At 68.9% G+C, this 115,343-nt stretch carries 101 protein-coding genes and 1 tRNA gene (1 of these 102 running past the window's edge); 65 read left to right on the forward strand and 37 right to left on the reverse strand.

Annotation, left to right across the window (positions count from 1 at the left end; genetic code table 11):
* Both FHU38_RS23990 and FHU38_RS23995 read left to right on the forward strand, forming a co-directional pair.
* On the forward strand, positions 1 to 4,021 hold the 3' end of the coding sequence (locus FHU38_RS23990; RefSeq protein ID WP_167176663.1) for an EndoU domain-containing protein. Its footprint begins 40,352 nt before the window's first position; the window shows 4,021 of its 44,373 coding nt (coding positions 40,353–44,373); its start codon lies off the left edge, out of view; its stop codon occupies positions 4,019 to 4,021.
* An 87-nt stretch (positions 4,022 to 4,108) separates the two neighbouring features.
* Positions 4,109 to 5,011 carry an SseB family protein gene (locus FHU38_RS23995; protein ID WP_167176665.1) on the forward strand — a complete coding sequence of 301 codons (903 nt, stop codon included), beginning with the start codon at positions 4,109 to 4,111 and terminating at the stop codon, positions 5,009 to 5,011.
* A gap of 24 nt (positions 5,012 to 5,035) precedes the next feature.
* Here FHU38_RS23995 and FHU38_RS24000 read toward each other — a convergent pair whose 3' ends face one another.
* Positions 5,036 to 6,718 carry a right-handed parallel beta-helix repeat-containing protein gene (locus FHU38_RS24000; protein ID WP_167176667.1) on the reverse strand — a complete coding sequence of 561 codons (1,683 nt, stop codon included), beginning with the start codon at positions 6,716 to 6,718 and terminating at the stop codon, positions 5,036 to 5,038.
* 64 nt (positions 6,719 to 6,782) lie between these two features.
* Between FHU38_RS24000 and FHU38_RS24005 the strand changes: the two genes are divergently transcribed.
* Both FHU38_RS24005 and FHU38_RS24010 read left to right on the forward strand, forming a co-directional pair.
* Positions 6,783 to 7,706 carry an SseB family protein gene (locus tag FHU38_RS24005; protein WP_167176669.1) on the forward strand — a complete coding sequence of 308 codons (924 nt, stop codon included), beginning with the start codon at positions 6,783 to 6,785 and terminating at the stop codon, positions 7,704 to 7,706.
* Positions 7,707 to 7,879: 173 nt separating this feature from the next.
* The gene (locus tag FHU38_RS24010) at positions 7,880 to 11,134 is read left to right on the forward strand and encodes a tetratricopeptide repeat protein (protein ID WP_167176671.1); all 3,255 of its coding nucleotides are present in this window, start codon (positions 7,880 to 7,882) and stop codon (positions 11,132 to 11,134) included.
* A gap of 30 nt (positions 11,135 to 11,164) precedes the next feature.
* Here FHU38_RS24010 and FHU38_RS24015 read toward each other — a convergent pair whose 3' ends face one another.
* Positions 11,165 to 11,923, reverse strand: coding sequence for an SDR family NAD(P)-dependent oxidoreductase (locus FHU38_RS24015; protein ID WP_167176673.1), 759 nt, complete (start codon positions 11,921 to 11,923; stop codon positions 11,165 to 11,167).
* Positions 11,924 to 12,056: 133 nt separating this feature from the next.
* Between FHU38_RS24015 and FHU38_RS24020 the strand changes: the two genes are divergently transcribed.
* Positions 12,057 to 13,364, forward strand: a complete 1,308-nt coding sequence (locus FHU38_RS24020; protein WP_167176675.1) for a UDP-glucose dehydrogenase family protein — start codon at positions 12,057 to 12,059, stop codon at positions 13,362 to 13,364.
* Between the two features lie 32 nt (positions 13,365 to 13,396).
* Positions 13,397 to 15,169, forward strand: a complete 1,773-nt coding sequence (locus tag FHU38_RS24025) for a gamma-glutamyltransferase family protein (RefSeq protein WP_167176677.1) — start codon at positions 13,397 to 13,399, stop codon at positions 15,167 to 15,169.
* On the opposite strand, the gene FHU38_RS24030 is transcribed toward FHU38_RS24025, so the two are convergent.
* Genes FHU38_RS24030 through FHU38_RS24040 form a run of 3 tightly spaced genes read right to left on the reverse strand, consistent with a single transcriptional unit; the run spans position 15,151 to position 16,980 of the window.
* Entirely contained in the window at positions 15,151 to 15,528 is a 378-nt protein-coding gene (locus FHU38_RS24030) for a nuclear transport factor 2 family protein (RefSeq protein WP_167177198.1), read from the reverse strand. The two genes, FHU38_RS24025 and FHU38_RS24030, sit on opposite strands and share 19 nt — an antisense overlap.
* A 2-nt stretch (positions 15,529 to 15,530) precedes the next feature.
* The gene (locus tag FHU38_RS24035) at positions 15,531 to 16,433 is read right to left on the reverse strand and encodes a VOC family protein (RefSeq protein WP_167176679.1); all 903 of its coding nucleotides are present in this window, start codon (positions 16,431 to 16,433) and stop codon (positions 15,531 to 15,533) included.
* Positions 16,426 to 16,980 carry an RNA polymerase sigma factor gene (locus FHU38_RS24040; RefSeq protein ID WP_167176681.1) on the reverse strand — a complete coding sequence of 185 codons (555 nt, stop codon included), beginning with the start codon at positions 16,978 to 16,980 and terminating at the stop codon, positions 16,426 to 16,428. The genes FHU38_RS24035 and FHU38_RS24040 overlap by 8 nt, the downstream gene beginning before the upstream one ends.
* A gap of 75 nt (positions 16,981 to 17,055) precedes the next feature.
* Between FHU38_RS24040 and FHU38_RS24045 the strand changes: the two genes are divergently transcribed.
* Positions 17,056 to 19,161: a molybdopterin oxidoreductase family protein gene (locus FHU38_RS24045; protein ID WP_167176684.1), complete on the forward strand. Its 2,106-nt coding sequence runs from the start codon at positions 17,056 to 17,058 to the stop codon at positions 19,159 to 19,161.
* Here FHU38_RS24045 and FHU38_RS24050 read toward each other — a convergent pair.
* A complete protein-coding gene (locus tag FHU38_RS24050) occupies positions 19,150 to 20,649 on the reverse strand; it encodes an MFS transporter (RefSeq protein WP_167176686.1) in 1,500 nt (499 codons plus the stop codon). The two genes, FHU38_RS24045 and FHU38_RS24050, sit on opposite strands and share 12 nt — an antisense overlap.
* A 53-nt stretch (positions 20,650 to 20,702) precedes the next feature.
* Here FHU38_RS24050 and FHU38_RS24055 point away from each other — a divergent pair, with 53 nt between their 5' ends.
* Positions 20,703 to 21,545, forward strand: coding sequence for a helix-turn-helix transcriptional regulator (locus FHU38_RS24055; protein WP_167176688.1), 843 nt, complete (start codon positions 20,703 to 20,705; stop codon positions 21,543 to 21,545).
* 64 nt (positions 21,546 to 21,609) lie between these two features.
* Positions 21,610 to 22,494 (forward strand): hypothetical protein, encoded by an 885-nt coding sequence (locus FHU38_RS24060; RefSeq protein ID WP_167176689.1) that lies wholly within the window; start codon positions 21,610 to 21,612, stop codon positions 22,492 to 22,494.
* 168 nt (positions 22,495 to 22,662) lie between these two features.
* Here FHU38_RS24060 and FHU38_RS24065 read toward each other — a convergent pair whose 3' ends face one another.
* Entirely contained in the window at positions 22,663 to 24,234 is a 1,572-nt protein-coding gene (locus FHU38_RS24065) for an acyltransferase family protein (RefSeq protein WP_313886896.1), read from the reverse strand.
* Positions 24,235 to 24,360: 126 nt separating this feature from the next.
* Between FHU38_RS24065 and FHU38_RS24070 the strand changes: the two genes are divergently transcribed.
* Positions 24,361 to 25,590 carry a hypothetical protein gene (locus FHU38_RS24070; protein ID WP_167176691.1) on the forward strand — a complete coding sequence of 410 codons (1,230 nt, stop codon included), beginning with the start codon at positions 24,361 to 24,363 and terminating at the stop codon, positions 25,588 to 25,590.
* Positions 25,591 to 25,605: 15 nt separating this feature from the next.
* On the opposite strand, the gene FHU38_RS24075 is transcribed toward FHU38_RS24070, so the two are convergent.
* The 3 genes from FHU38_RS24075 to FHU38_RS24085 form a co-directional block, all read right to left on the reverse strand.
* The gene (locus FHU38_RS24075; RefSeq protein ID WP_167176693.1) at positions 25,606 to 29,277 is read right to left on the reverse strand and encodes an FkbM family methyltransferase; all 3,672 of its coding nucleotides are present in this window, start codon (positions 29,275 to 29,277) and stop codon (positions 25,606 to 25,608) included.
* Positions 29,270 to 30,571, reverse strand: coding sequence for a flagellar basal body protein FliL (locus tag FHU38_RS24080; RefSeq protein WP_167176695.1), 1,302 nt, complete (start codon positions 30,569 to 30,571; stop codon positions 29,270 to 29,272). Before FHU38_RS24080 ends, FHU38_RS24075 begins: the two co-directional genes overlap by 8 nt.
* A gap of 158 nt (positions 30,572 to 30,729) precedes the next feature.
* Positions 30,730 to 31,746 (reverse strand): hypothetical protein, encoded by a 1,017-nt coding sequence (locus tag FHU38_RS24085; protein ID WP_167176697.1) that lies wholly within the window; start codon positions 31,744 to 31,746, stop codon positions 30,730 to 30,732.
* An 83-nt stretch (positions 31,747 to 31,829) separates the two neighbouring features.
* Between FHU38_RS24085 and msrA the strand changes: the two genes are divergently transcribed.
* Positions 31,830 to 32,489 (forward strand): peptide-methionine (S)-S-oxide reductase MsrA, encoded by a 660-nt coding sequence (gene msrA / locus FHU38_RS24090; protein WP_167176699.1) that lies wholly within the window; start codon positions 31,830 to 31,832, stop codon positions 32,487 to 32,489.
* Positions 32,490 to 32,577: 88 nt separating this feature from the next.
* Positions 32,578 to 32,868, forward strand: a complete 291-nt coding sequence (locus FHU38_RS24095; RefSeq protein WP_167176701.1) for a YiaA/YiaB family inner membrane protein — start codon at positions 32,578 to 32,580, stop codon at positions 32,866 to 32,868.
* 3 nt (positions 32,869 to 32,871) lie between these two features.
* On the opposite strand, the gene FHU38_RS24100 is transcribed toward FHU38_RS24095, so the two are convergent.
* Positions 32,872 to 32,947 (reverse strand) — tRNA-Gly (locus tag FHU38_RS24100).
* A gap of 188 nt (positions 32,948 to 33,135) precedes the next feature.
* On the opposite strand from FHU38_RS24100, the gene FHU38_RS24105 reads away from it, so the two are divergent.
* The 10 genes from FHU38_RS24105 to FHU38_RS24150 all read left to right on the forward strand — a co-directional run bounded on the left by FHU38_RS24105 (position 33,136) and on the right by FHU38_RS24150 (position 43,028).
* Positions 33,136 to 34,836, forward strand: a complete 1,701-nt coding sequence (locus FHU38_RS24105) for a sigma-70 family RNA polymerase sigma factor (RefSeq protein ID WP_167176703.1) — start codon at positions 33,136 to 33,138, stop codon at positions 34,834 to 34,836.
* An 81-nt stretch (positions 34,837 to 34,917) separates the two neighbouring features.
* The gene (locus tag FHU38_RS24110) at positions 34,918 to 35,358 is read left to right on the forward strand and encodes a DUF983 domain-containing protein (RefSeq protein ID WP_167176705.1); all 441 of its coding nucleotides are present in this window, start codon (positions 34,918 to 34,920) and stop codon (positions 35,356 to 35,358) included.
* Between the two features lie 2 nt (positions 35,359 to 35,360).
* Complete coding sequence (locus FHU38_RS24115; protein ID WP_167176707.1) at positions 35,361 to 36,212, forward strand: Fpg/Nei family DNA glycosylase; 852 nt, start codon at positions 35,361 to 35,363, stop codon at positions 36,210 to 36,212.
* A 91-nt stretch (positions 36,213 to 36,303) separates the two neighbouring features.
* On the forward strand, positions 36,304 to 37,629 hold the full coding sequence (locus FHU38_RS24120; protein WP_313886905.1) for a sensor histidine kinase: 1,326 nt from the start codon (positions 36,304 to 36,306) through the stop codon (positions 37,627 to 37,629).
* Positions 37,630 to 37,677: 48 nt separating this feature from the next.
* Entirely contained in the window at positions 37,678 to 38,517 is an 840-nt protein-coding gene (locus FHU38_RS24125) for a S49 family peptidase (protein WP_167176711.1), read from the forward strand.
* Between the two features lie 135 nt (positions 38,518 to 38,652).
* Positions 38,653 to 39,399, forward strand: a complete 747-nt coding sequence (locus FHU38_RS24130; protein ID WP_243852780.1) for a LytR/AlgR family response regulator transcription factor — start codon at positions 38,653 to 38,655, stop codon at positions 39,397 to 39,399.
* 6 nt (positions 39,400 to 39,405) lie between these two features.
* On the forward strand, positions 39,406 to 39,897 hold the full coding sequence (locus FHU38_RS24135; protein ID WP_167176715.1) for a hypothetical protein: 492 nt from the start codon (positions 39,406 to 39,408) through the stop codon (positions 39,895 to 39,897).
* 39 nt (positions 39,898 to 39,936) lie between these two features.
* On the forward strand, positions 39,937 to 41,697 hold the full coding sequence (locus tag FHU38_RS24140; protein WP_167176717.1) for a sodium/solute symporter: 1,761 nt from the start codon (positions 39,937 to 39,939) through the stop codon (positions 41,695 to 41,697).
* Between the two features lie 69 nt (positions 41,698 to 41,766).
* Positions 41,767 to 42,123 (forward strand): rhodanese-like domain-containing protein, encoded by a 357-nt coding sequence (locus FHU38_RS24145; RefSeq protein ID WP_167176719.1) that lies wholly within the window; start codon positions 41,767 to 41,769, stop codon positions 42,121 to 42,123.
* A gap of 5 nt (positions 42,124 to 42,128) precedes the next feature.
* Positions 42,129 to 43,028 carry a DUF4328 domain-containing protein gene (locus tag FHU38_RS24150; RefSeq protein ID WP_208416922.1) on the forward strand — a complete coding sequence of 300 codons (900 nt, stop codon included), beginning with the start codon at positions 42,129 to 42,131 and terminating at the stop codon, positions 43,026 to 43,028.
* A gap of 167 nt (positions 43,029 to 43,195) precedes the next feature.
* Here FHU38_RS24150 and FHU38_RS24155 read toward each other — a convergent pair whose 3' ends face one another.
* A complete protein-coding gene (locus FHU38_RS24155) occupies positions 43,196 to 44,362 on the reverse strand; it encodes a cytochrome P450 (RefSeq protein ID WP_167176721.1) in 1,167 nt (388 codons plus the stop codon).
* Positions 44,363 to 44,470: 108 nt separating this feature from the next.
* On the opposite strand from FHU38_RS24155, the gene FHU38_RS24160 reads away from it, so the two are divergent.
* The gene (locus FHU38_RS24160) at positions 44,471 to 45,325 is read left to right on the forward strand and encodes a hypothetical protein (RefSeq protein WP_313886897.1); all 855 of its coding nucleotides are present in this window, start codon (positions 44,471 to 44,473) and stop codon (positions 45,323 to 45,325) included.
* Here the strand turns inward: FHU38_RS24160 and FHU38_RS24165 are convergent.
* The 3 genes from FHU38_RS24165 to FHU38_RS24175 form a co-directional block, all read right to left on the reverse strand.
* Positions 45,322 to 45,888, reverse strand: coding sequence for a GNAT family N-acetyltransferase (locus FHU38_RS24165; protein WP_167176723.1), 567 nt, complete (start codon positions 45,886 to 45,888; stop codon positions 45,322 to 45,324). The two genes, FHU38_RS24160 and FHU38_RS24165, sit on opposite strands and share 4 nt — an antisense overlap.
* Positions 45,885 to 47,141 carry a hypothetical protein gene (locus FHU38_RS24170; RefSeq protein WP_208416923.1) on the reverse strand — a complete coding sequence of 419 codons (1,257 nt, stop codon included), beginning with the start codon at positions 47,139 to 47,141 and terminating at the stop codon, positions 45,885 to 45,887. Before FHU38_RS24170 ends, FHU38_RS24165 begins: the two co-directional genes overlap by 4 nt.
* Before the next feature lie 125 nt (positions 47,142 to 47,266).
* Positions 47,267 to 47,830: a GNAT family N-acetyltransferase gene (locus FHU38_RS24175; RefSeq protein WP_313886898.1), complete on the reverse strand. Its 564-nt coding sequence runs from the start codon at positions 47,828 to 47,830 to the stop codon at positions 47,267 to 47,269.
* A 103-nt stretch (positions 47,831 to 47,933) separates the two neighbouring features.
* Between FHU38_RS24175 and FHU38_RS24180 the strand changes: the two genes are divergently transcribed.
* From FHU38_RS24180 to FHU38_RS24195, 4 genes are all read left to right on the forward strand, one after another.
* A complete protein-coding gene (locus tag FHU38_RS24180; RefSeq protein WP_167176725.1) occupies positions 47,934 to 48,809 on the forward strand; it encodes a DUF5926 family protein in 876 nt (291 codons plus the stop codon).
* On the forward strand, positions 48,809 to 49,165 hold the full coding sequence (locus FHU38_RS24185; RefSeq protein WP_167176727.1) for a DUF952 domain-containing protein: 357 nt from the start codon (positions 48,809 to 48,811) through the stop codon (positions 49,163 to 49,165). The genes FHU38_RS24180 and FHU38_RS24185 overlap by 1 nt, the downstream gene beginning before the upstream one ends.
* A gap of 81 nt (positions 49,166 to 49,246) precedes the next feature.
* Positions 49,247 to 49,822: a SigE family RNA polymerase sigma factor gene (locus FHU38_RS24190; RefSeq protein WP_390623330.1), complete on the forward strand. Its 576-nt coding sequence runs from the start codon at positions 49,247 to 49,249 to the stop codon at positions 49,820 to 49,822.
* A 3-nt stretch (positions 49,823 to 49,825) separates the two neighbouring features.
* Positions 49,826 to 50,695, forward strand: coding sequence for a hypothetical protein (locus FHU38_RS24195; protein ID WP_167176729.1), 870 nt, complete (start codon positions 49,826 to 49,828; stop codon positions 50,693 to 50,695).
* Between the two features lie 86 nt (positions 50,696 to 50,781).
* Here FHU38_RS24195 and FHU38_RS24200 read toward each other — a convergent pair whose 3' ends face one another.
* The 4 genes from FHU38_RS24200 to FHU38_RS24215 form a co-directional block, all read right to left on the reverse strand.
* Positions 50,782 to 51,333, reverse strand: a complete 552-nt coding sequence (locus FHU38_RS24200) for a ferritin (RefSeq protein ID WP_167176731.1) — start codon at positions 51,331 to 51,333, stop codon at positions 50,782 to 50,784.
* Between the two features lie 142 nt (positions 51,334 to 51,475).
* Positions 51,476 to 52,660: an arginine deiminase gene (locus tag FHU38_RS24205; protein ID WP_167176733.1), complete on the reverse strand. Its 1,185-nt coding sequence runs from the start codon at positions 52,658 to 52,660 to the stop codon at positions 51,476 to 51,478.
* A gap of 216 nt (positions 52,661 to 52,876) precedes the next feature.
* Positions 52,877 to 53,065 (reverse strand): hypothetical protein, encoded by a 189-nt coding sequence (locus FHU38_RS24210; RefSeq protein ID WP_167176735.1) that lies wholly within the window; start codon positions 53,063 to 53,065, stop codon positions 52,877 to 52,879.
* Between the two features lie 92 nt (positions 53,066 to 53,157).
* The gene (locus FHU38_RS24215) at positions 53,158 to 53,970 is read right to left on the reverse strand and encodes a CPBP family intramembrane glutamic endopeptidase (RefSeq protein ID WP_167176737.1); all 813 of its coding nucleotides are present in this window, start codon (positions 53,968 to 53,970) and stop codon (positions 53,158 to 53,160) included.
* A 148-nt stretch (positions 53,971 to 54,118) separates the two neighbouring features.
* Between FHU38_RS24215 and FHU38_RS24220 the strand changes: the two genes are divergently transcribed.
* The 4 genes from FHU38_RS24220 to FHU38_RS24235 all read left to right on the forward strand — a co-directional run bounded on the left by FHU38_RS24220 (position 54,119) and on the right by FHU38_RS24235 (position 58,129).
* Entirely contained in the window at positions 54,119 to 55,825 is a 1,707-nt protein-coding gene (locus FHU38_RS24220; RefSeq protein ID WP_167176739.1) for a BCCT family transporter, read from the forward strand.
* A gap of 87 nt (positions 55,826 to 55,912) precedes the next feature.
* Positions 55,913 to 56,563, forward strand: coding sequence for a LysE family translocator (locus tag FHU38_RS24225; protein WP_243852758.1), 651 nt, complete (start codon positions 55,913 to 55,915; stop codon positions 56,561 to 56,563).
* 82 nt (positions 56,564 to 56,645) lie between these two features.
* The gene (locus FHU38_RS24230; RefSeq protein ID WP_167177214.1) at positions 56,646 to 57,500 is read left to right on the forward strand and encodes a hypothetical protein; all 855 of its coding nucleotides are present in this window, start codon (positions 56,646 to 56,648) and stop codon (positions 57,498 to 57,500) included.
* The gene (locus FHU38_RS24235; protein ID WP_167176741.1) at positions 57,497 to 58,129 is read left to right on the forward strand and encodes an IclR family transcriptional regulator; all 633 of its coding nucleotides are present in this window, start codon (positions 57,497 to 57,499) and stop codon (positions 58,127 to 58,129) included. Before FHU38_RS24230 ends, FHU38_RS24235 begins: the two co-directional genes overlap by 4 nt.
* A gap of 17 nt (positions 58,130 to 58,146) precedes the next feature.
* Here FHU38_RS24235 and FHU38_RS24240 read toward each other — a convergent pair whose 3' ends face one another.
* Positions 58,147 to 58,749 (reverse strand): TMEM165/GDT1 family protein, encoded by a 603-nt coding sequence (locus tag FHU38_RS24240; protein WP_167176742.1) that lies wholly within the window; start codon positions 58,747 to 58,749, stop codon positions 58,147 to 58,149.
* Between the two features lie 247 nt (positions 58,750 to 58,996).
* Here FHU38_RS24240 and FHU38_RS24245 point away from each other — a divergent pair, with 247 nt between their 5' ends.
* The 4 genes from FHU38_RS24245 to FHU38_RS24260 all read left to right on the forward strand — a co-directional run bounded on the left by FHU38_RS24245 (position 58,997) and on the right by FHU38_RS24260 (position 66,195).
* Positions 58,997 to 60,508 carry a cytochrome ubiquinol oxidase subunit I gene (locus tag FHU38_RS24245; RefSeq protein WP_167176743.1) on the forward strand — a complete coding sequence of 504 codons (1,512 nt, stop codon included), beginning with the start codon at positions 58,997 to 58,999 and terminating at the stop codon, positions 60,506 to 60,508.
* Between the two features lie 211 nt (positions 60,509 to 60,719).
* Positions 60,720 to 61,730: a cytochrome d ubiquinol oxidase subunit II gene (gene cydB, locus FHU38_RS24250; protein WP_167176745.1), complete on the forward strand. Its 1,011-nt coding sequence runs from the start codon at positions 60,720 to 60,722 to the stop codon at positions 61,728 to 61,730.
* A complete protein-coding gene (gene cydD, locus FHU38_RS24255) occupies positions 61,727 to 65,035 on the forward strand; it encodes a thiol reductant ABC exporter subunit CydD (protein WP_167176747.1) in 3,309 nt (1,102 codons plus the stop codon). The genes cydB and cydD overlap by 4 nt, the downstream gene beginning before the upstream one ends.
* A gap of 14 nt (positions 65,036 to 65,049) precedes the next feature.
* Positions 65,050 to 66,195, forward strand: a complete 1,146-nt coding sequence (locus tag FHU38_RS24260; protein WP_167177216.1) for a GAF domain-containing sensor histidine kinase — start codon at positions 65,050 to 65,052, stop codon at positions 66,193 to 66,195.
* Positions 66,196 to 66,210: 15 nt separating this feature from the next.
* Here the strand turns inward: FHU38_RS24260 and FHU38_RS24265 are convergent, their stop codons facing one another.
* Complete coding sequence (locus tag FHU38_RS24265; protein WP_167176749.1) at positions 66,211 to 66,993, reverse strand: DUF1932 domain-containing protein; 783 nt, start codon at positions 66,991 to 66,993, stop codon at positions 66,211 to 66,213.
* A gap of 83 nt (positions 66,994 to 67,076) precedes the next feature.
* On the opposite strand from FHU38_RS24265, the gene FHU38_RS24270 reads away from it, so the two are divergent.
* From FHU38_RS24270 to FHU38_RS24300, 7 genes are all read left to right on the forward strand, one after another.
* Complete coding sequence (locus tag FHU38_RS24270; protein ID WP_167176751.1) at positions 67,077 to 67,754, forward strand: GntR family transcriptional regulator; 678 nt, start codon at positions 67,077 to 67,079, stop codon at positions 67,752 to 67,754.
* A gap of 94 nt (positions 67,755 to 67,848) precedes the next feature.
* Positions 67,849 to 68,802, forward strand: coding sequence for a DUF6282 family protein (locus FHU38_RS24275; RefSeq protein ID WP_167176753.1), 954 nt, complete (start codon positions 67,849 to 67,851; stop codon positions 68,800 to 68,802).
* Positions 68,799 to 69,515 (forward strand): PIG-L deacetylase family protein, encoded by a 717-nt coding sequence (locus FHU38_RS24280; protein ID WP_167176755.1) that lies wholly within the window; start codon positions 68,799 to 68,801, stop codon positions 69,513 to 69,515. The genes FHU38_RS24275 and FHU38_RS24280 overlap by 4 nt, the downstream gene beginning before the upstream one ends.
* Positions 69,512 to 70,141, forward strand: coding sequence for an RraA family protein (locus tag FHU38_RS24285; RefSeq protein WP_167176757.1), 630 nt, complete (start codon positions 69,512 to 69,514; stop codon positions 70,139 to 70,141). Before FHU38_RS24280 ends, FHU38_RS24285 begins: the two co-directional genes overlap by 4 nt.
* On the forward strand, positions 70,138 to 70,905 hold the full coding sequence (locus FHU38_RS24290) for an ABC transporter ATP-binding protein (protein ID WP_167176759.1): 768 nt from the start codon (positions 70,138 to 70,140) through the stop codon (positions 70,903 to 70,905). The genes FHU38_RS24285 and FHU38_RS24290 overlap by 4 nt, the downstream gene beginning before the upstream one ends.
* A complete protein-coding gene (locus tag FHU38_RS24295) occupies positions 70,902 to 71,750 on the forward strand; it encodes an ABC transporter permease (protein ID WP_208416925.1) in 849 nt (282 codons plus the stop codon). The genes FHU38_RS24290 and FHU38_RS24295 overlap by 4 nt, the downstream gene beginning before the upstream one ends.
* A complete protein-coding gene (locus tag FHU38_RS24300; RefSeq protein WP_167176761.1) occupies positions 71,743 to 72,753 on the forward strand; it encodes an ABC transporter substrate-binding protein in 1,011 nt (336 codons plus the stop codon). Before FHU38_RS24295 ends, FHU38_RS24300 begins: the two co-directional genes overlap by 8 nt.
* Here the strand turns inward: FHU38_RS24300 and FHU38_RS24305 are convergent.
* Entirely contained in the window at positions 72,740 to 73,387 is a 648-nt protein-coding gene (locus tag FHU38_RS24305) for a response regulator (protein ID WP_167176763.1), read from the reverse strand. The genes FHU38_RS24300 and FHU38_RS24305 overlap by 14 nt on opposite strands.
* A 123-nt stretch (positions 73,388 to 73,510) precedes the next feature.
* Here FHU38_RS24305 and FHU38_RS24310 point away from each other — a divergent pair, with 123 nt between their 5' ends.
* The 3 genes from FHU38_RS24310 to FHU38_RS24320 all read left to right on the forward strand — a co-directional run bounded on the left by FHU38_RS24310 (position 73,511) and on the right by FHU38_RS24320 (position 75,482).
* On the forward strand, positions 73,511 to 74,251 hold the full coding sequence (locus FHU38_RS24310; protein ID WP_167176765.1) for a DUF427 domain-containing protein: 741 nt from the start codon (positions 73,511 to 73,513) through the stop codon (positions 74,249 to 74,251).
* A 97-nt stretch (positions 74,252 to 74,348) separates the two neighbouring features.
* Positions 74,349 to 75,317 (forward strand): esterase/lipase family protein, encoded by a 969-nt coding sequence (locus FHU38_RS24315; protein WP_167176767.1) that lies wholly within the window; start codon positions 74,349 to 74,351, stop codon positions 75,315 to 75,317.
* Between the two features lie 15 nt (positions 75,318 to 75,332).
* Complete coding sequence (locus FHU38_RS24320; RefSeq protein WP_167176769.1) at positions 75,333 to 75,482, forward strand: hypothetical protein; 150 nt, start codon at positions 75,333 to 75,335, stop codon at positions 75,480 to 75,482.
* Here the strand turns inward: FHU38_RS24320 and FHU38_RS24325 are convergent.
* On the reverse strand, positions 75,467 to 75,802 hold the full coding sequence (locus tag FHU38_RS24325) for a nucleotide pyrophosphohydrolase (RefSeq protein WP_167176771.1): 336 nt from the start codon (positions 75,800 to 75,802) through the stop codon (positions 75,467 to 75,469). The genes FHU38_RS24320 and FHU38_RS24325 overlap by 16 nt on opposite strands.
* A 95-nt stretch (positions 75,803 to 75,897) precedes the next feature.
* Here FHU38_RS24325 and FHU38_RS24330 point away from each other — a divergent pair, with 95 nt between their 5' ends.
* Positions 75,898 to 78,141, forward strand: coding sequence for a hypothetical protein (locus FHU38_RS24330; RefSeq protein ID WP_167176773.1), 2,244 nt, complete (start codon positions 75,898 to 75,900; stop codon positions 78,139 to 78,141).
* Positions 78,138 to 79,271, forward strand: coding sequence for a DUF6880 family protein (locus FHU38_RS24335; protein ID WP_167176775.1), 1,134 nt, complete (start codon positions 78,138 to 78,140; stop codon positions 79,269 to 79,271). The genes FHU38_RS24330 and FHU38_RS24335 overlap by 4 nt, the downstream gene beginning before the upstream one ends.
* Before the next feature lie 12 nt (positions 79,272 to 79,283).
* Here the strand turns inward: FHU38_RS24335 and FHU38_RS24340 are convergent, their stop codons facing one another.
* The 5 genes from FHU38_RS24340 to FHU38_RS24360 form a co-directional block, all read right to left on the reverse strand.
* On the reverse strand, positions 79,284 to 79,454 hold the full coding sequence (locus FHU38_RS24340) for a hypothetical protein (RefSeq protein ID WP_167176777.1): 171 nt from the start codon (positions 79,452 to 79,454) through the stop codon (positions 79,284 to 79,286).
* Positions 79,455 to 79,598: 144 nt separating this feature from the next.
* The gene (locus tag FHU38_RS24345) at positions 79,599 to 80,411 is read right to left on the reverse strand and encodes an alpha/beta hydrolase (RefSeq protein ID WP_167176779.1); all 813 of its coding nucleotides are present in this window, start codon (positions 80,409 to 80,411) and stop codon (positions 79,599 to 79,601) included.
* A 40-nt stretch (positions 80,412 to 80,451) separates the two neighbouring features.
* On the reverse strand, positions 80,452 to 83,151 hold the full coding sequence (locus FHU38_RS24350) for an AfsR/SARP family transcriptional regulator (protein WP_167176781.1): 2,700 nt from the start codon (positions 83,149 to 83,151) through the stop codon (positions 80,452 to 80,454).
* A gap of 64 nt (positions 83,152 to 83,215) precedes the next feature.
* A complete protein-coding gene (coaA, locus tag FHU38_RS24355) occupies positions 83,216 to 84,148 on the reverse strand; it encodes a type I pantothenate kinase (RefSeq protein WP_167176783.1) in 933 nt (310 codons plus the stop codon).
* Between the two features lie 296 nt (positions 84,149 to 84,444).
* Complete coding sequence (locus tag FHU38_RS24360; RefSeq protein ID WP_167176785.1) at positions 84,445 to 85,059, reverse strand: macro domain-containing protein; 615 nt, start codon at positions 85,057 to 85,059, stop codon at positions 84,445 to 84,447.
* An 89-nt stretch (positions 85,060 to 85,148) separates the two neighbouring features.
* Here FHU38_RS24360 and pheA point away from each other — a divergent pair, with 89 nt between their 5' ends.
* The 3 genes from pheA to FHU38_RS24375 all read left to right on the forward strand — a co-directional run bounded on the left by pheA (position 85,149) and on the right by FHU38_RS24375 (position 87,453).
* The gene (gene pheA / locus FHU38_RS24365) at positions 85,149 to 86,057 is read left to right on the forward strand and encodes a prephenate dehydratase (RefSeq protein ID WP_167176787.1); all 909 of its coding nucleotides are present in this window, start codon (positions 85,149 to 85,151) and stop codon (positions 86,055 to 86,057) included.
* The gene (locus tag FHU38_RS24370; protein WP_167176790.1) at positions 86,054 to 86,674 is read left to right on the forward strand and encodes a histidine phosphatase family protein; all 621 of its coding nucleotides are present in this window, start codon (positions 86,054 to 86,056) and stop codon (positions 86,672 to 86,674) included. Before pheA ends, FHU38_RS24370 begins: the two co-directional genes overlap by 4 nt.
* A 98-nt stretch (positions 86,675 to 86,772) precedes the next feature.
* A complete protein-coding gene (locus FHU38_RS24375) occupies positions 86,773 to 87,453 on the forward strand; it encodes a DUF4232 domain-containing protein (protein WP_167176792.1) in 681 nt (226 codons plus the stop codon).
* A gap of 3 nt (positions 87,454 to 87,456) precedes the next feature.
* Here FHU38_RS24375 and FHU38_RS24380 read toward each other — a convergent pair whose 3' ends face one another.
* The 3 genes from FHU38_RS24380 to FHU38_RS24390 all read right to left on the reverse strand — a co-directional run bounded on the left by FHU38_RS24380 (position 87,457) and on the right by FHU38_RS24390 (position 90,281).
* Complete coding sequence (locus tag FHU38_RS24380; protein ID WP_167177220.1) at positions 87,457 to 88,644, reverse strand: MFS transporter; 1,188 nt, start codon at positions 88,642 to 88,644, stop codon at positions 87,457 to 87,459.
* Between the two features lie 223 nt (positions 88,645 to 88,867).
* The gene (locus FHU38_RS24385; protein WP_167176794.1) at positions 88,868 to 89,218 is read right to left on the reverse strand and encodes a metallopeptidase family protein; all 351 of its coding nucleotides are present in this window, start codon (positions 89,216 to 89,218) and stop codon (positions 88,868 to 88,870) included.
* Between the two features lie 4 nt (positions 89,219 to 89,222).
* Positions 89,223 to 90,281, reverse strand: coding sequence for a septum formation family protein (locus FHU38_RS24390; RefSeq protein WP_167176796.1), 1,059 nt, complete (start codon positions 90,279 to 90,281; stop codon positions 89,223 to 89,225).
* An 89-nt stretch (positions 90,282 to 90,370) separates the two neighbouring features.
* Here FHU38_RS24390 and FHU38_RS24395 point away from each other — a divergent pair, with 89 nt between their 5' ends.
* Genes FHU38_RS24395 through serS form a run of 5 tightly spaced genes read left to right on the forward strand, consistent with a single transcriptional unit; the run spans position 90,371 to position 94,882 of the window.
* Positions 90,371 to 90,967, forward strand: a complete 597-nt coding sequence (locus FHU38_RS24395) for a hypothetical protein (RefSeq protein WP_167176798.1) — start codon at positions 90,371 to 90,373, stop codon at positions 90,965 to 90,967.
* Entirely contained in the window at positions 90,968 to 92,134 is a 1,167-nt protein-coding gene (locus FHU38_RS24400) for a glutathionylspermidine synthase family protein (protein WP_167176800.1), read from the forward strand.
* A gap of 43 nt (positions 92,135 to 92,177) precedes the next feature.
* Entirely contained in the window at positions 92,178 to 92,624 is a 447-nt protein-coding gene (locus FHU38_RS24405; protein WP_167176802.1) for a DUF350 domain-containing protein, read from the forward strand.
* A gap of 17 nt (positions 92,625 to 92,641) precedes the next feature.
* On the forward strand, positions 92,642 to 93,553 hold the full coding sequence (locus FHU38_RS24410) for a haloalkane dehalogenase (protein ID WP_167176804.1): 912 nt from the start codon (positions 92,642 to 92,644) through the stop codon (positions 93,551 to 93,553).
* A gap of 60 nt (positions 93,554 to 93,613) precedes the next feature.
* On the forward strand, positions 93,614 to 94,882 hold the full coding sequence (gene serS / locus FHU38_RS24415) for a serine--tRNA ligase (RefSeq protein WP_167176806.1): 1,269 nt from the start codon (positions 93,614 to 93,616) through the stop codon (positions 94,880 to 94,882).
* Here the strand turns inward: serS and FHU38_RS24420 are convergent.
* Complete coding sequence (locus FHU38_RS24420; RefSeq protein ID WP_167176808.1) at positions 94,844 to 95,722, reverse strand: maleate cis-trans isomerase family protein; 879 nt, start codon at positions 95,720 to 95,722, stop codon at positions 94,844 to 94,846. The genes serS and FHU38_RS24420 overlap by 39 nt on opposite strands.
* 85 nt (positions 95,723 to 95,807) lie before the next feature.
* Between FHU38_RS24420 and FHU38_RS24425 the strand changes: the two genes are divergently transcribed.
* Positions 95,808 to 96,758: a DUF3558 family protein gene (locus FHU38_RS24425; RefSeq protein ID WP_167176810.1), complete on the forward strand. Its 951-nt coding sequence runs from the start codon at positions 95,808 to 95,810 to the stop codon at positions 96,756 to 96,758.
* Here the strand turns inward: FHU38_RS24425 and lhgO are convergent, their stop codons facing one another.
* A complete protein-coding gene (gene lhgO / locus FHU38_RS24430; protein ID WP_167176811.1) occupies positions 96,759 to 97,955 on the reverse strand; it encodes an L-2-hydroxyglutarate oxidase in 1,197 nt (398 codons plus the stop codon).
* A gap of 203 nt (positions 97,956 to 98,158) precedes the next feature.
* Between lhgO and FHU38_RS24435 the strand changes: the two genes are divergently transcribed.
* Positions 98,159 to 99,571 (forward strand): AMP-binding protein, encoded by a 1,413-nt coding sequence (locus FHU38_RS24435; protein ID WP_167177222.1) that lies wholly within the window; start codon positions 98,159 to 98,161, stop codon positions 99,569 to 99,571.
* Positions 99,572 to 99,660: 89 nt separating this feature from the next.
* Entirely contained in the window at positions 99,661 to 101,319 is a 1,659-nt protein-coding gene (locus FHU38_RS24440) for a hypothetical protein (protein WP_313886899.1), read from the forward strand.
* A 2-nt stretch (positions 101,320 to 101,321) separates the two neighbouring features.
* Here FHU38_RS24440 and FHU38_RS24445 read toward each other — a convergent pair whose 3' ends face one another.
* Entirely contained in the window at positions 101,322 to 102,137 is an 816-nt protein-coding gene (locus FHU38_RS24445) for an HAD family hydrolase (protein WP_167176815.1), read from the reverse strand.
* 67 nt (positions 102,138 to 102,204) lie between these two features.
* Between FHU38_RS24445 and FHU38_RS24450 the strand changes: the two genes are divergently transcribed.
* From FHU38_RS24450 to FHU38_RS24465, 4 genes are all read left to right on the forward strand, one after another.
* Positions 102,205 to 103,086 (forward strand): LLM class flavin-dependent oxidoreductase, encoded by an 882-nt coding sequence (locus FHU38_RS24450; protein ID WP_167176817.1) that lies wholly within the window; start codon positions 102,205 to 102,207, stop codon positions 103,084 to 103,086.
* Between the two features lie 233 nt (positions 103,087 to 103,319).
* Complete coding sequence (glf, locus tag FHU38_RS24455; RefSeq protein ID WP_313886900.1) at positions 103,320 to 104,543, forward strand: UDP-galactopyranose mutase; 1,224 nt, start codon at positions 103,320 to 103,322, stop codon at positions 104,541 to 104,543.
* The gene (locus tag FHU38_RS24460) at positions 104,536 to 105,108 is read left to right on the forward strand and encodes a phosphatase PAP2 family protein (RefSeq protein ID WP_167176821.1); all 573 of its coding nucleotides are present in this window, start codon (positions 104,536 to 104,538) and stop codon (positions 105,106 to 105,108) included. Before glf ends, FHU38_RS24460 begins: the two co-directional genes overlap by 8 nt.
* Positions 105,105 to 106,037 (forward strand): decaprenyl-phosphate phosphoribosyltransferase, encoded by a 933-nt coding sequence (locus FHU38_RS24465; RefSeq protein ID WP_167176823.1) that lies wholly within the window; start codon positions 105,105 to 105,107, stop codon positions 106,035 to 106,037. The genes FHU38_RS24460 and FHU38_RS24465 overlap by 4 nt, the downstream gene beginning before the upstream one ends.
* On the opposite strand, the gene FHU38_RS24470 is transcribed toward FHU38_RS24465, so the two are convergent.
* Positions 106,009 to 108,855, reverse strand: a complete 2,847-nt coding sequence (locus FHU38_RS24470) for an arabinosyltransferase domain-containing protein (protein WP_167176825.1) — start codon at positions 108,853 to 108,855, stop codon at positions 106,009 to 106,011. The two genes, FHU38_RS24465 and FHU38_RS24470, sit on opposite strands and share 29 nt — an antisense overlap.
* 44 nt (positions 108,856 to 108,899) lie before the next feature.
* Here FHU38_RS24470 and FHU38_RS24475 point away from each other — a divergent pair, with 44 nt between their 5' ends.
* Entirely contained in the window at positions 108,900 to 110,396 is a 1,497-nt protein-coding gene (locus tag FHU38_RS24475; protein ID WP_243852759.1) for a hypothetical protein, read from the forward strand.
* Positions 110,397 to 110,484: 88 nt separating this feature from the next.
* A complete protein-coding gene (locus tag FHU38_RS24480) occupies positions 110,485 to 112,647 on the forward strand; it encodes a hypothetical protein (protein ID WP_167176829.1) in 2,163 nt (720 codons plus the stop codon).
* Positions 112,648 to 112,659: 12 nt separating this feature from the next.
* On the opposite strand, the gene FHU38_RS24485 is transcribed toward FHU38_RS24480, so the two are convergent.
* On the reverse strand, positions 112,660 to 113,415 hold the full coding sequence (locus FHU38_RS24485) for a decaprenylphospho-beta-D-erythro-pentofuranosid-2-ulose 2-reductase (RefSeq protein WP_167176831.1): 756 nt from the start codon (positions 113,413 to 113,415) through the stop codon (positions 112,660 to 112,662).
* Positions 113,412 to 114,773, reverse strand: a complete 1,362-nt coding sequence (locus FHU38_RS24490) for an FAD-binding oxidoreductase (protein ID WP_167176833.1) — start codon at positions 114,771 to 114,773, stop codon at positions 113,412 to 113,414. The genes FHU38_RS24485 and FHU38_RS24490 overlap by 4 nt, the downstream gene beginning before the upstream one ends.
* A 73-nt stretch (positions 114,774 to 114,846) precedes the next feature.
* Between FHU38_RS24490 and FHU38_RS24495 the strand changes: the two genes are divergently transcribed.
* Positions 114,847 to 115,293 carry a GtrA family protein gene (locus FHU38_RS24495; protein WP_167176835.1) on the forward strand — a complete coding sequence of 149 codons (447 nt, stop codon included), beginning with the start codon at positions 114,847 to 114,849 and terminating at the stop codon, positions 115,291 to 115,293.
* Positions 115,294 to 115,343: the final 50 nt, after the last annotated feature.

Raw genomic sequence — 115,343 nt, forward strand, 5'->3', positions numbered from 1 at the left:
GCTTCCGCTGCCGCAGGCACTGGAGTTCTACGCCCGAGCGGACAACGCGCTGGCCGACGCGCTACCGGTGGAAGTCGTCGACGACGCGCTGCGCCAATGGGTCGAAGGGCACCGGAGTGTGCCCGAGCGGATGGCGGCCGGACAGCTCATGCTCGATCCGCTCGTCGCGGCGGGCACGGTGCTGCGGCGCTCCCGCGATCTCCTCGACTCGGGTATGCCGATCGACCGGCAGCTTGTCTCGCGGGCCGTGGAGCAGTTCGCCGCGGTGGAGTTGGCCGAATCGGCGAGCGACACCGCCCTGCTGGACACGCTCGAACACTCGCTGCTGCATGGGCGCGTCGCGGAGCCCACCTACCGGGACAACCCACCGCCCTACTCCGGTCTGCTCCGATTCACCGGCTGGCGACCGCAGGCCGGTGAGCCGGACCAGCCCAATTCGCCGTACGCCAAGGCGCTGCGTGGGCTTCGGCGGTTGCGGGCCGAGCTGGTCGATAGCCCCGGCGTGGTCGCGCAGTTGCGGGACGCGCTTGCCGAGGGGCCGAACCTGCGGCACACCCAGCGGCTCGCGGCCGCAAAGGGGGGCACCGTGCTGTACTCCGGGCCGGTGCGGATGGGCAAGCGCGGGTGGCGGCAACTCGAAGCCCGCTACGAACTCGTCCCCGTCGACCAGCCGCGCAGGCTCGGCGTCTCCTGGCACCGAGGGGACGAGTACCACGCGCGTAGCTGGCGGTTCGGCAGCCGGACGAAGGGGAGGGTCGTCGCCAGCAGGCTCGGCGCGACCGCGGGACACGGCGCTGGTCCGGCGGACCTTTCCGGCGACGGCTACGGCACCCAGGGGGCGGGATGGAGTTCCACCGAGTCCGGTGCCCGGATGCGAAGTGAAGCCCTGCTCGCCAGGGAAGGCGATGTGCTCTACCAGCAGCGGTTCGAAGAGCGCATCACCTGGTCGCTGCGGCCGATGCCGAAGGGCCGACTCGCCGCGCTGCTGGGCAGGGTCGGCATGGGGCGCCCGCGCGTGGTTACCGAGACGTCGCGGGGAATCGCGCTGCTGAGCTACCCGACGAGCTTCCTCAGCGGGCCGGTGACAGGTCCGCAGCAGCGCAGCGACCTGCGCAGGCTCACCGATCTCGGTGAGCTACGCAGGCAGGCCTTCGTGGAAGGTAGCCCGCAGGAAGTGCTGCTGCCTGCCGCCCTTCGTGCGACGCGAGACCTGCTCGGGTATGCGGGCTCGCAACGCGCCGCCGAGGGGTTGCGGCACCTGTTCAGCCAGGCACGTGCGGGCACGCTTTGGGGCATGCTCGCCGAAGGAACGCCCACCTCGGTGGCCAAGGTCGGCGAGGACAGCGGTCAACTGGTCGACATCCAAGCGCGACTGAGCCAGGCTCAGCTCGAAGTGGTCGGTCACTACTCGGGCAACGTCGGTTTCGGCAGGTCGGACCGCTCGGACGAGACCGTGACCCAGCGGCACGACGTCCTTCGCGGGATCGCGGTGAAGGGCACGATCGGGCTGCCAGGCGGTTCCCTTCCCGGAGCTGGTCTTCCGTACTCCGAGAAGGCGAGCTGGCGCGGCTACACCGAGTCCCGTCTCGGCGAATCCGCCCGCTCGGGACACCGTCGCGACCAGGCACTGAAGGAACACAGCCCGCTCGTCCTGGTGCGGGTACGCGCCCGGTTCGCGATCACCGCCGAGTTGAGCGAGTCACTCGGCCCGAGACTGCCGGGCAGGCGCAGCCGACTCGGGATCACCACCGAGGCGACGGACATCCTGCTCGCCATCGAGGAGCACGAGCTGAGCGGGCTGCGGCAACGGCTGGACAGCACCCGGCCGTGGCTGTCGCCGACCGACCCGGTGCGGGAGGCCAGGCTCGCGGAACGGGTCAGGCGCACACTGCGCCACTGGCGGCGGCAAGCCGAGCGGAACCCGGTCCGGGTGGAGCCCGCACTGCTGCGGGCGGCACGAACACCGGACTACGACCCGCAGCGACCGGGACGGGCGCTCGCGCGACTGGTTCGCGCGGAACTCCCACGGCTGACCCGACCGGGGGCACGGCTGAAGGTGGTGAGCGACCAGACCGCCGCGCAGGCCGAGCACCTGCACGGGGTCGCGTCCGAGGTGCTCGCCTTCCTGGACGAAATCACCCGTGCCCTACCTCGGGACATCACCGGAGGACAGCGGCAGGGAGGTGCTCACACCATGGCGGCCATCGAGCAGGCGAGGACTGTCTTTTCCACACTGGCGCACACCGCCGAGACGTTCCTGGCGGCACGCGAGCGGTTGCGTGCGGCGGAACGAGCCAGTGCCGCACGGCACCCTGCGCCCGACCCGGTGCGTGCCGAACTGGCTTCGGCCAGGGTGGCCTTCGCCGCGGCGGAGCGGGGCAGGCAGGAAGCGATCAACGCCGCTCGTGCGGCTCTGGCTCCGCTGGAGGAGCATGACTGGGCGCACGCGATGACCTGGGCGACCCTGCTCGGCCCACACTACGGTCTGCTGGCGGACATCGCCGCTACCGTGACCGACCTGACCGACCAGCCATGGGCGCCGCCGCGACCGGAGTTGATTCCGGGCGAGCTGGTGGCCGACCCCGTGGAGGTGGCGAGGGAGCTGGCAGCCGAGCTGTCCTTCGACGACAGGGCTTCCGTGGACGTCCTCCTCGAGGTCGTCGCCTCGGACGGCCACGTAAGCCGGTTCCGGGTGACCGGGGACGGCGGGGTGCGACACGAACAGGGCCTCCCGGCCGAGGAGTCGCTTCCGGACGCGCTACGTGCGGCAGCACGGGAGAAGCGGCTCGACCTGGACGCCGAGTGGGAGCGTGCGCAGCTGACGGGTAGGCCGCTGACCGAAGTGGTCGCCACCTCACGCAACCACGCCGCCATCCGGGCCGCCTGGGCGGGCGTGGACGTGGACGCGGTCATCGAGCAGGCGAGCAGCCTGGCACGCCCGGCCGAGGAACTGCTCACCGAACACCTGCTGCGGCAGCGGCGGAGGCAGGCCGAGCACGAGGTGGAGTTCCGCGAGGCGTTGCGGCGCGTGCTGGCGGATCTCGACGTCGGTCGACTGCTGGAGTTCGGTCGCGACGTGCAACTGCGGGAGTTGTTCGACCTATTCGGCGCCGAGGAGTTCCCCGACGCCGTTGCCGCGGCGCAGGCAAGGGGAATGGCATACGTGGTCGATATTCACACCGAACTCGAGCACAACCGGACGGTACGTAGGGCCGCCCTGCGCGCCGCCCCGGCAGGCGCGACGCGGCGTGACTGGGCCGAGAGCGCCGAACCGCTCGCCAGAGCCGCTGGGTGGTTCGGTTTCGACCCGGCACAGCCCGAGGAGGTCGACCGGTTCCGTGCCCTGCTGCGACGTGCCGGAATGGCGGCGGAACCGTCGCCCACCGAGCAGGACACGTTGCGAATGCTGGCTGCCGAACTGGCGCTCGCTCATGACCTCTACGAGAGCGGCCAGCGCAGGCAGGTCGTCGAACTGGACCCGGGTTGGCTGCTCACCGGGTTCCGGGCGCGACCTTCGTACCTGCCGCTACTGGCACCGCTGCCGCTCGCCCCGAGTCATCCGCAGCTTGAGCGCACAACCGAGCTCGTGCTGGATCGCTACTACCGCGGTCGCGCTGCCGGGCCAGGGCGATCCGGCGCACGTGCTCCCCGAGCGTTTCGGGACCGGGTCCGGTCGGCGGTGTATCACTACGGCGTGGCCTTCGGGGCGTGGCAGGCGAGTCAGCTACCCGGTGCCGAACCCCTGGACGACACCGCGCCACCCGACTTCCTCGCGCAGATCGGTGATCCGAACACCCCGACGCGGCAGCAGCAGCGCTACCTGAACGAGCATCGCCTACGGCCGCAGTGGACAGCGTCCGGAACCGGTTCCCCTGCTCACGACCGCCATCGCGCAATGGTGGTCGGCGAATCCGGCGACATCGAGCGCACCGAGGACGACGACGCGGCGCTGGAGACCGTCCTGTTGCGTGTCGGCACCCACCTGTTCCCCGCGCTGCCCTTCGATCCCGATCGGCCGTGAACCTTCTTGGCCCGAAGCCACCCGCAGGCGCCCGCGGTGCGTACGCTGGCACGGACGTGACCGCGAACGGAGGAAGGGAGCTGCCGCGTGGACTCCGAATGGCGGCCCGACACCGAGGCCGAGCGGGAGATGGCGGCCGCGCTGGAAGCCGCGGACGGCAAGAAGTATGCCGAGCTGCTCACGTCGTGCCCGCTCTACCTGCCGACGCTGGCGGACGGCAGCGTGGCGGGCTGGCCCGAAGGATTGCCGGAGATGACCGGCGACCAGGTGCTCGCGTTCACCTCGCCGGTCACGCTGTTCCACACCCTCGCCGGTCACGCGCGCGGCTACGAGGAGGTCACGTTCGACGAGTTGCGGCAGCGCTGGCCGGACCCGGACACCCAGTTGATGGTCAACGCGGGATCGCCGATCGGGGTGTTCCTCACCGTGGGGCAGGTCGTCGCTCTCGCAGCGGGCACGGAAAGCCTGGTGCCGATCGACGATGTGCAGGACGCCGTCGTCGACGAGATGATGATCGAGCTGCGGCGCAGGTGCCTTGACGAACTCGGCGGGGACGAGGCGACGGCGGCAGCGGCGCTGACGGAGGTAGCTCCCAACGATCTGGAACGCAAGCTGGAAAACGCCGTCGAGCACACCGACTTCGACGAATTCCTGCTGACCCTGCTTGGCGCCGAAGTGGTGGTACCGACTACCGGCCCGGTGCCCGATCCTGGGCGGATTCACGAGCGTGACTTTCCGTGGCAGATCCTCGGCGAGGACGAAATGCCGCTCATCCCGGTGTTCAGTTCGGCCGGGGTACTCGACCACGTCGTTCCCGGAGGCCCGCACCGGGTCCAGGTGCCGTTCCTCGACGTGGTGGCGGCCTGGCCGAGCCAGCAACACGTGCTGTGCTTCAACCCTGGCACGACGACCGAACTGATGCTGCCGCCTGGCGGTGTGCCGGAACTGGCGGCGGCCATCGCCGAGGCCGACGCCGACGACCCACTCTGAAGGGCGCGGCAGAGTGGGTCGCCACTACCCGTTGTCGCCGATGGACTGCAGCAGATCGTCCAGGGTGAGAGTGGTGAGGTCCTCCCTGGTTGGGCGGCTGCCCAGCGAGCGCAGCCGCGTCGACTGCGACTTGCGCATCCGCTCCAGCAGCTTGCGGGCCTCCCGCGCGTTGCCGAAGTTCTCGTCGCGTTCGAGCTGCGAGAACCATTCGAGCAGGGCGATTTCCACATTGTCGCCGAGTTGGTAGTCGGCGTTCTTGGCCAGGTGCACGGCGATCCGCACCAACTGCTCCGGGGAGTAGTTCTCGAACTCGAGTGTCTTTCCGAACCTGGAGGCAAGGCCGGGGTTGGCGTCGAGAAAGGTGCGCATCTCACCGGTGTAGCCCGCGACGATGACGGCGACCTCGTTGCGGTGATCCTCCATCAACTTCACCAGCGTGTCGATGGCTTCCTGGCCGAAGTCGGCACCGCCGCCGCTGGATCGGGAGAGTGTGTAGGCCTCGTCGATGAACAGCACACCGCCACGGGCTTCGTCGAACGCCGACGCCGCCTTCTCGGCGGTGTGGCCGATGTACTGGCCGACGAGGTCACGGCGGGAGACTTCCTTGAACTTGCCGTGCGGCAGGATACCGAGCGCCTTCAACAACTGGCCGTAGATTCGCGCGACGGTCGTCTTGCCGGTTCCCGGCGCGCCCGCGAACACCAGGTGGTTGCTCACCGTGCCGACGGAAAGCCCCTCACTGCGTCGCCACTCGTTGACCTGGATCTCGTCGATGAGTCCCCGTACTTCGGCCTTGACACCGGCCAGACCGATCATGGAGTCGAGTTCGCCGAGCAGCTTGTCGACCTGTTCCAGGTCCTTCTCCCGGTCCGTTTCGGCGGTGACGCCGACGGGTGGCCTGCCGCGGTCGGCCGGTCCTTCGCGGACCTCGGTCCGTGCGCCGTCGTCAAGGCGTATCCCCGGAGCCGCGGTGTTCTCGATCCGGCAGTTGTCGATGACTCCGCCGCAGCCCTTTCCAACCGCGATGCCGACTCCCTGCGTGTCGTGAATCCACGACGACGTGATCGAAGGGGAGGTCTGGTCCGCGACCGCGATCCCCGCGTCGGCGGTCTGCGAGATCTCGCAGCGCTCGATGGCGGAGTCACCGGCCTGGTACAGGTAAACGCCACGGAATCCGCAGCCGATGATGGTGCAGTGGTTCAGCGTCGCGCGCGTGCCGAGCCGCAGGATCACGGCGTCGTCGACGATGTCGCGGATCTCACAACGTTCGACCACGCCGTCGGATTCCTCGAGGATCAGCCCGTACTGCCCACCGATGATCTTGGTGTTGCTGAGCTTGACGTCCGCGCCGCCGGTGATGGACACCGCGGCGGCGTATCCGGCTGCCGCGACACAGTCGGCCACCTTCAGCTGTCCACCGAGGACCCGCAGAGCCGAGTTCTCCTCCGAGCGCAGGTTGAGCCCGATGAGTTGGAGCTTCGCGCCGACGGCCGAAACCGCGGGCTGCTCGGGAAGCGCCGAATTGATCCTCACGGCGCCGGAATCCTGAGCCCGCAGCACGATGTCGGCATGCTGGATGGTGAGTGTCTCGGTGTAGTCCCCCGCCGCGATCGAGATGACCGTTCCGTTTGTCGCCGCGTCGAGGGCGTCCCGGATCGTTGGGAACGAACCACGCTGCTGCGGCGCTACATGAAGGGTGCGTGCCATGGCTCCGGTTGGGATGGGGGACTAGGGTCTGCGCAGCAAAGCTACCGCAGAACGGGGGTAACGCGTGCGATCCGGATGGCAACCTGCCGATCAACGCGAGGCCGACATGGTCGCGGCACTGCGGAACGGGCAGGGGTGGCGTTACGCGGAACTGGTGCTGTCCGGCCCGTTGTACCTGCCGAAACTGCCCGATCGCGACAGTGACGAGTGGTGGGAGCTGGTGCGGGAGTTGACACTGCCCACCGAGAACGTGCTGGCCTTCACCTCGGTCGAGGCAATGTCGGTAGTGCTCGGCAGCTTCGCCCAAGGCTATAAGAAGACCGATTTCGCCTCGCTGCTGCGGCGCTGGCCCAACCCCAACTGGCTGCTCGCGCTCAATCCCGCACTCCCGATCGGGTTGATCACGCCACCCGCGGCGGTGTACGGCCTGGCAAGCGGTGAGGTCGACCTCACGCCGATCGCGCAGGTGCAGGCCGACTACGAAGCGGGCGCCGAGGAGGCCGTACGGCACATCTGCCTGCGAGGGCTGGGCGCCGAGGACAAACCCGCCTACGCGAAGCCGCCGGTGAACGAACTCGAGGAGGCGCTGGCCGAGGCCGTTTCCCGGCAGGACGGCGACGAATTTCTCGACGCACTGCTCGGCGCTGAGGTCGTCGTCCCGGTGAGCGAACCGGTGACCGACCCGGCAGGGCTGACCGAGTCCGACTTTCCCTGGCACAAGATAGGTGAGGATTACCCGGTTATCCCGGTGTTCAGCTCCACCGAAGTGCTGGACCACTTGGCGCCCACCCTGCGACATCGGACGCGGTTGCCGTTTCTGGCGATGCTCGCCAACTGGCCGGACGAAACACACGTGCTGTGCTTCAACCCCGGTACCGAGACCGAGGTCGTTCTCTTCGGGGACGCCATCCTTGAGCTGGTGGCAGAGGTGGCCGACTCGCTGCCCGGCGGTGGGGACGGTACCGCCCCCACCGGTGACAGACGCTGAGTCACGTTGGACGGGCTTCAAAAGCGTCGTACTGGGCCGTTAGTGTGAACCACGTCAAGAACCTTGGGAACCCACGAGGCATGGCGAACCTCCAAACAGGTGGGCAGGCATGTCGGCTCACGAAGCGCAAATGGTGCGGTTCTCCTGAGTTGCTTAGCGAATGAGGTGGTCTTGTGGGCACACGTGGGCGACTGGGGGAGCTGATCCGGAGCTTTCGCAGGCGAGCGGGCTTGACCCAACAGGAGGTCGCCGATCTCGCCGGGCTCAGCGTGGCAGGGTTGCGCGATGTCGAGCAGGGACGGGTGACCCGACCCCGCGCGTCCACCGTGCGCAGACTTGCAGACGTCCTCGGGCTGACACTCGAAGAACTGGACACCTTGCTCCGCCGATCAACCGCGGCCGTTGAGGACGAGGAATTGCGGTTCGAGATCCTGGGACCGCTTCGCGTGGTGGCTAACGGGACGGTGGTCGATCCAGGTTCGGAGAAGCAGCGCATACTCACCGGACTGCTCGCGCTGTCGCCCAATACACCAGTGGGGCGGGATTCGCTGGTCGAGGCGCTGTGGGGTGATTCGGCGGGTGCGGGGGCGGTCGACTCCTTGCAGTCCCGGATCTCGCGGCTGCGCAGGCGGCTGCGGCTTTCCGACACCGAAGGTGACGGCGTACTCGTCGCTACCAGGGGTGGCTACCAGCTGTCCGTTTCCGAGAGCCAGCACGATCTGCTGGCATTCCAGCGGTTGGTCGAGCGCGCCCGCTCGGCGCGCGACGCGGGAGAGCTGGCCGAGGCGGCCAAGTTCTACGCGAATGCGATGGCGTTGTGGCGGGGTGCTCCGCTGGAGGGTCTCGGAGCACTGCAGTCACATCCGGTGGTGGTGGGGCTCGCCCGGGAATGCCCCATCGTGGCCGTCGAGTACGCCGACGTCGCCTACCAACTCGGCCACTACCAGGAACTGCTCCCGTTGCTGCAACGCATCGCGGAGGGCGAACCACTGCACGAGACGGTGCACGCCGCGTTGATGATCGCGCTGGCGGGCAGCGGCCAGCAGGCCGCAGCGCTGAACGTGTTCGACACCTTGCGCAGGCGGCTGGCGAACGAACTGGGTGCGGACCCAGGACACGAACTGGTGTCGGCCTACCAGCGGGTGCTGCGGCAGGAGGTGGCGCAGCCGGACTTCTCGCCGGTCACCGCGCACCGCCAGCTACCACCGGACATCGCGGACTTCAGCGGTCGCACCGCCGAACTCAGGCAACTCAGGGAAACCCTGCCGGAAGTGGGCGCGGGCACGGCGGTTCCGATCAGTTTGATCGAGGGCATGGCGGGCGTCGGCAAGACGCGACTGGCCGTGCGGCTGGCACATCAACTGCTGGCCGAAGGCCGCTACACCGAGCAGCAGCTCTATGTGGACCTTCGCGGCCATTCCGATCAGCCACCGGCCGATCCGAGCGCGGTTTTGGCCTCGTTCCTGCGATTGCTTGGCGTCCCCGGCGACCAGATACCGCCGAACATGGAGGAGCGGTCCATCCTGTACCGGGATCGCCTCCACGGCAAGCAGGCGCTGGTGTTGCTCGACAACGCGGCGGGGGAGGACCAGGTGCTTCCGCTACTGCCAGCGGGCCCAACCAATCTGGTGCTGATCACCAGCAGGCGGGCGCTCGCGCTCGACGGGGCGCGTTCGCTGCCGCTGGACGTGTTCCGTCCCGACGAGGCGACGCAACTCCTTGAGCGTGTAGTGGGGCGCGGCCGGGTGCACGCAGAACGCGCCGCCGCGGAGCGGGTCGTGGAACTGTGCGGCCGACTTCCGCTCGCGGTCGCGCTCGCGGGAAGGCGGTTGCAGTCGCGGCCGGTGTGGGGGTTCAACGAGCTGTTGTCCCGGTTGGGACAAAGCTGTGACCGGGTCGGCGAACTCGCGGTTGGCACCAGAAGGCTGCAAGCGGTTTTCGACCTCTCCTACGACGCGCTCGATCAGGCCGAGCGGCGGACCTTCCACCTGCTCGGGCTGCACCCGGGCGATACCTTCACCGTCGACGCCGCGGTGGCGCTCACCGGGCTCACCCCGCTGCGGGCACGCAGGCTGCTGGACCGGCTCGCCGACGAGCACCTGGTTGACATCGTCAACGGCGACACCTACCGGCTGCACGACCTGCTCGCGGCGTACGCCCGCAATGTCGCCGAACGTGAGGAGAGCGAGGAGTCACGCAGGGCGGCGATCGGGCGGCTGCTGGACTTCTACCTGCACACCGCGGCGCGGGCCGCCCAGCGGCTGCAGGCGAATCCGGTGGAACTCGATCTTGCCGGCAGTGCACCCACCTACCTGCCACGGTTGGCCACCAAGGAGGAGGCCAAACACTGGCTGGACAGCGAGCGCCCCAACCTCATCGACGCGGTGACGCTGGCGGCCGAACACGGTTGGCCCGGCCACGCCTGGCAACTGACCAGGTCATTGCGGGAGTACCTGCACCTCTACGGCTACGGGCACGACCACGACTGGGTGCGGGTTCACGAGGCGGCACTCGCCGCGGCCGTCGCAGCTGGGGACGAGGTCGGGGAGGCGCTCACCAGAACCGATCTCGCCGCCGCTTACCTGAACCACGGGCGCGGCGAAGACGCCCGGCGACACCTGCTGCACGCCCTGCGGTTCCACCGCGAGGTCGGCGACTGCAAACTCGAATGCTCCACGCTCAACTCGCTCGGTCGGCTCTGCTACCGGTTCGGCAACTTCCGTGAAGCGGCGCGGTACCTGCAACAGGCTGCTTCGCTGTGCCTGGGACGGGACAGCTACCTTGAACAGACCACGCGGGCCTACCTCGGCATGGTCTCGCTGGTGTTCGGCGACACCGACGAGGCACTCGAGCACTACGCGCACAGCCTGCGGCTGGCTCGGCGGTTGGGCAACACCGACGGCGAAACCCACATGCTCGCCGAGATCGGCTGGGTCGAGTGGCAGCTGGGCAGGCGAGCCGACGCCACCGCCCATTTCGACAAGGCGCTTGCCGTGGCAACCAGCAACGGGTTGTCTCCAAGGGAGGCGCACGTGCGGCATCGGCTCGGCGATGTCCTGCGCAGCCAAGGTTGTCTCGTGGAAGCGCTCGACAACCTCACCGAAGCGCTGCGGATCGTGCGCGCGGTCGGTGGCGACACCTTGGAGAGCGATGTGCTAATCGACCTCGGTGCCACGTACCGGGAGATCGGCAACATGCCGACGGCATACACGCTGCTCGACGAGGCCATCCGCTCGGCGATCAAACGCAAGGAGCGTTACCAGGAAGCAAGGGGACTCAACGAACTCGCCGAGCTGCACCGGTGTACCTCGCGTGCCGAACTCGCTCGCGACAACTGGCGCCGAGCGCGCACGCTGTTCGCCGAACTGGGCACACCGCAAGCCCGGGAGCTGCAGGCACTGGCCTGTGACGTCGGTTCGGTCGCCTGAGCTCACCGGGCGTTCGGGTGGTGGCGCGAGTCAGCGCGGGGACATCCGCAGCGCGCCGTCGAGCCGGATGACGTCACCGTTGAGGTAGTCGTGCTCGACGATGTCGACCGCCAGTTGCGCGAACTCGTCGGGGCGGCCGAGCCGTCTCGGGAACGGCACCCCTTCTGCGAGGCCCGCGCGGAACTCCTCGCTGACCGTGGCCAGCATCGGGGTGTCGATGATGCCCGGTGCGATGGTCATCACCCGGATTCCTTGTGAAGCGAGGTCGCGGGCCGCGGGCACGGTCATGCCCACCACCCCGCCCTTCGACGCGGAGTACGCGATCTGCCCGATCTGGCCCTCGAACGCGGCGACGGAAGCGGTGTTGATGATCACCCCGCGCTGATCGTCTCGCAGCGGCTCGGTCCGGGCGATGGCCTCCGCCGCGACGGTCAGCACGTTGAAGGTGCCGACGAGGTTCACCTCGACGACCTTGCGGAACAGGTCGAGATCGTGTGGCCCCTTCCTGGAGAGGATGCGCGCGGACGGTCCGATGCCGGCGCAGTTGACGACGATGCGCAGTGGCATATCGCTGTTCTTCGCCTGGTCGACCGCGTCACGCACCTGGTCGGGCTCGGTCACGTCCGTCCGGACGTAGGTGATGCCCTCCACCTCGGGCGCGGCTTCGATCGCGGCCGGGAGGTCGAAGGCGAACACCCTGGCGCCCCGTTTCGCGAGCGCGGCGGCGGTTGCGCCGCCGAGGCCGGAAGCGCCGCCGGTCACGATGGCTGCGGTGACGGTGATCTGCATGTTCTTCCCTTCTCACTGCTGAGAACCCCGACTAGGTTAACGCTCGTTCGCGCGGGTGAAATGTCGACCAATGGCCGCTTCGTGGTGCCCCTGGTGTCGCCCGCGGGTCAACTGCCGGTGTGACCGTCGAGGAATGCACGCTGCATCGATCGTCGTGGTCGGTACCGGGTACGTGGGTCTGACGACCGGAGCCTGTCTCGCCTGCCTCGGCCACCGGGTCACGTGCGTGGACGTCGACGCGGCCAAGGTGGCTCGGCTCGCCGCGGGCCGGGTGGACATCCTGGAACCAGGACTGGCCGGGCTCGTCGCGCGTGGGCTCACCAGCGGCACGCTGTCCTTCGCGGTGGAGGCGCGGGCAGCGGTGGAGTCGGCCGACGCGGTCTTCCTGTGCGTGCCCACCCCGATGGGCGCGGGCGGTGCGGCCGATCTTCGGGCGGTGGAGGCGGCCGTTGCCACGATGGCGAGCTCGCTGCCCGCCGATTCCGTGCTGGTGACGAAGTCGACCGTTCCGGTGGGAACGGCGGGGCGAATCAGTGACCTGCTGGGCCGTGACGACGTGGCCGTGGTGTCGAACCCCGAGTTCCTGAGGGAAGGCACGGCCGTTGCCGACTTCCTCGGGCCGGAGCGAATCGTCGTTGGCTCGGACACGCCAGGAGCCGCCGAGCGGGTCGCCGCGCTGTACCGGCGGCTGGACGCGCCCGTCGTCGTCACCGACGCGGCCAGCGCCGAGCTGGTCAAGTACGCGGCGAACTGCTTCCTGGCGACCAAGCTTTCTTACGTGAACTCGATCGCGGAGCTGTGTGAACGGCTGGGGGCCGACATCGACGCGGTCACGCGCGGAATGGGATACGACAGCCGGATCGGGCGATCGTTTCTCTCGCCGGGGCCGGGCTGGGGTGGCTCGTGCTTGCCGAAGGACACCAGCGCACTGCTGCGCATCGCCGATGCCGTGGGTTTCGACTTCCGGTTGCTCTCGGCGGCGGTGGAGGACAACCTCGCACAGCGCGACCGGGTGGTCGCGAAGGTGGCGACTGCCGTGGGCGGCGAGCTCGCCGGAGCGCGGATCGGCCTGCTCGGCCTCGCGTTCAAGGCGGGAACCGACGACCTGCGGGATTCGCCCGCGCTGGCGGTGGCCTCGGTGCTTTCCGCGCACGGTGCGCGACTGTCCGCCTACGATCCCGCCGTGACGGGGCCGCTGCCGGGCATGGCCGTCGCCGACGACCCCTACCGGGTCGCTCGCGGGGCCGACGCGCTCGTGGTGCTCACCGAGTGGCCGGAGTTCACCCAGCTGGACTGGACCTACGTCGCCGACCTGATGCGGGGTGCGGCCGTCGTGGACACCAGGAACCTGCTGTCACCCGTGTCGTTGCGGGACGCGGGGCTGCGGTGGACCGGCCTAGGTAGATCAACGAAACGTATCGATGCCAGTTCTGTTAGTTGAGCGAACAAAGCTATTCCCCTTATGGTCGTGGAGTGTTCACGACCAGACCAGAGCTCGCCGGTACCCACGGGATGGTGGCCTCCACCCACTGGCTTGCCTCGACAACGGGCATGGCGGTGCTCGAGGACGGCGGCAACGCCTTCGACGCGGCCGTCGCGGCAGGCTTCGTGCTCCAGGTGGCGGAGCCGCACCTCAACGGGCCGGCAGGGCAGGTGCCCGCGATCTTCGTGACCGCCGACGCGCGCACCCCGAAGGTGCTGTGCGGGCAGGGGGTCGCTCCATCAGCCGCGACCCCCGGACACTTCGCCGACCTGGACCTCGACCTCATCCCAGGCAGCGGGTTGCTGGCGGCGACCGTGCCGGGCGCATGGGACGCCTGGCTGCTGCTGCTTCGTGACCACGGCACCAAACGGCTGCGCGACGTGCTCGGCTACGCCATCTCCTACGCCTGGAAGGGCGTTCCGGTGGTCGGCCGGATCACCGAGACCATCGACACCGTCGCCGAACTGTTCGCCAACCACTGGCCCACCTCGGCCAGGTTGTGGCTTCCCGGTGGCGAGGCACCCGCCCCCGGCTCTTTGCACCGCAACCCGACCTTGGCACGCACCTGGCAACGGCTGCTGGCCGAGGCCGAGACGTGTTCGGGGCGGGAGGAGCAGATCGAGGCCGCCCGCAGGGCCTGGTCGCACGGGTTCGTGGCCGAGGCGATCGATGAGTTCAGCAGGAACGCCTTCCGCGACGACAGCGGTCGCGACCACGCCGGGCTGCTGACCGGCGACGACCTCGCCGCCTGGGAGGCCACCTACGAGGATGCCGTCGTCACCGACTTCGGTGAGTGGAGTCTGGTCAAGTGCGGAGCCTGGACCCAGGGTCCCGTGCTGGCGCAGCAACTGCGCCTGCTTGAGGGCTTCCGTGACGAGTTGGCGTACGTGGACGGCAGGCCGACCGCGCGGACGGTGCACCTGGCCACCGAATGCGCCAAGCTGGCCTTCGCCGACAGGGAAGCGTGGTACGGCGACACGAGCGTCGACCTGGATCTGCTGCTGTCGCGCGAGTACGCCGAGGGGCGACGCAAGCTCGTCGGCGACGAGGCCAGCGGCGAGCTGCGCCCTGGTGGCGCCGACCCGAGGCTGCCCAAGGTCATCGAGGCCACTCGTGGCCGCCGTGCCACGGGCGGTGCCATCGGGGAGCCGACCGTCGACCCTGCTGGCCGCACGCGCGGCGACACGGTGCACATCGACGTGGTGGACGCCCACGGCAACATGGTGTCGGCGACCCCGTCCGGCGGGTGGCTACAGTCCTCGCCGACGATCCCGGAACTGGGCTTCTGCCTGGATTCCCGTGCCCAGATGTTCTGGCTGGAACAGGGCCTGCCCAATTCGCTTGCCCCCGGCAAGCGCCCCAGAATCACCCTGTCGCCGTCGATGGCGCTTCGGCACGGCGAGCCGGTGCTGGCCTTCGGCACCCCCGGTGGAGACCAGCAGGACCAGTGGCAGCTGAGCCTGTGGCTGGCGCACACGGTCGGTGGACTGAACCTGCAGGAGTCGATCGACGCGCCAGCCTGGCACACCACCTCGTTCCCCAGCTCGTTCTACCCACGCGCCTGGACACCGAAGGAACTGGTGGTCGAGTCCAGGATCGGGGAGGCAGCGCTGCGCGAACTCGCCGAGCGCGGGCACGAGGTGGTCGACGCGGGCCCGTGGGCGCTGGGCAGGCTATCCGCGGTGTCCCGCGACCCCGCTAGCGGCATCCTGCGTGCCGCGGCCAATCCACGCGGCATGCAGGGCTACGCGGTGGGTCGATAGCCGGCTATGGCCGTCGGGTCCTGCGCGATCACCCAGTACTCGCCGAACCGGTCGCCGTCGCGCCGCAGCAGGTCGTGCCCGTGGAACTCCACCGGCTCACCGCCGTAGCGGCCCCGGCCCACCCAGCGTGCGGCCACGAGGTCGCCCTGGACGATCGGCCCGACCTCGATCTCGAACCGCAGCGCCTCGATCAGCTCCCTGCCCTGCCGCACGACATCGGCGAGCTGATCGGGGCCGGTCACCAGGCTCGGCTGTCCCGGCCAGTGTCCGGCGAAATCGGCGGTGACGATCGAGCGGGCGATCCGCTCCAGTTCGCCAAGGTCGCCGTTCCACAGCTCGTACAACCAGCGTTCGTACATGCTCACCGTTCCCAGAGCCAGAACTCGACTCCTTGGTTGTCGGTACAGTCGGCCGTTCGTCCGTAGGGTTCCCGCCTGACCGAACTCACCTCGCCGCCGTGGTCGCGCACCCGGTCGGTGGCCGCGTCCAGATCGTCGACCGCGTACATCAGCTTCCAGCCCGCGTAGGACTGCCCTCCCCACAGCCCACCTTCGGCCAGCCCGCTGCCCTCGATCCGCCATGCCCTCGGCACGGTGCCCGTTTCGAACCGCCACCCGAGTACGGCGCCGTAGAAGCGCTTGGCGGCCTCGTCGTCGGGCACGGTGAATGTGAAGTACCCAGCCTCGCCATGGCGGGGGGCAAGGAGACCCCCGGAGGGGGACGGCCCCGTCGCCTGCGCCACCAGCCAGCGCTGCCCGAACGGGTCGCGGATGCGGCCCATCACGCCGTGTCCGCGGTCCTCGACCGGACCGATCGGTTCAGCACCCAGCTCCACAGCTCGGTCCACGGCCGCCCGCGCGTCAGGCACCTCCACCCGCACCGCGGCCCCACCCTCGGGCGCGACGACGTTGCCGACCTCGGGGAACTCCTCGGCGAGCATGAGCACGGAGTCGCCGATGGCCACTTCCGCGTGACCGACCTTGCCGTCAGCCATCACGATCAGCTCACCCAGCCTCGTGGCGCCGAAGACCTCGACGTAGAAGTCCACCGCGGCCCGGGCGTCGCGCACCGCGAGGTAAGGGGCGAGCGAGCGCGTCCGTGCGGGGGACTGAACCTGTGCGGTTGTCATAGCTTTACCTCCTGTTTCGCCGCCGAGGATCGCCGCACGCAACGCCTCCCGCAGCGCGGCGGCGAACACCGGATCGGGTTCGGCGGGTTCGTGTGGTTGTCGCAAGGCATGGAAAGCATCGAACGGGTCAGTCATCGCCGGCCTCCCCAACCTGCCGTCGGTACTGCCGCCGGAACGCGGCGCGCGCCCTGGCCAGCAGCCCCTCGGTGGCGTGCGTTGTGCGGCCGAGCAGGTCGGCGACCTCGGCAACGCCGAGCCCGTCCAGGTAGCGCAGGGTCAGTGCCGACCTGTGGTGTGCTCCCAACTCGGCCAGTACCTGCCTGGCGACGAGCGCGTCCAGTTCGGCCTCCCACGGGTCAGCCACATCCGCGCCGTTCACGCCGTCGCCGACCTCCGAGGCGTCCCGCACGAGGCGCAACGCCCGCTCCTCGCGCTCGCGGCGCCGCCAGTGGTCGACGAGCTTGTGTCGCGCGATGCCGATCAACCACGGGACGCTCACCTGCGGCGCGGCCTGCTTGCGGCAGGCGCCGACCGCGCCGAGGAAGGTTTCCGACGTCAACTCCTCGGCCAGCGTGCGGTTACCGCAACGCGACAGCAGATAGCCATAGACCTCGGGCAACGCCTGCTCGTACACCTCGAGCAGCGCGAACGCCGGATCTGGCCGGACCCGTGGGTGCGTCACACCCCCATCGTCGTCCGGCGAGCGGGTGCTCCAACGCCTTCCGCCGACCTTTTCACCCGGCGTAGCTTGTTCGACATGCCGACCACGCATCACCACAGCTGCACGCTCTGTGAGGCCACCTGCGGCATCACGGTTACCGTGGCCGACGATCGAGTGGTGGGCATCCGGGGCGACTCCGACGACCCGGTCTCTCAGGGATACATCTGCCCCAAGGCCACCGCGCTGGCCGATCTGCACCACGATCCTGACCGGCTACGCACTCCGCTGGTTCGGGGCGGCGCGGACGAGTGGTTCGAGGTGAGCTGGCCTGCCGCCATCGAACTCGCCGCCGCCGGGCTGCGCGACGTCAGGCAGCGGCACGGCAAACACGCGCTCGCCGTGTACCAGGGCAACCCGACCGCTCACAACCTCGGACTCATCACCTACGGGCAGCCGTTCTTCCGTGCGCTGGGGACGCGGAACCAGTACTCGGCCACCTCGGCCGACCAGCTACCACACATGCTGGCCGCGCTACAGATGTTCGGCCACCAGCTACTCATGCCGGTACCCGACATCGACCGTACCGACCTGTTCGTCTGCCTTGGCGCGAACCCGGCCGTGTCGAACGGCAGCATCATGACGGCACCGAACGTGCGTTCCCGGCTCAAGCGTGTGCGCAGGGTCGTGGTGTTGGACCCGAGGCGCACCGAGACCGCCGACCTGGCCGACGAGCACGTGTTCATCCGGCCCGGCACCGACGCGTTGCTGCTGCTTTCGGTGGTCAACGTGCTGTTCGCCGAGCACCTGGTGTGCACGGGCCGGCTGACCCCCCGGTTGACCGGGTTGGAGATCCTGCGAGTGGCCTGCCGGGATTTCACCCCCGAGCGCACCGCCGCTGTCACCGGAGTGGACCCGGCCAGGGTGCGCGCGCTCGCCAGGGAACTGGCCACGACGCCGCGCGCCGTGGTGTACGGCCGCGTCGGGCTGTGCACCCAGGAGTTCGGAGGGCTCGCCGCGTGGCTGATCGTGGTGGTGAACGCGCTGACGGGACGTCTCGACGAACCGGGTGGCGCGATGTTCACCACGCCCGCGATCGATGCCATCCCGCTGGCCACGGTCACCGGGAACCGGGGCAGTTTCGACAGCTACCGCAGCCGGGTGCGCGGGCTGCCCGAGTTCGGCGGCGAACTGCCCGTCGCCGCGCTCGCCGAGGAGATCGACACGCCGGGTGAGGGGCAGATCCGCGGACTCATCACCTCGGCGGGCAACCCGGTGCTGTCCACCCCCAACGGCGCGCGGCTCGACGATGCGCTCGCCGGGCTGGACTTCATGGTGTCGATCGACCCCTACCTCAACGAGACCACCCGGCACGCCGACGTGATCCTGCCGCCGACAGCACCGCTCGAGCGCCCGCACTACGAACTGGCGCTGGCGAACTACTCGGTGCGCAACGCGGCCAAGTACTCGCCATCGGTTCTGCCGCGTGGCCCGCGACAGCGCCACGACTGGGAAATCGTGCTGGAGTTGGCCAGCCGGGTGCTCGGCGGCGGAGCGGCCGCCCGGTTACTCGGTCGCCTCGGCCCCGAACCGCTGCTGGAGCTGGGCCTGCGTGTCGGGCCCCACGGGCTGCGCAAGCTGCGAGGAGGGCTCTCGCTTGGCAAGCTCAAGCAGCGGCCGCACGGGGTTGACCTCGGTCCGCTGCGGCGCAGGTTGCCAGGCAGGCTCGCGACACCGGGCAAGCAGGTGCATCTCGCACCGCGTGTCTATCTCAACGACCTGCCGAGGTTGCGCAGGCTGCTGACGCGGCAGCGGGACGACACACTCGTGCTGATCGGCAGGCGCCACCTGCGCAGCAACAACTCCTGGATGCACAACAGCGAACGACTCGTGAAGGGCAAACCCCGCTGCACGCTGCTGGTCCACCCCGATGACGCGCGAGAGCGCGGGCTCGCAGACGGTGGCAGCGCCAAGCTGTCGTCGGCGAAGGGCACCGTCGAGGTGACCGTCGAGGTGACCGACGCGATCATGCCGGGCGTGGTGAGCCTGCCGCACGGTTGGGGGCACCACCGCACCGGTGTCCTGCTGGGGGTGGCTACGAGGCAACCAGGGGTGAGCGTCAACGACGTCACCGACGAGCACCTGGTGGATGAGCTCACCGGCACCGCGGCGCTTTCCGGTGTCCCGGTGCACCTACAGGTCTGAGGCGGCTTCCTCCTGGCCGCCGCGCGGGTCGGGCAGGGCCCGGCCCAGCACGGTCACCAGCACGGTGAGCACCGCCTGGAGTCCGATGACGAGGCCGAACGCCTCTCGGAGCCCGACGCTCACGGCGATCTCGGCGAACAGGCTGCCCAGCGTGCCCACGCCGAGCGCGAGCGCCGCCTGCTGCGTGGTGGCCAGCACTCCGCTGCCCAGACCTGCGCTGTCGGCGGGCACGCCAGAGAGCACCAGCCGAAACAGCGTCGTCACAGCCAGCCCCTGCCCCACGCCGCACAGCAATGTCGCGGGCAGTAGGTAGAGCACGGTCACGCCGGGCCAGCCGGGCAGTACCACGGCAAGCAGCAGGAGTAGCCCGGCGAGCTGAATCATGAACCCCGCGGGTGCCACTGCCTGCCCGAACCTGCTCACCAGCCTCGTGCTCGCCAGTGAAGCCGCGAAGAACCCGAAGGCCAGCGGTGCCAGCGCCAATCCCGCGCCCAGCGGGCCGAAGCCGAGCCCCTCCTGCAGGGTCACCGCGCACACGAACATAAAGGCGCCGAACCCGGTGAAGAACACCGAGGTGACAGCCAGCCCGCGACGCATACTCGGTACGCGCAGGACGGTGGGAGGCAGCAGCGGCACCCGGCCGGACCGTTCGGCTCGTCGCTGTGTCACCGCCAGCGCAACCAGTAGCAGCGGCACCGCGGCCAGTGAAGCCGGCGTCCAGGCGGGCCAGCCGAGCGCGCGGCCCTCGGTTAGCGGTATGAGCAGGCACAACAGCGCAGCGCCGAGCAGTGCGGTACCCGCGAGATCCACCCTGAGCGGATCGCGCGAGCGGCTTTCCGGCACCGACCGGGTCGCAAGCAGGCCGAGTAGCCCGATCGGCACGTTGACCAGGAAGATCGGCCGCCAGCCGAGCCCGGCGATATCGGCTGCGACAAGTACACCGCCCAGTAGTTGGCCCGCGATCATGGAAAGGCCCGCGTTGGCGCCGTAGCGGCCCATCGCCCTCGACCTGTGCTCGCCGTAGGTGCTGGCCTGGATCACGGACAGCACCTGAGGCAGCAGTAGCGCCGCCGCCGCTGCCTGCGCCACCCTCGCGGCCACCAGTACCTCGATGTTCGCGGCGAGCCCGCAGCCGAGTGAGGTGACGGTGAAGGCGGCAAGGCCGATCTTGAACAGGCGCTTGCGGCCGTACGCGTCGCCGAGCCGGCCGCCCGGCACGAGCAGCACCGCGTAGGTCACGCCGTAACCCGCGATCACCAACTCCAGCGTCGCCGTGTTCGCACCCAGGTCGGCACCGATGGCGGGCAGGGCGACGTTGACGATGAAGAAGTCGACAAGTGGCAGCGCCGCGCCGAGCAGCAGCGTGAGCAGTCCCGCGGTGGTCAGCGTGGACCCGTGCTCGGTGGGCGGGCTGGTCGGTGAGGTGGTCGGTGAGGTCACGGCTACGACGATTCGCCTGCCGCGAGACTGGTACCAGAGCGTGCTCATCCTGGTGTGAGCACTACCTGGTACCCGTCGGCCGCTCGCGGCATGCTTGTGTGGTGAGCACGGTCGCCGACCTCGATTCCGGACCCGACGCGGTGCGACGCCGTGAGCTGGCCTCGTTCCTGCGCAGCAGGCGGGAGCGGATCACTCCCGACCAGGTGGGACTGCCGCACACGCGGCGCAGGCGAACCCCTGGCCTGCGCCGCGAAGAGGTCGCGCAGCTCGCCGGGGTCGGTGTCACCTGGTACACGTGGCTGGAGCAGGGACGCGACATCAGGGCTTCGGACGGCGTGCTCGACGCGATCGCCAGAACACTGCGGTTGGACCCCCATGAGTCCGCACACCTGTTCACCCTGGCGGGCATTCCGGCGAGACCGGCGGTGCGGGACCGCGACGCGATCCCGGCTGGCGTCCACGCACTGCTGGCGAAGCTGGAACCGTATCCCGTCGTGGTGCAGAACGCTCGCACCGACATCCTCGCCCACAACCGGGCGTACGAGTGGTTGCTCGGCGTGGACGAACTGCCGTTCGAGGAACGCAACCTGCTGTTGCAGTGCTTCGCCAAACGCAGGTGGCGTTCCAGAATGCCGGACTGGGAGCAGAACAAGGCCAGGACCGTCGCCGAGTTCCGCTCGGCCATGGCAGGACACGTCGCGGAGCCGAGCTGGAAATCGTTGGTCAATCGACTGCGTGGCGAATCGGCCGAGTTCGAGGCGCTGTGGACGGAACACGACGTGCGGCCACCGGTGAATTGGACCAAGCGCTTCCTGCACCCCGACGCGGGCCTGCTGTGCTTTGACGCCACCTACCTGTGGCTCAGCCGTACACCCGAGATCAGGATGACCACCTACACGCCCTCGAACGAGCAGACCGAGGCCAAGCTGCCCACTCCCTCCTGAGAGGGAGCCGATCCGCTCCCGCGCGGGAAGCGCGAAGCGGTGCCCCGCGGTGATGCTCGACGGCATGAGAAAGCTACGCCTCGCCGTCGGATACGCGGCAATCGCGGGCACCGTGCCCTACCTCGCACTGAAATTCACCTGGCTTTCCGGTGGCGACCTCGGGGTGGTCGACCCCGAGGTCATGACCACGCCAGGGACGTACTTCGCCAACGCGTTCACGGCGGGCATGGACGTTGTGGCCATCGTCGTCGCGCTCGCCTTCACCCACGACTGGGGTAACCGGCTGCCAGGCTGGCTCGTGCTGTTCCCCGCCTGGGTGGGCACCGGCTTCCTTGCCCCGATCGTGCTGAGCGCACCGGTGATCGGCCTCGACTTCGCCCTCGTCGAGCGGTCCGACGACGTGCTGGCACCCTGGGTGCTTCCGGTGGTCTACAGCAGTTTCATATGGCAGGGGTGCACCCTGCTGACCGCGTTCGTGCTCTACGCGAGGAACCGCTGGCCGCAGGCGTTCACCGCGGGTGGCCGCGCAGCCAGGTCCGGGTTGCTCGGTGGCAGCGGCGCGGCACTGGCGGTTCTCACCGGAGTCGTGCTCCTCGGTTGGGCGATCACTGGAACCGGATCGCCTGCGACGCGGTTCGTGGAGGGGCTGGTCGGTGTGCTGGCGCTGCTTGCCGCGGTGGCGGTCCTGGCACGGGCAAGGGCGCCACGCCCCACCTGGTGGCCGCTGGTGGCCGTGTGGACGGGCTCGGCCGCGATGTTCTCCGGTGGCTTCTGGATGGTGTTCACGCTGGCCGGATTCACAGCGTCACCCGGTGTGGGCGAGGTGCTGGTCAGGTGTGGCCAGACCCTCGGCGGTGTGCTGCTCGCGGCCTCCCTGCTGAGCTCTGCACGGGCGGTGAGCGGCGGTACCGCCTTCGAGCGGGTGGGCCACACCATGCCGCAGGGGTAGCGCGGTCCTCCCACCCTCGCGTCAGGGTTGGTCGACCCCGGTGGCCGAGCGGCGCCGCGCACGCTGGACGGTGCGCGTCGCTCGTACCACGAAGATCACCGCGACGATCACCACGAGCGCCAGCTGAAGCCACATGCCGCCTCCTTCCTACGCGGCCGATGGTGCGGCCTAGCGCCTGCGAGGTGGGGGAGGCGACTGGCCGACGCGGCCGATCTCGCCCTCCCGTGCGACGCGGCGAGGAGTGGCACCGCCACTTCTGGGCGGCGGCTGGACCGGTCGCCGCCCACTCGGCTGCACCGAGGACGGCTGGCCTGGCTGTGCCGAGGGGGTTTGCGCTCGCGGCACGGAGCGTTGTGGTGGCGCGGGCGGGCGACGTTGCTCACGCTGCGGCTCACCCTGTTGCTGACCGGGCTGCCTGCGTACAGGTCGGCGTGGCCGCTGACCGGGTTGCTGGGCCTGCTGCCGGGGCGGGCGGCGAGGCGCGGGCTCGATCCTTGGCAGTTCGAGGGTGATCTCGTTGGCCAGCGCCTGTGCCGAACCTACATCCACGGATTCCGAGGACGACTTCGCGTCCTGCCCCTGCCCAGAGCGGTCCTTTGACCGCGCGCCGAGACGCGAAAGTTTCCTCGCCAACGAGTGGCTGGGCCGCTCGACGAAGCGGTAACTCACCTCCACAACGGCGAAGGTGCACACGATGGTGATGGGCAGTGCGATGGCGAACGGCACGGCGGGACGCAACAGCCCGAGCACAACGAACAGCACGAGGGCGTGCAGCAGGTACAGCGAGTAGCTGCGCTCGGACAGTTCGGTCCAGATGCGCCGCTGCTTCAGCTTCGGCTCTGCGAACATGCCGAGCAAGAAGCATGCCACCGCGAAGGCCAGCGCCAGGTTGTAGGAGTCGTCGATGCGGCCGACGTCGATGATGTCGGCCAGCACGTAAAGCATCCACGCCAGCGCCCCGAAGACGCCGCCCACCCACAGCGGGATCCGTTTCGTCGTCACCGCCCAGATCGTCTGCCCGATGATCATGATGGGCAGGTAGGAGACGTTCACGGCGAACAGCGAGTACGACTCGTTCAGCGCGCTCCTGCTCATCAGCACCACGAACACGAACGTCAACTCGATCGCGATCGTCAGCCACACCGAGCGCCGCAGCACAGGCAACAGCACGAACAGAATGGCGTAGAACAGGACCTCGATGATCATGGTCCAGGCCACGGGCATGAGCACCACCTGCGGGTAGAGCAGGTAGTTGACCAGCATCCAGTTCGTGAACATCGTCCACGGGGTCAGCTCCTGTGACTGGCCCGTCGACTGCGGTTCCAGCTGCGCCCACAACGCCAGGGAGGTGAGCAGCAGCACGAAGCCGAGCGGAAGGTAGACCCGGATGAACCGGTTGATCGCGAACCGGCGATGCCCCTGCCGCAGCGCGATCGGCGTCACCACGAACCCGCTGACGAGGAAGAAGAACGGAACCGAGAGCTGCCCGATGCCCTGCTTGGCCATGTGCATCGGTTCGCTGGTGAACGTCTCGATGAAGTCGATGACCGGCGCATGCTCACCCTTGGCACGCACCCACGGGCCGGGGATATGGGTGTAGAACACCAGCAGCGCCGCGATGGACCTGCCGATGTCGATGAATGCGATCCGCGTCTTCTCCGGGGAGCCCGGGGAATCCGGCGTGGTCTGTACCCCCAGCCTGACCACCCCCTGATGCCTGCCGTGCCACCCTCGCGACACACCGTAAGTCGTTGGCAGAGTAGCGCTCGACGGCAGGTCGGCGAATCACAACCCGACAGATCACCCCCAAACGTCACATACCCGAGCCCCACCGCGGCTCGGGCTGCACCCGTAGTCTGTGCGGACGTGTCGACCAGTGAAAGCCCTGTCCTCGACGGGAGCCGGTTGCCCGTAGCTTCTCCGGTCGCACCGCACCCCGTCGTGGCCCGCGCCGCTCGCGTGCGCGCGTGGCTGGTTCAACGGCTGCGGCCGCCGCTGCGTGACGCGCTGCCCGCGCTGATGCTGTACTACTCGATCCAGGCGGTGGGGTTCGCCGTGCTCGCCGTCATGGCGAACCGCTCCGGCATCGGGTTGGCCGGACTGCTCACCCAGCACGACGCCTCGTGGTACCTGCACATCGCTGGCAACGGGTACGACCAGGACGTGGTGCTTGACGCCGAAGGCAACCCGGCAGAGGTGAGCCTGGCGTTCTTCCCGCTGTATCCGGCGTTCGTCGCCGCGGTTTCCGCACTCGGTTTCGGCCCGGTACCGGCAGGGTTGCTGGTCACCTTGCTGGCAGGGGGAGCGGCCGCATGGGGACTCTTCGTGCTCGGCAGGGACCTGGTCGAGCGCAGGGCGGGCATCCTGTTCGCCGGGTTGTGGGCGATGGCGCCCGGCGCCGTGGTGCTGCACCTGGTCTACTCCGAGGCGCTTTTCGTCGCGCTTGCCGTGTGGACTCTGGTGGCGCTGCGGCGTCGGTGGTGGCTGACCGCCGCCGTGCTGACCGTGGCGGCAGGACTGACCCGGATCACCGCCGTGGCGCTCATCGCGGCCGTCTGCATCGCCGCCGTGGTGGCGCTGCTGCGACGTAACGGTGGGTGGCGAGCGGCGGCGGCACTACTGCTCGCGCCGCTGGGGTTGCTTGCCCATCTCGGGTACGTCGCGCTGCGCGCGGGCAGGGCGGACGCGTGGTTCTGGTTGCAGGGCCAGGCATGGCACGTGCGGTTCGATGCGGGAGCGTTCACCGTGCGGCGGCTGCGAGAGGCGTTGTTCCAGGGCGGCTCGGCGGGCTGGGTGCTGCTGGTCGCGCTTGTCGTGCTCGCCTCGCTGGTGTTGCTGCTGTGGTCGTACACGACGCGATTGCCGCTGACCGCGCACGTCTACACCACGCTCGTGGTGCTCATGGCCCTGGGCTCAAGTGAGTTCTGGCAGAGCAGACCGAGGTTCCTGCTGCCCGCCGTGACACTGGTGTTTCCGGTTGCCGTGTTGCTGGCCCGACTGCCGAAGCGCGCGCTGCTGGTGTTGCTGCCGTCGGGAGCGCTCGTAGCGGGCTGGTTCGGGGCGTTCCTGCTCACCGTCGTGCCGATCAACCCGTGACCGCCCAGGGCAGGGTCAGGACGGCCGCAACCACAACGTGACGAACGATCGCTCGTCGGCCACCGCCCTGCGGATCAGCGCCTCGTCCGGCTCGTCCTCCACGACGCCGCCCTCGGCGAGCACCACGCTCGGCCGGTAACCGAACTTGCGGTACGACAGCAGCACCTGGGCGGGGTCGTCACCGAGTTCGGCGATCGCCTCGGGGCAGAACTCGCACAGCACGTCGGGACGGTCGCGTTCCAGCGTCTCCTGCAACCCCGCGAGTGCCCGATGGTCGCGACCCTGCAGGTCCACCTTCACAAGGCTGACCGGCTGGCGCATCACCTCGCCGTTGCCGTCGAGTCGCACGGCCGGCACCAGCGGACCACCACTGCCGTCCTGTGCCCGCACCCGGTGGTCACCGCTGTTGGCCGCGCCCGCGTGCACCAGTACCAGGCTGCCGTCGGTGTCCCATGCGGCCGCCTCGAGCACCGTCACGAGTGCGGCCTGGTGGGAGGGCAGGTTGGCCGCGATGTTGCGGCGCAGGTATCCCGCGTTCACCGGGTCGGCCTCCACCGCGACTACCTGCGTGACGTCCGGGCAGGAGCGCAGCAGCCGAAGCGTGTGGTAGCCGACATGGGCGCCGATGTCCAAGAACGCGCCCGGCCGCTTCGCCGCGAGCCGTGCCAGCAGCGCTGCCTCGCTCTCCTCCCACGAGCGGTGATGCCGAATCCAGGGCAGCATCACCTCGTCGACTGGCAGCAGCAGCATGCCCGCGTCACACACCACGACGTCCGCACCGGCGGGAACGGGCGCGTGCCGCAACCTCGCCGCCTCGTGCAGCGCGCCGACGTCCCTGGTGAGGCGCTGGATGGCGTGCTCGTCGTTGTCCAACCTGCGGTCGCGGGCGCGGAACATCTCGTGGATGGTGTGCTGGCGCGCGGCCACGTCGTCGGTGAGGTCGTCGAGGCGCTGCCGCAGCTCCCGCAGTTCCCGCTGCTGGCGTGGCGCCTGCTCGGCGAGTTGGTCGAGTTGCTCTTGCGTGACCGTGTAGCGCTTGGCGGTTGCGGCCGCGTCTTCACGGCCGCGGTCGAGCGCGCCCTCCAGCGCCTCGATCCGTTGCAGTAGCCGCGACATCGTGTCCTCGGCTCCCTCGAACAGGGTGCCGATCACCCTTCGCTGGTGCACGTCGTAGTGGTCGATCGCGCGCAGCACGGCCTTGCGCACCGCGGGCGCCAGCGGGGTGCGGGAGGCGCTGCCCGGGTCGGGCTGCCACCGCAGTGCTTCCTTGGCGAGTTGCATCGGCGTCAGCGGGTGTTCCGGCGGTTGTTGCCGCCGCTGCGCCTCGCGACGGGCAAGCCAGGTTTCGTGGGCGCGGCTCAGCTCGGTACGCAGCCACTCCGCGGCCGCATCGACGGAACGTGTCTTGAGGATGTGCCGCCTTGCGGCAGCGCCCCGAGCGGAGGCGGCTCCTGGATCGTCGGCCACCTCACGCATGGCGGCGGCCGCCGCGTCCAGGTCGGGGTCGGCCCACAGCGCGTCGGCGTGGTAGGGGTAGCAACCCTCACCGACCCGCACCATGCGGTACGGGATCGGCCAGCCGGTGTGCCCGTCGAGAAACTCGGTGGTGCTGGAGTACGCCGTGCTGATCACCGGAAGGCCACGAGCCATCGCTTCGGCCACCGTGAGCCCGAAGCCCTCACTGCGATGCAACGAGACGTAGCAGTCGCTGCTGTCGTAAAGCTTCGACAACTCCTCGACGCTGAGGTAGCGCTCGATGAGCCTGATCCTGCCGTCACCGGCGACGGCAAGACGCAACCGCTCGGCGTCGTGCGGGTGCAGCTCCGCATTGATCGTCTTGATGACCAGGCGGACGTCGTCGCGGTCGCCGAAGGCGCGGCGGAACGCCTCGACCGTGCCCCACGGGTTCTTGCGTTGCGCGACGCTGTTGAAGTCGAACGCGAACAGGAAGGTGACCGGCTCACCCTCGCGCCTCGGCTTCCCGTGTGGTTCACCGGGATCGCGGACCGGAACCGGAATGGTCTTGACCGGGATGTCGGTGTGTGCCTCGAACGCCGCGCGGCAGAAATCGCTGACGGTCCAGACCTCGTCGACCATCTGGAACGCCTCGTGCTGCCAGCTCGGGAAGTCCTCCAGCTCCCACGCCCACAGGCCGATCCGGTACCGGTTGTGCATCACCTGCGGATGGTTGGCCATCGCGACCCGCGTCTGGTCGGCGTTCACCGCGAGCACACTCACCCCGTACCGCGGCTCACCGGTGGTGGCGGGCTTCTCGAGCGCCGTGCGGTTGGAGACCGCGCGCTCCTCCAGCACGGACGCCACTTCGACACCCGCGTGCCGGATCGCGTCGTGCACGATCCTGCCCATCTCGCCGAGGCCGAGTTCGGCAGTGAGGTAGCCAAGCAGGTTGACGCCGAAGTCCTCGTCGGGTTCCTCCGGCGTCGGCGCGGCCACCGGCATCGCCCACCGGGGAAGCGCACCTTCGACGGGACCGGACGACTCGCACCAGGAGCGAAACCCTGCCGAGTCGGCACCGGTCGGGTGCGGGAACGCGAGTTGGAGGTCGATGCGGGACTCCCACACCGCGAGCGCCAGCCGGTTCAGCCCGGCCGCCGCCTGGCCGTGGTCGGCGGGGGAGGCCAGCCATTCCCGTAGTGCGGCACCCCCGTCCTCGCCGAACGCGTGTGGCGGCAGCGGTTCGCCGTTGAGCTCGGCTGCGATCCAGCCGTCCCGGAACACCCGCCTGCACCCCGGTGGCAGCGGCGTCCCGTCGCCGAAGGTGGCGTAGCCGTAGGGCACCGCGTCCAGCGTCTCGGCGTAGCCCGCGGCTTTCAGTGCGGCCCCGTAGACGTCACACAGCCTGCGCAGCGCGGGCCGCTGCGACAGCAACACCCTCGGCTTGCGGGCGCAGTGGTAGGTCAGCAGCCACGGGCGCTCCGGGCGGTACCCGCTGAAGTGGAAGAACCGAAGCGGGCGGCCGCCGGCGGTGACGTTCCCGTCGCTGTCGCGGACGACCTCGCGTTCGTGCAGGTTCCAGTACGCGACGTTGAAGCCGGGGTCGGTGAGCACGGTGTGCCGGAACAGCGCGGGAACCTGGTCCACCCACCGCTGGTCGGTGAACAGTTGCCGCTCCGGCGCCACGATGGCGTCGTGGCGCAGCCGGTCGGCCCAGAAGTCCAGAAAGCCTTCCGAACCCGGCCCCACACCGACGAAGCCGAGGTTGAAGATGCCGGTCCCCATGATGACGGCGTCGTCGGGTTCCTTGCCGTCCCTTGGCAGCGGCGAGGTGAAGTGTGGCGTCAGCACGATGGCGTGCTTGTCCGCCAGCTCGGCCACCTCCGGCATCGGTGCGAACACCTGGATGTCGGGGTCGAGGTAGACGGCGATCGGGTAGCTGCGGCGCAGTTCGCGAAGCAGATACGGCTTGACCGCCGTCGCCAGCTCGGTCACCGAGTAGGCGGTCGCCATACGCAGGTAGGTGTCGGTGTCGATGCCGAAAGAGGAAGGCTTCACGATGCGGTAGCCGTCGCCGGACTGGTCACCGGTTCCGTCGATGACGGCGACCACGAACTCGTGGTCGGGGTGGTGTGTCAGGTAGGAGCGGGCGAGTACCCGAGCCGCGGGCAGGTAGTTGCGCGCGACGATCGTGCAGGCGACGACTGGGGGCCGCGGTCGCTGCTCAGCCATCGGCCGACAGCGCCCGCGTCTGCGCGTCGAGTACCTCGTCGAAGTCGGCCCGTGCCGAGTCGAGACCCTGCTCGCTGCTGACCTCCACCCGCACCAGCACGTCGCCGGAGAGGTAGTGCGCGCGCCACTGCGAGCGCCCATCGCCGTTCGGCTCGTAACCGGTGACCGCCACGCCGCTCGGTACGTTCTCGGTGACCTCTTCGGCGCCGTTGTCCACCTGGATGTCGGCGAGGCTTCGCACCTCTTCCTCCGCGGCCGCGGTGTCGCCGACCTGCGTCAGTAGCACGAGCGCGATGTTGCCGTTGTCGAGATGGTGCACGGCGAACCTGGTCTCACCCGGCGAGGTGCGCTCGTAGGCCTCCAGCTCGTCGGAGTTGAGGTAGCTCAGGTCCGGAACGTCGGAGAAGTCCCTGACGTCGCTGTGGTCCTCCGCCTTTCCAGGTACGTCGCCCACCGGCAGCGGATCGGGCTCGGCCTGTGACGAAGTCGGCTGCTGCTGACTCGTGGACTGTTCTTGCGGTGCCGCCTCGTTGTCGGGCTGGCCCCACAGCAGAAAGGCGCCGACCGCGATCCCGGCGAGCACTACCACAGCACCGACGATCGCGAAGATCTTGCCCTTGCCGCCTCCGCCGGAGCCCTCGTCGAAGCCCTCCGGGCCCTGCGCGGTCCACTGGGCCGAACCGGAGGGCGCCAACGGCGGGAACTCGCCGCCCCACGGCGGGCTCTGGTCCTGCTCAGGAGCGTTCCACGGCTGTTGTGGCTGTTGTGGCCCTTGCGGCCCTTGCGGCCCTTGCGGCTGCGGTGGTTGTGGCTGCTGGAAGCCGGCAGCGGGCGAGACCGGCTGCTGCTGGAAGCCGCCCGCGGGGGAGGCGGGGCCCGGCTGTTGGAAGCCCGCGGCAGGCGAGTACATCCCGTGCTGCTGTGGGGGCTGCTGGTACTGCGGCTGCTGATACTGCGGCTGCTGGGTCTGCCACTGCGGCACCGCCTGGGTGCGCTCCGAGGAGGAATCGGCGGGAGCATTCACCGGAGAGATCACCTGGGTGGAGTCCGCGGTCGGCCCCGCGTCCTGCTGCTGCTCGCCCTGCTGCTGTGACTGTTGCCCCTGTTCTTGCTGCCCACCCTGCGGGGGCTGTTGCGTGGGCTGCGCCTGCTCCTCGGGGCTCGCGGCCGGGTCCTCGCCCTGCGAGACGGCCGAGGACAGCACCTGATCACGGCGAACGCGGTAGTCGTCCGCAGAGAGTCTGCCGGAAGCGAGTTCCTCGTCCAGCTTGCGCAACTCTTCCTGCCAGGACACCCTGGAACCCCCTGATCACTTGGCGGTGCCTCGCGCGGCGCCCGCGTCCGGTGTGGGCTTGTGGACGTGCCACATTTTGCACGCTGGCGCTACCCTGTGGCGGCTCGGGTCGAATTGTTCGCGTATCTCGATTGCCGTTCCCGCCACGCGAGCGGTTGTCAGGACCGAGGCAGAGCCCGCTCCACCACGGTCAACGTGTCACGAAGCCGCTGCCGCAACTCGCTGTCGGGGCTGTCGGCTGACTGGGAAACCCCGACACCGACCGCGCTGTCGCCGCTGACGTACCACACGACGTTCACCCTGCTCGCCGAGTCCGCCCTGCTGAGCACCGTTACCTCGGGCTCCTCGGACAGCGGCGAGGCTTCGAACCCCTCCGCCGTCACCGACAGGGTAAGCGCGTCCGCGAGTTCGCCCGCCTGCCGCGCCGACGGTGTTGGTACGACCAGCACGGTGTATCCGTCGGTGAGGTCGGGCCCCTCCGCGGAACTGCGGTAGACCACCTCCTCGGCCCCGCTGCGCCGCATCGCGTCGGCTTGCGCGGCCGGGTAGAGGCCCAGCTCAACGCCCCTGCCGACGGACATCGTGGAGTTCTGCGGGCTCGGCCGCCCCGGCAGGGTCGGCAGCCGGTCCTCAAGCGAGGGCCGCGGCTGATCCGGCCCGCTGCCCGCCACGGCGTGGCCCCGCGTGGGTTCCTGCCCGACGACTCCGAACCACCAGGCGCCGCCGATCACCACGGCGAGCGAGATGAACGCGGCGAAGCCGATGAGTAGCCAGGTTCGCCGACCTCCAGCCCGCTGCGGTGGCGGACTCGGCAGTGCCCGTTGTGCCTGCTGTTTCACACTCGCGGCCGGGGCGGTCGGTACCTTGGTGATCGGCATCGTCAACTCGGCGGGCGTGGGCGGGGCCGCCTTGGGGTAGGGCATGGAATCGGTGGCCCGCTGGTCGGCCGGGCTGGGCGCCGTCGTCGGAACGTCGGTTTCGAGCAGGGCTGACGAGCCCGGTTTCCGCTCGGCCTGGGTGTGTTCCGTCGCGGCGGCCGTACCCGCCTTGGATGGCTCTGGGATGCCGGAGGCCTCCGCCAACACTTCCTCCCGCTGTTTTCGATGCTGCTCGACGGTGATGCCACCCTGTGCCAGCTCGGCGTCGAGGCGGCGCAACTCTTCCTGCCAACCCATCGCGGAAACCCCCTCGGCCAGTGCAGCGCGTACAGCGTATTGCGCGACCCGTCCCAGTGACATCAGTTCGCTAGAATCGCAGTATGTCGTGGTTCGGCTCTCAATTCAGCGGAGACAGGTCGGGTCCGGTCTCCGCCGAGGAAGCTCTGCCCGGTCGCGCCGAACCGCTCCCCGTGCCGCAGTGGCACGCGGTGCTGCCGCAGCGGCCTCTCAAGCCACCGTTCCCCGAGAACACGCGGACCGCCGTGTTCGGGCTCGGCTGCTTCTGGGGTGCGGAGGAGATCTACTGGCAACTGCCGGGGGTCTACACCACCGCCGTCGGGTACGCGGGCGGGCACACCCCGAACCCCACCTACGAAGAGGTGTGCACCGGCCGCACCGGCCACACCGAGGCGGTGCTCGTGGTGTTCGACCCGGAGCAGGTGGCCTACGAGACGCTGCTCAAGGTCTTCTGGGAAAACCACGACCCCACGCAGGGAATGCGGCAGGGCAACGACCTCGGCAGCCAGTACCGCTCGGCGATCTACTACACCGACGACACGCAGCAAGAGGCTGCCGTGAAAGCCATGGCGGCGTTCCAGGGCGCGCTGCGCGCGGCGGGACACGGCGAGATCACCACGGAGATCGCACCGCTTTCCGAGTTCTACTACGCCGAGGACTACCACCAGCAGTACCTGCACAAGGTGCCCAACGGCTACCGCTGCCACTCGCTGACCGGTGTCAGCTTTCCCGCCGACGGCTGAGCGAGCCACCTCGGTGACGTGATCGTGACTCGCGCTTGAGTAGCGGTACTCAAGACAACTCGTAGCCGCGCGGCGGATCGTCTGTGGCATGAGCACTCAACCCAAGCTTTCCGGCACCACCAACGCGTTCTTCGTGCAGTCGACGATCTCGTTCGGCGTCGCGCTCGTCGCCGTGTCGTTCGGGATCGCCTACCTCCCCGTGGACGGCTGGGTGCGGGCGTTCTTGGCCATCGGCATGCTCTACACCGTCACCTCGGCGTTCGGGGTGGCGAAGTGTGTGCGTGACAGGCAGGAAGTAACGGAACTGTCGAGCCGGATAGATCAGGCACGCCTGGAGAAGTTGCTCGCCGAACACGACCCGTTCAAGGTCGAAGGCTGACCGTGGAGCGGACGACGGGATTCGAACCCGCGACCCTCACCTTGGCAAGGTGATGCGCTACCAGCTGCGCTACGTCCGCATTGCACTGCCGAACTGACCCGTGCGTGGCACAGTCTATACCCACACCCGCCGGAGCTCACGAGTGGGACCAGATCGGTTGGCATTTGGTCACGTCGGCGGTACGGGACGTGACGCCGCTCGCCGGGCTCCGTATGGTGTTCGACGTTCGACCACAAGGGCTATACCCCGGAGGGAGTGCCTGGCGGGATGGGTCAAGCGATCTCCGGATCCGACGAAACGGCCCTGCTGCAACGCATTCGCCTCGGCGAGGACGAGGCATTCGGCACGCTGTTCGAGACACACGTGTCGGCGGTGCGGCGGCTGGCTCGTGGAATCGCGTCCGACAGTTCCGAAGCCGAGGACATCACCGCCGAGACGTTCTTCCGCGTCCTGCAGGCACTGCGCAGGGGCAACGGCCCGCGGGACAACGTGCGCGCCTACCTGCTCACGGTCGCGCGCCGCGTGGCGTGGGAGTGGCACGGTGCCCGACGCGATGTTCCCGTGACGGACGAGGAACTCACCAGCCGTGCCGGTTCCGGGGCCGACCCGCAGAACCGGACGGCTGAGGCCACGCTCATCACCCGCGCGTTCTCCAGCCTGCCGGAACGCTGGCGCAGCGTGCTGTGGCAGACCGAGGTCGAAGGCGAGCAGCCAGCTGTGGTGGCGCCGCACTTCGGACTCAGCCCCAACGCCACGGCCGCGCTCGCGCGCAGGGCCAGGATCGGGCTGCGCGCGGCTTATCTACAGGCACATCTGGCTTCCGACGGTGGCCGCAGCGCGGAAGGTTGCAGGCCGGTGCTCGAAAAGCTCGGCGGCTTCACCGCGGGCAGCGTCACCGGATCGGAGGCCAGAAAGGTCGAGGCCCATCTCGGCACGTGCTCCAGTTGCAGGCAGACCCACGACGAACTGCGCGAGGTGTGCTCTTCGCTGCGCTCGCACGCGAGCGCGGTCGTGCTGCTGGTCCCGGTGTCGGGGCTGGCACTGGCCGCGGGCGCGGGCCTGGGAACCACTGGCACGGCGGGCAGCACCGCCGGCGCGGCGAGCGTCGGTGGTGGCGCCGCCGTGGGCGGTGGCATCGGCGGCACGATGGCCGCGATGGGCGCCAACCTCAAGATCGGGCTCGCGCTGGCATCCACGGCCGCGGCTGGTGCGGTCGGCATGGCGGCGGGCCCGCTCGGGAATGACCACGGGGAGGCGATCGGTCTGCCCGGTGACGGCGCGGTCGAGTTGCGCATCGCCGAACCTTCGCCCGGTGCGGACCGCTCGAACCCGGCCAGCGTCTCGATCGTGGAACCCGCTGCCTACGAGTCCTCGCGCGGGCCGCACAGTTCCAGGAAGGCGAACCCGGCCGTGGCCGGGCAAGGCCCCAGCGAGTACCGAATCCCGCCTGGCCTCGAGATCGCCGGTGAAGCCAGGCAAGCGGGGGGTCCGGGCGGTGGTGGAACCGAGTTGCCTGCCGAGCCAGGCAAGGACACGGGCGACGAGGCAGCCGCCGACGACGCGGAAACGGGACAACCGCGTGGCGACCCGGGTACGCAGGCAGTCACCCCGGCTCGCTCACCAGGTTCCTCTTCTTTCACGGTGGCCAGGTCGACCACTCCGCCGCCGTCCACCGGCCCGCAGGGCGGGTCGGGCGGCGAGCCCGGCATGAGCCAATCGCCGCCGCCCGCCTCCTCGGCGGGCCGGTCACCGTCGGGCCGCTCCACCGAGCCGTCGGCCGAATCCGGGTACGGCGAATTCGGGTACGGCGAATCCAGCTACGCCCGCTCGCGCGACGGTGAGCATGAGGCTGACAGCGCTCCGCCCGACACCCGAGACGACTGGTGCCGGTGGCCGACGTGGCAGCGAGGCGACCAGCACTACGACCAAGACCATAACCAGGACCACGCCGACGGGTGTGGCGGCTGAGGTGCGCGGGCCTCCCATCGGATCCAAGATCACGGTACCGTTGCGAAAGTACGTGCTCGGTCGGGCTTGCGGAGGAATACGATGAACCGGCTGGTCCAGGGCTCCGACGGCCGGGACTGGGTGATTCGGGCCCAGATGGAGTGGCGGCGACCCGCCACGGCCGACGACTTCGAGCATGATGTCGCGGCCAGCTACGCCCCCGGCATCGCCATGGGCGTCGTGGCGTTGACGCTGGCGATCGTGCTGATCGCGTGGATGCCGGACGACGTCGTCGTACCCAGTTGGGTGCCGCTGGCGTTGCTGCTCGTCGCGCTGTTCTTCCCGCTGCGATGGGTGCTACGCAGGCCGTGGACGATCGTGGCCGAGACCGACGGCGACGCGACCGGGGAACGGCCTTCGGAGCGTTGGGTCGGAACGGTACGCGGCATCTTCGCCGTCCGCGGCGAGGTACACCGCATCGCCAAGTCCATCCAGCGACACGACCTGCCCGATTTCGACGGGCCACTGCACCCGGTCGAGTAGCCATGCCCGAGTTGCCCGAGGTCGAGGCCATCGCACACCACCTCCGCGAGCACGCGGTGGGCCGCATCATTACCAGGGTTGACGTCGCTTCGCTGACGGTGCTCAAGACCGTGAGCCCGTCCTGGACCGACCTGCACGGTCGCGAGGTGACCGGCGCGAGTCGGCACGGAAAGCACCTCGACCTCGAATGCGGGGAGTCCCACCTCATCGTGCACCTGGCCCGCGCGGGCTGGCTGCGATGGTCCGACTCGCTGCCCGCCGCGCCGCCGAGGCAGGGAAAGGGACCGCTCGCGCTACGGGTGCACCTCGGTGGAGGTGGGTTCGACCTCACCGAGGCCGGTACCAAGAAGGGGCTCGCGGTGTGGATCGTGCACGACCCCGCCGAAGTCCCCAGCATCGCGAGGCTCGGCACGGACGCCCTGGAACTCGACGCCGCCGCCCTGCGCGAACTGCTCGCGGGCCGAACGGCCCGGCTGAAAACCGTGCTCACCGACCAGTCGGTGATCGCCGGAATCGGCAACGCCTACTCCGACGAGATCCTGCACGCCGCCCGGCTTTCCCCGTACGCGACGGCGGCGAAACTGCCGGAGGAGTCGGTCGAGCGACTCGCCGAGGCCATTCACGAGGTGCTCTCCGGCGCTGTGGAGCGTTCGGTAGGGCAGGCCGTGGCCCGGCTGAAGGGCGAGAAACGCTCCGGTCTTCGAGTGCACGGCCGGGCGGGCCTGCCGTGCCCGGTATGCGGTGACACCGTGCGCGAGGTCTCCTTCGCGGACAAGGCGCTGCAGTACTGCCCCACCTGCCAGACCGGCGGCAAGCCGCTCGCCGACCGCAGGCTGTCGCGACTGCTGAAATGACCTCTCCCGATCTCGACCGCGACAGCACGTCGCGAATCACGCACAGAAAGTGTGTGGCCAAACCTTGCACCCTGGCGGGCGAACGCAGAGCATTGACGCCGTGTCCAGGCTGCTGACCACGCCGATCATCCCCTGGGGAGTAGCGGGGGCGTGCTTCGTCGTGCTCGTGGCCGTCCTGCTCCGCGGCCGCAAACCGACCAACGCGGTGGACAACGCCGTGCTCGAAGCGGTTTACGTGATGTCGCAGGCGCCGCTGGAGCTGCGGGAAGGGCTCGACCAGGCGGCTGCCGACAAGGTCACCACGCGCCTGCTGCAACTGCTGAAGTGCCTCGCCGTCGGCATCACCGACGGGCAGGGGACGTTGTTGTCGTGGGACGGTGAGGCCAACGACCACTACGTCGACCTGGTCGAATCCATCGGCATGGCCATCAGGAAGCATCGCCGCGAGGTGGTCTCCCACGACAAATTGCCGTGCAACCACCGGGGTACCTGCCGGATGCGGACCGCGGTGATGGTGCCGCTGATCGTCGAGGACGACGTCGAAGCGGTACTGATCGTGGTCGGCCGCACCAGCAAGAAGGTGGTGCACATGGCCGACGCCGTGGCCAAGTTCGTCGGAACCCAACTCGAGGCCGCCCGGCTCGAGGAAACCAAGAACCAACTGCACCAGGCCGAGATCAAGGCGCTGCGGGCGCAGATCTCACCGCACTTCGTCTACAACGCGCTCAACACCATCTCGTCGCTGATCCGCACCGATCCCGAAGAAGCCCGCGAACTGCTGCAGGACTTCGCCGACTTCACCCGCTACTGCTTCCGCACCGAAGGCACCTTCACCACGCTCTCCGACGAGCTGCGCAACATCGACAGGTACCTGACCATCGAGAGCGCCCGCTACGGCGGCAGGCTCAACGTGCGACTCAAGGTGGCGCCGGAGGTGCAGTCGGTGGTGGTGCCGTTCCTGCTCATCCAGCCGCTGGTGGAGAACGCGGTCAAGCACGGCATCTCCAAGAAGCCCGGCGGCGGCACGGTGACGGTCACCGCGCAGGACCACGGCACCGACGCCGAGATCAGCGTCGAGGACGACGGAGTCGGCATGGACCCCGCGCTGTTGGACGGGATGCGGGACTCCCGCAGCAGCGCGCACATCGGGCTGACAGGCATCAACCGCCGGATGAGCCAGGTGTATGCCAACAAGTACTCGCTGATGGTGGAGACCGCGCCGGGCGCTGGCATGAAGGTGACGATGCGCGTGCCGAAGTTCGTCAGGGGCGTGCGGCCCGACATGCTCAGCTTCGCCACCGACATGCCCGTACAGAAGGGCCAGTCCGGCCAGTCCGGCCAGTCCGGCCAATCGTTGCCCTCCGGTGCCCGCCGCGCGATCGGCGGTACGCGATCCGGCCTGGTCGCCAGCGAGTGATCAGCCCGGTAGGGGCAACCGGCCGCTCGCCATCACTAGGCTGGAGGCATGAGCCGTACCGACAAGCTGGTCTCTCGCATCCCCAAGCTCGGTGGTCGAGTCGAACGCAAGGATGTCGTCGCGGTGGTGAAGCTGCACGGTGTCATCAACCCGCAGCCTTCGCCGCTCGCCAGGGGTGTCATCAACCTCGCTTCCGTCGAGTCCGCGCTCACCAGGGCGTTCGGACACGACCGGCTCAAGGCCGTCGCGCTGCAGATCAACTCGCCAGGCGGTGCGCCGACACAGTCGGGGCTCGTGGCCGAGCGCATCCGCCAGCTCGCCGACAGCAAAGAGGTGCCCGTGCTGGCGTTCGCAGAGGACGTCGCCGCCTCGGGTGGGTACTGGCTGGCCTGCGCCGCCGACGAGATCTACGCCCATCGCACGTCGCTGGTCGGCTCCATCGGCGTGATCACCGGTTCCTTCGGGTTCACCGGCCTGCTCGAACGCTTCGGAGTGGAGCGCAGGCTCTACACCGCGGGCGAGAACAAGTCGCGGCTCGACCCGTTCAGCCCGGAGAAACCCGAGGACGTCGAGTGGCTGCGCAAACTGCACGGCCAGTTGCACGACATGTTCGTCGATTGGGTCAGGCAGCGCAGGGGTGAGCGACTGGTGGAGTCGGAGGAACTCTTCAACGGCGACGTCTGGTTGGGCGCGAAGGCGCAGGAACTCGGCCTCATCGACGGCCTCGGTAACCTCCGCGAGGTGATGCGGGAGCGCTACCCGGACGCGGAACTCGTGGTGGCCGAGCCGAAGAAGCCGCTGCTGGCAAGGCTCGGTATCGGCGCTCCCGCCGCCGCGGCGCTGGATGCGCTCGCCAATCGCGCGGCCTGGTCCCGTTTCGGGCTGTAACCGCCCGTTCGCCCGGCCGCGTAGTAGACAGCACCTCCTTCACAGGGCAGGATGCGTTTCACTGTGAGTGCTCACGATGAAACACGAAAGCTGCTCGTTCTTGCCGTTGACGACGAGCTGCCGGGTCTCGACCAGCTGAGGCATTGTCTTGAGTCGAACCCGCACGTGGGTCGTGTGATCCCGGCGGTGGACGCTTCCGAGGCGCTGCGCTTCCTCGGGTCGGAGGACGCGGAGATCAGCGCACGCAAGAGCAGCGGGATGGCACCCGTCGACGCGGTGTTCGCCGACATCTCCATGCCGGGGTTGTCGGGCATGGAGATGTCGAGGGTGTTCGCCTCACTCAACCCGGCCCCTGTGCTGGTCTTCGTGACCGGCTACGCGTCGGAGGCCGTGGAGGCCTTCGACCTAGGCGCGGTCGACTACGTGCTCAAGCCCGCCAGGCAGGAGCGCATCGACAAGGCGCTGTCCCGGGTGCTGGAGAAGCTCAAATCCACCCCGGCGCCGGACCCCTCCGCGGCCGTGGACCAGACCAGGACCGACGACGAGGTGATCCCCGTCGAACTCGGCGGGACCACCAAGCTCATCCCGCGTTCGTCGGTGCGTTGGGTGGAGGCGCAGGGCGACTACGCGCGGCTGTTCACCAACGAGGGCAGCCACCTCGTGCGCATCCCGCTCGCGCAACTCGAGGAGCGCTGGGAGAAGGCGGGTTTCGTCCGGATTCACCGCTCCTTCCTCGTCGCGCTGCCGTTGATCACGGAGTTGCGCATGGGACAGGGCGGTTATCAGGTCGTCATCGGCAACGAGGAAAAGGTCCTGCCGGTCAGCAGGCGGCACACCCGCGAGCTGAAGGACAGGTTGGTCGGCACGTCCCGCGCCGGGTAGCGCGTCATGACCGACGAGGTGTACCGCAAGATCGACGGAATCCGGGAACCGGATCCGACGCTTGGCAGGAGCGTCCCGTCGCGGCAGCAGACATCTCGTCCCGCGATCCCGATACCGTCCGACGGCGACCCCGCGACGCTGCGCGCGCGCAGGCAGCGGGTAGTCCTCGCCGAACCGAGCCGCTCGCCCGGTGGCTTGCGTGCCAGGGTGGAGCTGGCGCAGCAGACCAGTTGGGGCGAGTTGCTGATCAGTGACCTGATCAAGGCGCAGTTGCGCAGCGGCGTGCTGCTCGCCGTGCTTGCCGCCTTCGTACTCGGCGCGCTGCCGCTGGCCTTCTACTTCTCACCGACGCTGGCCACCCTTCGCTTCATCGGCCTGCCTGTGCCATGGCTACTGCTCGGCATCGCGCCGTTCCCGTTCCTGCTCGGGGTGGGCCTGTGGTACAACCGCTTGGCGGAGCGCCACGAACGAGATTTCGTCAACATGATCGAGAACTGAGCCGGGGGCGCGGCACCAGACGTTTGTGAGGAACTGTCCGTGCAGCTGAACCCGTGGGCCGTCGCCAGCGTGCTGGTGGTCGGGGTGGTGACCGTTTACCTCGGTCGCAGGATGTCCCGGTTCGCCAGCACCACCCACGATTTCCTCGTCGCGCGCCGCACCGTGCGTTCCCGCCGCAACGCCGCCGCAATCTCCGGCGAGTACATCTCTGCCGCCTCCTTCCTCGGCGTCGCCGGACTGGTGCTCAAGGACGGCGCCGACGCGCTGTGGTATCCCATCGGTTTCACGGCGGGCTTCCTGGCACTGATGATCTTCGTGGCGGCCCCGCTACGCCGCTCCGGCGCCTACACGCTGCCGGACTTCCTCGAGGCCAGGCTCGGCTCTCCAGCGTTGCGCACGGTCTCGACCTGGTTCGTCGTCTTCATCGGCGTGCTTTACATGCTTCCGCAGTTGCAGGGCGCGGGGTTGGCGCTCACCGCCATCACACCAGCGCCCGCCTGGATCGGCTCGGTGGGCGTGATGGTCGTCATCGCGCTCAACGTGGTTTCCGGCGGTATGCGCGCTATCACGCTGGTGCAGGCGTTTCAGTACTGGCTGAAGCTGTTCGCCATCGGAGTGCCCACCTTCCTGCTGTGCCTTGTGTTCCTCGGCGGGGCAGGCTCCGGCGCGGCGGGTTCGCTTGGCGAGCAGGCGCCACCGGAGTTCACCGAGGAGACCACGGTCGACATCCGGACGCCGGTGACGCTGCGCGTGGCCGAGACCACGCTGGTGACGGTGGTGGGGGAGCAGGAAGCGCTGTGGGTCCCTGGCAGGGAGTACCCCGTCAGCAGCGGAACCGAGCTGGTGTTCCCCTCCGGCAGCAAGGTGCCCGTGGTCAGCGACGGCGCGCTCGAAAACGCCAGTTGGCTGCGGCCGACGGAGACGTCGCAGGACCTGCTGTGGACGTACTCGCTGATGCTGGCGACCTTCCTCGGCACGATGGGGCTGCCGCATGTGCTCGTGCGCTTCTACACCAACCCCGACGGCAAGGCGGCGCGCAGGTCAACAGTGCAGGTGCTGCTGCTGTTGGGGCTGTTCTACCTGTTCCCCGTCCTCATCGGTGCGTTGTCGAGGCTCTATGTACCGAAACTGCTTGTGACCGGCCGAACCGATGCCGCCGTGCTCGAACTGCCCACCGCGATGCTGCCAGGACTGCTCGGCCAGCTCGTCGTCGCGGTGACGGCGGCAGGCGCGTTCGCCGCGTTCTTCTCGACCTGCTCCGGACTGCTGGTCAGCGTGGCGGGCGTGATCGCGACGGATCTGCTCGGCGGCAGGGTGCGCCACTTCAGGTTCGCGGCGGTGGCGGTAGCTGCCGTGCCGGCGGGCATCGCGGTAACCCTGCCCATCGACGACCTGTCGTTGAGCGTCGGGCTTTCCTTCGCGCTCGCCGCCTCCACGTTCAGCCCGCTGCTGCTGCTCGGTATCTGGTGGCGGGGGTTGACGTGGGTCGGCGCGATGGCGGGCATGTGCGTCGGGGGCGGCCTGGTACTCGTCGCTGTCGGGCTGAACATGCTGAGCAGGTACACCGGTGGCTGGGCACCGTGGTTCGTCACGCAACCTGCCCTGTTCACGGTCACAGCCGCGTTCGTCACCACGATCGTGGTGAGCAGGGGCACCGCCCGACGTGTCCCGGACGACGTCAATGCCGTGATGCTGCGGTTGCATGCCCCCGACCCGCTGGGTTTCATGCGCGACCGCGCGGTGGCTCGCTTCGGCAACGTGGACGACAGGGAGCGAGGCAGGGCGAAGCACCGCAGGTAGCCGTTTCGCACCTGGAACCGTGGGCGGGCTCACCGGCACGCAACGATCCGACATGCGACGATTGGGCACGTGCTTGACCGTGTCGAATCCGCACCGACGGCCTCCGTTGCCGACCTGCCCTCGACCGGACTGGCCCTGCTGGACGTGCGCGAGCCCGAGGAGTGGGCGGCAGGGCACGCACCCGAGGCCGTGCACATCCCGCTCGGCGAGCTTCCCGCACGTGCGGCCGAGTTGGCCGAGCTGCCCGACGACCAGCCAGTCTACGTGGTCTGCCGTGGCGGCGGCCGATCCGCTCACGCGGCGGCGTGGCTCAACGCGGCGGGAATCGTGGAAGCGGTGAACGTTGCAGGCGGAATGAAGTCCTGGGAGACCGAGGGCCGGCCCCTCGTCGGCGAGCGTTACGGCGCCCCGCCCGAGGTGCTCTGACCGCGATGCAGCAGCCAAGACGTCGGGTACGTTGGGTCGCCACCGTGCCTCCCGGTGCGCGGCCGCCCCGCCACGTCTCGGCACCCCAGCGCTACACCGGCCCGCCGTCGTACCAGGTCCCGCCCCGTTGGGGATTCCCGCACGTGGCATGGCGGTGGCCGACCGCGGTGCCCGGCACGGTGTCGGATCTGCCCGTGCCACCGCAGCGGCTTCGCATGATCGCGCGCAACGCGGTGACCGTGCTGTGGACGCTGGCACTGCTGGCCATGATCGCTGCTGGGGCGGAGAGCTGGCGCTATGCGCTGCTGGTGAGCAGTCGTGATTCGGCGCTCAGCGCGTCCGTCGTCGGTGCCTCGGACGCGCTGGTGCTGGCCTTCTCACTGCTGGCGTTCGTGCTCGCGCTGTTCGCGTTCGCGGGCGTGATGTGGTGGCTGTTCGTGGCCCGATCGGCGGCGGCGGAAGAAGCCGGGCAGCAGCCCGCCCGGCCGACGTGGCAGGTGGTGGCAGGCATCCTCGTGCCGGGCCTCAACCTGGTGCTGGCGGGCTCGATCCTCACCGAATTGGAGCACGCCGCGCTGCGTAGACCGGTGTACGCCCGCCCCCGGCCCTCGCGGCTGGTGCTGGGTTGGTGGGCGGCGTGGGTGGCCAATGGGGTGCTGCTCGTGCTGACCGTCGCCTGGCGAACGCGCGACGGCGTGCAGGCAGACGCCGATGGGGTGGTGCTGAGCGCGCTGACCGATCTGTCCGCGACGGTGCTGGCCGTGGTCACTGCGCTGGTCGTCCGCCGCATTACCCGGTTGATCGCGCCGATCGAAGCCGAACTGGTGCGCCCGGTGCGGGTGGTGGCTGTGAGGGGTGCGCCGCGCCTGTCACGGCGGGACCGCCCGACAACCGCAACCCGCTGACCCGCGAGTCCCCCGCTCACGCCCGCGAGTCCCCCGCTCACGCCCGCGAGTCCCCCGCTCACGCCCGCGAGTCCCCCGCTCACGCCCGCGAGTCCCCCGCTCACGCCCGCGAGTCCCCCGCTCACGCCCGCGAGTCCCGCGCTCCGCGACCCACAGCCGCATAGGTTTCAGACGGTCACAGGCAGGGTGCGCAGGCCCCGGATAACGAACTCCGGACGCCGTCGCGGCTGCCTTGCCAGGCGAAGCCCCGGCAACCGCTTCGCCAGCGCGGACAGCGCGGCGGCGATCTCGATCCGGGCCAACGGCGCGCCGAGGCAGTAGTGCACGCCGCCACCGAAGCCCAGATGCGGGTTCGGGTCCCTGCCGATGTCGAGTGTGTCCGGTTCGGTGAACACGTCGGGATCACGAGCGGCCGCGCCAAGCAGCGCGGCGATCTTCTCGCCCCGAGCGATGCGCCGCCCCGCGATCTCCACCTCGGTCGTGGCGGTGCGCTCGAACAGTTGCAGCGGTGAGTCGAACCTGATCAGTTCCTCCACAGTCGAAGCCGCCAGCGCTGGATCGGCCACCAGCCGGTCCCATTGCCCGCGGTGGGTCAGCAGCGCGTACGTTCCGTTGCCGAGCACGTTCACCGTCGCCTCGTGCCCTGCCATGAGCAGCAGCACCGCTGTCGCCACCACCTCGTCCTCGGTCAACTCGCTGGCGATGAGGTGGCTGAGCAGGTCGTCACCAGGGCTGGCCGACCGCTGCGCGGCGAGTACCCGCAGGTAGCCCGCGAACCGCGCCGCCGCCTGCTCCGCCGCGAGCTGCTGACCCTCGTCGATGCCGTATTCGTACATCTTGACGATCGCGTTGCTCCAGGTCACCAGCCGCGGGCCGTCCCGCTCGGGTATGCCCAGCAGTTCGGTGATCACCACAACCGGGAGCGGTTGCGCGAGGTGTTCCAGCAGGTCGGCCTCGCCATCCGCGGTGATGTGCTCGGCGAGGGTCGCGACCAGCCTCGCGGCCAGTGCCTCCACAGCCGGACGTAGCCGTTCGACGTGGCCCCTGGCGAACGCGGCCGCCACCAGCCTGCGCAACCGCGTGTGCGCGGGCGGCTCGTTCTCCAGCAGGGAATTGCGGTGCAGCATGTTGAACGACACGAACCGTTCGGCGGGTGTCGCGTCGGTCCAGATCCGGCCGAGGTCGCGGTGCCGCAGCACCGACGACGCCGCGGGGTGCGACACGGCGATGAAAAGACCGAGTCCCTCGTGCCAGTGCACCTCGCCACGAGCACGCAGTCTGTGAAATTCGCGGTACGGGTCGGCGATGAACGTGGGGTCGTCAGCGACGAACATCGGGCGAGCGTAGCTCGCACGCAATCGAGCCGGCTGCGTCTTCCTGATGAACTGTGGTCGCGGCTGCTGCGGTGCCGCGCACTTGTAGGGCTGGCCGCTTACCTGCTCGTGCGCCTGGTAGGCGTCGGCGTGCTGGCGGGCATGGCGGCTCGGCAGGGTGTGCCGCTGCTCGGCGAGCTGACGGCGTGGGATGGGCAGTGGTACCTCGGCATCGCAGAGCGCGGCTATGACGGGGTGGGTGAGGCGTCGCTCGACGCGGACGGCCAGCCCTACTCGTCCGCCCCCTACGGCTTCTTCCCGCTCTATCCGGGGTTGGTATCGGCGGTCGCCGACGTTCCGGGACTGTCGACGGCGACGGCCGGCCTCATCGTGTCCAGCGTGGCCGGGCTCGCGGGGGTGCCGGCGATCATGCGGATTGCGGCACACGTCGACCCCCGGCCACGTGTGGGCCTACTCCTCGTCGTGCTCGCCGCCGGCGCACCGATGGCGATCACCCTCTCGATGGTCTACACCGAGGCCCTCTGGGTCGCGGTGATCGCGCGGACGGGCCAGACGTGGCAAGAGGTCGAGTGGGTCGGTTGGCATTTCCGGTGGGACTTCGGGGCCGAGGCGCTCGAGTGGATCACGCGCGGCCTGCTCGATGACTCGCCGGTCATGGTCACCGTTGGGGTGTGCGTGGTCCTGGGCGCCATGTCCCTCGCGGCGCTCGGCGCTGTGCGGCGGCTGCCGTGGCCGCTGGTGGCCTACGGCGCGGGCATCGTGGTGTTGATGCTCGGTTCGTCGGGCATTCCGCACGCCAAGCCGCGGTTCATACTCGTGGGCGCGTTCGTGTTGCTGATCCCGGTCGCCGTCGGGCTCGCTCGGCGCCGAACGAGTACCCAGCTCGCCGCGCTGACGCTGTTTGTCCTCGGTTGCGCTTGGTACAGCGCGCACGCCCTCGCGGTGTGGCGCTATGCGATCTAGCCGGCGCTGGGCGTCCATTCGTCGGCGAGTATCGAGAACAACACCGAGTCGCGCCACGCGCCGTTGGTGAACACGTGGTCGCGTAGGACTCCCTCGCGGGTGAAGCCGACCCGCTCGACGACGGCGAGGCTTGCGGCATTCTCGGGACCGATCGCAGCGGACACCCGGTGCCGTCCGAGGGGACCGAACGCGAAGTCGAGCATGGTTCGCACGGCGTCGGTTGCGTAGCCGCGGCGCTGGTGGTCGTGCGCGATGGCGTAACCGAGCTTTGCCGCTTGGACGCCGGCGAATGCCAGCCGGGCGAAGCCGACGAGCTGGTCGTCGTCGAGGGGCGTCACCGCGAGGTAGTACTCGGTTCGCGGCTGCTGCTGGGCGCGCTCGAGGATGCCCGTGAGCATGTCGCGAGCCTGGTCGCGGTCGCGCGAGTTGAACGACAGGTACCAGGTGACGCGGTCGTCGCCGACGAGGCTGCACACACCGTCGATGTCGTCGTCGGTGAACTCGCGGAGGCGTACGCGTTGGCCGGCGAGTGCTACCCGCTCGGTCGCTTGCTGACTGGTCACGACGGCAAGGCTATGCGTTCGCTGGTGAACGTGTGGAGGTGCTCGGATAGCTCGGCGGCGGTCCTCCCGCCTTCGACGCCAACGAGAGCCCGGCTGACCTGTTCGACCGAGGTCACCACGTCGTGAATCCGCTTCGCCGGAGGAAGCTCAAGCACGGGTGCAACGGCTTCGGCGGCGCCCTCGAGTTGTCCGCGGTGAATCCTCGCGATGGCGAGCGCGCACCGGGTGCCGGCCTCGTCGCCGAACGCGCGGTCGACGTCGGGAGCGTGCGTGTAGGCTGCGAGTGCTTCCCCTGCGACCGACTCGGCGTGCTCGGCCTCGTCCGCGCCGGCCCACGCGAGGGCATCAGCGGCGTAGTAGAGCTGGCGCGGGCGGTTGAACGTGCAGAGTCCGCCCAGTTCGTCCAGCTCGTCGCGGTAGGCGCGTTCGCGGGCTTCGGTGGCGCGGTCGATCGCGGCGCGCGCCTCGGCGAGGTTGCCTTGAGCAGCGAGACTGCGCGCTTCGCTCGCGGCGAGCCAGACGGCGGACGTGCCCCGTGTGCGGGCGGCGAAGTCGGCGCCGCGCTGGGCGTAGCGCACGGATTCACTGAGTTGGCCGGACCAATAGGCGATGAGGGCTTGCAGTCCTCGCACCAATGCGCGTAGTCCGTCGTGGCCGGCGTTGTCGGCGGCCGAGTAGGCGGCGCGGGCATGGGTCATGGCGTCGTGGGGTGCGCCGAGGTCGTGCGAGGCCTTCGCCACGAGCCCAGAGGAGACGCCGACGAGCAAGTACAGCTCTCGGGCTTGGTCCGGGCGCTGGTGTCCTTCGAGCAGGCCGAACGCTCGCGCTTGAGTCGCGGTGATGTCGCTGAGCAGTTCGTCGAGCGGCTGCTGCTGGTAGGCCACCGTGAGCCGGCGAACGTCGTCGGCGAGTTGGTCGAGGGTCTCGGTACCCACAGTTGTGGCCTCCGTTCGTGTCGAGAAGTCGCGGGCGCGCTCTGCGGCCTGCGCGACTAGTTGCCCCTGCCAGTCGTCGCGCTGGTTGCCTCGGCGAGTCGACATGTGGGCTTCGGGTGGTGCTGCGATGGCACCGAGGCCGTAGGGCTGGCCGAGCAGACGCGAGGCAGGCTCGCCGAACAACTGCTCGAGCGCGGCCTGCGCATGCGGGTAGGGCATCGTCGCGACTTCGCCGGCGACCCATCGGTATGCCTGGCGCTCCGAGAGGTCCGTGCCGGCGACCTCGGCGTACCGCTTACGCAGGCCTTCCCGCTTCATGTGCCGCTGCCGTAGCACCTGCTCAAGGGATGACGTTCTGCTCGGCTCGGCGCGTTTGCGAGTAGTTCGAGGGCCTCGCGCAGGTTCCGGCACTGCGACGGTGGGCCGGACGATGTCGGGCCTCGCTAGCCGCGAGTCCGCCACTCCTGCGCGAGGACGGAGTACAGAATCGAGTCGCGCCATGCGCCGCCTGTGAACACGTGGTCACGCAACACGCCCTCACGGGTGAAGCCGAGCTGCTCCACGAGCGCAAGGCTGACGGCGTTCTCCGGGCCGACCGCGGCCGTCACCCGGTGCAGCCCGAGCGTGCCGAACCCGAAGTCGAGCATGGTTCGCACGGCGTCTGTGGCATAGCCGCGTCGCTGGTAGTCGTGCGCGATGGCGAACCGCAGTTCAGCGGCCTCGAAATCACCCAGCAACAGCCGCGTGAAGCCGACCACCCGGTCCTCACCAAGCGAAGTCACGGCCAGGTAGTAGTCGCTGCGAGGACACAACCTCGCGCGTTCGATGATCCCGTCGAGCAGTTGGCGGGCCTGCTCGGCGTTGCGTGAGTTGATGTTCAGGTAGTAGGTGACCCGGTCGTCGCCCACGATGCCCCTGACACCATCCAGGTCGTCAGCGGAGAACTCGCGCAGGCGAACCCGCCTCCCGGTAAGCGCCACCCGCTCCGTAGTCAGCCGAGCCCGCACAACACCAAGGCTAGTCGCCCGAGCACCGCCTTTGTCTCCGTCCTAACCTTGGACCACAGCCAGTGCCGTCGACACCACCGCACAACCCGCAGGAGGCGAGAACGTGGGCAAGGCCGCGCGCAAGAAGGGTCCGAAGGCGGGCCGCAAACCCAAGGTCCGGGACGTCTTCGTGGCGCGCCCCTTCGAAGGGCTCGCGGCGGAACCCGAGCTGATCGCGCTGCGGGAGTTCGTGCCCTCCGCGACCGCCGCGTTGACCCTACGTGACGATCCCGAGCGCAAGATCACGCTCGGCACGGTACTGCCGATGGCCGCCGCCGCGCTCGTGCGCTCCGACGGTGAGGTCTTCCTCGGGATGCAGGTGCAGACGCGCTCGTCGGACATCAGCCGAGACCTCGGCCGGTCACTGCGTTGGGCACTTGAGGCGAAACCCGGCACGGTGCTCTCGGTTCCGGACACCACGAGCGAGGCCGTGGAGGGTGAGCGGTTGCAGGATCTGCTGGCGGCGGACGCCGAACTGGACGTGCGACTGCACGAGGACTTCTCGTGGTGGCTCGCCGAGGACACCGAGCCCACCGGTGAGGTGGCGATGTCACTGGAACGGGCCAACGCCGCGATCATGCCGACCGAGCGGCTCAGCCCCGGTGCGTACTGGGTGCTCGCCGGAGAGAAGGCACACCTGCGCTGGGTGTGGTCGGCTGACGAGAACCGCCTGCTGCAAGCGCTTGCGCGACTGTCGGCCGCTGGCACGCTCACCCTCGGGGAAGGAACCAGGTACGCGGGATCCTTCCGTGCCCACGGCCTGCTGGTGCCGGTGTGGGACCTCGACCCGGAAGCACATGCCCGGGAATGGATCGAGCCCGCCAAGCAGTTGGGCTCGCGGCTGGAGTCCGCGCTCGCCTCGCTGGACGGCGAGCCGTTGAACGCCGCGGAGCGCAGGGCGAGGGACGGCCTGATCGGTCGGCAACTGACCCTGCGCTGATGATCTTGCACATCTGCTCTGAGGCGGACTGGGCGGGCGTCGCGGACAGCGAGCACTACCGCACACGGTCGCTGCACGAGGTGGGGTTCATCCACTGCTCCGACCTCGGCACCGTTCACCTGCCCGCCACCCGGCTCTATCGAGGCCGCACCGACCTGTTCCTGTTGCGGATCGACCCCCAACTGCTGGACGTGCCGCTGCGCTGGGAGCCGGGGGTGCCGCCCGAGCCGCAGAGCCCGTGGTTTCCGCATGTGTACGGCCCGATCCCGAAAGCAGCGGTGCTGTCGGTGCATCCGTTCCCGCCGTTGCGGGACGGGTCGTTCCAGCCACCGTCCGAACTCGCCGGACTGAACTGAACACACCAAGGCAACCTCCCCGCACCTCCCGTGCGTGCAGACGTCGAGCCAGGTGAACGGCCACGGAAGGGAGGCGTTACCGTGACCGCATTCGTGCCCGCCGTCGCAAGGGGAGACGGCTGGGCGGGCACAGTCGGTCGGGAGAGGGGATCGGTCGTGCCTGGCGACCTCGCGGACTTCGAGGAGTTCGTGCAGGCGACGCTGCCTGGGTTGCTGCGGTACGGGCACGCGCTGACTGGCAACCCGCATGACGCGGCCGACCTCGTGCAGACGGTGCTGGAGAAGATCGGCTCGCGCTGGGGCCAGGTATTGCGCAAGACCGGTGACCCGCTTGCCTACGTGCGCCGTTCCATGACCAACGCTCACATCAGTAGGTGGCGGCGGCACCGCAGGGAGAACCTGGTCGCGGAGCTTCCGGAGCCGAACCCGCACACGCCCGCTGACCCCTTCGAGCACGAGCCGCTGTGGCGAGCGCTGCGGGAGCTGCCGCCGAGGCAACGCGCGGTGATCGTCCTGCGCTACTACGAGGGGTTGTCCGAGGTCGAGATCGCCGACGCACTCGGGGTTAGCCCAGGCACCGTGAAGAGTCAGGCGAGCAAGGCGATCGCGTCGCTGCGCGGCAGGCTGCGAGACGACAGAGCTCCCGAGGGGAGGTGACGGATGGACGGCCAAGGCGAGAACCGGGACGGCGATCCGGGACCCGACAGTGGCGAGGAACTGGACGTCGAACTGCGCAGGTTGTTTTCCGACGACCGGCTGGACGTCGCGCCTACTTCGGATGCGGGCCAACGAATCATCGCGGGTGCGAGGCGGCTGCGGCGCCGTCGCAGGGCGTTGGTGAGCGGTGCCGCGACCTTCGTGGTGGCCGGCTTGGTGGCAGGCGGAGTTCTACTTGGTGAGCTGGGCAAGCCCGAGGGAAACTCTGACGTCCAGATCGCCGCGCCACCGGCCGGCGACCGGGCTGCCGCCTCGCAGCCCGCGCCCCCGACGATCCTGGACAGGCCACAGGGTGAGGGCCGAGCGGGTCGGTCACCGGAAGCCGAACCCCGCACCGAGACCGAGCGCACCGTCGCCGGTTCGGAGCCCGCGAGCACACCGACAACTGTGCCACCGGCGAGGGGCACCGTCATGATGGCCGAGCCCGCGCTCCGCCATGACGGTTACAAGGATCTGCGGCTCGGTATGCGCTACGAGCAGGCCGTGGCGACGGGCATGCTGACCTCGGACGCGCAGCCCCCGCCACCCGACGGGAGCTGCATGCGCTACGCGCTGGCCGAAGGCGCCTACGCGATCGAGGACGTGGTGATCTCGGCCGAGCACGGGGTCGTGGCCTTCAACGCGTCGAAGGCGCGGACGACCGAGGGCGTCGGGGCCGGTTCTTCGGAGAGACAGGTACGGGCTGCCTACGACGATCTCACTGTGGAAACCGACGGCTACTCGGTAGCGGTGGGCAACGCCCGCTATCACCTCGCCGTTTCGCAGGGGTCGGTCATGCGGTTGCGTTTGCTCGCGCAACCCTGGCCCTGCTGAATCGTCGGCGCGAGCGTGCTCGCGCCGCATATGAACAAACCCGGGCTGCTCCACAGGGGGAGAGCCCGGGTTTGTTTCGCAACGGGTCAGAGCTTGCCGCCGGCCACAGGTGGCATCGTGGGGTCGGTCCCTTCGTCGGTGGCCGACTCCCGGTACAGGAACTGCTCCACGTCGGAAAGGTTGCCGTTCGCGCGGTCGACGACGTTGAGCAGTGTCGACATCTTCGCGATCTCCTCGACCTGCTCCTTGAGGAACCACTGGATGAACTGCTCACCGGTGTAGTCGTCCTCTTCGCGGGCCGCCTTGGCGAGTGTCTGGATGTCCGAAGCGACCCCCTTCTCCTGTTCCAGGGCGAGCTCGATCAGTTGGCGCGCTTCTGAGAAGTCGTTGCGCACCTCGCCGGTACCCGGAATCTCGACGTGGTGGTCGGTGTCCATCATGTACCGCACCAGTGCGAGGGCGTGGTTGCGCTCCTCCATCGCCTGCTTGTAGAAGTACCTCGCCAGCTGCGGCAGGTCCTCGTTGTCGAACCACACAGCCAGCGCGACATACTGTTGCGAGGCGTTGAACTCGTTTTGGATCTGAGCCTGCAGCAATTCGTAGAACTTCGAACGCGGATGCTTCTTCAAGGTGGCCATATATTCAAAATAGTGTAGTTCGGCGCTGTCCTCCAATGGCGAGGGGTGAGGTAGAACCCAGTTGTGGACAGCAGATCCGGATAGGCTTCGCTAATTTCGATTAGGCTGTCCTAAAGGAATTCGGTTAGGGAAGCCTTTCTTTTCAGACCGAATCTCGGGCGACGGGGCACGACATACACCTCGGGCCACCTCTGCCTGACCCCAGTTCCGAGCCCGCGATGCGTAGCACCTCAATGCCCGCCTCCTCCAGTCGCGCGTTGGTCTCGACGTTGCGCTCGTAGCCGACCACGACCCCTGGTGCGACAGCGAGCGTGTTGTTGCCGTCGTCCCACTGTTCTCGCTCGGCTGTCACTGGGTCCAGGCCTGTGTCGATCACGTGTAAGCGGTCGATACCCATCGCTTCGGCCGCCGCGTCGAGGAACGGTGCGGGCCCGTCGACACGCAGCCCGCCGTCCTCACCGGGCCGCAGTGTGTACGCCACCAGTGATTCCCTGGCCAACGGGTACATCACCACGGCATCCCGGCCGATCATCGTGCACACGGTGTCCAGGTGCATCGTCGCACGGTTCTGCGCGATCGGGACCGCCAGCACGGTATGCGCGATCTCGTCAGCGAACGCCGACCTGGCGAGCGATTCGGCACCCGCCGCGCTGGTGCGCTCGCCCACTCCGACGGCCAGCACACCGGGCGCCAGCAGCAGCACATCGCCACCCTCGATCGGCGCTGAGTGCGCGCCGTACGCCCTGACCGCTCCGCGGAAGCGGGGGTGATAGGCATACACGATGTCGAGCAGCGCTGTCTCCCTTCGCCGCGCGGGCATCGCCAGCGAGGCGATAGCGACCCTGTCGGTGATCCACACCGACGAGTCCCTGGTGAACAGGAGGTTCGGCAGCGGGTCCACCGCGAAGTCGTGAGGGTGGTGCATCTTGCGCACCAGGGAGGCGCCCTCCGACGCAGGCAGTTCCTCGAAGGTCATGCCCGACATGAGCACTTTACCCAGCACCGCGGCGTCCACTCCCGACAGGTATGACCGCAGCGAATCCGCGAGATCGTCGCCGAGGCGCCTGTTGTCCACAGCCGCGTGGACACCCGCCACACGCGCTCTCGGGTCCTCGAGCGCCGCCTGTAGCAGGTCGGTCAGCAGTAGTACCTCAACCCCTCGCCCTCGCAGCACTTTAGCGAAGGCGTCGTGTTCCTCCTGGGCGCGGTCTACCCACGGGATCGAGTCGAACAGCAACTGGTCGTTGTTGCGCGGGGTCAACCTCTTGAGCTCGTCGCCGGGCCGGTGCAGCAGGACCGACCGCAGTGGACCGACCTCACTTTCCACTCGAGACCGGGGACCGTATGACGCGGTTCGCTGGCTGTCGAAGTCGTCAAGACTCGGAACGCTGTCAAGGCTTGGTGGGGTCACAACCGCGAGCGTAATGACCCGGGGCACCTTCCGCGGTCCCACGAAACGACGCGGCGCGGCGGGCTAACGATCGAGTCGCTTCGGCCCGCTTTCCTCTCGATGTGCCAACGTCTACCCACGGATTCTTGCGCGCTAGGACTGCACGCGCTGCGGCCTCGCCGACTCGGTGACCACGGCCCACTGCGACTCGCTGGACGGCACGATCGTGAAGTGCCAGTTGTCCACGCCTCCGCCCATGATTTCGGCATACCGCTCCGCGGCGTCACGGTTCGCGAACCGGATCTCCTGGTCATTCACGCGGTGTGTGATCTTGCAGGCCATGGGAATCCCCTCCTTGTTCGACGGTGTCGACCCTCCGCATCCCCTGCCGGCCGACGCCTCTATTAGAACATATGTTCGAGTACTCGGCAACCTCACGGCAGCCAGGTCACATGGTCTCGCAGCACCGCGTAACCCACGAATGCCACCACGTCCAACAGGGTGTGAGCTGCGACGAGCGGCCACAGTCGATTGGTGCGCTGCCAAACCCTCCCGAACACCAAACCCATCAGCAGGTTTCCGACGAACCCGCCGATGCCCTGGTACAGGTGGTAGGAGCCGCGCAGAACGGCAGCGAGTAACAGCGAGGAGTTCTCCCTCAATCCCAACTGTCGCAGCCGGGTGAGCAGGTAGCCGACGACCAGCACTTCCTCGGCGAAGGCGTTGCCGAAGGCCGCGAGCGTCAGCGTGATCGGCCGCCACCAACTGTCGGTGAGCGTGGAAGGCTGCACCGCGAGGTTGAAGCCCAGTTGCCAGCCGACGAAGTACAGGGCGAGGCCGGGAATCCCGATGAGCGCCGCCAGTGCCGCCCCCGTCGCGAGGTCCCTGCCCGGCGCGCGGCGATCAAACCCGATCTCGACCAGCCGCATCCCGCCTCGCCACAGCAGGTACGACCCAAGTGCCCCCCAGCCGAGGAGCTGTACGACGCTCAGTAGTTGCTTGCCGAGATCGATCAGGTCGAGCGTGGCCTGCGGCGCGTTGATGGCCACCCGCTGTCGGCCGAGGGGTTCCGTCCGTAGCAGCGCGTCCAGCAGTGTCAGCAGGCTGCGCAGGCCCGACAGGCCAAGCGTGATACCGAATACGATGACGAGCTCGATGACGAGCCCACGCCGTTGAACAGGGTCGGTGACGACCGCGGGGCGTGGCGGCGCAGCAGGCCGCAACCAGTCACGTAGGCCGTTCGACACTGTGGCACGTTACATGATTCCCCGAAATCGCAGGCCGGGGCCGAGCGCGGCAACGAGTTGTGAACCTTCGCCGTTACTTTTCCACATGATCGTTCCCGATGGCACTAGGGTGCTACGGACGTAAAACCGCGACGAAGGAGGCAGCCTCGTGACGGAAACGTCAGACACTGGGGCCGTGGCGCCGCCTGGTTCACGAACTCCGTGGCACAAGACGATCGCACCGAGGGTCTTCTGGCCCGCCGCGGTCATCATCGTGGGGTTCGTGCTGTTCACGGTGGCCTTCCCGACGCTGGTGGGCGACACCATCAGTGCGGTGCAGGAAGCCGTGATCGGCACATTCAGCTGGTACTACATGTTGATCGTGTCCGGCTTCGTGCTGTTCGCGATCTGGGTGGGACTCAGTCACTACGGCGACATCAAGCTCGGGCCCGATGAGGAGGAGCCCGAGTTCGGACTACGGTCCTGGTTCTCGATGCTGTTCGCGGCAGGCATGGGAATCGGGCTGGTGTTCTGGGGTGTCGCCGAACCGCTCAACCACTTCGCGGGCATCCCGAACCGGGCCACCGGTATCACGCAGGACGAGCAGGGTGCACAGGACTCGATCGTGCAGACCTTCCTGCACTGGGGGCTGCATCCCTGGGCGGTCTACGTGGTCGTCGGGCTCGCCCTCGCATATGCCATCCACCGCAAGAAGCGTCCTGTCTCGATCCGGTATGCGCTCGAGTCGTTGTTGGGCAGGCGGATCAGGGGATGGATCGGTGATCTCATCGACATCGCCGCGATCGTGGGCACGCTCTTCGGCGTGGCAACCTCGCTCGGGCTCGGTGTGATCCAGGTGGCCGCGGGGCTGGACTTTCTCAACGTGGTCAGCGATCCGGGCAATCTCACCTATGTGGTGCTCATCGGCGCGATCACGTCGCTGGCCGTGGTAAGTGTGATCACCGGCCTCAAGCGGGGCATTCGCTGGCTGTCCAACTTCAACATCAGCCTTGCCGGTGTGCTCCTGCTGTTGGTGCTCATCCTCGGACCGACGCTGTTCATCTTCCGCGACCTGGTGCAGTCCATCGGCGACTACTTCCAGAACCTGTTGCGGATGAGCTTCAACACCACCGCCTACGAAGGCGAGTCCGGCACCGAGTGGCAGGGGTGGTGGACCACCTTCTACTGGGGTTGGTGGATCTCGTGGGCACCCTTCGTTGGCGTGTTCATCGCGCGCATCTCCCGAGGCAGGACCGTGCGCGAGTTCGTCGCGGGGGTGCTGCTGGTACCGACCGCCATCACGTTCCTGTGGTTCACCGTTTTCGGCGGGACCGCGCTGTACCGGCAGTTGTTCGGTGAGGGCGGGTTGATCGGCACCGACGAGACCGGAGCCAACACCGTCGACACAGAGGGGGCGCTGTTCGGCCTGCTCGAAGGCCTCCCGGGCGGCACGATCATGGCTGTGGGCGCGGTGATTCTGATCGTGCTGTTCTTCGTGACCTCGTCGGACTCCGGTTCACTGGTGGTCGACATGCTCGCGTCAGGTGGTGACCCGAACCCGCCGACGTGGAGCAGGGTGTTCTGGGGCGTCATGGAAGGCGCCGTCGCGATCGCGCTGCTGCTGGCGGGCGGGCTCAGCGCGCTGCAGTTGGCCGCCATCCTGATCGCGCTGCCGTTCAGTGTGGTGATGCTGGGGATGTGCGTGTCGATCTGGCGAGACTTCCGTGCGGAGCGCAGAACCATGCTGCGCGTGCAGCGGCGGTTGCAGCGCCAGGAGATCACCGAGCACGTGACTCACAGCCTGATCGACGAGGGACTCGTCGAGCCCAACGGGAACGCGGGCAGGGAAAGGGAAGAGGCGTCCAGGTCGTCCTGACGGCCTTGCCAGTGTCGTTGCCCGGCGGGTAGTACAGCCGGGTAACGACACTGGCGTGTCAGGTCCGATGCGGCTAGTTTCGAGCGGATGGGGGTCGAGTTGCAGGCCACGTGGTCGCAGCTGGCGCCGCTCGCGGGCGTGGTCTTGTTGGGTGCGATGTCGCCCGGTCCGGATTTCGCGGTGGTGTTGAGGCACTCCGCCGCCTCGGGACGTGTCGCGGGTACGGGGGCGGCACTGGGTGTCGCCACAGGCATCCTGGTCTGGTCGGTCGTGGCGGCAGCGGGAGTGGCGGGCCTGCTGGCGGCTTCCGCGGTGGCGTTCACCGTCGTGAAGTTTGCCGGGGCGGCCTACCTGCTGCTGCTGGGCGCGAGAGCGTTGCTGTCGGTGTGGCGAGGTGGGCGGGAGGCGCAGGTCTCGGCCCCGGAGCCGACTCGGACAGGCCACGCGTTCCGTGACGGACTGCTGTGCAACGTGCTCAACCCCAAGTGCGCCGTGTTATTCGTGGCGCTGCTGCCGCAGTTCCTTCCAGCCGATCCCACTGCCGCGGACACGGCTGTCGTGTCCGCGGCAGCGGTGCTCATCACCGCGCTGTGGTTCTGCATCGTCGCCAACTTCGTCGCTGCTATGCGACGGCTGCTCTCCAAGCCGACGGTCCGCAGGGCACTCGACGCCGTGACAGGCACGCTGCTGGTGGCGGTGGGTGTGCGGCTGGCCACACAGGCACGCACGCTGCCGTGAACAGTGTTCGCTAGTCGTTCGTAATACGGACGACTTTGTTCTGATTTCGTTCGCTACTAGCGTGTGAGGCGTGTCAAGCGCTGTGGAACTCCCGCCCCCCGGCCCGCGAGGAATCCCGCCCCTGTTCGCGCGGCTCGTAGACGATTCGGCACTGTTCCCGCCAAGCGAAGCGACGATGCGCGAGGCGCTCGAGAAGCACCTCGAGACGAGAGCAGGGGAACACGCCGGAATGCTTGGCGTGTTCCTGTGTCAGGCCTCCCGGCTGCCGGAGATGATCACCGAGTTGATCAAGATCCGGCCTGCCGAGCCGCTGCCGCTTTCGCTGATCATCGACACCGGCCTCGGCGGCGTTCCGAAGGCCATCTCCATCGTCGAATCGCGCAACGAACTGCTCTCGCTGCGCATGGTCGAAATGCCCGCACCCTCCGACGTCGACGAGGTCTGGTTGGAGCGGGTGTCGGAATTCGTGCCCGAGGACGTCGTACGGGTCGTCGAACCCCGCAGGGGTGTGGGCTGGCTCGACGGCGTGCGCAAGGTCATCGAACACGGAAGCTGGCCGAAGATCCGATGCGGAGGTCTCTCCAGCGAGAACTTCCCCAGCATCGACGACGTCGCGGATTTCCTGTCCGTGGTGAGCAGCTACCCCGGAGCTTCGTTCAAGGCGACCAACAGCCTGCAGCGCGCCGTGCGGCACACCGACAAGGCGACCGGCTTCGAGCACCACGGGTTCTTGAACCTGCTGGTCGCATCGGCCCGCTGCCTTTGCGGAGGCGATGTACGTGAGGCACTTGCCTCCACCGACGGTGAGGTGCTGGCGGGCGAAGTGAGTTCGTTCAGCGATCCCGCCGCCGCAGCGGTGCGTTCGCTGTTCACCTCCTATGCCTCGGTGAGCTTCACCGAGCCCATCGCGGACCTGAAAGGGCTGGGCCTGCTGTGACAAGGGAGAGCTCGCTGACATTGGATCGCGGGCTCGCCCTGTTACAGGCCGTGGCGGACACCGGTGGTGAGGCAGCCACGATCTCTCAACTCGCCGCCACGATCGGTACCAGCAGGGCTGCCGTCTACCGGTTGCTCGTGCCGCTGGCCGAGCGGGGGCTGGTGTGGCGGGACGGCAGTAAGGTCCGGCTGGGTGCCGGAGTGCTGCGGCTGGCGGGCCAGATGTTGCCGCAGCTGCGTGATGTCGCCCGGCCCGTGCTGCGTGGGTTGGCCGAGTCGGTCGGCGTCACCGCACATCTTTCCGTGGCCGAAGGTGACCAGCTCCATGTGATCGCCGTCGCTGAGCCGTCCTGGACGTCGTTCCACGTGGCCTACCGGATCGGCAGCAGGCATCCGATCTCACGAGGCGCGGCGGGTAAGGCCCTCGCACTGCGGCCGAGGGGCAGGGAATGGGCGGCAGCGACAGGAGAGCCGCAGCCGGGCACGTTCGGCGTGGCGGCTCCGGTCCGCGGGGTTACGGGGTTGCGTGCCAGCGTCGGTGTGGTGGCACTCGAGGCGATGGACAACGCGAGTGTGGGGCCACAGGTCGCGCGGGCGGCGGGAGAACTCGCCGACGTGCTGCGAGGCTGAGCCAGGAACCGCTCGCCTCAGCCCAACAGCGCGCTGCCGAAAGCGAAAGCCGAAAGGCCCGCGAAAACGAATCCGGCCACCCGCTGCAGCATGCGTGGATGGATCCGGTTGCGGATCTTGTGGCCGAGCAGCACAGCCAGGGCGGCCACGCCAACCAAAGCGAAGAAGGAACCCAGTCCGACGGCCAACGGCTGAGCATAGCGGGCCGCGAGGCCCGCGGTGGCAAGCTGCGACGCATCACCCCATTCGGCTGCGAACAGCACCCCGAACGACGAAAGCGCGCCCCGCCCGAACGAGGCTGGTGCCGCGGCCATGCGCGCCGCGTCGTGGGCGCCGTCGTCGGCCGTTCGGAAACCCTGCCGCAACAACATCGCCGAGCCCGCGCCGAAGAGCACGCCTACGACCGTGGAAACGAGCCGATCGGGTAGCAGCGTCAACACGCTCCCGAACGCCACGGCGATGACGGCTTGCGCGGCGAAAGCCGCGATCACCCCGGTAAGCACTGCCCTCGAGCGGAAACGGGTGCTGAGCACCAGCGTCGCCACGAACGTTTTGTCGGGCAGTTCCACAGCGACGACCAGCGCGAACGCGGCTACGAAAGCAAGCAGGGCCGACGACATCCTTGGTGAGCACCCCCTATTCACTTCAACGATAAAGGGGAGTGCAGAAAATGCCCAGCACATGGGAAACACGAATCGCCGAATAAGCCGGGCAGAAAAATGCCGTGTCGGCCACCCTTACTATTTGTTTCGGCGCGCCGAAAGCTATTCTTTCGGCAGCCGAGGTGGCTCACCGGGACCTAGGTCCCGGTGAGCCAGGGACCACGGGACCTGATCCGGGAAGCCGGAGGGCGGCAAAGTTGATCTCGTGGAGGTCCTGGAACTAGCACGCTGGCAGTTCGGCATCACAACCGTCTACCACTTCCTCATGGTCCCGCTGACGATCGGACTTTCCGTCCTGGTCGCGGGCATGCAGACGGCCTGGGTGCGTACCGGCGACGAGCGATACCTGAAGATGACGAAGTTCTGGGGCAAGTTGCTCCTTGTCAACTTCGCGATGGGCGTGGTCACGGGGATAGTGCAGGAGTTCCAGTTCGGGATGAACTGGAGCGAGTACTCCCGCTTCGTCGGGGACGTGTTCGGCGCGCCGCTGGCCATGGAGGGACTCGTCGCGTTCTTCGTCGAGTCGACGTTCCTCGGGCTGTGGATCTTCGGCTGGGGCAGGCTGCCCAAGCGGGTGCACCTGGCCACCGTGTGGGCATTCTCCCTGGCCACCCTGGCCTCGGCGTACTTCATTCTCGCGGCCAACTCGTGGATGCAGCACCCCGTCGGCGCGGAGTTCGTGGACGGCAAGCCCACCATGAACTCCATCTGGGCCGTACTGACGAACAACACCGCGCTCGCGGCCATCCCACACACCATCGCCGGGGCCTTCGCCGTGGCGGCGGCCTTCCTCGTCGGCATCGCCGCCTGGCAACTGTGGCGCAAGCGGCCTTCCGGCGACGAGCACGCTCCCGCGTGGCGCTCCTCGCTCAAACTCGGCGCATGGGTCGGTGTCGTCTCATTCGTCGCACTGCTGGTCACCGGCGACCAGCAGGGAAAGCTCATGTTCGAGCAGCAGCCGATGAAGATGGCCGCGGCGGAGGCGCTGTGCGAGACAGAGCAGCCCGCCAGCTTCTCGATCCTGGCGATCGGGGACGTCGCGGACGCGGACTGCGAAAGCGTCAAGACGTTCACGGTGCCCGCGCTGCTGTCCTTCCTGGCGCACAACGACTTCACCACAGAGGTGAAGGGTGTGCGGGACCTGGTGGGCGAGTACCAGGCGCGGTACGGCTCCACTTACCCGAACGACCCCATGCTCGGCGAGCTGGCGGGTAAGCCGATCGACTACGTGCCCAACCTGCCGGTGACCTACTGGGGCTTCCGCATCATGATCGGGTTCGGCGCGGTTGCCGCCGCCATCGGAGTGGCGGCCCTGTGGCTGACCCGGCGAGGCAGGATTCCGCGGTCACCCTGGTTCCCTCGCATGGCCTTGCTCGGCATCGCGCTGCCGTTCATCGCCAACAGCGCGGGCTGGATCTTCACCGAGATGGGTCGCCAGCCGTTCGTCGTCGTCCCGAACCCCTCCGGTGTGGACGGCGTGTGGATGTTCACGGCGCAGGCGGTTTCGAACGTGTCGACCGGCGAGGTGTGGACCTCGCTGATCTCGCTGACGGCGGTGTACGCCGCACTCGCCGTCGTGGAGGTGTTCCTGCTGGTCAAGTACGTCCGGGGCGGCGTCGACGCGGTTTTGCCACCGAAGAAGTCGCCACCAGGGGAAGGCGACTCCGGCGACCCCGACGAATCCGGAACCGACGACGCGCTCGCGTTCGCCTACTGAGGAAGGTGGAGCAGATGCTTCGGCCCGCCAATCGAGCAACCGGAGAGCAGGTACCAACCCCCACCCTCTCCGGGGGGCGACCCCGCTCTCAGGCTACCGGCTTCGCCGGTATCCACGGGTTCTTACCTGCGGGTTGTGGACAACTCGGGGGGTTGTACACAGCCTGGGGAAACTTGGTTTCACGTGAGACATCGACCGGAGGGCAGTCGTAGTGGACCTGGCAACCCTCTGGTTCTGCGTCGTCGCGCTGTTCTGGCTCGGCTACCTCTTCCTGGAAGGCTTCGACTTCGGCGTTGGCATGCTGCTGCCCGTACTCGGTCGTGACGACGCCGAGCGGCGCGTCATGATCAACACGATCGGTCCGGTGTGGGACGGCAACGAGGTGTGGCTCATCGTGGCCGGCGGCGCCACGTTCGCCGCGTTCCCCGCCTGGTACGCCGGGCTGTTCTCCGCCGCCTACCTGCCACTGCTGGTGCTGCTACTCGCGCTGATCGGCCGCGGCGTCGCCTTCGAGTACCGCGGCAAGGTCGACTCGGCACGGTGGCGGCGCGCTTGGGACAGGGTGATCGTCGCGGGCTCGTGGATCCCGCCGCTCGGTGTCGGGCTCGTGCTGGCCACCACCGTGCTCGGGCTCCCCATCGACGCCGCGGGAAACCGGGTCGGCTCGCCGTTCGCGGCCGTGCGCTGGGAGACACTGCTGGGTGCGCTGGCCATCGCCGGGTTCTCGCTCGTTCACGGCGCCACCTTCCTGGCGCTGAAGACCGAAGGCGAACTGCGGGAACGCGCACGGGCTCTCGCACTTCGCATCGCACCCGCCGCGCTGTTCCCGCTCGTGGCGCTCGGGCTGTTCGTGCAATGGCGGGAGGGCGTGACCTGGACCCTCGTGCCGCTGCTCGTCGTGCCGCTGGCAGGTGCCGTCGGGTGGTGGCGGCTGGCCGTGGGAAGGGAGGGGCAGGCCTTCGCCGCGTTCGGCGTGCTCATCGCCGCGGCCGCGATAACCCTGTTCGGCGGCCTCTACCCTGAGGTGCTTCCCTCCACGCTGGCTGACGCCTACTCGCTGACGGTGGAAAACGCGTCCTCCAGCTCCTACACCCTGCGCGTCATGACCTGGGTGGCGGCCTTCGGAGCTCCCGCCGTGCTCGTCTACCAGGGCTGGACCTACTGGGTGTTCCGCAACCGCATCGGCACAAGGCACATCCCGAAGGCGCACGTACCCCGATGAACTCTCCCACCCGAGCCATCCTTCCCGCCAAAGTGTCCGCAGTGGACACAGGCCGGGTGGGACGAGGTCCGCTCGGTGCGCTGCCCGCACTGTCGGTCGCGGCGCGCCGGGCGCTGGCCTTGACCGCCGCGCTGTCCCTGCTGAACGCGGGTGCACTCGTGGCGCAGGCTTTTCTGCTCGCCTCGATACTGGCCGACATCGTCGCGGGCGAGTTCACAGGGCACGGTCCGAGGCTGGCCGCACTGCTGGCGGCGGTGCTCATTCGCGCCGTACTCGGCTGGGCGATGCGGGTGGTCGCGGCCCGCGCCGCGGTGGGCGCGAAGGAAGAGCTACGCGCCAAGGTGGTCGACCACGCCGTCGGTCTCGGTCCGGAGTGGATCGCCAAGCGCGGTCCCGGCGAGCTGACCGCACTGACGACCAGAGGACTCGACGCGCTCGACGCCTACTTCACCGACTACCTGCCCGCGCTCGTCACCGCGGCCGTCGTCCCGCTCGCCGCGGGCGTGGCCGTGCTCCTCGCAGACTGGCCCTCGGCCCTGCTCATCGCGCTCACCGTGCCGCTGCTTCCGTTGTTCGCGATCCTCGTCGGCAAGTACACCGCGGAGCGGGTCGGCGCCTCGACCGACGCGCTGCACCGGATGTCGGGGCACTTGCTCGAACTCGTGCGAGCCCTGCCGGTGCTCGCCGCATTCGGCCGGGCAGGCGCACAGGCCGACGCCGTCCGCCGCGTCAGCGAACGGCACCGCAAGGCCACACTCTCCACCCTGCGCATCGCGTTCTCCTCCGCGTTCGTGCTCGAACTCGCCGCGACGCTTTCCGTCGCACTGGTGGCGGTGGTGATCGGTCTTCGCCTGGTCTCCGGCGACCTCACGCTCGCTATCGGACTCGGGGTACTGATCCTCGCTCCCGAGTGCTACCAGCCGTTACGGTCCGTCGGGGCGGCCTTCCACGCCAGCGAGGACGGCGTCGAAGCCGTTCGGCGAGTCGCCGACGTGCTCGCCGAACCCGGTGCCGACACCGGCACCGTGGTTCCACCGCGCGGCGAGCTACGGGTCCGCGAACTGCGCGTTCGGCGGCGCGACAGCTTCGCCCCCGACGGCGAGACGTTCACCGCCGTTCCCGGATCGACCGTGTGGCTGACCTCGCCCAGCGGGGCAGGCAAGACGACGACGCTGTCCGTGCTGCTCGGGTTCGTGCGCCCGACAAGCGGCAGCGTCACCATCGCGGGCGTGCCACTGGAGCAGGTGGACCTGGCGGCCTGGCGCGAGCGCGTCGCGTGGGTACCGCAGTCGCCCGCTTTCGCGGGTGGCACCGTCCGCAGCGAACTCGAACTGGCAGCGGCCCAACCCGAAGAGATCACCGAGATGCTCGCGCGGCTGGACCTCACCGGGCTCGCCGACCGCCCGGTCAACCGGTTGTCCACCGGGCAGCGGCAGCGAGTCGCCGTGGCTCGCGCCCTACTGCGGGTGCGGGCAGGGGCGTGGCTGTTGCTGCTGGACGAACCAACCGCCCACCTGGACGCGCACAACGCCGAACGGGTGCTCGCCGCGGTCGGCGAGGCGCAACGGGCCGGGGCGGCCGTGGTGATCGCCGCGCACGAGCGCACCGCGCTCGACACGGGCGATGACCTGGGCGGCCCCGAGCCGACCACGCAGGAAGGTGAGCCCGGACGCGCTCCGGGCTCACCCCTGCGCCTTCGCCTGCTGCTGGACCGCAGGCTCACCGCGGGCGTGGTGCTCGGCGCCGCCGCGCTGCTCGCGGGCATCGCGCTCACCGCCACCTCGGCGTGGCTCATCGCGAAGGCGTCACAACAGCCCCCGATACTCACCCTTGCCGTCGCCATCGTCGGTGTGCGCACCTTCGGCCTCGGCCGCGCGGGGCTGCGATACGCCGAGCGGCTCGTCACCCACGACGCCGCCTTCCGCATCGCGGGCAGGCTGCGTGAGCGGCTCTGGCGTGCGCTCGTGCGGCTTGGCCCCACCCGCACACTGGGACTGCGAAGGGGAGAGGGGCTACGCAGGCTCGTCGACGACGTCGACACCGTCCGCGACCTGCTGCCCAGGGTGGTGACACCCCCGCTCGTGGTGGGCGTAGTGCTCGCCGGAGCGGTGGTCGTGCAGTTCGCCGTGCTGCCTGCCGCCGGGCTCGCGCTCGCCATCGCGGTGACCGCCGCCGCAGTGCTCGCCCCCGCACTGGCACTGGCACTCGAACGCCACGCGACCGCGACCCTCTCGGCGGGACGGCGCGACATCGCCACCCAGGTGCTCTCGCTGTTCGACGCGGCAGCCGAGTTGATCGCCTACGGAGCCGCCGCCGCGCGGCGCGCCGACCTGGCTCGCGCCGACACCCGACTCGCCGCCGCCGCGCGCAGGCAGGCACTCGGTGCGGGCGCGGCCGACGGCCTGGTCATACTCGCCACCGGAACAGCCGCTGTGGTGAGCACCTGGTTCGCCACGCGAGCGGCCGCGTCAGGGACTCTCGATCCCGTCCTCGCGCCCGTGCTCGCACTCGTTCCACTGGCGCTTGCCGAGGTGCTGACCATGCTGCCAGCGGCGGCTCAACACTGGGACTCGCTGCGCGACGCCCGTGGCCAGCTGGCCAGCACGCTGGCAGCCGAACCAGCTCCCGCCCCCGACACGGTCCGGTACACCACGGAAGGCGCGATCACCATGCGTGGGGTCGAACTGAGCTGGCCCGAAACCGACCAACCGGTGCTGACCGGGGTGGATCTCGACATTCCCAACGGCTGCCACGTGGCCGTGATCGGCCCCTCGGGGGCGGGCAAATCCACCCTGCTTGCCGCCCTGCTCGGCTTCCTCCAACCACGGCAGGGCCACATCGTGCTGCCCCAGCGGGTGGCATGGGCGCCGCAGGAGCCCGGACTCGTCTCCACCACCGTCGCCGAGAACCTTCGCCTTGCCGATCCGCTCGCCACCACCGAGAGACTCACCACCGCGCTCGCCGCCGCGGGCCTGCCGGGACTCGACCCCGGCGTCGTCCTCGGCAGCGCGGGGGCAGGCCTTTCCGGTGGGCAGGCGCGCAGGGTCGCGCTCGCGAGGGCACTACTCGCCGCTGATGGCGCCGACCTGGTGCTGCTCGACGAACCGACCGCCCACCTCGACGAACCCACCGCCCGCGAGGTGCTGGCGAACCTGGCCGACCTGCTCGCGGGCAAGACTGTCGTGCACGTCACCCACCGGCAGGAGGAAGCCGCCTTCGCCGACCTCGTGCTGGAGGTACGGGCGGGGAATGTGGCGGCGCACGTCACCGCGACAAACCCGGTCATGGCGGCCGAAGGAGCCTAACCTTGATAGCGCTGATGGAACCCACTCTTGCCGCCAGAGCGCTCTCCGCCGCCACCGAGATCACGGCCACCGCCTTGTCCGACGACGACCCCGACGCGGTGCTCGGCTCGGTTGTGCGCCATGCCGTGGAGTTGGCCGACGCGGACCTCGGGCTGGTCATGGTGCGCTCCGACGACGGTTCGGTCACCGTCGAGGCCGCGCACGGCGAGTCCACCGCGGACCTGCTCGGGCTGGCACTGCCCGCGGAGTCGGCCGCGGGCCGGGTTGCGGGTGGCGGCGAACCCGTGGTGACCGACGACGTGACCAGGGACACCAGGACCTCCCGCTTCGTGCCAAGGGAGCTGAGTTCGTACGGCCCGTTCGCCGCCGCTCCGTTCGGCACGCCTGGCCGCATCCTCGGCGTGCTCACCGTCTACCGATCCCCGGGAAGGCGACCGTTCTCGGCGAGCACCGTGGAAGTGCTCACCGCGTTCGCGGGGCAGGCGGGCGTCGTGCTCGCGCTCGCGGAAGGCGCCAACGCGAGGCACCGCGTGACGCTGTACCAGGAACGGGAACGCATCGCCAGGGAACTGCACGACGTGATCGTGCAGCGGCTGTACGCGGCGGGCATGCGGCTCGAGCGAGTCCGGCGTCGGATGCGCAAGCGGTTCGCCCACGCCGATGCGGCACGGCTCGCCGAGGCGATCGAGCAACTCGACCAGACCATCGAGGAGATCAGGGGTACCGTCCGGGATCTGCGCTCACCCGAGCCGGAACCGAGGCAGCCGGAGCCCGCCGCGACCGACCTCGCCGAATCGGCGCGGGCCGAGGTGCGCATCGCGGGGGAGCTACTCGGCTACCCACCTACGCTGGAACTGTCAGGGGAACTCGCCGACATCCCGCCCGAACGCGCCGACCACGTGCGTGCCGCACTGCGCGAAGCGCTGTCCAATGTGGTCCGCCACTCCGGTGCGAGCGAGACCAGGGTGACGCTGCACCGCGACGCGGCCGGTATCCGGCTGCGGGTTCGCGACAATGGTTGCGGCGTACCCCGCGACGTCGCCAAACGAGGCCTGCGTCACCTCGCCGAGCGTGCGGAGGCGGCGGGCGGAACGTTCACCGTGAACTCCTCCCCGAGCATGGGCACGCTGGTCGCGTTCGACCTGCCGCTGCGGCAATGAGTGCCTGCTGCGCCCTCACTCCCGCGAAAGCCGCAGCAACAGGTCCCTTGCGCCTGCCGCCATGGCGGGCGGCACCCCCAGCTCGGTCAGCATCTCCGCCGCGGCCGCCATCTCGTCCGCCCTGCGCACCGAGTGCTTGTACGTGCCGTACACCAGCCTGTCCACCGTCGACTCGTCGGCGCGCGTCAGCTCCTCGACGATGTTGCCCCGCAACCAGTCCTCGCAACCCGCCGCCCGAGCCGCCTCGAGTGCCTCGACCACCGCGCCCGCGAGGCTCTTGAAGAACACGCTGCGCAGCAGCTTGCGGCTGGCCGCGGACCCCGGTGGGCCTTCGAACACCTCCACATTCGCGCCGAGTGGCCGCAGCAACGCGGTCAGTCGGGCCGCGTCCTGCCCGCTGGCCAGCATCGGCACCCGCAACCCATGACCGGGCACAGGGGCCATGATCGCGACGTCGACGCAGGAGTGGCCGTGCTCGCGCGCGATCTCGTCGAGTTGCCGCTTCTTTGCCGGTGAAGCGGTGTTCAGGTCCGCCCACACAGCCCGCGGCGCGAGTGCGTCGATTCCCGCCTGCAGCGCTGCCACGGCGGCGGCCGAGCTGTTGACACTGAGCACCAGGTCAGCGCCGGTAACCGCCCCTGCCTCGGTCGAGGTGGCCACAACACCGGCAGCGGCGGCGACCGCCGGGTCGTACCCGCGCACCACCGCGCCCGCGGCCACGAGGTCACGGGCGAAGGCGCCGCCTGCCTCGCCGAGCCCGAGAACCGCGATCGTGGGTCCCTCTTCGGATAGCGACACAGCCAAACTCCTCTCGCCCGCGAGACGGTACACTAGCTAACAAAATTGGCGACAATGCTCAATGCTTTGAGGTGGGAGTTACCGTGGCGGGAGGCGAGGCCGCGCGGCCGCAGCAGCAGGCCGTGGTCGACGCCATTCGGCAGGCGATCGTTCGCGGTGAGTTCGTTCCCGACCAGCGGCTGGTCGAGGCGGACCTGTCCGCGCGGTTCTCGGCCAGTCGAGCCAGCGTACGCTCCGCGCTGCTGGAGCTCACCAACGAGGGGCTCGTCGAGCGCGTGCAGAACCGGGGCGCGCGGGTGCGTGCGGTATCCCTGGAGGAGGCCGTCGAGATCTCCGAGGTCCGCATGGTGCTGGAGGGGTTGTGCGCCGCCAAGGCCGCGGAACGGATCACCGCGGCCGAGATCGGCGAGCTCACCGGGATCGGAACCGGCATGCGCGCGGCGGTAGCCAACGGTGACCTGCTCGGCTACTCCGAACTGAACCAGGCGCTGCACCGCAGGTTGCGAGAGATCAGCGGTCAGCAGACCGCCTCGAAGGTGCTGGAGCGGCTGCGCGCGCAGAACGTGCGCCACCAGTTCAGGCTCGCGATGCACCCCGGCAGGCCTGCGATTTCGCTGCCGGAACACCTGGCGATCATCGACGCGGTCTGTTCGCACGATCCCGAAGCCGCGGAGAACGCCGCCCGTGCACACCTGTACAGCGTCATCGCCGCGCTGAAAGAGGTGGACCTGCCGGGGCCCACCCTGCACGGCCTGCCGTAGCGCGGCTACGGCGAAATCCCGCACAGGTTCTTGTTGACTCTTGCGACGAGATTGTTAACAATCTAGGCTCAGAAAATGGCCGCAAAGGAGCGACATGTCTGAGCACCCTCAGCCGTCCGCCCGCGCTCGCGAACTGGTGCGAGGAGCGTTCGACGTCCACATCCACATCGCGCCGGACGTGATGCGCCGCAGGGTGGACGACGTCACCCTCGCCAAGCGGTTCGCCGAAGTGGGGATGGCCGGGTTCGTACTGAAATCGCACTACGTGCCAACGGCCGAGCGCGCCGAGGTGGTTCGGGGCGTGCGACCGGACACCACCGTGCTCGGCGCGATCACACTGAACGCCTCCGTCGGCGGCATGAACCCCATCGCCGTGGAGATCGCCGCGAGAAGCGGCGCCAAGTTCGTGTGGCTGCCCACTGTGGACAGCGCCAACCAGCGCGACTGCCAGGCCGCGGAACCCGAGGGCGCGACCCCGCCGATGTGGGCCCGGATACAGGCCGAACTCGCCGAATCGGGCATGGCCGCCGAGGCGGTGGACGTACTCGACGAAGCCGGACAGGTTCTCGCGAAGACTAGGCAGGTACTGCGGCTGATCGCCAAACACGACATGGTGCTGGCCACCGGCCATCTGCACGCCGACGAGATCGAACGCGTGGTCCAGGCCGCCGAGGCCGAAGGTGTGCGGCGCGTCGTCGTCACCCACCCCGAGTTCACCTCCCAGCGCGTGGGCATCGAGCGGCAGCGCAGGCTGGCCGAACGGGGCGCCCTGCTCGAACGCTGCCTGACCACCCCGTACACCGGCAAGGTCGACTGGGACGTGTGGCTGGGCAACATCCGCGAGGCGGGCTACGAGCACTCGGTGATCTCCAGCGACCTCGGTCAGCCGTTCAACCCTCCGGTCGAGGACGGCCTGGCCATCGCCGCCGACGTGTTGCTCGAAGGCGGCTTCACCGAGGAAGAGGTCCGCACCATGACGGTGCACAACAGCAGGTGGCTGGTCGGCGCCGAGCCGCTGCCGGACGCGCCCGCGAAGGGAGAGGCATGAGCACGCGAAGGCTGTTGGTGGTCGGCGCACACAGCGCCGACTTCGTGTGGCGGGCGGCGGGAGCCGTCGCGGCGCACACCTCGGCAGGAGGTGAGGCCCTGGTCGTCGCACTGTCCTACGGCGAGCGCGGCGAATCAGGCGAGCTGTGGAAGCAGCAGGGGCAGACCGAGGAGAACGTCAAACGCATCCGGCACACCGAGGCCACCAAGGCCGCGGCCGCCGTCGGTGCCCGGTTCGAGGCGTTCGACCTCGGCGACTACCCGCTGGAGGTGGGCAAGGAGTCGATCAGGCGGCTCGCCGAGTTGATGCGTGACTTCGCGCCCAACGTGGTGCTGACCCACCCGGAGAAGGACCCCTTCAACCCCGACCACCCGGTGGCGCACGCCGCGGTGGCGAGGGCACGGCTGCTCACCTCCGGTGCCGGTGTGGCCAGCGGTTTCCGCACCGCGCCGCCGTCGGAGTTCCTCGCGTTCGAGCCGCACCAACCGGAACTGTGCGGCTTCGTGCCCACGGTCTACGTCGACATCACCGCCGTGTTCGACAAGAAGGTCGAGGCGATGGGCCACATGGCTGCGCAGCAGTACCTCAAGGAGTACTACACCCAGCGCGCCGAGCAACGCGGCAACCACGCGCGAAAGGTCACCGGCAATGCCGAGATCCGGCAGGCCGAAGCCTTCCACCGGCTGCTGCCGAATGTGGTGAGCGCGCTGTGAGCGGCCCGGTAGAGGAACTGGCGCGAGCAGGCGTCGCGACCGTGTACGAGGGCTACTCACGGCGCGGGTTGCTCGATGAGGAGTGGATCTCGCTCATCCCGGGTCGCAAGATCGCCGGTCCGGCGAGGACCGCGCTGTGCGGGCAGGCCGACAACCGCGCCGTGCACGAAGTCATGACGCACCTGCGGCCCGGCGAGGTGCTGGTGCTGACGATGCCGAGCCCCGAGCCGTTCGCGCTGCTCGGCGACCTGCTGGCGACGCAGGCCCGCGTCGCGGGAGCCGCGGGGGTGCTCGTCAACGCCGCCGTGCGTGACGGCGCCGAACTCGCGGCGCTCGAGTTGCCCGTGTGGTGCCGCTGGCGCAGGGCGCGCGGGGCGACCAAGAGCGTCCGCGGCAGCGTCAACGTGCCCGTGGAGATCGGCGGAACGACGGTCCGTCCCGGCGACCTCGTGGTGCTCGACGACGACGGAGCCGTCGCCGTCGCAGCGGCTGACGTCGACGACGTGGTCCGATCCGTTCGCGAGCGCATCGCCAAGGAAGAGGGCCTGCGCGCGCGGTGGCAGGCAGGCGAGTTCAGCTACGACGCCTACGGCATGCGCGCGGAAGACGAGAAGGGCGACCGATGACCGCGACGCTGCTGCAAACCCGCGAACTCACCAAGCAGTTCGCGAAGAACGACGTGGCGACCGTCGCGCTGCGCGACTTCACGCTCTCCATCGAGGAGGGCAGTTTCGTCACCGTGCTCGGCCGCAGCGGGTGCGGCAAGTCCACACTGCTCAACCTGCTCGCCGGACTCACCCAGCCGAGCAAGGGCGAGGTTCGCTACCGCGACCGGGTCCTCACCGGACCGGACACCGAGATCGGCTACCTCACCCAGTCCGACACGTTGATGCCGTGGCGCGACGTGCTGCGCAACGTGGAGATGCCGCTGGAGATCCGCGGGGTGCCGGTCCGTGAGCGGCGACCCGTCGCCACCCAGCTCATCGGGCGAGTGGGGCTCACAGGTTTCGAACACCACTACCCGCGTGAGTTGTCCGGCGGCATGCGACGCAGGACCAGTCTCGCCAGGCTGCTCGCGGGCAACCCGTCGACGCTGCTGATGGACGAGCCGTTCGGCGCGCTCGACGCACAGCTGCGCGCCGAGTTGCAGGCCGACCTGCTGCGGCTGTGGCACGAAGGCGGGCAGACGGTCGTCTTCGTCACCCACGACATCGAGGAAGCGCTGTTGCTGGGCGACCGCGTCGTCGTGCTCGGCAAGATCGGCGCGATCCTGCTCGACCGTCCCATCGAACTCGCCAGGCCTAGGAACGCCGACACGCTCCGGGTCGACCCCGAGTTCGTCGCGCTGCACACCGAACTGGCGGCGGCATTGCAGGAGGGAGCGCGATGACCGAGGCAAGCGGAGTCATCACCGAAACCGCGGGCAACGGCGGCCCCGTCCGCGTCGCCGCTCCACGCACCTGGTGGCAGCGGCACGGCACCACCACGACGGTGTGGGTGCTCCGGCTGGCGCTGATCGCCTTCGTGCTGGTGCTGTGGGAGATCGCGGGCGAGCGCTGGATCGATATCACGTTCACCAGCAAGCCAACCGACATCGTCGCCAGGCTCGTGGAGTGGGCGGCCGACGGCACCTTGTGGCTGCACAGCTGGATCACCGTGCAGGAGATCGTCTACGGCTTCCTGCTCGGTGCGGTCACCGGTGCTCTTGCCGGCTTCGTGCTGGCCTCGCTCAATCTGCTCTACCGGGTGCTCGACCCGTTCATCATGGCGCTCTACTCGATCCCGAAGGTCGCGTTGGCGCCGCTGTTCATCGTTTGGTTCGGCATCGGCATGCACATGAAGGTGCTGCTGGCCGCGGCCACCGTGTTCTTCCTGGTGTTCCTCAACACCGCGGCAGGCGTTCGCGACGTCGACAGAGGTCTTGTCGACGCGGTGCGGCTGATGGGAGGAAACCGCTGGGACATCGCTCGCAAGGTGGTACTGCCCGCGTCGATGACCGGCGTGCTCACCGGGTTGAAGGTGGCGATCCCGTACGCGCTGATCGGTGCGGTGATCGGTGAGTTGGTCGCGTCCAACCGCGGACTCGGCTACCTCATCAACGATGCCGCGGCACAGTTCGACACCGCGGGCGTGTTCGCGACGCTCGTGGTGCTGAGTGTGATCGCCGCGGTGCTCAACGTGTTCGTAGGACTCATCGACAAACGCGTCAACAAATGGAAGCCGATAAATGACTGAAAACTTCGCACGCCGCACCGTTCTCAAGGGTCTCGCGGCGGCTCCGTTACTGCTCGCAGGCTGCGCGTCGCGGGGGTCCTCGACGCCGACAGGAACCCTCAACATCGGTCAGATCAGCAACTCGGTGGCGTTCTTCCCACTGTTCATCGCCGAACAGCGCGGAATCTTCGCCGATGAGGGCGTCAAGCTGGGCGACCGACCCCGGCTGGGCACCGGCGCGAAGGTCGCCGCCGCGCTGAAGTCCGGCAGCATCGACCTCGGGGCAGGTGTCGTCACCGACGCCTTCAACCTCGCGGAGACCGACAACGGAACCAGGATCGTGTCCAGTCTCGTCAGCGAGTACTACGTCGACATCATCGTCGCCACCTCGCTCGACGTGCCAGCAGACGGCGCGAGCGTCGAGGACAAGGCCGCGGCGCTGGTCGGCAAGAAGATCGGCATCACAGGGCCGGGCAGCGGTACCGAGGCGCTCGTGAAGTACCTGTTCGGCAGGATCGGCAAGGACGCGGCCGTCGACGCGACGCTGGTGAACCTCGGTGCCGCGGCCACCTCCGCGGTGGGAGCGCTGAAGTCCGGGCGGGTGGACGCGCTCGCGTTCTTCCAGCCCATCGGCCAGCAAGCAGAGGCCGTCGGGGCGGGCCGGATCTTCATCTCGCCCGCCCGAGGCGACGTGCCGTCGATGCGGGGTGCGCTGCACGGGGTCATGTTCAGCACAACCGCGTTGCTGGACAAGAAGAAGGACGAGGTCGCGGCGTTCCGGCGGGCGATGGGCAAGGCACTGGAAGTGATCCACGGTGACGAGGCCGAGGTGCGTCAGTTGCTCGGGCAGTACCTGGACAAGTCCGACCCGGCCGCGGTGGACGCACTGGTACCGATCCTGCGCTCGGAGGTGCCGCGCACACCCGATGTGCAACGCGAGGCCTACGAGACAGCCAAGCGGTTCCACCTGGACAGTGGTCTCGTGACGCAGGCTCCGGACTACTCGGCGGTCATCCTCGAGTGACGCCGCCCCTGCGGGCGATCCAGGCGGCCGCCTGGGTGCGGCGCTGCATGCCCAGCTTGCTGAGCACCGACGTGACGTGGTTCTTCACGGTCTTCTCCGCGACGAACAGGCGCGCCGCAATCTCCCGGTTGGAAAGGCCCTGGCCGATGAGGTCGAGCACGCTGCGCTCCCGCTCGCTCAGCACGGTCAGCTCGTCGGGCTCCTCGGGGTGGCGCACCTTCTCGAGCAGGCGGCTGGTGGTGAGCGGGTCGAGCAGAGAGCGACCCGCGGCGACCTCCCGTACCGCGTTCACCACGTCCTGGCCGCGAACCTGCTTGAGCAGGTACCCGGAGGCTCCCGCCATGATGGCGCCCACCACGGCTTCCTCGTCGTCGAACGCGGTGAGGACCAGGCACCGTGGCGGATTGGCCAGTGAGCGCAACTCCCGGCACAGCGACACCCCGTCGCCACCGCGCTCGCCGAGCCGGACGTCAACCACCGCGACGTCCGGCTCGACGTGCAGGGCGACCGCGAGGGCCTCGTCGGCGCTGCTCGCCTCGGCGACGACCTCGATGCCCGCCTCGTCGCCGAGGAGTTCCCGAAGGCCCCTGCGCACCACCTCGTGGTCGTCGACGAGCAGCACCTGAATGGCCATAGCCCAAAGGTTACGTCCGTGGAAACGGCCAGGAGCCCAGCTTGAGACCACCGTCGCACCCCTTTCGCCTTACTCGGCGCGGCGGTGGGAATACCTGCGCGGCCCGGCGAGGTTCGGGCCGGTATGAGTGCCGAAAACCGTGGCCAGGTCCGGATCGAACAGGCTGCCAAGCGGGTACGCGCCGTGCTCGCGGGCGAGGTGGTCGCAGACACCAAGCGGCCGTTGCTGGTCTGGGAGGTGCCCTACTACCCGACGTACTACTTCCCGCGCGCGGACGTGCGTACCGAGTTGTTCGTGCCGACCCGTCAGACCCGGCGATCGCCGAGCAGGGGAGAAGGCAAGGTGTCCACCCTGCGAGTCGGCGACCGCGAGGCCGAAGGCGCCGTCACCGAATACCCGGACTCGCCGATCGAGGCGTTGCGCGACCGGGTACGGCTGGACTGGCCCGCGATGGACGCCTGGTTCGAGGAGGACGAGGAGGTCTTCACGCACGCACGCGACCCGCACACACGCGTGGACATCCTGCCCAGCTCACGGCACGTGCGGGTGGAGGTGAACGGCGTCACCGTGGCCGATTCGCACCGGCCGACATTGCTGTTCGAGACGAACCTGCCGACCCGGTTTTACCTGCCCAAGACCGATGTGCGCCTGGACCTGCTGGTCGCGAGCGACAAGGTGACGCACTGCCCCTACAAGGGCCAGGCGGAGTACTGGTCGGTGAACACCGGTGAGACGCTGGTGCCTGACCTGGCTTGGTCGTATCGAACCCCGCTTCCGGAGAGCGCTCGCATCGCGAGTCTGGTGGCGTTCCCGCAGGAAAAAGCCGACGTCTACGTGGACGGCGAGCTACAGCGGCGGGACTGAACCGTACTGCGCCATCCGGTTGATCTTTGCCGGCGTCCCGCCGGGTTCGTGATTGACTCCCCCCGTCGTACGACAAGTGACGGGAGGCGTGTCGACGATGAGGTCTTTCGCCGCTCTGGTCGCTGCGTTCACCGCGTTCGTGGCGTTCGTGGCTCTGCCGGCTACCGCGAGCGCGGAGGAGGAGAAGCTGCCGGTGCCGTGGTCGCTGCTGGCGGGTGTCACCGCGCAGTTGGCGGATCCGGACAGCCCTCCGCCTGGAGCCAACGACTGGTCGTGTGAGCCCAGCGCCGAGCACCCGAATCCGGTGGTGCTGGTGCATGGCTTGATCGCCAACCAGACGGTGAACTGGCAGACCTTCTCCCCGCTGCTGGCCAACGAGGGCTACTGCGTCTACTCCTTCACCTACGGCGTCAACTCGCTCGGCGGCGCGCTGCCCGGCTACCAGCCGGGCGGGCTGAGGCGGATGGAGGAGAGCGCCGAGGAACTGAAGGTGTTCGTCGAGCGGGTGCTCGACAGCACGGGTGCGGCGAAGGTGGACCTGCTCGGGCACTCGCAGGGCACCATCATGCCCAGCTACTACGTGCGCTTCCTCGGCGGCGAGACCAAAGTGGACAAATACGTCAGCCTGACGCCGATCTGGGAGGGCACCACGCTCGCCGGGCTCCCGCTGATCTACCAGACCGCGCAGGCGCTGGGGCTGAACCCGGTGATCGACGCGGTTGCCGACGTGGTGTGCGCGTCGTGCCCGCAGTTCTTCCAAGGATCGGACTACTACAAGAAGCTGCACGCGATAGGCACCTTCGCCCCGGAGGTCACCTACACCAACATCGTGACGCGCTACGACGAACTCGTCGTTCCCTACACGAGTGGAATCGCCGAGGCGCCCAACGTCACCAACCACGTGTTGCAGGACTACTGCCCGAGCGACTTCGCCGAGCACGGCGGCGTGATGGCCGATCCGGTAGCGGCGGGCCTGGTGCTCAATGCCCTGGACCCGGACAGTCCACGGGACGTGCCGTGCACGGTGGTGACTCCACTGGGCGCGCAACCACCCCCGGGCTGGTAGCGGTTCGCCGACGAGGTGGGCCTGCTGAACAGCCAGTTCGGCGTCACCGCAAACCACCGCATGGCGGGCGTCGACTCCTCGGCGTTCATCATTGTGGGCATCGTGGGTGTGCCCGCGGTGAGTTCGCTGATGCGTCGAAGCGGCTTGAGCTACGGCGACGAATAGCCGCCGCGCCCTGGCGGGAAGCGACGCTCATTGCGCTCGATCTTGGCGTTGCCCGCCGCCAGCAGGTCCACTCCGAGTACGTCGGCGAGCCGAACCAGATACAGCAACACATCGGCGAGTTCGTCCAGCACCTCGCTTCGCAACCGTTCGTCGGACATCGCGGTGAGCGATTCCTCCGGAGTCAGCCACTGAAACAGTGCCGTCAGCTCACCGACCTCACCGGACAGAGCCATGGCGAGATTCTTCGGAGTGTGGTATTCGCCCCAGTCACGCGCGTCGGCGAACTCGCGCAGCCTGCGGGCCAGATCGTCCAATGTCACCGCTCCTACCTACCACGCAGGTAACACACTCGGATTACTTGCAGCGCCCGCGAGGGCCTTCCTTGGTTTACTCGGGGCGCGACGAAAGGGGCGGGATGGCCGATTGGCGACAGCAGGCGGCCCGCGCGGTTGAGGCCGAGCTCGAACACGCGCGGCGAGTCGAGGAGTGGACCAGCTTGGGGCGCCCGCGCAAGACCACCGACGGCACCCTGGTGGTCGATCTGCGTGGCAAAGCGATCGACCTGTTGGAGGACATCCGACTCGCCGGGGACAACGGCCCGCGCGAGGGAGCCGCTGTCCCGGTGAAGGGCGAGGTCAGCGGCGGTGTGCTCTGGCTGCGTGAGACCGGCACGCTGCCGCCGGAGTGCGGCAAGGTGTGGGTGCGACAACTGTCGCCGCACGACGCGCTCGCCCGGCTGGCGAGAGGGCTACGCGACATCGGCTACGCCCCGCTGGCCGACCGGCTCGCCGCAGGAGAACTCGACCCCGCGGACGATCCCTACGAAGCCTGCCTCACCCCGGGGGTACGGCTGGTATGGGGCCCGCCGGGCACCGGCAAGTCGCGGATCGCCTCCTCCGCGGTCGCTGAACTCGCCCGCGCGGGCAAGCGCGTGCTTCACGTGACCGCCGCCGACAACCGGGTGGAAGCACCCACCGACCCCGAGCGCGTGCGCATCCAGGACGACCTGGCCGAACTGGCCTCGGCCGACAGCAGGCTCGCCTACCTCGACGATGTGCTGGCGGGCTACGACCACGACGCCTTCCTCGAAGCCGAACGCAGGCTGCACTGCGGCAACAGGGCGCGGGTGTTGGAAGCGGAGTACGCGGACGCGAGGAGGCTGCACGCGGAAACGGTCGGGGAACTCGCCGACGTCCGCGCCTTCCTGTGGTCCAAGCGGCAGGCCTGGGCGTGTGTGGCCGACGAGCGGGTCAGCAGTGTCGAGACCCGCGCACTCGGCGAGCGACTCGCTCGCCTCGATGCCAGGCTGGCCGAGCTCGGGCGCCGGTTGAGCGAAGGGGGTCGCTTCTACCGGGGGCGACGCCGAGACCGCAAGGACCTGCTTGCCGCCGAGGCGGAGCGCGACCTCGTGGTGCAGCGGATCGAGCAGGCGAGCAGGCGCGCCCGCAAACTGGCCGACGAGGAACTGCACCGGCTTGAGAACGAACTGGCCGCCGCGCACGCCAGGTTCGACGAGGCCGCGCGCGCCGAGTCGCGGGCGCACGCGCACGCGGAACAGTTGCGCGGCAGCATCGTGCGGCTTCGCGCCGGTGGAGTCGCAAGCGAACAGGACGAGCGGTTTCACGCCGAGTGCGTGCGGCGCGGGCTCCCCGGGCTGCACGCTGAGCGGGAGCGGCTGCGGGAACGCAGCAAGCACCGCGCGGCGCTGCGTGGTCGGTTCGAGGAACGCTTGTGGTGGATCGGGGAGCGCGCGTACCGGCTCCGCGGCGAGTCACAGGCGGCGGCATGGGAGTCGGGCAGGGTGGTCCGTACCTCGCTGGACCGGCATGTGTTCACCAGCCGCCCCTTCGACGTGGTGTTGATTGACGACGCGGGGTCGGCGCCGCTGGCCGATGTGCTGCTGGCGGTGGCGCAGGCTCGCGAAACCGCCGTGGTTTTCGGTGACTTCAACCAGCCACCGTCCCGGCGAATCCCGCACCTCGCGGCGGACCTGCCCGAGGTGCGTAGCTGGACGCTCGCGACGCCGTTCTCCCACTGTGGCATCGAAAGCCCAGCCGACGCGCGGGCACACCCCGGCTGTGCCGTGCTCACCACGCAGTTCCGGTTCGGCCCCTCCGTTCGCACGCTGGCCAACGCCACCGGCTACGAGGTGCTGGCGGGCGGCGATGACCGCACCACCGAGGTGGTCCTGCTCGACACCACGGGCAGCGCAGGGGAACGGGCCGCGCTTGCCAAACTGGTCACTGCCCGAGGTGGCGCGGTGTTCGTGCCTGAGCAGTCGCATGTGGAGGACTGGTTGCGGACGCTTCGCGACGCGCCTGCCGTGTCGGTCGGCACGGCAGGCACGGTGGTGGGCCACGAGTTCGGCACCGTCGTGCTCGACCTCACCCGCGACGACTGGCGGGACCACTGCGGCGAGTTCGCCTCGGCCGTTGCCAGGGCAAGGGACCGGCTGTTCCTGCTCGCTGACCTCGAGGCCGTGAAGTCGGCCGCCATCGGCACACCCCTTGGTGCGGTGAACGCGCTGCGGCTGCAGTCAGGACTTGAGGTGTGCAGGCTCGGGGAACTGTTCGTGCCTCGGCAGCGGCGACAGTCGGCGATCGATCGGCACGTGACGGTGACCAACGAGCCCGCGGCGGATGGCACCATGAGCGGGTGAACCTCCGATCGGACCTGCGTTCGTTCCTCCATTCGCTAGACAAGGAGACGCTGGCCGACCTCCTGTGCGAGCAGGCCGACCGTGACGCCGACCTGCGCAAGCGGCTGCATGCGATGGCAGGCGGTGCCACCGATGGAGAGTTGGCCGAGGTCAGCGACCTGCTCGACGACGCGGTGCGTGCCGCCGAGTCGGTGCAGATCGCCTCTGTGCTCGACACGCTGCGCCGGCTGCTCGACGCGGGCACGCAGGCCGACGTCGCGCCGCTGGCAAGACACGCGGTCGACCGGATAATCGCGGCGCTCGCCGATGTGGACGACTCGGCGGGCGGTATGCGGGACCAGTTGGAGAGAGCGGTCTCGCTGTACGCCAGGGCCTGCGCCGCGCACCCACCGCAGCCGAGACAACTGGCGGAGTGGATAGTTCGGGTCGCGTTCGACAGTCCGGGGTGGCCGCAGATCCGGCTGCCGGAGTTCGCCCAGGCACTTGGCACCGACGGAATCGAGCTGGTCAGGTCCGCTGTGGACACCGTGCTGGCGGAGGCCGATCCCGAGAAGTCCACCGACAGGGGCGGGACGGCGCAGCGGCTTCGGTTGGAGATCGCCGAGATCACCGGCGATGTCGACACCGTGGTGCGGCTGCTTTCGGAGCAACTGCCGCGGCTGGACATCAGCCTCAGGATCGTACGGGTGTTGCGCGCGGCAGGCAGGCACGCGGAGGCGATCGCGCACGCCGCGCAGGCACTCGGCAACGACGGAGCGGCGCGTCGAGGCCCCGTTGTCGACGCGCTGGAACGCGCCAGCTCCCGGCAGCCTGCCGAGCTGGTGCGCGATCTGCTCGCCGAAGACAGGGCCGACGAGGCATGGCGAGCGGCAGGGCAACACCCGGCGGGCGACCTCATCCCCGTCTACCGAAGCCATGTGGAGGCGCTGATCCAGCAGCGGGACGCGGAGAACTACGCGCGGGCGGCGAGCCAGCTACGCAGGTTGCGAATGCTGCACAAGCGCGCGGGAACCGCGGAGGAGTTCAGCGAGTACCTTGCCGAGCTGGTCCAGACCCACAAGCGCAAGCGCAGGCTGCTCGCCGAGATCCGCAGGGCGAGGATCGCGCTGCCGAAGGTGGCAAGGCAATGACGCCCCCGGCGCTCAACGCTGCTCGCAGCCCCGGCGCGGTTGTTGCGGCCGCTGTGGCTGCTGATCGCGCTCCCGCCTGCCGCGGGTGTCGTCGAAGTCGAGCACGAAGGCACCGAAGGCCATAGCCAGCAGCACGGCGATGCCGAGTATCGCGCCGATCCAGGTGAGGATGATCGAGAGCACTGGTGGACCTCCCCGCGCCGCTGTTACACCCCCATAAGGGTCACCGCGGACAGCTACGCGCGGTATCGGCCAACCGGTTAATGCTCGGCCGGCAGCCTGGGCCGGTCGGATGAGGCAGGTAGCGCTGAGCCTTCGCCGGTGCGGTCATCGTGGCCGGACCGCTTGTTCGACGATCGCGTCGATCAACCGGCGGCCGTCCAGCAGCGCCATGTCGTTGTGGTCGGCACCGGGTACCTCCACCACGGCGGCGCCTGCCGCATCGGCCACGGCTGCGCTCTGCTCGGCGGGGACGATGGAGTCGGCGGTTCCGTACACCACGGTCACCGGTGCCCGTACCCGTGAGACGTAGTCGACGACGGGAAAGGTGTCGAGCAGCAGCCAGCGCATCGGCAGGAATGGGTAGTGCCGCCGCGCGACAGCGGCCAGGTCGGTGAACGGCGAACGCAGCACCAGCGCCTTGGGTGGATGTCGCACGGCGAGTTCGCTGACGACGGCGGCGCCGAGACTTTCCCCGAAGTACACCAGGTCGCCGGGCGACACACCGGCTTCTCGCACGAGGAAGCGCCACGCGGCACGCGCGTCGAGTTTCAAGCCCTCTTCGGTGGGGTTTCCCGGGTTACCCCCGTAGCCGCGGTAGTCGAGCAGCAGCACCGAGAGGCCGTCGCCGGTGAGCGCCCGCGCGAGCGGTACCCGCACCGAGCGGTTCCCGGCGTTGCCCGGCGCCACCAGTACGGTCGCGGTGGCACCGGGCACCGGGAAGTACCAGGCGGCCAACCGTAGGCCGTCCTCGGTGGTGAACGCGACGTCGCGACCGCCCGGCAGTACCTCGGCCGCACTGGGCGGCTGACCGCCGGAAGGCAGGTAGATCAGTTTCCGCTGGAACGCGAACGCGCCGCCGAACACCACGGCGACGATCGTGCCGACCACAACGAGGCCGATCAACCACCGCCGCCGCATGACCGCCAACTGTATGCCTACCGCCGCGTGCGGGAGGGCCTCACGGTTGCCAGGTGCCGAACCAAACCGCGATCGCGCGGGCGGCCCCGTCGGCGACCTCGGCCGCCGCGAGGTGATCGCCGGGCGGAGGCTCGGAGCGAAGCCGCTGCGCCGCTTGCCGGTCACCCGCGGCGGTTAGCAGGTCGGCCGCGACGCCGACGGCTGCGACGGTGTCGGGCAGCACACGGGCACGCCTGCAGTGCCAGAGCGCCTCCTGCAGCAGCTTCGCCGCTTCCGGCACCCTGCCCAGCCGGACCAGCGCGGCCGCAAGCGTTGTCGTCGCCCAGCGGTTCACCACGGCGGCACCCGCCGCCACGGCCTGCGCCCGAGCGGTTCGCAGGATGGCGGCACCCGCCGCGGTGTCGGTGCGCACCCGCACTTCGCCCTCGACGTAGCGGGCGAACGCGAGCCGGTCGGCCGCGCCGGACGCTTCCGCCAATCCGACCGCGTCGGCGGCGGTGCGCCGTGCCTCGTCGTGGCTGCCCTTGCGTGCCGCGGCAAGTGCGGACAGGGCCAGTGCGTCGACCCGGCAGCGCTCGGTCAGGTCGGGCACGGCCGTGAGCTCCGCACAGCTGGCGGCAGCCCCGACAGGATCGCCCCATAGCAGCCGCGCGCTCGCCAGCGAGTGCAGTGCCAGGTAGCGCTCCTCGGTAGTGGTCGCCGACTCCGCGGCCTTCGTGGCCAGCCGCAACGCTTCCTCGACGTGGCCGAGGTGCACGGCCGCCCCCGCACCCGAAGCCACAGCCAACGCGTGCTCAGTGTCGGTGCGCGCCACCCGCAGCCGCCAGGCGAGCAGGCCGGGCTCGCAGCGGTACGGCGAAAGCAGCCCGAGGTGGCCGGTCACATCGGCGGCCAGCGGCGGGTCCTCGACTTCCGCCCAACGCAGCGCGCCCGCGATGTCGGTGGCCGCCTTGTGCACGCTCCACGCGGCGGAAGGGAAGTCCTCAGCGGCGCGGCGAGTGGCGGCCACGACGGTTTCGCGGCACCAGCGGGCGTGCCGCTCGCGCACCTTGGGTTCGTGGTCCGAACCGGACAGTCGCGTCGCCGCGATCCGCCGAAGCTGGTCCGGCAGCCGGTATCGCGCCTGCGCCGCTGTGCCGTCGGTGGTCAGCAGCCGCGCTCCGGTGAGGCGCCGCAGCAGACTTTCGACGTCGCCACCATCGGTTACAACGGCTCGGCAGGAGGCGAGATCGAAGTCCCTGTGGAACACGGCCAGGGCGGCCAGCAGGTCCCGTTCGGCGTTGCCCGAGTCCTCGTAGCACCACTCGGCGATGTCGGGCGGCCACTGTGCAGGTGGCTGCCCTTCGCGGGAGGCGAGCCGTGCCGCCAGCAACTCAACCGATAGTGGAAGGCAGTCCAGGCCACGCAACACCGCGCGGGCGAGTTCGGCTTCGGCCTGCGTGGCGGGAAAACCGGTGCCGGCTTCCCCTGCCCGCTCAAGGAAGAGTTGGCCCGCGGGCGAGGCGAGCGGGTCGGTCGCCGGGTCGACGGGCAGTGGCCCGAGCGCAAGCACCTGCTCACCGCCGAGACCGAGCCGGACCCGGCTGGTGGCAAGGACCGTCACGGCGTGGCAGCGCCACTGGATGCGCCTTAGCAGGCCCCGCACGGCGTAGAGCACGTGCTCGCAGCCGTCCAGTACGAGCACCTGCCGCCTGCCGATGAGGTACTCGGTAACGGCAGCGGCAGCGGACTCCCCGTCGCCGTCGGTTTGCACTCCGAGCGCCGCGGCCACTGCGAGTGCGACGGTGTCGCCGTCCTGGTCCGTCAACGGGACCACGGCGACCGGATCGGCCACAACGGAGACCGCTTCCAGCGCCAGCCGGGTCTTGCCTGCCCCAGGCCTGCCCACCACGGTCACGATCCCGTCGCGTCGCAGCATCGCGGTCAGCCGGGCGAGCTCGGGTTGCCTGCCCACGAAACCGCTCGCCGGTGGTGCCGCGGTACCACGCAGGCGTGGCGGTGGGCTTCCCGTAACGGCGTGGTAGGTGCACCGCAGCTCGCTGCCGGGTTCGGCGCCCAGTTCGGTGGCGAGCCGATCGCGCAGCAGCTCGTACTGCCTGGCGGCATCCGCCGTCCTGCCGATGCCGTGCAGCGCCCACATCGCGTAACCGCAGGCGCGTTCCCGGTGCGGCTGCACCTCAAGCAGCGCGAGCAGCCGCTGTGCCGCCCGCACCGGGTCGCCGAGTTGCAGTTCCCTGATCGCCAGGTCCTCGACGGCGCGCAACCGGAGTTGCTTCAGCCGGACCGCCTCCGGGTGGTCCAGGCCTGCGTCGCGTAGTTGTGGCAGTGGCTCGCCCCGCCACATCGTGAGCGCGCCGGTGAGCAGTTCGACGGCCCCGGCGGGGTCGGACCAGCGCGCGGTCTCGATGAGCCACTCGAAGTACACCGCGTCGATGCGTTGCGGGTCGATGCGCAGCACGTACCCGGCGGGTGACCAGGTTACGTCGCCGTCCGGTGCCAGCAACGTGCGCAGCCTGGAGATCCGGGTGTAGAGCGAATCGTGCGGGTTGGCCGGTTTCTCGGTGCCCGCCCACGCGGCCGCGATCAGTTCCGATTCGGAGACCGGCTGGTTGGCGTTGACCAGCAGTGTCGCCAGCACCACCCGAAGCGCCGGGTCGGCGATCGGTTCGTCGTGGTCACGCCTGCGGACACATGGGGGGCCGAGAACGCTCACGAGTACCCGGCGCGTCGCCTTGTCCATCCTGAATATCGTCAGGCCGGGCGCGCCCGACGGCCAGGCGTGGAAACAGCCGGAACGGGTGAATTCAGAGCTTACGAAGTCGCACGCGGTTGATCGCGTGGTCGGCGTCCTTGCGCAGCACCAGTGTGGCGCGCGGTCTGGTGGGTCGGATGTTCTCGATCAGGTTCGGCTCGTTGATCGTCTTCCACAGATGCCGTGCCTCGGTCCTGGCCTCGTCGTCCGGCAGGCTGGCGAAGTGGTGGAAGTGCGAGTTGGGGTCGGCGAACGCGGTGTGCCGCAACTCGAGGAACCGCTCCACATACCACTGCTCGATGTCCGCGGTGTGCGCGTCGACGTAGATCGAGAAGTCGAACAGGTCCGACACCGTCAGCCGGGGGCCGGGTTGCAGCACGTTGAGGCCCTCCAGGATCAGGATGTCCGGCCTGCGCACCACCTGCTCCTCGCCGGGAAGGATGTCGTAGGCCAGGTGTGAGTAGACGGGTGCACGAACCTCCTCGGCGCCGGACTTCACGTCGGTGACGAACCGCAGCAGCGCCCTGCGGTCGTAGCTCTCCGGGAAGCCCTTCCTGTGCATGATCCCCCTGCGCACCAGCTCAGCACGGGGGTGCAGGAAGCCGTCAGTGGTGACAAGGTCCACTCGGGGATGGTCCGGCCAGCGGGCAAGCAGGGTACGCAGGATGCGGGCGGTAGTGGACTTGCCGACCGCGACGCTGCCCGCGATGCCGATGACGAACGGCACCTTGGTGCCGTGGGCGTCGTCGCCGAGGAACGTCGTGGTCGCCTCGTACAGCTGCTGCCGCGCCGCCACCTGCAGGTTGATGAGTCGCGAGAGCGGCAGGTACACCTCGGCGACCTCGGTGAGGTCGATCTTCTCGCCGAGCCCTCTCAGCCGCACCAGTTCGTCTGCGGTGAGCGGCAGCGGGGTGGAGCGGCGCAACTCACGCCACTGATCACGCTGCAGCTCGACATAGGGGCTCAGCTCACGGACCCGTGGCATACGCTCACTCCTTGCCCGTCGATGGGCCAGCGCCGTACATCTGCGTAACCGCAGATTCAACGGTAGGTCGGTTGCCGGATGAACCGACTGTGACCTTCTCCACGCCACCGCGCGCCGGAGCCGGTGGCGGACGGTTCCGCTGAAGCCCGCGAACGCGGCAAGTACCAGGTGTTCGCCGAGCGACACCTCGAAGCTGACGCTGTGGTGATGCTGACCGCCACCTCACGCGGAAGGGAGAGTCGAAGGCCGCGCGGTCGGCGGTACCCGAGCACGGCCACGGCTGACCGTGAGCGGTGTCAGCCGCGTTCGAAGACCTCGGTCCACGCGGCAGCGACCTGCCGGGCGCACGTCATGGGCGGGATACCACCCACACCGGTGCCGAGGCCGGGCATGGCGATGGTCTGCACGGCCTCGCTGATCTGGACGCCGTGTTCGAACCTGCCTTCGCGCCAAAGCTGGAAGACCGCTCGCGCGGCGAGATAGGGATGCACGGAGTCCTCCGGCAACCGTTCACCCGGCTGCCGCATCGTTGGCGCACTGATCAGCCACTCCGGGGCCACCTCGCCGGTCGGCACCACTACCGCCTCCCCGATCGGCAACTCGCCGCCGTGGTAGGCAAGCACGGTGCTGCGCACCTGCTGTTCGATGCCGGGGAACGCCCTGGCGTAGACGGCGTCGATGCCGCCGCGCATCCAACCGTAGGAGTTCGCCGGGCTCACCACCGCCTGCGCGGCCACGTCGAGTACCGATCCATGGTGCACGTGCACCGAACCCGAAACCGTGTCGCGTACCGTCTGCCAAGCTCTCGCCAGCGGCTCGTCGACCGCGCACAACACCAACTCTGGCAGGTGCGGTGGAGTGGCTGCCGTGCCGGACCCGTTTCGTGCCTGCGTGCCTGATTCGGCGGTCACAACTACAGCATCGCAAAAAAGACGCCGCCTGGTAACCGCCGGTCCTACCGGCCATGCGAGTGAGAGTGGTCTCACCGTAGCCTTGCCTGGTGTCACGGATCGCCTACTTCGGACCCCAGGGAACCTTCACCGAGCAGGCCGCGCGCCGACTGGCAGCCGACGATGAGCTGTTCCCGGTGGAGACGATCTCGGCAGCGCTGACAGCCGTCCGTAAGGGCGAGGCCGCCGGTGCCTGCGTGCCGGTCGAGAACTCGGTGGAGGGCGCCGTCACCGCGACGCTCGACGGGCTCGCCGAGGACGCCCCACTCGTGGCCGTCGCGGAGGAGTTGCTTGCCGTGCACTTCAGCGTGCTCACCCGCGACGACGTCGACACGGTACGCACGGTCGCCAGCCACCCCCACGCCCTTGCTCAGGTCAGGCAGTGGCTCGCGGCCAACCTTCCGCAGGCCCGCACCGTCGTCGCGTCGTCAACGGCGGCGGCCGCCGTGGCCGTGCAACGAGGGGAGTACGACGCCGCTGTCGCCGCTCCGGTTGCCGTCGAGCACTATCCACTGCGCGTACTTGCCACCGGTGTCGCCGACGTGCCCGACGCAAGGACGCGTTTCCTGCTGCTGCGCCCGCCGGGCACGCTGCCAGGGCCGACCGGCCACGACCGCACCTCGATCGTGGCCGCGGCGGCCAACCGCACCGGCGCGCTCGCCGAACTGCTCACCGAGTTGGCGTTTCGCGGCATCAACCTCACGCGTCTGGACGCGCGCCCGATCAAAGGCAACTTCGGTCTCTACCGGTTCTTCATCGACTTCGAGGGGCATGTCATCGAACCGAGGATCGGCGACGCGCTCGCCGCGCTTCGCCGCCGCTGCAACAACGTCCGCTTTCTCGGCTCGCACCCGAGGGCGGACGGGGTGGCCGCGACCATCGAGCAAGGAGCGGCCAACCAGGACTTCGTGAACGCGGCAGACTGGGTCGCCGCCGTGAGAAGGGGAGAACTGGCGTGAGGCTCTACCTGGTCCGGCATGCGCAGAGCACCGCCAACGTGCTGCGGACGCTGAACACCGCGCTACCGGGCCCACCGCTGACCGACCTCGGCAGGCAGCAGGCGCAGGCACTGGCGCAGCGGCTGGGTGACGAGCCGGTCGCGGCCGTCTACGCATCGCACGCGACGCGGGCCCAGCAGACCGCCCAGCCACTGGCCGCGGCGTTGTCGATGGAGGTAAACCCACTGGACGGGGTGCACGAGGTGAACGTCGGCGATCTGGAGGATCGCGGCGACCCAGAGGCGATCGAAACCTATTTCAAGGTCGTGCACCCGTGGACCCAGGGCGACCTCAGCCCCTCCATGCCGGGCGGGGAGAGCGGGCACGAGGTGCGCGAGCGGTTCCTCGGTGCGGTCGAACGGCTGCGCGGTCTGCACGCGGAGCGGCACGCCGACGGGGTTGTCGTCGTGGTCAGTCACGGTGGCGCGATCCGGCTGGGTGCCGAATGGATGTCGCGCAACGTCACCTCGGAGGTCGCGGACAAGGGCCTGCTGCCGAACACCGGGATCGTGCGGCTGGAGGCGTTGCCCGACGGTGGCTGGCACTGCCACGACTGGGCCGGCATGACGCTGGGTTGAGCTCCCGGGTCAGTCCGACAATTTCTCACTTGATCGAGGGCAACCCTGTGTGTATCTCACTCGTCCATCGGGTAGCACCATTCCCGAGGAGGCGAGTGATGACCATGAAGCGCGTCGGGAGCCCGGTCGTGGCGCTGGTCGCCACCGGCGTGGCCGTGGTGCTCGGCCTCGCAGGCTGTGGTGGCGGCTCCCAGAACACGGCGGGTTCGGCGCAGTCGCCAGTTCAGTCGCGGCCGAGCGAGGCCCAACGCACCACACAGGCACCGCCGACGGGTGAAGCCGAGAAGGACCCAACGACCAGTGAGTCGGTGCGGGGAAGTGGCATGCCCCCGCAGGGCGAGCCCGCACTGTGCCGGTCGGCGGAGCTGGCACTTTCGCTGGGGCGGGGTTCCGCCGCGGCCGGTACGTACTACCGGCCGCTGCGGTTCACCAACGAGGGCGACAACCCGTGCGTGTTGCGGGGCTTCCCCGGTGTCTCCTACGTCGCGGGGGAGGACGGCCATCAGGTGGGCCCCGCAGCGGAGCGGGAAGGGCCCAAGGGTGGTCCGGTCTCGCTCGAACCGGGCGAGGCCGCCCACGCCGTGGTGGGGTTCGTGCAGGTTCGCAACTACGACCCGGCCGCGTGTGAGCCGACACCGGTCCGCGGGCTGCGCGTGTATCCACCAGGAGAGACCGCCGCCAAGTACGTCGAGGTACCAGGCACCGGCTGTGCGGGCGGGGACATCCCCGGCCACCAGTTGACCGTGCGCACTGTCGAGCCCGGCTCCGGCGGCTCCTGATCGTCAACCGCGCACAGCCAGCGCCGCGGCCGTGGCGAGGGCGAGCTGCGACAACCCCGACACCACGAACGTCGCGCTTGAGCTCCCTAGTGCGTCGGTGAGCACACCGCCGAGCAACGCGCCGGCAGGGATGGCGCCCCAGACCACGGTTCGCCACACCCCGAGCACCCTGCCGAGCAGCTCGTTCGGCACCAGCACGTGCCTCGCCGTCGCGAGCATGACGTTGACGGTCACGATCGCTGCCGCGAACACGCCGAACAGCACGCCGGAAAGCACAGCCTCCTCGCTGGCCCCCATGGCTGTGAACGCCGCGCCCGACACCGCGATGCCACCCGCGAGCACACCGCGCCTGCCGACCCTGTCGAGCAGGCGGGTGGCCGCCGCCGCGCCGGCGAGCCCGCCGACTCCGCCCACGAAGGCGAACACCCCGAAGGCGGCCTCGTCCAGACCGAGGTCCTGCAAGGCGTAGAGCACGAGCTGTGCCTGCGCCAGCTCGGTGGTGAAGCTGAGCAGTCCCGCGACGGCCAGCAGCCTGAGCAGCACCGGGTTGCCGCGCAGCCAGCGAAACCCGCTCGCGACATCAGCACGCACGCCGGAAACCGGGGTCTCACGCGCGGGCGGCCGGTAGCTACCCGCCATCGCCAGCAACAGTGCCGCACCCAGTGCGAACGCCCCGGAGTTGAGCAGGAACGGGAACGCGGCGAACACCGCGAACGTCACGCTGCCCACGGGCCCGCCCACGAACGTCTGCCCGACGATCTCGGTGCCCTGCAGCATGCTGTTGGCCCGCGACAGCCCCTTTCCCCGCACCACATCGGGGATCAGCACGTTCGTCGCGCTGTCGGCGACCGTCTCGGCGGCGCCGACCACCAGCGCGGCCGCGTACACCACCCAGATCGAAGCCAGCCCGAGATGCACGAGCACGCCGGTGGCGGCCACCGCGACCGCCCGTACGATGTTGGCGAGCACGATCGCCGTCCGCCTGTCGACCCGGTCCAGCAGCACGCCGGTCGGTAACGCCAGCAGCAGCCACGGCAGGAACTGGGCGGCGGCGAGCCCCGCGATCAGCACCGGGTCCCTTGTCAAGGTGGCAGCCAGCAGTGGGAATGCCACCTTGGCGATGCCGTCACCGAGGTTGCCCGCCGCGCTCGAGGCGAGCAGCCAGCCCAACCCGCCGCGCAGCCGACGCATCAACGGCCGGGACCTGGCGTGATACCCGCCGCTGCCGTAGCGCACGGCGGCATGGCGGTTGCGATCGACCCGACAGCCGCGGCTCGGCGCGGGCGGCACGCGGCCGGGTGCGGCGTGCACGGGTCAGCGCCGCGCGAGCCCAGGTGGCCGCCGGCGTCGTCGTCGGGTGAACCGCCGCGGCAGCGGCACGGGTCGCCCGGTTCACCGCTCGTCAGAACTCTCCCTATCCCCAGCCGAGTTCGTGCAGCCGCGCGTCGTCGATGCCGAAGTGATGTGCCACCTCGTGGACCACGGTGATCAGCACCTCCTCCACCACGTCGTCCTCGGTGTCGCATATGCCGAGTATGGGTTCGCGGTAGATGGAGATTCGGTCGGGCAGCACCCCGCCGTAGTCGTGACCGCGCTCGGTCAGCGCGACGCCGTGGTAGAGCCCGAGGATGTCGGGCTCGGACTCGTTGCGGTCCTCCACGAGTACCACGACGTTGTCCATGGCGGAGGCGAACTCCGGCGGCAGTTGGTCCAGGGCGTCGGCCACCAGTTCCTCGAACCGGGCGTCGCTCATCTCCACGGCCACGGCCTCACCCGCCGGTGTCCTGCGTTCCGGACTCGGGCGGCTGAGATTCGCCGCCACCACCCGGCGCCTGGTCGGTGTCGCCCTCCTTGCCTTCGCCGGACTTCTCGCCGCCGGTGTTGCCGTCCTTGTTCTCGGGCGGCTTCTCGGACTTCTTCACACTGCCGCGCACCGGTGCGAGCCCGCTGTCGTCGTCCAACACGGCACCGACCTTGCAGTTCACCAGCGTGGAGCCCGCGTCCCAGCTCTCCTTCTCTCGCACGTCCCAGCTCAGGATCAGCCCTTCCTTGGCGAGATCCTTGTCGCCGGTGTACTCCTTGGCGATCTTGGAGCAGGTCGTGTCCAGCCACGTCATCTGCTTGTCGGGTGGGGGGTACTCGTCGAACTCGTCGCGCAGGTCGACGAGACCGACGATCTCGTAGGAGTGTTTGGTGGAACACGAGATCGGGTCGCCCACCGTCTTGCCGACCAGCGCCAGGCACGTGCCCGCCTCCCAGACGTTGGACTGGTTGATCTCGGCTGCGGGTTTGTCCAGCTTCTGCATCTCCCCGCCGGGGCCGACCCACTGCAGCCCGCAGTGCAGCTTGCGGTCGCCTCGTGCCCACTGCTCGGCGTCTGGGCGAAGCACGCCGAGCGTCAGCTTGCCGAACGGGTCGAGCGGCTTGGGCAGGTAATCGCGCGCGATGGTGCCGCAGCGTTCCTCGGTGAGTTTGCGCCAGCCGTCGATGTTCGGTGCCTTGGCCTTGGGGCCGTACTCGTCGGAGATATCCGCCGCACCGACGACTTCGAACAGGTGCTCCTTCTCACACGACACCTTCGAGACGTCGCTGGCGTCGGGTTTGGTCCAAGTCAGGCAGCTTCCAGGAGGTGAGCGGAAGGCCTGCTCCCTCGCCGCGACGATGCGCTGCGCCTCGCGCTCCGCCTTGACCTGCTCGCTCTCGGGTCCCAGCGCGAAAACCCAGGTCACGGACAGCGCGAGCAGTGCGCCGAGGAAGAGGCCGACCATGAGCGCGCGGGTGCGGAGCGCGGCTCTGGTCGAACGTAACCGGACAGGCTGGTCGGACATCGCTGTCCATGATGCCTGTTCTCGCAACGCGGCTGCCGCTGAGCCGATAGGGTGACGTCGCCCCTGTCCCGTGGGTACTGGAGTGTTCGATGACGGACGACCCCGACGAGCTCGACTCGAAGGATCGCAAGCCGCGTGGTTCCATGCGGTTCCAGGACGCCGAAAGCACCACGCCGCGCGAACCCACGCTCGCCGAGCAGCGCGCGCGGAAGAAGGCCGCCGAGCAGGAACGTGAGCGCGAGGTGGCGCGGCAGCGGGAGGCCGAGGCGGCCGAGCACAAGGCCGAGGTCAGGCGGAAGGTGCTGATCGGCGGGGGCGTCACGGTGGGACTCGTGGGTCTGGTCGCGGGCTGGTACGCGGTGGCGGCGCCGGATGAGGTCACCGCCGTGTGCACCGACGCGAACGGAACCGTTGTCCAGAACGACGAGTACTGCGACCGCGACTACGTCACCAGCCACGGTGGCTACTACTCCGGAGGGTTCCTTTTCCTGCCGATGCCGGGCGGCGGTTACCAACAGTACCGCTACAACTACGGCGGCACCGGCAGCGTGGGCAGCACCGTCAGCGGCGGTTCGTATACCCGGCCCGCCAACGCCAACATCAGCACGCCGTCGGGCAAGACGATCCAGCGCGGGGGATTCGGCATCAGCGGCAGCAGCGGATTCGGCAAGAGCGGGGGCTCGTAGTTGCACAGGGAGTCCCGGCAAGCTCGGCCCGACTGGCAACGCATCGTCGCCGAACAGGGGCTCGTCTTCGGCACACCGGCGCGATACGCCTCCGGCAAGGCCCGGCCGTACTGGGACGAGTCGGTGCACTACGTGCTGTCCATGGAGGAGGTGCTCTCCGTGGAGGCCGACGTCGAGTTGCTGCACTCGATGTGCCTGGAAGCCGTCGACCACGTCGTTACGGCACAGCGATACGCCGAGTTCGGAATTCCGGAGTGGGTGTGGCCGCACATCGCCGAGTCGTGGAGGCGCGGCGACCCGCACATCTACGGCCGGTTCGACCTGCGCTACGACGGCAGGGGCCCCGCAAAACTGCTGGAGTACAACGCCGACACCCCGACCTCGCTGCTGGAGGCCGCGGTGGTGCAGTGGCACTGGAAGACCGATGTCTTTCCCGACGACGACCAGTGGAACTCCGTGCACGAACGGCTGGTGGAACGCTGGGAGCAGGTCGGAGGGCGGTTGCCATCCAAGGAACTGCACTTCACCTGGTCCAGCGCCGACCGCACAGGTGAGGACCACATCACAACCTCCTACCTGCAGGAGACGGCGGCGGAGGCAGGACTCGACACCGTGGGCCTTGCCATCGAGGAGATTGGCTGGGACCCACTGCTGAAGCGGTTCGTGGATCTGGAAGAGGCCCCGATGGCCACCGTCGTGAAGCTCTACCCGTGGGAATGGGTGGTCGACGAGGAGTTCGGCCGCTACGCCGTTGAGTCGCTGCCGCGGACCATGTGGATCGAACCGCTGTGGAAGATGCTGCTTTCCAACAAGGCCATCCTCGGTCTGCTGTGGGAGAACTACCCGGGCCACCCCAACCTGCTGCCCGCGTTCAACGACCACCCCGGCGTGCTCACCGAGTACGTGCGCAAGCCCAAGTTGGGTCGGGAAGGAGCCAACGTGCAGATCGTCGCGCCTGGCTACGAGACCCAGACCGGTGGCGTATACGGCGCGGAAGGCCACGTCTACCAGGCGTTCGACCCGCTGCCGGAGTTCGAGGGGTTCAGACCTGCGCTCGGCGCGTGGATCGTCGGGGACGAGTCGGCGGGACTGGGCATCAGGGAAACCTCGGGACTGGTCACCGATGACGGTGCGGCCTTTGTGCCCCACCGCATACCCCAATCGTGATAGGACACGCCCGACACCTTCAACGTCGACCCAGGAGACTGCTGTGCTTGTTGCACTGTCCGACACCTTCGGCACCGACCTCGCCAGGGGCATCGGCGCGATCATGCTCTACGCGATCGTCGGCCTCGTGCTGATGCTCCTCGGTTTCTACGCGATCGACTTCACCACGCCGGGGAGGCTGTCGGAACTCGTGCGGCGCGGCCTGCCGAACGCCGTGGTGGTCACCGCGTCGGGCATGGTGTCCATGGCGTTCATCATCGTGATCGCCATCTGGTCATCGGCGAGCGATCTGGCCGAGGGGCTCATCACCGCGCTGGTCTACGGGCTGATCGGCATCGTGGCGCAGGTGCTCGCGGTGCGGCTGCTTGAGTGGGTCACCCGCATCGACGTGCGTTCCACCATCGAGAGCGACCGGTTCACTCCCGCCAGCTTCGTAGTGGCCGCCGCGCACGTCGCTCTCGGTCTGGTGGTGGCCGTGGCCATCTCCTAACCATTACGGTGGTCGCCGTGCGGCTACTGCGGACACCAGAAGACCGATTCGCCGACCTCCCAGACTTCGACTACCCAGCCCTCTACGCGGACGTGGACCATCCCGTGCACGGGATCGTCCGGATCGGGTATGTGGAAGCCGGTCCGCCGGACGGGCCGACGGTGCTGTTGCTGCACGGCGAGCCGAGTTGGTCCTTTCTGTACCGCAAGTTGTTGCCGGTGCTGGCCGAAGCCGGGCTGCGGGCGATCGCCCCCGACCTGGTCGGGTTCGGCCGTTCCGACAAGCCCGCCGAGGTGACCGACCACACCTACGCCAGGCACGTCGAGTGGATGCGGGCCTTCGCGTTCGACGCGCTCGATCTGCGAGGGCTCACCCTGGTGGGGCAGGACTGGGGTGGGTTGATCGGGCTGCGACTTGTCGCCGAGCACCCGGACCGGTTCGCGGGCGTGGTGGCCGCCAATACCGGGCTGCCGACCGGCGACCACGACATGCCAGCCGTGTGGTGGGACTTCCACGACGCGGTGCAGGACGCTCCCGTGCTGGACGTGGCGCGCTTCGTACAGTCCGGCTGCGTACGCGAACTGTCCGAGCCGGAACGGGAAGCCTACGACGCCCCGTTTCCCAACGAGACGTACAAGGCTGGGCCCAGGGCGGTGCCGGGTCTGGTACCGACCACTCCGGATGATCCGGCCACGGAGGCCAACCGCAGGGCATGGCGGACACTGTCGATCCTCGAGCTGCCATTGTTGTGTGCCTTCTCCGACCGTGACCCGATCACCGGCGGAATGGCACCCATCCTGCGCAGCCGGATGGCGGGCGCCGCGGGTAGGCAGCATCCCACGATCACCGGTGCGGGGCACTTCCTGCAGGAGGACGCAGGCGAGCGGTTGGCAGAGATCGTGGTCGACTTCGTGCGCGAGCTGCACTGAGACAGCAGCGGCGGTACCACGCCGACAGCCGGAAACCGGTGCCGACTACCCTCGGTTGGTGTGATCGACCTCAGGACCTTGCGCGAGGACCCGGACGTCGTGCGCGCCTCCCAGCGCGCCCGAGGTGAGGACGAGGGCGTGGTGGACAGGCTGCTGTCCCTCGACACCACCCGCAGGTCCGCCATCGCCAGCGCCGACACGCTGCGCGCCGAGCAGAAGCAACTCGGCAAGAAGATCGGCAAGGCGTCCGGCGACGAGCGTGAAACGCTGCTCGCGCAAGGAAAGGAGCTGGCCGCACGGGTCAAGGCCGCCGAGAGCGAGCAGGCAAGGGCGAGCGCGGAGTTCGACGAGCTGTACCAGCGGCTTCCCAACCTGGTGCACCCCGAGGTGCCCGCAGGTGGCGAGGACGACTACGTGGTGCTCAAGCACGTCGGCACACCACCGGAGTTCGACTTCACCCCCCGCGATCACCTCGAGCTGGGCGAGGGGCTGCGGGCCGTCGACATGGAACGCGGCGCCAAGGTCTCCGGCGCCAGGTTCTACTTCCTTACCGGCATCGGCGCGCAGTTGCAGCTCGCGCTGCTGAACATGGCGGCGGCGCAGGCAACGGCCAACGGCTTCCAGTTGATGATCCCGCCCGTGCTGGTGCGCCCGGAGGTCATGTCGGGCACCGGCTTCCTCGGCGCGCACGCCTCAGAGGTGTACCAGTTGCCGGATGAGGACCTCTACCTGGTGGGAACCTCGGAGGTTCCGCTCGCCGGGTACCACGCCGACGAGATCCTGGATCTTTCAACAGGGCCGCTGCGGTACGCCGGGTGGTCGTCGTGCTTCCGGCGCGAGGCGGGCTCCTACGGCAAGGACACCAGGGGCATCATCCGCGTGCACCAGTTCGACAAGGTCGAGATGTTCGTCTTCTGCAGGCCGGAGGAGGCAGAGGCCGAACACGAGCGGCTGCTCGGCTGGGAGGAGGAGATGCTCGCCAAGATCGAGGTGCCGTATCGGGTGATCGACACGGCCGCTGGCGACCTCGGCTCCAGCGCGGCTCGCAAGTACGACTGTGAGGCCTGGGTGCCGAGCCAGCAGACCTACCGCGAGCTGACCTCCACCTCCAACTGCACCACCTACCAGGCGCGCAGGTTGTCGGTTCGCTACCGCGACGCCGACGGGCGGCCGCGGATCGCCGCGACACTGAACGGCACACTCGCCACGACCCGTTGGCTCGTGGCGATCCTGGAGAACCACCAGCAGCCGGACGGCTCGGTGCGGGTGCCTGAAGCGATGCGCCCGTTCCTAGGCGGTCGCGAGGTTCTTGCCCCGGTCGGCGAATAGCAGGCCGGGCGCGTCGATCGGGCCGATGCCCGCGGCACGCAGTGCCGCCCACATGGTTACCTGGTTGGCCGTGAGCACGGGTATCGACAGCAGCCGCTCCAGCGGCGCGATGAGGTCGTAGGTCGGCACGTTGGCGCAGGCGATGAACGGCGCGTCGGCACCGGTGGTGCCCACACCCGCCACCGCGCGCAGCACGTCGGAATAGGACAGCTTCCAGATGCCGCCCAGCATGCCAAGCCCCATGCTCGCCGTCGTAACCACACCGAACTCGATGAGAAAGCCGACCAGTCGCTCGGTCACCTCAGCCACGTAAGGGCTGACGATCGCGACCCGGCCCACGCCGAGTTCGGCCAGCGCGCTTACCAATGCACCCGAGGTGGTCACGGCAGCGGGTGCGCCCACCTCCAGCATCGCCGCCACCACGGCGGCCTCTCCGGCCGCGCCTTCGGCGAAGCTGCCGGACGTGCAGGCGTAGGCCACGACGCGCGGCTCAGGAGAGAGTACGTCCCTCGTCGCCCTGCGTACCCCGTGCGGGTCGGCGAGCGCGGTTGCCAGCGGGACCGTCACCGGCTCCGGAAGGTACGGCAGCCGAGTCGAGTGCAGGCACGCACGCTCGTCGAGCCACCGCCACAGCTCGCGGCCCAACGCGAAGTCGAAGGGGGCAACCAGCCCGATGCCGACCTGCTCGGGACCGCCGAACCGTTCGATCTCGGGGAACACCAGGTCAACGCTAGGTTCGGCGCGGCACGGCAGCAGCCTCTCCGGCAGGTTCTTCACGGCCGCGAAACCGAACGTAACCCCGGTGACCCTGCGTCGCCGGATAGGCTGACGGCCGTTCATCTGTCGGCAACACGACCGACCGACACCGGGGGGTCTCGTGCGCGCGAACGCTGCCGTTACGTCAGGCACGGTGTCAGGCACGGTGATGGGCACTGTGTTGGGCACTGTCCTGTTGCTCGCGTCATGTACCAGCACCGTCACCGGTTCTGCGGGTACCGTCGCCGCCCCGCCGCCGAGCACCTCGGGCGTGGAGTCCGGCGAGCCGTGCGCGCTGCTATCCCCAGCGGAAGCCGAATACCTCGGGTTGGCGAAAGAGGGCGAGTTCACCCCCGGTGAGCCGTCGCAGCTCAGTCCACCGTCGTGCACCTGGATGCCGGTCGATCCTGACGTCGACTCACTGACCATCGGGCTGGCCACCGACCTTCCGCTGGTCGACTACGTGGACGGCGTGCAGCCGGAGGAAACCGTCGAGATGGGAGGTCTCAACTGGTCGCGTTACCTCGACCCGGTCGGCGGCGAGTCGGTTTGCCTGTTGGCCACCGAACTGTCGGAAACCTCGTTCGTGACCGTGGTGAGCAGCGACTTCACGACGGCGGAGCAGGCGTGCGAGGTGGCCAAGGCGGCCGCACCCTACGTCGCCGCACGGCTGCCTGGAGGTGACCCCGCTCCGGAGGCGACCCGGCCACCGAGTCCGCTCGTCGACCTCGACCCCTGCACCCTGCTCACCCCCGAGCAGACCGAGCGGTTGGGACTGAAGCCGAACGGCGAGCCCAGCGACGGCGGCGACGAGGAATCGGTCGACTGCTCGTGGGACCCCGCCGTCGACCCCGGCGCCAGTTCGCTCATCATCACCCTCTACCCGAGTCAGGGCACGCTCGACAGTACGGACGAGCCGGCGGAGATCATCGAGGCTTCCGGTTGGAAGTGGCGGCTCTACCCGCAGCCGTCCGGCATCAAGACCGCGTGCGTGGCCGAACTCGATGTCACCGAGCACTCCTCCGCCACGATCTTCGGCGGCCACGACGAGCGGGCGAAGGTGTGCGACACGGTCATGGCGGCGATTCCGATCGTCTCCGCCGCGCTGCCTCCCGCCTAGTCAGCTCACGGAGTCGACCTGGTCGGCGACGTAACCGCCGATCTCGAGTGCGCTCGTCGCCGCGGGGGAAGGCGCATTTAGCACGTGGACCTGGCCGGGTGCACGCTCGATCAGGAAGTCGTCCACCAGCGAACCGTCCTGGCGCAACGCCTGCGCCCGCACGCCTGAGCTGTGCCGCACGATGTCCTGTGTTCCCACGGCGGGCACCAGCCGGGCGATACTGCGGGCGAACAGCCGCCTCGACAGCGACCTGCGTACCTCCGCCAGCCCGGCTCCGAGGGCGTACCTGCGGGCGAGTCGCCAGGTCCCGGGAAAGCCGACGATGTCGGCGACGTCACCGACAGACACATCCGACCAGCGGTAGCCTTCCCTGCGCAGCGCGAGCACCGCGTTCGGCCCCGCGTGCACGCTGCCGTCCAGCATGCGGGTGAGATGCACCCCGAGGAACGGCAGCGCCGGATCGGGTACCGGATAGATCAGGCCGCGAACAAGGTCACAGCGCCCCGGCCGCAGTTCGTAGTACTCGCCCCGAAACGGCACGATGCGGGCGCTTGGACGCACGCCCGCCATGCGCGCCACCCGGTCCGAGTGCAGTCCCGCGCAGTTCACCAACACGTCGGCGGCCAGCACCTCGCCGCCGGTGGCCACCTCGACCCCGCCTGTGGCCCTTGACCGGATGGCGAGTGCGGCGGTACCCAACCGCAACTCGGCGCCCGCGTCGGTGAGCAGCCCCACGAGTGCCTCGCAGACACCGGGAAAGTCGATGATCGCCGTCGATTCCACCCGCAGCGCCCGCACACACGACAGGTGCGGTTCGTACTCGCGTGCCTCGGCGGGCGAGATCATCCGCACGGGCACGCCGTTGGCTTCCGCGCGCTGTGCCAGCTTGGCGAGTGCGGGAAGCTCGGCGCGCGAGGTAGCCACCACCAGCTTGCCGCAAACGCGCACCGGCACCCCGTGCTCGCGTGCGAACGCGACGATCGAGCGGTTGCCCGCGACCGACATCCTGGCCTTCAGTGAACCCGGCCGGTAGTACAGGCCGGCGTGCACCACGCCGGAGTTGTGGCCGGTCTGGTGTGCGCCCCACCGGTGTTCCTTCTCCAGCACGGTGACCCGCGCGCCTCGCAAGGCAAGCTCCCTGGCCACGGCGAGGCCGATGATCCCGCCTCCGATGACCAACACCGAACGCCCTCGCACCCCTGACAGCCTAGGTCCGGGCCGATCTTCCTGGCGAGGTACGGCCGTGCGGGTCCGGTACAGTGAGCGCCCGATCATCGCGTCACATCGAGCACAGGACTCGGTCGGGTCGGGCCGGACCAAGGAGAACAGCCGCCCTCGGCCTGGTCAGCGAGGAGGCGTCGCCCGTGACGGACCATGTGGGCCGACGGGGGGCCGCAGCCATGCAAGGGCTGCTCGCCGACAGCGCGCGGGTAATCGACGCCGAGAGCGGTCGGACGCTGACCGGGGCCGGGCTGCTCGCCGAGGTACGCAGGGTCGGTGAGCGGCTGTGCGCCCTGCCCGAGGGTGTGCTGTTCGCCCGCGCCGACGTCGAACTGGACGGAGTGCTGCACTACCTGGGCGCCTTCGCGGCGGGCAGGGCGATCGCACTCATCGACCCCGCGCTCGACACCCAGTCCCTGCGAAGCCTTGTGGAGCGGTTCCGACCCGCCGCGGTGTTGACACCGCCGCCGATCGCACCACCACCCGGATTCGCCGTTCGGGACGGGCACTGGGTGAGACAGCATGCCGAATGTGTCCTGCCGCACCCGGAGCTGGCCGTGCTGCTGCCGACGAGTGGGTCGACCGGCGCGCCGAAACTGGTGCGGCTGTCACGGCAGGCCGTGCTGTCGAACGCACGTGCCATCGCCGAGGTGCTCGACATCGGGCCAGCGGACGTGGCACCCACGACGCTGCCGTTGCACTACAGCTATGGGTTGTCGGTGCTGAACTCCCATCTCGTGGCGGGCGCGACCGTGGTGGTCGAGCGCGGCGGACCGCTCAGCAAAGGCTTCTTCGACACCGTCACCGCACACGGCGCCACCTCGCTGGCCGGGGTGCCGCAGCACTACGAGGTGCTGCACCGGATCGACTTCGATCCCACCCGTTACCCGAGACTGCACACGCTGACCCAGGCGGGCGGCAAGCTGCGCACCGAGTTGGTCGCGCACTTCCACGAGGTGATGAGCAGCGCGGGTGGACGGATGTTCGTGATGTACGGGCAGACAGAGGCCGCGCCGAGGATGGCCACCGTGCCCGCCGAACGACTGGGCGAGAAGCTGGGCTCCGCCGGGGTCGCCCTACCCGGTGGAGCGTTCTCGATTCGCAGGGGTGACGGCGAGGAAACCACCCACCCCAAGATCGTCGGTGAGGTGGTGTACCGGGGACCGAACGTGATGATGGGCTACGCCGAAAGCGAGGCCGAACTCGCACACGGCGACGACATGGGCGGCGTGCTCGATACCGGCGACCTCGGCTACCTCGACGAGGAGCAGTACCTGTTCATCACCGGACGGCTCAAGCGCATCGGCTCGGTGTTCGGTAACCGGGTGAGCCTCGACGACCTCGAGCAGGCCGTGCGCGCGGGCCACACCGGCATCGAGGTGGTGGCTGCCGTTCCCGCCGACGACAAGGTGGTGCTGTTCGCGCAGGGCGCGGGCAAGGAGACGTGCCGGGCCGTCTCTTCCGACCTCGCCGACCGCCTCCACCTGCACGTCAGCGGGTTCGACGTGCGCGGTGTCGACACCGTGCCACTGCTGGCGAGCGGAAAGGTGGACTACCGGCAGCTCGAACGGCTGGTGCGGGAAGAGTCCTAGGCCGACCCTTCTCCTCGCGGGCCAGGTTTGACCAGGTAGTTTGCCCCGCAGCGGCGGTGGCCTCCGTGCGAAGGGCGGGGTGGGCAGTGGTGACTGTCACGATCGGAGCGTGGTTGGCGCTCGCCGCCGTTCTGGTGGTGGCGTGGCCCCGCCTCAACGCCGAGGCAGGCTGGCGGGCCACCACCATGGCACTCACCCTGGCGTTCTCACTCGCGCACCAGCTGCTCTACTCGACGATCGCGGAAGACGCGTTCGTCACCTTCCGCTACGCGCGCAACATCGCTGACGGCTACGGGCCGGTGTTCAACCCGGGTGAGCGCGTCGAGGGCTACTCCAACTTCCTGTGGCTGGTGCTGATCACCCTGCCGCGGGCCATGTTTGGTGGCAGTGTCGTCACCGGCGCGGTCGTGCTCGGCGTGCTGTGCACACTCAGCGCCGTGCTCCTTTCGTACTTCCTGGTCAACCGCGTCGTCGCGGACGCGCAGCGTGGCGGCGCCGGTATGCGCGGACTGGGTGTAGTGGCCGCGGTGTTGACAGCGGGCGCCAGTTCGCTGGCCGCCTACGGCCCTTCGGGACTGGAAACGTCACTGTTCGTGCTGCTCGTGCTCAGTGTGTGCTACGCGGTTGCCGCGCAACGGCCGGTGGTGGCCGGAGTACTCGCGGCGCTCGCCGCGATGACGAGGCCTGACGGGCTGGTCGTCGCCGTGGTGGTGGGCCTGTGGCTGGCGGTGCGCGCCGCGCGCGGGCACACCACGGCATGGGCGCCCTCGGCCTATGCGTTGGGTGCGCTCGTGTTGCTGGTGCCGTGGACAGCGTGGCGCCTGACCTTCTACGACCACCCTGCGGGCAGCGCGCTCTCGCCAGCCGAACGGCTGGGTGCGGGATGGGACTACCTGGCGGGCTTCGCGCTGGCGTACCAGGCGTTCCTACTGCTTTCGGCGGCGGCCGTCGCGATGTTGCTCACCCGACGCAGGGCGAAAGACCCGGCCTCGGTCCGCGCCAGGGCCGTGGTGTGGCTACCACTGCTGCTCGCGGTGGTGCAGTCGATGTTCGTGGTCTACGCGGGTGGCGATCCGATGCCTGCCTGGCGGCTGCTGGCCGCCGTACCGCCACTGCTGGCGGTGGCCGTGACGGCGGCGTACGGAATCGGCATAGGTGCGCCTTCCGTTCCTTCCCCGAAGCCACGGGCCGTCGCGCTCGCGCGCCGCAGAACGGTGCCAGTTGCCGCCGCCGCGGTGTGTGGGCTGTCGCTGGTGGTCACCACCGGGCACCCGCGCATGCTGCCGGCCATGCACGAGTGGCGAACGGCGACAGGCCAGCTGGAGCAGATCGGCGGCTGGCTGGGCGAGAACCTGCCATCGGGCAGCGTTGTGAGTGCCTACAGGCCCGGCGCGCTGGCATACCGGGCGGGGCCCGCGCTGGTTGTCGTGGCCGCGAGCGGGCGAACGGACGGACACCTCGACACGCGAGCCCAGCGGCCGTCGGCGGGTGCGGCGGCCTACCCTGCGCGCGACGACAACTACCCGGTCAGCAGGATGCCGCTGGTCGCGGTGGACACCGACACCGGATACACCGGTGAGCAGCACTGCGGCCTCAACCCGGCCTTCGCCGGGCTGTACGAGGTGGCGAGCTTCCGGCGTGCCGATACCGAGCAGTGGGTCTCGCTGTACGTACGGCGCGACGCCAAGCGAAGCGTCCTCGAGCTGCTCGAAGCTGACCACGCGTACCGCTACGTGCCGTGCGCCTGAGGTCAGAACCAGCGTTCCAGCACCTGGGCGACACCGTCCTCGGAGTTGGGGCCGGTGACCTCGTCCGCGACGTCGAGCACAAGGGGATGCCCGTTGGCCATCGCCACGCCGTGCCCCGACCAGCGCAGCATCGCCACGTCGTTGGGCATGTCACCGAAGGCGATGGTGTGTTCTGCCGCCACGTCCATGCGCCGCGCCACAGCCGCCAGCCCGGTGGCCTTGGTGACGCCGTGCGCGGCGAGTTCGATCAGCCCGCCACCGGAGGAGAAGGTGATGTCCACGGTGCCGTCGAGCACCGTGCGCGCGGCCATCGCCATCTCATCCGAAGTCATCTTCTTGTGGCTGACCAATAGTTTCACGGCAGGGAACCCCAGCACCTCCGCCCTCGAGGTGACGGACCCCTCGCCGTCCCCCCACGGATTGTGGTACTCGCTCTCGATCACGAAGGTGCGCACATCTGGGTCCACGGCTTTCGTGCCGATGCGTTCCGCCGCCAGCCTGCAGCCGGGGATGGCGAAGTCGAGCGCTTCGGCGACGTCGTGCAGCAGCATCGGGTCGAGCAGTCCGTGGACATCGACCACGCGGTCGGCCCCGATGTCGTACAGCACGGCTCCGTTCGCGCACACCGCGTAGCCGTCCAGCCCGGCCTCCTCGGCCACGCCCGGAATCCACCGAGGTGGGCGGCCACTCACCAACACGACGGGCGAACCCGCTTCGACAGCCCTGCCGACGGTTTCCACGGTGCGTTTCGTCACCTGCTCCAGCGGTGAGAGCAGGGTGCCGTCGACGTCTGAGGCGATAAGCCGGGGTTTCTCCACACCAACCAGTTTTACAGAGCATGCCCGTCCGGTGACCTCCTCACAGCCACCGATAGCGTGTGGCGGCGTGCGTGTAGGCATCGTGATTCTCCCGGAGGACAGGTGGTGGGCCGCCGAACCCAAGTGGCGGGCCGCAGAGGAATACGGTTTCGATCACGCCTGGACCTACGACCACCTTGGTTGGCGCTCGTTGGTCGACGGTCCGTGGTTCAGTGCGCTGCCCACGCTCACCGCTGCGGCGATGGTGACCTCCAGAATCCGGCTCGGCACCTTCGTGGCCTCCCCGAACTTCCGTCACCCCGTGCCGTTCACCCGCGAGCTCATCACCCTCGACGACCTCAGTGACGGCAGGTTCGTGCTCGGCGTCGGGTCGGGTGGCGGTGGCTACGACGTCGAGGTGTTCGGCCAACCTGGGCTGTCGGCCGGGCAGCGGGCCGACCGGTTCGCCGAGTTCGTCGAGGCGCTGGACGGCCTGTTGCGTACCGACGGCTTCGACTACTCCGGTGAGCACTACACCGCGCGCGGTGCGCGCAACCTCCCCGGACCCGTGCAGCGGCCGCGGCCACCGTTCCTGATCGCCGCGAACGGTCCGCGAGGGATGCGACTGGCCACCCGGTTCGGTGACGGTTGGGTGACCAACGGCAACCCCGCTGACAGCCAGGACGAGTGGTGGCGCTCCGTTCGGGAACTGAAGGAGCGGTTCGAGGCGGGGCTGGCCGAAGCGGGGCGCGATCCCGCCGGTGTTCATCGCTACCTGAGCCTGGATTCGGCTCCGGTGTTCTCGTTGTCCAGCGTCGACGCCTTCGCCGAGGCGGCAGGCAGGGCCGGCGAGCTGGGGTTCACCGATGTCGTGGCGCACTGGCCACGCAGTGAACCGCCCTACTGCGGCCACGAGTCGGTGCTGGAGCAGGTCGCGGACGAGTTGTTGCCGACGCTGCGGGAGCGGTGAACGCGCTGATGTCTAGCCCGAACGGGTGAGGATCGGGTTTTCGGGAACCACTCGCCTCTCGCTCGCGTCGATCCGGTCACGGACTACCGCGAAGGCCACCCGGGGGTGCTGGGGGCCTCGTGGCCCTCGTGAGGCGGGGTAGGGCGCGGAGGTTTGGCGGGTTTGTGAAAACATCACCCCCAACCATGGCCTCGCCGCACGAGGGCCACGGCTCGCCGGTAGCCTCTTCGGTCGTGAGCACGGAGACGAATCCCACAGACCTTACCGAAGCCGCATTCGCCGGTTTCGACCTGATCGTCGTCGGATCGGGTTTCTTCGGCCTGACGGTGGCGGAGCGGGCGGCGAGTCAGCTCGACAAGCGCGTTCTCGTGCTCGAGCGGCGGGAACACATCGGCGGCAACGCCTACTCCGAACCGGAGCCCGAGACCGGGATCGAGGTGCACCGCTACGGCGCTCACCTGTTCCACACTTCCAACAAGCGAGTGTGGGACTACGTGAACCAGTTCACCGACTTCACGAACTACCAGCACCGGGTGTTCGCCAAGTACCAGGGACAGGTCTACACCTTCCCGATGAACTTGCACCTCATCAACCAGTTCTTCGGCAAGTCCCACAGCCCGGACGAGGCGCGCGCGCTGATCGCCGAACAGTCCAGCGAGATCGACACCAAGGACGCGCAGAACCTTGAGGAGAAGGCCGTCTCGCTGATCGGTCGCCCGCTGTACGAGGCGTTCGTGCGGGGCTACACCGCGAAGCAGTGGCAGACCGACCCCAAGGAGCTGTCGGCGTCGATCATCACCCGGCTGCCGGTCCGCTACAACTTCAACAACCGCTACTTCAACGACACCTACGAAGGCCTTCCCGTCGACGGCTACACCGCGTGGCTGGAGCGGATGGCCGAGCACCCGAACATCGAGGTGCGGCTGAACGTGGACTACTTCGCCGTCCGCGACCTCATCCCGCAGGGCACACCGACCGTCTACACCGGTCCGCTCGACCGCTACTTCGACTACCGCGAGGGCAGGCTCGGCTGGCGTACGCTCGACTTCGAGCAGGAAGTCGTTCCCACCGGCGACTTCCAGGGAACCTCGGTGATGAACTACAACGACATCGAGGTGCCCTACACCCGGATTCACGAATTCCGGCACTTCCACCCCGAGCGCGAGTACCCCGAGGACAAGACCGTGATCGTGCGTGAGTACTCGCGGTTCGCCTCCGACGACGACGAGCCGTACTACCCGATCAACACAGCGGAGGACAGGGCGAAGCTGGAGAGCTACCGCGAACTCGCCCGCAAGGAGGCCCGTGAGCGCAACGTGCTCTTCGGCGGGCGGCTCGGTACCTACAAGTACCTGGACATGCACATGGCCATCGGGTCGGCACTGTCCATGTTCGACAACAAGATCGCCCCGCACCTGACCGAGGGCGCGCCGCTGGACGGATCGATCGATGCTTGAGAAGGACCCTACGGCGAAGCCGGGCGTCGACGCCCGCCCCGCCCATCCCGAACTGTCCGGTGAACTCGCCGTGCTCGCGGGTGTGCAGCGGGCCATGGCTCGCCCCGCCACCGTTCGGGCGGCTCGCGGGCTTTCCCACTTCGGCGAGCACAGCGCGGGGTGGTTCGCGTTGGGCTTGCTCGGCGCGGCCGTCGACAGCAAGCGCCGCAAGGACTGGCTGACCGCCGCGGCGGGCGTCGTCGGCGCCCACGCCGCCTCCATCGCGGTCAAGCGGGTGGTACGCCGCCCCCGCCCTGACCACCCGGAGGTGAAGGTGGGTGTGGGTACGCCGAGCAAGCTGAGCTTCCCGTCCTCACACGCGACCTCCACCACCGCCGCGGCGGTGCTGTACTCCGGAATGACGGGCCGTAACCTCGTGCCCGCGCTCGTGCCGCCGATGCTGGCCTCCCGGCTGGTCCTCGGCGTTCATTACCCGACAGACGTGGTCGTCGGAGCGGCGCTTGGCGGCGCCGTCGGCGGCCTCCTGCGCCGCAGGCTGAACTCACGGAAGCGGAAACCACGATGAGTGAGACCACCGAGCATGCCGAAGTGAGCGACAGCGCTCTGGCAGGCAAGAAGGGTCCGGTCGGGACCGTCTTCGGGGTGTTGAAGACGGCGCGGCCACGGCAGTGGGTGAAGAACGTACTGGTGCTGGCCGCACCGTTCACGGCGGGCCAGATCACCAACCTTGACGTGCTGCGCGACGCGGCGGTCGCCTTCGTGGCGTTCTCGCTCGTGGCGTCCTCGGTCTACCTCATCAACGACGCCGTCGACGTCGAGGCCGATCGCGCGCACCCGACGAAGCGCAACCGGCCCATCGCGGCCGGGATCGTGCCCATCCCGGTCGCCTACGTGTCCGCTGTCGCGTTCTTCGCCGCGGGCTGCGCGGTGAGTCTACTGGCCGACTGGCGGCTGCTCATCGTGTTGCTGATCTACCAGGCCATCCAACTGGGATACTGCTTCGGGCTCAAGCACCAGCCCGTCGTCGACCTGGCGATCGTTGGCTCGGGCTTCCTCATGCGGCTCATCGCGGGTGGTGTCGCCACCGGTATCAGCCTCTCGCAGTGGTTCTTGCTGGTGACCGCGTTCGGCTCGCTGTTCATGGTGGCGGGCAAGCGCTACGCCGAGATCATGCTGTTCGAGCGCACTGGCGCGAAGATCCGGTCGTCGCTCAAGAAGTATTCCGCGAGCTACCTGCGGTTCGTCTGGGCGACCTCCGCCGCGATACTGATCATGTCCTACAGCCTGTGGGCCTTCGAGCAGCAGCAGCGCGTACCCGGCACCATTTGGAGCGTCATCTCCATGGTCCCGTTCGTCATCGCCGTCCTGCGTTACGCGGTGGACGTCGACGGGGGCAACGCGGGCGAGCCGGAGGAGATCGCCCTGCGCGACCGCGTGCTGCAGGTGCTCGGTGCCTCCTGGGTCGTCACTCTGGTGTTCTCCTACTACCTGTGACCAGCGAGTCCCGCATCGGCACCGGATAGTCGAGCCGGAACACGCTTATCGGTTCCACCAGCTTGTCGCCGCGCAGATAGGTCGGGACGGGTGTCTGCGCGGCGAGCTGGAGCAGCGGCACGTACGGTCCACCCGCGCCCGCGACGAACGACATGCTGCCGAGCCTGCGGATGCTAGGTCCAGAGGCGAACCGGTACCGCACCGGCTCGACGATCCCGTCCGCCAGCGCGGCAGGCTGCCTGCACGGCAGCAGGAAGGCGTCGATCCAGTCCACCGCGACCGGCTCGGTGATCGGGATGTAATCGCTCAGTGGCACCACCTCGGGCAGCCGTGGTGCGCCCACGGCGATCCAGCCTTCGCCGTCACGTTCGTCGGTGGCGAGTACGCGGACCAGCCGCGCGTGGCCGGGCGCGAAGCGCGCGTCACGCCATTCCCCTTCGCGGTCGAGCCGCAGGCTCAGTTCCCTTTCCACCTGGCCGTCGGCGTCGGCGAACTGCACCTTCGCCGAGACGAGTCCCTGCCCGCCCACCGGCACGACCAGTGGCGGCGCGTCGGCCGAGGCGGCCCGCTCTGGCAGGCTGTACCAGCCCGTCGTCACCGACCCCGCGCCGCCACCGCTGCCCCACACCGGGGCGACCTCGGTGCCGTACGGCCGCACCGGCGCGACGTCTTCGGGAAAGCCGCCGTTGACGGTGAACCCGCTCAACCGGGCCCGCTCACCGGCGTTCACCGGCCGCAGCAGACCAGCCGCCAGGTCGGGCTCCACGTCCAGCCAGTCCTCGACACCGCAGCTTCCGCCGCCAAGCGCCGCGATGTTGGACCGGCCCATCGTGTAGGTGTCCCAGCGGGGCACCATCGCGTACGCCATGGTGCCGACCTCGAGCAGCACCGTGCCCGCCGCCGCGAGCGTCAGGAACACGCCGGGTGAGCGAACCAGTGACCGGCCCACACCGACCAGCCCCACCAGCGCGAGCGACACACCGCCGACCAGGACGACGTCGGCGAGATCGATGCCGAGGAAGCCGGGCGGCACAGTGGACCACTTGACGTTGAGGTTGGCGATGTACCACCAGCGCACCGGCACGGCCAGCGCGACAGCGGCCGTCACGGCGATGGCCACGACCAGCAGCGAGCGCTGCCACGCCCTGCGCAGCGCGCCGCTGGCGACCGTGTGCACCAGCGCGGCCGCGAGGATGGTGGCCACCCCACCCACGGCGCCGAAGTGGTGGGTGTACTTGGTGGGTGTGAACGCGAGGGCGAGGAAGAACAGCGCACCCACGATCAGCAGCCTGCGGGTCGGCGCGGCCGCCAGGCCCCTCACCCGCCGGGTCAGCAACAGCACCGCCAGCGCCGCCGTTGAAAGCCACAACAGCAGCAGCGGCATCCGCCGGTTCAGCCCGCCCTGTAGCGGATCGAACACGTCCTGGTAGCGCTCGCCCTCATCGAGCACCCCGAAACTGGGTCCGATGGCGGTGCGCACCTCGGTGGAGTGCAGCACGGCGGAAAGCGACTGGTCGAAGAACATGAGCAGCAGCGCGCCCGCGCCGGAACCGAGCAACACCGGCAACGAGACCGGCCAGTGTGCACGTACCAGCCGGATCACACCGGGCAGTGCCGCCACGAACGGTGCCAGCGCCACCAGGCCGGTCGGGGTCACCGCGACCGTCGCCCCGGCCGCCAGCACCCCCGCCGCCAGCGGGGTGAGTGCCAGTGTCGCGACGGCCCTTTCGACGAGGGCGAACACGACCAGCGTGCCGAACATGACCCACGGTTCCGGGCGCAGGCCGATCCCGAACTGCACGTACCACGCCAGGAACACCACGCAGGCCGTCCAGCGTGCGGCCGCCCGTGGCCCGGTCGCCAGCCTGCGCAACAGCAGCCGATCGATGAGCAGCCACAGCGCCAGGCCCAGCAGTACCGACGGCACCCGCATCCACCACGCGTCGCCGCTGACCTCGACGAACGGTCGGTACAGCTCGTAGAACCAGCTGAACGGCGCCTCCGGTGCGTTGAACCACCGGAAGTAGTTGCCGACGAAGCCGGTGTCGTCGGCGGCCTTCAGCATCGCGATGATGTAGCCGTCGTCCACGGTCGGCGACCCGATCACCGCCCAGGCCGCCAGCACCAGGGCCACCACCGCGTCGGCGAGCCGAGGTCGCCACCAGCCGACAGGCAGCAGCCGCACGTGCCTGACCCTGGCCGCCTCCCACCGGCTAAGCAGCATCAGCATGGCAAGTAACCCCGCCACCGTCACCGCGCCGAGGGCGAGCTTCACCGCGCTCGGGCTCGTCTCGTACCGGGTGTCCGGCACGACTGTCACGCGCAGCGAACCGGCCGAGGCGAGGTCGGTGTGCAGGCTGTTCACCACCGGTCGTGCCTGGGTGTGGCCGGCGACGACGCCGTCGATGTTCACGGTGGTGCCACCGGAGTCGGAGTGCACCGACGCGACGCAGTCCGCGCCGACCGGCCGCGACATCACGGAATGGTCGCCGACCTGCGCGGATAGTGTGTCGTGGCTGACCTTGAGGGTGAGTCCCGCACTAGTGTGCTGGTCGACGTCCAGGTTGTCCGTGGTGGTGGACAGCACCGTCGACACCGTCGAGTTCTCACCCAGCGCCACGACGTCGGCACAGCCGAACTCCACGTCCATCCGGTCGGGCTCGTAGGGGAACAGAGGTAATGCCGTGCTCGAAGTGTCCGGTCCCGAGGGCCACTCGTACGTCGTGACGTCCTGCTCGACGGGGGCGAGGACGAACAGCACGGCGGTCAGTGCTGACAGCGTCCCAAGACCCGCGATCACCCAGCGATGAAAGGTCACCGTTGGACCCTAGAGAAGGCGCGGTCTGGAGCATGAAAAGGGCCATGCCGAGCTGGGCCCTCCCGCTGGGATCGGCCGCGGTGGCGCTGGCCGCGTTCCTGCTCGTGAAGGACAGCCTGACCGACGACGCCTACATCACCCTGGCCTACGCCAAGAACCTCGCCGTGCACGGCGAGTGGGCTCTGGTCCCCGGGATGCCGTCGAACTCGGCGACCTCCCCGCTCAACGTGTTGCTGCTCGGTTCCCTTACTGCGGTGACGAGGCTGTTCGGCACCGGGCCGCACCCGGTGCTCGCGCTCGGTGTGCTCAGTGTCGGTTCCGCGGCCGTGCTCGGATGGGGATGGGCGAGGCTGGCGGCGGCACTGCGGTTCTCGACCGCGGTCGCGTTCCTCGGCGCGGTCCTCGTGCTGGTGAACCCGTTCGTGCTGTCCGCGATCGGGCTCGAGGTGCTGCTGATCCCGACCTTGCTCGTGCTGCTGACGGTGTTCGCCACAGACGAACGTCCGCTGCTGTACGGCGCTGTGTCCGGCCTGGCGTTGCTGACCAGGCCAGACCTCATTGTTTTCGTGGTTGTCATCGCGTTGAGCACCCCCGCGATCAGGCGCGGGCTGCTCCGCCCGGCGCTGGTCGCGATCGCTGTCGCGGCTGCCTGGTACCTGTTCAGTTGGTTCGCGTTCGGTTCGGCGCTGCCGGACACGCTCGTCATCAAGCAGGCGCAGGCGGACCTGTTCGGCCGGTGGAGCTTCTTCAGCGGCCCCGCCATGTACTACCTCAGCCGCAGCGTCGTCGTGCTGCTGTCGTTCGGGCCCGCGCTCGTCGGGGTGCTCGCCTGGTTCGCCCTCGTCGCCGTGCGGTTCTCGGCGCGATGGGAACGGTTCCCGCCCGTCGGTGCGCTGGCCGGGCTCGGCGCAGGCGGCATCGCGCACTACATCGCGTACTCGCTGCTGGACGTCGGCCCCTACCACTGGTACTACGCCACCCCGATCACTTCGCTCGGCATGTTCGCGGTCGCGGCACTGGGAGTGTGGCTGGCTCGCTCCAGGGACCGCGAGGTGTTGCTCTCACGCGGCCCGCTGACCGCGCTCGGGGCCGTCGCCCTGCTGCTGTTCGGGGCTGTGGCGGTCGACGTCAAGCAGGGTGTGCCGTGGCGCTCGCCCGTCATCTTCGGCAACTGGGCGAGCGCGCAGGACTATGCCCGCGTCGGCCGCGAACTGAAGGACCGTGTCGGTGAGGCGACGGTGCGTTCACCAGGGGAGATCGGCACGCTGGCCTACTACTGCGAGTGCTCGATCGTGGATCCGTTCTCCGACCGCGGTTACGTCACCGACATGGTCAAGGAAAGGATCGACGAAGCGGGTCCGGTCACTTCAGCTCTGCTGCGGCTGAACTACCTGTGGTTCGACTACTCGCGCGAGCCGCGCCCGCTGGACTACCGGTTGCTGTACGAGCGAGGTCCCGGCGGTGGCCGCAACACCTGGCAGGTGTACTCGGCCGCACGTGGTGTCGGCCATTTCACGCTGGTGCCCGCCGAAGGACGCTGATCACTAAGAAGTGGTAACCGTTGCCCCACCCGATCGAGGTGGTGATTTCCCGGGTAGCTTACGGGCAAAACCGGACGGTTGGGGAGACATGACCACGACAGCCGACACGGAGAGCGAAGGCAAGGCGGAGCGGATGGCGCAACCGGCGCCTGAGGGAGCGCCCCGCGACAGGCGCGGTTTCCTTGGACGGCGTGACCCGCTGGCGTGGTCGGTCGCCGCACTCGCCCTGCTGCTCGGTGGCGTGTTCGTCTTGGTCGATCTCGCCTACAACCAGGGCAATCTGATCGCCCCTATCGACGATGCCTACATCCATTTGCAGTACGGCAGGCAGCTCGGCTCAGGTCACCCGTTCCAGTACAACACCGGCGACCCGGTCAGCACCGGCGCCAGCAGCCTGCTGTACGCCTTCGTGCTCGGCGCGGGCTACGCGATCGGGTTCAAGGGCGGTCTCTTTCTGCCGTTCGCGGTGTCGTTGGGCATCGTGTGCTTCGCAGGGTCCGCCGCCTTCACCTACCGGCTCGGCAGGCTGTTCGCCGGCCGTGCCGTCGGTGTGTGGGCGGGCGTGCTCACTGCGGTCAGCGGCCCGCTGCTGTGGGGTGCGGCCAGCGGGATGGAGGTCGGCCTCACCGCGGTGTTGCTTACCGGTTCGGTGTTGGCTTTCACCAGGGAACGGCCGAAGGGGCGTTTCCTGTACACGCCGGTGGTAGCGGCCCTGCTCGCGCTGGTGAGGCCGGAGGGCATGTTCTTCGCGATCGCCCTCACCGCCGCCATGGTGTGGACGATCTTCGCGGCGCGCAAGGCGGGCATGGTCCGCACCCGCACGGTGCCCGCCTTCGCGGTGTGGGGCCTGCTGCCGGTGGCCGCCGGTGTCGGGCAGTACCTCTTCTACAAGCTGGCGACCGGCACGTTCACCGCGAACGGCGTGCGATCCAAGTCGCACCTGTACAACGACCCGATCCTGTACGTCGGCGACTTCGTCGACCGGACGGTGGCGAACGTGCGAGGACTCGTCGGCTCGTTCACCGCGCTCGACAACACCGATTTCGCATTCCCCGGTGCTCTGCTGCTGTTCTTCGTCGGTCTTGGCTACCTGCTGGCCACCCGGGTGGAGTGGCGGCCGCTGCTGGCGGCGATCGCGGTCGGCTTCGCGGTCGTCGTGGTTTCGGCGTCCACTCTCGAAACCGCACTCATCCACGAGCTGCGCTACTTCCAGCCGTTCCTACCGCTGTTCGTACTGTTCACGGTGTGCGGTGGCTACGCGCTCACCCGCCTTGTGCCGCAGGAGCGCTCCAGAGGGATCGCGCTGCACTCGCTGTTGCTGGTGGTGCTGCTGTTCTCGCTGGCCGCGCTGCCGACGTGGGCCGTCCGGCTCGGCAGGGAGTCGGCCACCATTCGCGACACCGACGTCTCGGTGGGTGCCTGGATCAACGGCAACCTGCCGGAAGACGCCATCGTGGGTGTCAAGGACGTCGGTGCCATTGCCTACTTTGGCGAGCGGCGAGTGGTGGACACCATCGGACTCGCCACCAACGGGTTCGCCGAACCCAGCAACAACGGCCCCGGCAGCCTGTACGAGGCGTTGCGGGACCTGCCGCAGGGGCAGCGACCCGGCTACTTCGCCGTGTACGAGCCGTGGCCGGGCACCGACATGCAGCCGTTCGTCGATGCCGGCGTGTTCCGCACACCCGCACTGACGGTCTTCCCCGTGCGGACACCACCGGACCTCAACGGCGGCCGCATCGTGCCGTTCACCGATACCAAGGTGTACCGGGCCGACTGGTCGCTGGCAGGCAGCGGTGATCGGGCTCCCGTCCCGGGTGACGTCAGGGATTACCTGAACGCGGGTTCGCTGGACAGCGAAGCCGCGCACGGCTACGAGGTCAGCATGCAGCAGCCCGGCCTGCAGCCGTACACGGTGCTACGCCGTGAGGGCGATGTGGTGGACAGCGGGCGCATCATCGTCGGAGGGGAGCGGTTCACGGCGGGCAACCTCTCACCGGGGCAGCCACTCACCATCGCGACGCGCGTGTTCGCCACCGGGCAGATGCACGAGGTTCGCGTGCTGGTCGACGGCCAGGACGCGGGTGTGTGGCGGTTCAGCCAGCGGCAGGACGGCTGGACCGTGGACGAGTTCACCGTGCCCGGTGAGCTGGTGTCCTCGCCCACGGTCTCCGTCGAGTTGAAGCCCGTGCGGCCGTTCCTGAGCCCGTACCCGGAGTACACCTCGTTCGGGTACTGGTTCGTGCAGTGAAGCCCAGCCTGCTCAGATCGGCAGCTTGCGAAAGATCGGGCGCGGCACGTGCCGCAGTACCGACATGACGTAGCGGAACGTGGAAGGAGCCCACACAAGCTCCTTGCCGTCCCTGACGGCGTTCACCGCGATCTCGGCGACCTGCCCGGGGGTCTGCTCCAGCGGGGCCTTGCCAAGGCCCTCGGTCATCTTCGAGCGCACCTGGCCCGGTCGGACAACCGTCACGTGTACCCCGTGGGGTCGCAGTGCCTCACCGAGACCGAGGAAGAACCCGTCGAAGCCTGCCTTCGTCGAGCCGTACATGAAGTTCGACCTGCGTACGCGCTCGCCGGCCACGGACGACAGCGCGATCACGGCCCCATGTCCCTGCGCCTTCAGCTTGTCGGCGAGCACCACGCCCACCGAGACGGCGGCGGTGTAGTTCACGGTCGCCAACCGCACCGCGGTTTCGTGGTCCTGCCAGGCCTGCTCCGGGTCGCCGAGCAGTCCGAACGCCACCACGGTCAGATCGATGTCGCCTTCGGAGAAGGCCTTGTCGATCGCGGCGGGGTGATTGGCGGTCTCGGTGGCATCGAAGTCGACTGTGGACACCTCCGCACCCTTGCCGCGCAGCCGTTGCACCGCGGCGTCCAGCCGGTCGGACGGCCGGGCGGCCAACACGATCCGAAGTGGGCGCTGCGCCAGGTACTTTTCGGCGATCGCCAGGGCTATGTCGGAAGTGCCGCCGAGCAGCAGCAGTGACTTGGGGTTGCCCACCGCGTCGATCACAGTTCCAGCCTCCTGGCCATGTCGGAGATGAATACGCCTTCTGGGTCGACCGAGTGCCTGACCTTGCGCCACTCGTCCAGCCGCGGGTACATGCGGTGGAACACCTCGGCCGAGGTACGCGAATCCTTCGCGGTGTAGAGCCGTCCACCCGCCTCGAGTACCTCGGTGTCGAGTTCGTCGCAGAAGCGGCTCAGCCCGTCCTTGACGGGAAAGTCCACGCTGAGCATCCAACCCGGAGACGGCCACGACAGCGGAGCCCGGTTCGACTCGCCCATCCGCTTGATCACGTTGAGGAACGAGTAGTGGCCGGACCCCGCGATCCTGCGACAGATGTCCTTCAACGCGCCCTCCGCGCCGAACGGGACCGAGAACTGGTACTGCAGGAAGCCGCGCGAGCCGTACGCCCGGTTCCACTCGCCCAACATGTCGAGCGGGTGGTAGAACTGCGTCAGGTTCTGGATCTTGCCGCGCGCCCCCTGCTTCGGCACGGTGAGTTGCCACAGGTTGCTGATCAGACCGAAGGTCAGCTTGTTGCCCAGCCCGTTGGGGAAGACATCCGGCAGTGTCATCAGCTGCGGGGCGTCGAACTTCAACGGGTCGCTGCTCAGCTTCTCCGGCAACTGGTCCACGGTGGCCAGTGACCCTCGCGAGAACGTGGCGCGGCCGAGCCGATCGTCGGAGGAGATCAGGTCGGGCACGGCCATCGAGTAGTCGTAGTTGAGGTCGGAGCCGTCGGTGAACAGCGCCAAGGTCTCGTCCAGGTTCGCCGTGCGGTCGGCGTCCACGACGAAGTAGGCGGTCTCGGTGCGCTTCATCCTTACCGTCGCGCGCAGGACGATTCCGGTGAGCCCGATGCCGGCGACAGTTGCCCAGAACAGCTCCGAATCCGGGCCTTCCGGGGTCAGCGTCCTGATGGAGCCGTCCGCGGTGAGCAGGTCCATCGACACCACGTGGTTGCCGAAACTACCCGCACTGTGGTGGTTCTTACCGTGAATGTCATTCGCAATCGCGCCGCCGATGGTCACCTGGCGGGTGCCGGGAAGTACGGGGACCCACAGTCCGTGCGGCAACGCGGCGCGCATCAGCGCGTCAAGACTCACGCCCGCGTCGACCACCACCTCGGCGGTGTCGGGGTCGATCGAATGAATGCGATCCAGCGCGGTCATGTCAATTACCAGGCCGCCCGCGTTCTGAGCGGGGTCGCCGTAGGAGCGGCCGAGTCCCCTGGCGATGACGCCGCGCTGCCCGGCCTGACTCACCGCACGGGCGATGACCTCGATGTCGGGGGTGTGCAGGACGTTGGCGATCGTGGGTGCCGTGCGGCCCCACCCGCTGAGTGCGCGCCGTTCGATGCTCACCCGGACCAGGGTAGCCATGCCACGCTGCCTAGACTCGGACGGGACGACGAACCCTGACTGACGAGGTAGTGCGGTGGTGGCGACGGACTCACAGGCGAGTGAGGCGGCTGCTCAGTCGGCCTCTCCGGGCCTGCTCACACAGGTCTTCCGGTTCGTGCTCATCGGCGGGTTCTGCGCGCTGGTCGACTCGGGCATCTACTGGTTGTTGCTCGAAGCGGGAATGTGGGTACACCTCGCAAAGGCGATAAGTTTCATCGCCGGGACGACAACCGCATACTTCCTTAACCGGCGTTTTACATTCACCGCGGCGCAAAAGGGTGGCGCGGGCCAACTGGGCGGTTTCGTGCTGCTTTACACGGTGACGTTTTTCGTCAACGTCGGTACGAATGCCCTGGCCCTGCACCTGTTGCCGGAGTTCACCTGGCGAGTCGCGCTGGCGTGGGTGATCGCGCAGGGTACAGCGACCACGATCAATTTCATCATGCTGAAGTGGGTTGTGTTCCGCGAAGCGCGTGCGTGAAGGGCTCCGAACGACGCCGTGCGGTAAGCCTGTACCTTACTGGGTGACCC

This window comes from Saccharomonospora amisosensis, from assembly GCF_011761185.1.
Classification (GTDB): Bacteria; Actinomycetota; Actinomycetes; order Mycobacteriales; family Pseudonocardiaceae; genus Saccharomonospora_A; species Saccharomonospora_A amisosensis.

Excerpts from the sequence above, each read along its gene's own strand:
- FHU38_RS24300 (WP_167176761.1), top strand. The coding sequence starts at position 71,743 with ATGACTGAAAACTTCGCACGCCGCACCGTTCTCAAGGGTCTCGCGGCG.
- FHU38_RS24225 (WP_243852758.1), top strand. The coding sequence starts at position 55,913 with ATGGGGGTCGAGTTGCAGGCCACGTGGTCGCAGCTGGCGCCGCTCGCG.
- FHU38_RS24350 (WP_167176781.1), bottom strand. The coding sequence starts at position 83,151 with ATGGACAAGGCGACGCGCCGGGTACTCGTGAGCGTTCTCGGCCCCCCA.
- FHU38_RS24280 (WP_167176755.1), top strand. The coding sequence starts at position 68,799 with ATGAGCACGCGAAGGCTGTTGGTGGTCGGCGCACACAGCGCCGACTTC.
- FHU38_RS24050 (WP_167176686.1), bottom strand. The coding sequence starts at position 20,649 with ATGAGCACGCTCTGGTACCAGTCTCGCGGCAGGCGAATCGTCGTAGCC.
- FHU38_RS24000 (WP_167176667.1), bottom strand. The coding sequence starts at position 6,718 with ATGGCACGCACCCTTCATGTAGCGCCGCAGCAGCGTGGTTCGTTCCCA.
- FHU38_RS24240 (WP_167176742.1), bottom strand. The coding sequence starts at position 58,749 with ATGTCGTCGGCCCTGCTTGCTTTCGTAGCCGCGTTCGCGCTGGTCGTC.
- FHU38_RS24150 (WP_208416922.1), top strand. The coding sequence starts at position 42,129 with ATGCAGCAGCCAAGACGTCGGGTACGTTGGGTCGCCACCGTGCCTCCC.
- FHU38_RS24375 (WP_167176792.1), top strand. The coding sequence starts at position 86,773 with ATGACCATGAAGCGCGTCGGGAGCCCGGTCGTGGCGCTGGTCGCCACC.
- FHU38_RS24185 (WP_167176727.1), top strand. The coding sequence starts at position 48,809 with ATGATCTTGCACATCTGCTCTGAGGCGGACTGGGCGGGCGTCGCGGAC.
- FHU38_RS24460 (WP_167176821.1), top strand. The coding sequence starts at position 104,536 with ATGCTTGAGAAGGACCCTACGGCGAAGCCGGGCGTCGACGCCCGCCCC.
- FHU38_RS24125 (WP_167176711.1), top strand. The coding sequence starts at position 37,678 with ATGAGCCGTACCGACAAGCTGGTCTCTCGCATCCCCAAGCTCGGTGGT.
- FHU38_RS24330 (WP_167176773.1), top strand. The coding sequence starts at position 75,898 with ATGGCCGATTGGCGACAGCAGGCGGCCCGCGCGGTTGAGGCCGAGCTC.
- FHU38_RS24105 (WP_167176703.1), top strand. The coding sequence starts at position 33,136 with ATGGGTCAAGCGATCTCCGGATCCGACGAAACGGCCCTGCTGCAACGC.
- FHU38_RS24395 (WP_167176798.1), top strand. The coding sequence starts at position 90,371 with ATGACGGACGACCCCGACGAGCTCGACTCGAAGGATCGCAAGCCGCGT.
- FHU38_RS24420 (WP_167176808.1), bottom strand. The coding sequence starts at position 95,722 with ATGAACGGCCGTCAGCCTATCCGGCGACGCAGGGTCACCGGGGTTACG.
- FHU38_RS24170 (WP_208416923.1), bottom strand. The coding sequence starts at position 47,141 with ATGAAGCGGGAAGGCCTGCGTAAGCGGTACGCCGAGGTCGCCGGCACG.
- FHU38_RS24020 (WP_167176675.1), top strand. The coding sequence starts at position 12,057 with ATGCACGCTGCATCGATCGTCGTGGTCGGTACCGGGTACGTGGGTCTG.
- FHU38_RS24465 (WP_167176823.1), top strand. The coding sequence starts at position 105,105 with ATGAGTGAGACCACCGAGCATGCCGAAGTGAGCGACAGCGCTCTGGCA.
- FHU38_RS24480 (WP_167176829.1), top strand. The coding sequence starts at position 110,485 with ATGACCACGACAGCCGACACGGAGAGCGAAGGCAAGGCGGAGCGGATG.
- FHU38_RS24115 (WP_167176707.1), top strand. The coding sequence starts at position 35,361 with ATGCCCGAGTTGCCCGAGGTCGAGGCCATCGCACACCACCTCCGCGAG.
- FHU38_RS24290 (WP_167176759.1), top strand. The coding sequence starts at position 70,138 with ATGACCGCGACGCTGCTGCAAACCCGCGAACTCACCAAGCAGTTCGCG.
- FHU38_RS24275 (WP_167176753.1), top strand. The coding sequence starts at position 67,849 with ATGTCTGAGCACCCTCAGCCGTCCGCCCGCGCTCGCGAACTGGTGCGA.
- msrA (WP_167176699.1), top strand. The coding sequence starts at position 31,830 with ATGTCGTGGTTCGGCTCTCAATTCAGCGGAGACAGGTCGGGTCCGGTC.
- FHU38_RS24310 (WP_167176765.1), top strand. The coding sequence starts at position 73,511 with ATGAGTGCCGAAAACCGTGGCCAGGTCCGGATCGAACAGGCTGCCAAG.
- FHU38_RS24200 (WP_167176731.1), bottom strand. The coding sequence starts at position 51,333 with ATGGCCACCTTGAAGAAGCATCCGCGTTCGAAGTTCTACGAATTGCTG.
- FHU38_RS24085 (WP_167176697.1), bottom strand. The coding sequence starts at position 31,746 with ATGGGTTGGCAGGAAGAGTTGCGCCGCCTCGACGCCGAGCTGGCACAG.
- FHU38_RS24015 (WP_167176673.1), bottom strand. The coding sequence starts at position 11,923 with ATGCAGATCACCGTCACCGCAGCCATCGTGACCGGCGGCGCTTCCGGC.
- FHU38_RS24425 (WP_167176810.1), top strand. The coding sequence starts at position 95,808 with ATGGGCACTGTGTTGGGCACTGTCCTGTTGCTCGCGTCATGTACCAGC.
- FHU38_RS24110 (WP_167176705.1), top strand. The coding sequence starts at position 34,918 with ATGAACCGGCTGGTCCAGGGCTCCGACGGCCGGGACTGGGTGATTCGG.
- FHU38_RS24195 (WP_167176729.1), top strand. The coding sequence starts at position 49,826 with ATGGACGGCCAAGGCGAGAACCGGGACGGCGATCCGGGACCCGACAGT.
- coaA (WP_167176783.1), bottom strand. The coding sequence starts at position 84,148 with ATGCCACGGGTCCGTGAGCTGAGCCCCTATGTCGAGCTGCAGCGTGAT.
- FHU38_RS24295 (WP_208416925.1), top strand. The coding sequence starts at position 70,902 with ATGACCGAGGCAAGCGGAGTCATCACCGAAACCGCGGGCAACGGCGGC.
- FHU38_RS24305 (WP_167176763.1), bottom strand. The coding sequence starts at position 73,387 with ATGGCCATTCAGGTGCTGCTCGTCGACGACCACGAGGTGGTGCGCAGG.
- FHU38_RS24095 (WP_167176701.1), top strand. The coding sequence starts at position 32,578 with ATGAGCACTCAACCCAAGCTTTCCGGCACCACCAACGCGTTCTTCGTG.
- FHU38_RS24435 (WP_167177222.1), top strand. The coding sequence starts at position 98,159 with ATGCAAGGGCTGCTCGCCGACAGCGCGCGGGTAATCGACGCCGAGAGC.
- FHU38_RS24060 (WP_167176689.1), top strand. The coding sequence starts at position 21,610 with ATGAGAAAGCTACGCCTCGCCGTCGGATACGCGGCAATCGCGGGCACC.
- FHU38_RS24035 (WP_167176679.1), bottom strand. The coding sequence starts at position 16,433 with ATGACTGACCCGTTCGATGCTTTCCATGCCTTGCGACAACCACACGAA.
- FHU38_RS24345 (WP_167176779.1), bottom strand. The coding sequence starts at position 80,411 with ATGCGGCGGCGGTGGTTGATCGGCCTCGTTGTGGTCGGCACGATCGTC.
- cydD (WP_167176747.1), top strand. The coding sequence starts at position 61,727 with ATGAACTCTCCCACCCGAGCCATCCTTCCCGCCAAAGTGTCCGCAGTG.
- FHU38_RS24030 (WP_167177198.1), bottom strand. The coding sequence starts at position 15,528 with ATGTACGAACGCTGGTTGTACGAGCTGTGGAACGGCGACCTTGGCGAA.
- FHU38_RS24315 (WP_167176767.1), top strand. The coding sequence starts at position 74,349 with ATGAGGTCTTTCGCCGCTCTGGTCGCTGCGTTCACCGCGTTCGTGGCG.
- FHU38_RS24210 (WP_167176735.1), bottom strand. The coding sequence starts at position 53,065 with ATGGCCTGCAAGATCACACACCGCGTGAATGACCAGGAGATCCGGTTC.
- FHU38_RS24135 (WP_167176715.1), top strand. The coding sequence starts at position 39,406 with ATGACCGACGAGGTGTACCGCAAGATCGACGGAATCCGGGAACCGGAT.
- FHU38_RS24155 (WP_167176721.1), bottom strand. The coding sequence starts at position 44,362 with ATGTTCGTCGCTGACGACCCCACGTTCATCGCCGACCCGTACCGCGAA.
- FHU38_RS24075 (WP_167176693.1), bottom strand. The coding sequence starts at position 29,277 with ATGGCTGAGCAGCGACCGCGGCCCCCAGTCGTCGCCTGCACGATCGTC.
- FHU38_RS24260 (WP_167177216.1), top strand. The coding sequence starts at position 65,050 with ATGGAACCCACTCTTGCCGCCAGAGCGCTCTCCGCCGCCACCGAGATC.
- FHU38_RS24380 (WP_167177220.1), bottom strand. The coding sequence starts at position 88,644 with ATGCGTCGGCTGCGCGGCGGGTTGGGCTGGCTGCTCGCCTCGAGCGCG.
- FHU38_RS24045 (WP_167176684.1), top strand. The coding sequence starts at position 17,056 with ATGCCGACCACGCATCACCACAGCTGCACGCTCTGTGAGGCCACCTGC.
- FHU38_RS24390 (WP_167176796.1), bottom strand. The coding sequence starts at position 90,281 with ATGTCCGACCAGCCTGTCCGGTTACGTTCGACCAGAGCCGCGCTCCGC.
- FHU38_RS24475 (WP_243852759.1), top strand. The coding sequence starts at position 108,900 with ATGCCGAGCTGGGCCCTCCCGCTGGGATCGGCCGCGGTGGCGCTGGCC.